General features: G+C 71.1%; 103 protein-coding genes (1 of these 103 only partly in view). 72 read left to right on the forward strand and 31 right to left on the reverse strand.

The features are described 5' to 3' along the window. Window positions 1-21 precede the first annotated feature (21 nt). Both AOM06_RS07955 and AOM06_RS07960 read right to left on the reverse strand, forming a co-directional pair. Window positions 22-561, reverse strand: coding sequence for an AAA family ATPase (locus AOM06_RS07955; RefSeq protein ID WP_062304365.1), 540 nt, complete (start codon window positions 559-561; stop codon window positions 22-24). A gap of 39 nt (window positions 562-600) precedes the next feature. Then, window positions 601-2,250, reverse strand: a complete 1,650-nt coding sequence (locus AOM06_RS07960; RefSeq protein ID WP_156163630.1) for a DUF389 domain-containing protein — start codon at window positions 2,248-2,250, stop codon at window positions 601-603. 150 nt (window positions 2,251-2,400) lie between these two features. Here AOM06_RS07960 and AOM06_RS07965 point away from each other — a divergent pair, with 150 nt between their 5' ends. Next, window positions 2,401-3,432, forward strand: a complete 1,032-nt coding sequence (locus tag AOM06_RS07965; protein WP_062304370.1) for a glycoside hydrolase family 43 protein — start codon at window positions 2,401-2,403, stop codon at window positions 3,430-3,432. 78 nt (window positions 3,433-3,510) lie between these two features. Here the strand turns inward: AOM06_RS07965 and AOM06_RS07970 are convergent, their stop codons facing one another. Beyond that, entirely contained in the window at window positions 3,511-4,692 is a 1,182-nt protein-coding gene (locus tag AOM06_RS07970; protein WP_169747738.1) for a Bcr/CflA family efflux MFS transporter, read from the reverse strand. Window positions 4,693-4,875: 183 nt separating this feature from the next. Here AOM06_RS07970 and AOM06_RS07975 point away from each other — a divergent pair, with 183 nt between their 5' ends. The 3 genes from AOM06_RS07975 to AOM06_RS07985 all read left to right on the forward strand — a co-directional run bounded on the left by AOM06_RS07975 (window position 4,876) and on the right by AOM06_RS07985 (window position 8,455). Further along, the gene (locus AOM06_RS07975) at window positions 4,876-5,898 is read left to right on the forward strand and encodes a glycoside hydrolase family 43 protein (protein WP_062304376.1); all 1,023 of its coding nucleotides are present in this window, start codon (window positions 4,876-4,878) and stop codon (window positions 5,896-5,898) included. A gap of 320 nt (window positions 5,899-6,218) precedes the next feature. Further along, a complete protein-coding gene (locus AOM06_RS07980; protein WP_062304378.1) occupies window positions 6,219-7,538 on the forward strand; it encodes an oligosaccharide MFS transporter in 1,320 nt (439 codons plus the stop codon). A gap of 107 nt (window positions 7,539-7,645) precedes the next feature. After that, window positions 7,646-8,455 (forward strand): L,D-transpeptidase, encoded by an 810-nt coding sequence (locus tag AOM06_RS07985; protein WP_062304381.1) that lies wholly within the window; start codon window positions 7,646-7,648, stop codon window positions 8,453-8,455. A gap of 94 nt (window positions 8,456-8,549) precedes the next feature. Here AOM06_RS07985 and AOM06_RS07990 read toward each other — a convergent pair whose 3' ends face one another. Then, window positions 8,550-10,589: a hypothetical protein gene (locus AOM06_RS07990; RefSeq protein WP_156163631.1), complete on the reverse strand. Its 2,040-nt coding sequence runs from the start codon at window positions 10,587-10,589 to the stop codon at window positions 8,550-8,552. Between the two features lie 298 nt (window positions 10,590-10,887). On the opposite strand from AOM06_RS07990, the gene AOM06_RS07995 reads away from it, so the two are divergent. Both AOM06_RS07995 and AOM06_RS08000 read left to right on the forward strand, forming a co-directional pair. Continuing rightward, window positions 10,888-11,565, forward strand: a complete 678-nt coding sequence (locus AOM06_RS07995) for an arsenate reductase/protein-tyrosine-phosphatase family protein (protein WP_062304386.1) — start codon at window positions 10,888-10,890, stop codon at window positions 11,563-11,565. Further along, the gene (locus AOM06_RS08000) at window positions 11,562-11,975 is read left to right on the forward strand and encodes an arsenate reductase/protein-tyrosine-phosphatase family protein (protein WP_062304389.1); all 414 of its coding nucleotides are present in this window, start codon (window positions 11,562-11,564) and stop codon (window positions 11,973-11,975) included. Before AOM06_RS07995 ends, AOM06_RS08000 begins: the two co-directional genes overlap by 4 nt. A 16-nt stretch (window positions 11,976-11,991) precedes the next feature. On the opposite strand, the gene AOM06_RS14750 is transcribed toward AOM06_RS08000, so the two are convergent. After that, complete coding sequence (locus AOM06_RS14750; protein WP_156163632.1) at window positions 11,992-12,651, reverse strand: PT domain-containing protein; 660 nt, start codon at window positions 12,649-12,651, stop codon at window positions 11,992-11,994. A 161-nt stretch (window positions 12,652-12,812) separates the two neighbouring features. Here AOM06_RS14750 and AOM06_RS08010 point away from each other — a divergent pair, with 161 nt between their 5' ends. The 7 genes from AOM06_RS08010 to AOM06_RS08040 all read left to right on the forward strand — a co-directional run bounded on the left by AOM06_RS08010 (window position 12,813) and on the right by AOM06_RS08040 (window position 20,994). Further along, the gene (locus AOM06_RS08010) at window positions 12,813-15,689 is read left to right on the forward strand and encodes an FAD-binding and (Fe-S)-binding domain-containing protein (protein WP_062304394.1); all 2,877 of its coding nucleotides are present in this window, start codon (window positions 12,813-12,815) and stop codon (window positions 15,687-15,689) included. Next, window positions 15,686-16,405 carry an SGNH/GDSL hydrolase family protein gene (locus AOM06_RS08015; protein ID WP_062304397.1) on the forward strand — a complete coding sequence of 240 codons (720 nt, stop codon included), beginning with the start codon at window positions 15,686-15,688 and terminating at the stop codon, window positions 16,403-16,405. Before AOM06_RS08010 ends, AOM06_RS08015 begins: the two co-directional genes overlap by 4 nt. Before the next feature lie 44 nt (window positions 16,406-16,449). After that, window positions 16,450-17,001, forward strand: a complete 552-nt coding sequence (locus AOM06_RS14945; protein ID WP_169747739.1) for a YdcF family protein — start codon at window positions 16,450-16,452, stop codon at window positions 16,999-17,001. Window positions 17,002-17,018: 17 nt separating this feature from the next. After that, entirely contained in the window at window positions 17,019-17,462 is a 444-nt protein-coding gene (locus AOM06_RS14950; RefSeq protein WP_169747740.1) for a CAP domain-containing protein, read from the forward strand. A 212-nt stretch (window positions 17,463-17,674) separates the two neighbouring features. Continuing rightward, window positions 17,675-18,292 (forward strand): hypothetical protein, encoded by a 618-nt coding sequence (locus AOM06_RS08030; RefSeq protein ID WP_156163633.1) that lies wholly within the window; start codon window positions 17,675-17,677, stop codon window positions 18,290-18,292. Between the two features lie 102 nt (window positions 18,293-18,394). Next, window positions 18,395-19,822 carry a sugar transferase gene (locus AOM06_RS08035; RefSeq protein WP_062304407.1) on the forward strand — a complete coding sequence of 476 codons (1,428 nt, stop codon included), beginning with the start codon at window positions 18,395-18,397 and terminating at the stop codon, window positions 19,820-19,822. Window positions 19,823-19,878: 56 nt separating this feature from the next. Beyond that, complete coding sequence (locus AOM06_RS08040) at window positions 19,879-20,994, forward strand: glycosyltransferase (RefSeq protein WP_082105407.1); 1,116 nt, start codon at window positions 19,879-19,881, stop codon at window positions 20,992-20,994. A 12-nt stretch (window positions 20,995-21,006) separates the two neighbouring features. Here the strand turns inward: AOM06_RS08040 and AOM06_RS08045 are convergent, their stop codons facing one another. From AOM06_RS08045 to AOM06_RS08055, 3 genes are read right to left on the reverse strand one after another with little or no spacing between them, the layout of a single operon-like run. Beyond that, window positions 21,007-22,191 carry an acyltransferase family protein gene (locus tag AOM06_RS08045; protein ID WP_228372895.1) on the reverse strand — a complete coding sequence of 395 codons (1,185 nt, stop codon included), beginning with the start codon at window positions 22,189-22,191 and terminating at the stop codon, window positions 21,007-21,009. Next, window positions 22,131-23,366, reverse strand: a complete 1,236-nt coding sequence (locus AOM06_RS08050; RefSeq protein ID WP_062304415.1) for a glycosyltransferase family 4 protein — start codon at window positions 23,364-23,366, stop codon at window positions 22,131-22,133. The genes AOM06_RS08045 and AOM06_RS08050 overlap by 61 nt, the downstream gene beginning before the upstream one ends. A gap of 46 nt (window positions 23,367-23,412) precedes the next feature. Further along, complete coding sequence (locus tag AOM06_RS08055) at window positions 23,413-24,786, reverse strand: hypothetical protein (RefSeq protein ID WP_062304418.1); 1,374 nt, start codon at window positions 24,784-24,786, stop codon at window positions 23,413-23,415. 201 nt (window positions 24,787-24,987) lie between these two features. Here AOM06_RS08055 and AOM06_RS08060 point away from each other — a divergent pair, with 201 nt between their 5' ends. Together AOM06_RS08060 and AOM06_RS08065 are read left to right on the forward strand one after the other, a co-directional pair. Then, window positions 24,988-26,550 carry a tyrosine-protein kinase domain-containing protein gene (locus AOM06_RS08060; protein ID WP_062304420.1) on the forward strand — a complete coding sequence of 521 codons (1,563 nt, stop codon included), beginning with the start codon at window positions 24,988-24,990 and terminating at the stop codon, window positions 26,548-26,550. Then, window positions 26,547-27,674, forward strand: coding sequence for a glycosyltransferase (locus AOM06_RS08065; RefSeq protein WP_156163635.1), 1,128 nt, complete (start codon window positions 26,547-26,549; stop codon window positions 27,672-27,674). The genes AOM06_RS08060 and AOM06_RS08065 overlap by 4 nt, the downstream gene beginning before the upstream one ends. A 9-nt stretch (window positions 27,675-27,683) precedes the next feature. Here the strand turns inward: AOM06_RS08065 and AOM06_RS08070 are convergent, their stop codons facing one another. Continuing rightward, window positions 27,684-28,226 carry an arsenate reductase/protein-tyrosine-phosphatase family protein gene (locus AOM06_RS08070; RefSeq protein WP_062304423.1) on the reverse strand — a complete coding sequence of 181 codons (543 nt, stop codon included), beginning with the start codon at window positions 28,224-28,226 and terminating at the stop codon, window positions 27,684-27,686. A 177-nt stretch (window positions 28,227-28,403) separates the two neighbouring features. Between AOM06_RS08070 and AOM06_RS08075 the strand changes: the two genes are divergently transcribed. The 3 genes from AOM06_RS08075 to AOM06_RS08085 all read left to right on the forward strand — a co-directional run bounded on the left by AOM06_RS08075 (window position 28,404) and on the right by AOM06_RS08085 (window position 32,208). Further along, window positions 28,404-29,657, forward strand: coding sequence for a glycosyltransferase (locus AOM06_RS08075; RefSeq protein ID WP_228372896.1), 1,254 nt, complete (start codon window positions 28,404-28,406; stop codon window positions 29,655-29,657). A 10-nt stretch (window positions 29,658-29,667) separates the two neighbouring features. Beyond that, complete coding sequence (locus AOM06_RS08080) at window positions 29,668-31,413, forward strand: DUF4012 domain-containing protein (protein ID WP_062304426.1); 1,746 nt, start codon at window positions 29,668-29,670, stop codon at window positions 31,411-31,413. 75 nt (window positions 31,414-31,488) lie between these two features. Beyond that, window positions 31,489-32,208 carry a sulfotransferase family protein gene (locus AOM06_RS08085; RefSeq protein WP_062304429.1) on the forward strand — a complete coding sequence of 240 codons (720 nt, stop codon included), beginning with the start codon at window positions 31,489-31,491 and terminating at the stop codon, window positions 32,206-32,208. On the opposite strand, the gene AOM06_RS08090 is transcribed toward AOM06_RS08085, so the two are convergent. The 4 genes from AOM06_RS08090 to AOM06_RS08105 all read right to left on the reverse strand — a co-directional run bounded on the left by AOM06_RS08090 (window position 32,180) and on the right by AOM06_RS08105 (window position 36,102). After that, window positions 32,180-33,352, reverse strand: a complete 1,173-nt coding sequence (locus tag AOM06_RS08090; RefSeq protein ID WP_062304432.1) for an acyltransferase family protein — start codon at window positions 33,350-33,352, stop codon at window positions 32,180-32,182. The two genes, AOM06_RS08085 and AOM06_RS08090, sit on opposite strands and share 29 nt — an antisense overlap. Before the next feature lie 29 nt (window positions 33,353-33,381). Continuing rightward, window positions 33,382-34,392 carry a GDP-L-fucose synthase family protein gene (locus AOM06_RS08095; protein ID WP_439644730.1) on the reverse strand — a complete coding sequence of 337 codons (1,011 nt, stop codon included), beginning with the start codon at window positions 34,390-34,392 and terminating at the stop codon, window positions 33,382-33,384. Continuing rightward, window positions 34,377-35,408 carry a GDP-mannose 4,6-dehydratase gene (gene gmd, locus AOM06_RS08100; protein ID WP_062304434.1) on the reverse strand — a complete coding sequence of 344 codons (1,032 nt, stop codon included), beginning with the start codon at window positions 35,406-35,408 and terminating at the stop codon, window positions 34,377-34,379. The genes AOM06_RS08095 and gmd overlap by 16 nt, the downstream gene beginning before the upstream one ends. A 109-nt stretch (window positions 35,409-35,517) precedes the next feature. After that, the gene (locus tag AOM06_RS08105) at window positions 35,518-36,102 is read right to left on the reverse strand and encodes an arsenate reductase/protein-tyrosine-phosphatase family protein (RefSeq protein WP_062304437.1); all 585 of its coding nucleotides are present in this window, start codon (window positions 36,100-36,102) and stop codon (window positions 35,518-35,520) included. 179 nt (window positions 36,103-36,281) lie between these two features. Here AOM06_RS08105 and AOM06_RS08110 point away from each other — a divergent pair, with 179 nt between their 5' ends. Both AOM06_RS08110 and AOM06_RS08115 read left to right on the forward strand, forming a co-directional pair. Then, window positions 36,282-38,045, forward strand: a complete 1,764-nt coding sequence (locus AOM06_RS08110) for a DUF4012 domain-containing protein (RefSeq protein WP_062304439.1) — start codon at window positions 36,282-36,284, stop codon at window positions 38,043-38,045. 59 nt (window positions 38,046-38,104) lie between these two features. Continuing rightward, on the forward strand, window positions 38,105-38,638 hold the full coding sequence (locus tag AOM06_RS08115; protein ID WP_062304442.1) for a hypothetical protein: 534 nt from the start codon (window positions 38,105-38,107) through the stop codon (window positions 38,636-38,638). A 134-nt stretch (window positions 38,639-38,772) separates the two neighbouring features. On the opposite strand, the gene AOM06_RS08120 is transcribed toward AOM06_RS08115, so the two are convergent. Beyond that, complete coding sequence (locus tag AOM06_RS08120; protein WP_062304445.1) at window positions 38,773-39,120, reverse strand: hypothetical protein; 348 nt, start codon at window positions 39,118-39,120, stop codon at window positions 38,773-38,775. A 187-nt stretch (window positions 39,121-39,307) separates the two neighbouring features. Continuing rightward, window positions 39,308-40,693, reverse strand: coding sequence for a tyrosine-protein kinase domain-containing protein (locus tag AOM06_RS08125; protein ID WP_062304448.1), 1,386 nt, complete (start codon window positions 40,691-40,693; stop codon window positions 39,308-39,310). 254 nt (window positions 40,694-40,947) lie between these two features. On the opposite strand from AOM06_RS08125, the gene AOM06_RS08130 reads away from it, so the two are divergent. The 7 genes from AOM06_RS08130 (at window position 40,948) to AOM06_RS14410 (ending at window position 49,092) form a co-directional block, all read left to right on the forward strand. Further along, the gene (locus tag AOM06_RS08130; RefSeq protein ID WP_169747742.1) at window positions 40,948-42,315 is read left to right on the forward strand and encodes a sugar transferase; all 1,368 of its coding nucleotides are present in this window, start codon (window positions 40,948-40,950) and stop codon (window positions 42,313-42,315) included. A gap of 39 nt (window positions 42,316-42,354) precedes the next feature. Continuing rightward, window positions 42,355-43,536 carry a glycosyltransferase family 4 protein gene (locus tag AOM06_RS08135; RefSeq protein WP_082105413.1) on the forward strand — a complete coding sequence of 394 codons (1,182 nt, stop codon included), beginning with the start codon at window positions 42,355-42,357 and terminating at the stop codon, window positions 43,534-43,536. A gap of 102 nt (window positions 43,537-43,638) precedes the next feature. Then, on the forward strand, window positions 43,639-44,757 hold the full coding sequence (locus tag AOM06_RS08140; RefSeq protein ID WP_169747743.1) for a glycosyltransferase: 1,119 nt from the start codon (window positions 43,639-43,641) through the stop codon (window positions 44,755-44,757). Further along, window positions 44,757-45,884, forward strand: a complete 1,128-nt coding sequence (locus tag AOM06_RS08145) for a hypothetical protein (protein ID WP_062304458.1) — start codon at window positions 44,757-44,759, stop codon at window positions 45,882-45,884. The genes AOM06_RS08140 and AOM06_RS08145 overlap by 1 nt, the downstream gene beginning before the upstream one ends. Window positions 45,885-46,041: 157 nt before the next feature. Continuing rightward, window positions 46,042-46,410, forward strand: a complete 369-nt coding sequence (locus AOM06_RS15165; RefSeq protein WP_304512036.1) for a DapH/DapD/GlmU-related protein — start codon at window positions 46,042-46,044, stop codon at window positions 46,408-46,410. 60 nt (window positions 46,411-46,470) lie between these two features. Beyond that, window positions 46,471-47,916, forward strand: coding sequence for an oligosaccharide flippase family protein (locus AOM06_RS08155; RefSeq protein ID WP_082105416.1), 1,446 nt, complete (start codon window positions 46,471-46,473; stop codon window positions 47,914-47,916). Window positions 47,917-48,048: 132 nt separating this feature from the next. Further along, window positions 48,049-49,092 (forward strand): glycosyltransferase, encoded by a 1,044-nt coding sequence (locus AOM06_RS14410; RefSeq protein WP_156163636.1) that lies wholly within the window; start codon window positions 48,049-48,051, stop codon window positions 49,090-49,092. A 146-nt stretch (window positions 49,093-49,238) separates the two neighbouring features. Here AOM06_RS14410 and AOM06_RS08160 read toward each other — a convergent pair whose 3' ends face one another. Then, a complete protein-coding gene (locus tag AOM06_RS08160) occupies window positions 49,239-50,129 on the reverse strand; it encodes a glycosyltransferase family 2 protein (RefSeq protein WP_169747744.1) in 891 nt (296 codons plus the stop codon). A 310-nt stretch (window positions 50,130-50,439) separates the two neighbouring features. Here AOM06_RS08160 and AOM06_RS08165 point away from each other — a divergent pair, with 310 nt between their 5' ends. The 3 genes from AOM06_RS08165 to AOM06_RS08175 all read left to right on the forward strand — a co-directional run bounded on the left by AOM06_RS08165 (window position 50,440) and on the right by AOM06_RS08175 (window position 54,063). Further along, window positions 50,440-52,191 carry a DUF4012 domain-containing protein gene (locus tag AOM06_RS08165; RefSeq protein WP_228372903.1) on the forward strand — a complete coding sequence of 584 codons (1,752 nt, stop codon included), beginning with the start codon at window positions 50,440-50,442 and terminating at the stop codon, window positions 52,189-52,191. 53 nt (window positions 52,192-52,244) lie between these two features. Beyond that, window positions 52,245-52,775: a hypothetical protein gene (locus AOM06_RS08170; RefSeq protein WP_062304474.1), complete on the forward strand. Its 531-nt coding sequence runs from the start codon at window positions 52,245-52,247 to the stop codon at window positions 52,773-52,775. A gap of 175 nt (window positions 52,776-52,950) precedes the next feature. Next, on the forward strand, window positions 52,951-54,063 hold the full coding sequence (locus tag AOM06_RS08175; RefSeq protein ID WP_062304477.1) for a thermonuclease family protein: 1,113 nt from the start codon (window positions 52,951-52,953) through the stop codon (window positions 54,061-54,063). Here AOM06_RS08175 and AOM06_RS08180 read toward each other — a convergent pair. Continuing rightward, complete coding sequence (locus AOM06_RS08180; protein ID WP_062304479.1) at window positions 54,060-55,436, reverse strand: tyrosine-protein kinase domain-containing protein; 1,377 nt, start codon at window positions 55,434-55,436, stop codon at window positions 54,060-54,062. The genes AOM06_RS08175 and AOM06_RS08180 overlap by 4 nt on opposite strands. A gap of 161 nt (window positions 55,437-55,597) precedes the next feature. On the opposite strand from AOM06_RS08180, the gene AOM06_RS08185 reads away from it, so the two are divergent. After that, entirely contained in the window at window positions 55,598-57,019 is a 1,422-nt protein-coding gene (locus AOM06_RS08185) for a sugar transferase (RefSeq protein WP_062304482.1), read from the forward strand. A 106-nt stretch (window positions 57,020-57,125) separates the two neighbouring features. On the opposite strand, the gene AOM06_RS08190 is transcribed toward AOM06_RS08185, so the two are convergent. After that, window positions 57,126-58,478: a hypothetical protein gene (locus AOM06_RS08190; RefSeq protein ID WP_062304485.1), complete on the reverse strand. Its 1,353-nt coding sequence runs from the start codon at window positions 58,476-58,478 to the stop codon at window positions 57,126-57,128. A 155-nt stretch (window positions 58,479-58,633) separates the two neighbouring features. On the opposite strand from AOM06_RS08190, the gene AOM06_RS08195 reads away from it, so the two are divergent. Both AOM06_RS08195 and AOM06_RS08200 read left to right on the forward strand, forming a co-directional pair. Continuing rightward, window positions 58,634-59,746 (forward strand): glycosyltransferase, encoded by a 1,113-nt coding sequence (locus AOM06_RS08195; protein ID WP_062304488.1) that lies wholly within the window; start codon window positions 58,634-58,636, stop codon window positions 59,744-59,746. After that, window positions 59,743-60,843, forward strand: a complete 1,101-nt coding sequence (locus tag AOM06_RS08200; protein WP_082105420.1) for a glycosyltransferase family 4 protein — start codon at window positions 59,743-59,745, stop codon at window positions 60,841-60,843. The genes AOM06_RS08195 and AOM06_RS08200 overlap by 4 nt, the downstream gene beginning before the upstream one ends. Here AOM06_RS08200 and AOM06_RS08205 read toward each other — a convergent pair. Next, window positions 60,813-61,991 (reverse strand): glycosyltransferase, encoded by a 1,179-nt coding sequence (locus AOM06_RS08205; RefSeq protein ID WP_156163638.1) that lies wholly within the window; start codon window positions 61,989-61,991, stop codon window positions 60,813-60,815. The two genes, AOM06_RS08200 and AOM06_RS08205, sit on opposite strands and share 31 nt — an antisense overlap. 116 nt (window positions 61,992-62,107) lie before the next feature. Here AOM06_RS08205 and AOM06_RS08210 point away from each other — a divergent pair, with 116 nt between their 5' ends. Genes AOM06_RS08210 through AOM06_RS08230 form a run of 5 tightly spaced genes read left to right on the forward strand, consistent with a single transcriptional unit; the run spans window position 62,108 to window position 66,438 of the window. After that, window positions 62,108-63,034 carry a sulfotransferase domain-containing protein gene (locus tag AOM06_RS08210; RefSeq protein WP_169747745.1) on the forward strand — a complete coding sequence of 309 codons (927 nt, stop codon included), beginning with the start codon at window positions 62,108-62,110 and terminating at the stop codon, window positions 63,032-63,034. 1 nt (window position 63,035) lies between these two features. Continuing rightward, complete coding sequence (locus AOM06_RS08215) at window positions 63,036-63,959, forward strand: sulfotransferase (protein ID WP_062304496.1); 924 nt, start codon at window positions 63,036-63,038, stop codon at window positions 63,957-63,959. A gap of 43 nt (window positions 63,960-64,002) precedes the next feature. Then, window positions 64,003-64,821, forward strand: coding sequence for a sulfotransferase domain-containing protein (locus AOM06_RS08220; protein ID WP_169747746.1), 819 nt, complete (start codon window positions 64,003-64,005; stop codon window positions 64,819-64,821). Continuing rightward, window positions 64,818-65,726, forward strand: coding sequence for a sulfotransferase family protein (locus AOM06_RS08225; RefSeq protein WP_156163640.1), 909 nt, complete (start codon window positions 64,818-64,820; stop codon window positions 65,724-65,726). Before AOM06_RS08220 ends, AOM06_RS08225 begins: the two co-directional genes overlap by 4 nt. A 1-nt stretch (window position 65,727) precedes the next feature. Next, window positions 65,728-66,438 carry a sulfotransferase family protein gene (locus tag AOM06_RS08230; protein ID WP_062304502.1) on the forward strand — a complete coding sequence of 237 codons (711 nt, stop codon included), beginning with the start codon at window positions 65,728-65,730 and terminating at the stop codon, window positions 66,436-66,438. Between the two features lie 42 nt (window positions 66,439-66,480). Here AOM06_RS08230 and AOM06_RS08235 read toward each other — a convergent pair whose 3' ends face one another. Both AOM06_RS08235 and AOM06_RS08240 read right to left on the reverse strand, forming a co-directional pair. Next, window positions 66,481-67,410 (reverse strand): putative endonuclease domain-containing protein, encoded by a 930-nt coding sequence (locus AOM06_RS08235; protein ID WP_156163641.1) that lies wholly within the window; start codon window positions 67,408-67,410, stop codon window positions 66,481-66,483. A gap of 136 nt (window positions 67,411-67,546) precedes the next feature. Then, a complete protein-coding gene (locus AOM06_RS08240) occupies window positions 67,547-69,013 on the reverse strand; it encodes an oligosaccharide flippase family protein (RefSeq protein ID WP_062304509.1) in 1,467 nt (488 codons plus the stop codon). A 164-nt stretch (window positions 69,014-69,177) separates the two neighbouring features. On the opposite strand from AOM06_RS08240, the gene AOM06_RS08245 reads away from it, so the two are divergent. The 10 genes from AOM06_RS08245 to AOM06_RS08290 all read left to right on the forward strand — a co-directional run bounded on the left by AOM06_RS08245 (window position 69,178) and on the right by AOM06_RS08290 (window position 77,408). Further along, window positions 69,178-70,140: a nucleotidyltransferase family protein gene (locus AOM06_RS08245; protein ID WP_169747747.1), complete on the forward strand. Its 963-nt coding sequence runs from the start codon at window positions 69,178-69,180 to the stop codon at window positions 70,138-70,140. Then, the gene (locus AOM06_RS08250; RefSeq protein WP_062304515.1) at window positions 70,137-70,433 is read left to right on the forward strand and encodes a PqqD family protein; all 297 of its coding nucleotides are present in this window, start codon (window positions 70,137-70,139) and stop codon (window positions 70,431-70,433) included. Before AOM06_RS08245 ends, AOM06_RS08250 begins: the two co-directional genes overlap by 4 nt. A gap of 28 nt (window positions 70,434-70,461) precedes the next feature. Next, window positions 70,462-72,018 carry a tyrosine-protein kinase domain-containing protein gene (locus AOM06_RS08255; protein WP_062304519.1) on the forward strand — a complete coding sequence of 519 codons (1,557 nt, stop codon included), beginning with the start codon at window positions 70,462-70,464 and terminating at the stop codon, window positions 72,016-72,018. 4 nt (window positions 72,019-72,022) lie between these two features. Continuing rightward, on the forward strand, window positions 72,023-73,417 hold the full coding sequence (locus AOM06_RS14755) for an arsenate reductase/protein-tyrosine-phosphatase family protein (RefSeq protein WP_062304521.1): 1,395 nt from the start codon (window positions 72,023-72,025) through the stop codon (window positions 73,415-73,417). Further along, the gene (locus AOM06_RS08265; RefSeq protein ID WP_062304523.1) at window positions 73,414-73,713 is read left to right on the forward strand and encodes a hypothetical protein; all 300 of its coding nucleotides are present in this window, start codon (window positions 73,414-73,416) and stop codon (window positions 73,711-73,713) included. The genes AOM06_RS14755 and AOM06_RS08265 overlap by 4 nt, the downstream gene beginning before the upstream one ends. A gap of 134 nt (window positions 73,714-73,847) precedes the next feature. Then, entirely contained in the window at window positions 73,848-74,726 is an 879-nt protein-coding gene (locus AOM06_RS08270) for a hypothetical protein (protein WP_156163643.1), read from the forward strand. Window positions 74,727-74,814: 88 nt separating this feature from the next. Beyond that, complete coding sequence (locus tag AOM06_RS08275; protein ID WP_062304528.1) at window positions 74,815-75,288, forward strand: hypothetical protein; 474 nt, start codon at window positions 74,815-74,817, stop codon at window positions 75,286-75,288. Between the two features lie 95 nt (window positions 75,289-75,383). Next, window positions 75,384-75,929 carry a hypothetical protein gene (locus tag AOM06_RS08280; protein ID WP_062304531.1) on the forward strand — a complete coding sequence of 182 codons (546 nt, stop codon included), beginning with the start codon at window positions 75,384-75,386 and terminating at the stop codon, window positions 75,927-75,929. 141 nt (window positions 75,930-76,070) lie between these two features. Further along, on the forward strand, window positions 76,071-76,811 hold the full coding sequence (locus tag AOM06_RS08285; protein WP_156163644.1) for a hypothetical protein: 741 nt from the start codon (window positions 76,071-76,073) through the stop codon (window positions 76,809-76,811). Window positions 76,812-76,901: 90 nt separating this feature from the next. After that, window positions 76,902-77,408 (forward strand): hypothetical protein, encoded by a 507-nt coding sequence (locus AOM06_RS08290; RefSeq protein WP_156163645.1) that lies wholly within the window; start codon window positions 76,902-76,904, stop codon window positions 77,406-77,408. Between the two features lie 16 nt (window positions 77,409-77,424). On the opposite strand, the gene AOM06_RS15170 is transcribed toward AOM06_RS08290, so the two are convergent. Continuing rightward, window positions 77,425-77,988, reverse strand: coding sequence for a DapH/DapD/GlmU-related protein (locus AOM06_RS15170; RefSeq protein ID WP_062304537.1), 564 nt, complete (start codon window positions 77,986-77,988; stop codon window positions 77,425-77,427). A gap of 104 nt (window positions 77,989-78,092) precedes the next feature. Continuing rightward, a complete protein-coding gene (locus AOM06_RS08300; RefSeq protein WP_062304540.1) occupies window positions 78,093-79,181 on the reverse strand; it encodes a polysaccharide pyruvyl transferase family protein in 1,089 nt (362 codons plus the stop codon). 67 nt (window positions 79,182-79,248) lie between these two features. Here AOM06_RS08300 and AOM06_RS08305 point away from each other — a divergent pair, with 67 nt between their 5' ends. The 3 genes from AOM06_RS08305 (at window position 79,249) to AOM06_RS08315 (ending at window position 82,793) form a co-directional block, all read left to right on the forward strand. Continuing rightward, window positions 79,249-80,331, forward strand: a complete 1,083-nt coding sequence (locus AOM06_RS08305) for a glycosyltransferase family 4 protein (RefSeq protein ID WP_062304542.1) — start codon at window positions 79,249-79,251, stop codon at window positions 80,329-80,331. Between the two features lie 115 nt (window positions 80,332-80,446). Beyond that, window positions 80,447-81,751: an oligosaccharide flippase family protein gene (locus tag AOM06_RS08310; RefSeq protein ID WP_156163646.1), complete on the forward strand. Its 1,305-nt coding sequence runs from the start codon at window positions 80,447-80,449 to the stop codon at window positions 81,749-81,751. Between the two features lie 88 nt (window positions 81,752-81,839). Continuing rightward, window positions 81,840-82,793, forward strand: a complete 954-nt coding sequence (locus tag AOM06_RS08315; protein ID WP_062304547.1) for a glycosyltransferase family 2 protein — start codon at window positions 81,840-81,842, stop codon at window positions 82,791-82,793. On the opposite strand, the gene metX (AOM06_RS08320) is transcribed toward AOM06_RS08315, so the two are convergent. Continuing rightward, entirely contained in the window at window positions 82,790-84,013 is a 1,224-nt protein-coding gene (metX, locus tag AOM06_RS08320) for a homoserine O-acetyltransferase MetX (RefSeq protein ID WP_082105425.1), read from the reverse strand. The two genes, AOM06_RS08315 and metX (AOM06_RS08320), sit on opposite strands and share 4 nt — an antisense overlap. Next, window positions 84,010-85,365, reverse strand: coding sequence for a bifunctional o-acetylhomoserine/o-acetylserine sulfhydrylase (locus AOM06_RS08325; RefSeq protein WP_062304550.1), 1,356 nt, complete (start codon window positions 85,363-85,365; stop codon window positions 84,010-84,012). Before AOM06_RS08325 ends, metX (AOM06_RS08320) begins: the two co-directional genes overlap by 4 nt. 349 nt (window positions 85,366-85,714) lie before the next feature. Between AOM06_RS08325 and AOM06_RS08330 the strand changes: the two genes are divergently transcribed. Both AOM06_RS08330 and AOM06_RS08335 read left to right on the forward strand, forming a co-directional pair. Then, window positions 85,715-86,221, forward strand: a complete 507-nt coding sequence (locus AOM06_RS08330) for a hypothetical protein (RefSeq protein WP_156163647.1) — start codon at window positions 85,715-85,717, stop codon at window positions 86,219-86,221. A 185-nt stretch (window positions 86,222-86,406) separates the two neighbouring features. Beyond that, complete coding sequence (locus AOM06_RS08335) at window positions 86,407-87,135, forward strand: SGNH/GDSL hydrolase family protein (RefSeq protein WP_169747748.1); 729 nt, start codon at window positions 86,407-86,409, stop codon at window positions 87,133-87,135. Window positions 87,136-87,153: 18 nt separating this feature from the next. On the opposite strand, the gene AOM06_RS08340 is transcribed toward AOM06_RS08335, so the two are convergent. Continuing rightward, a complete protein-coding gene (locus tag AOM06_RS08340) occupies window positions 87,154-88,158 on the reverse strand; it encodes an acyltransferase family protein (protein ID WP_062304559.1) in 1,005 nt (334 codons plus the stop codon). Window positions 88,159-88,385: 227 nt separating this feature from the next. On the opposite strand from AOM06_RS08340, the gene AOM06_RS08345 reads away from it, so the two are divergent. Next, window positions 88,386-89,516 carry an acyltransferase family protein gene (locus AOM06_RS08345; RefSeq protein WP_062304561.1) on the forward strand — a complete coding sequence of 377 codons (1,131 nt, stop codon included), beginning with the start codon at window positions 88,386-88,388 and terminating at the stop codon, window positions 89,514-89,516. A 4-nt stretch (window positions 89,517-89,520) separates the two neighbouring features. Here the strand turns inward: AOM06_RS08345 and metX (AOM06_RS08350) are convergent, their stop codons facing one another. Then, window positions 89,521-90,717, reverse strand: a complete 1,197-nt coding sequence (gene metX / locus AOM06_RS08350; protein WP_082105427.1) for a homoserine O-acetyltransferase MetX — start codon at window positions 90,715-90,717, stop codon at window positions 89,521-89,523. A gap of 180 nt (window positions 90,718-90,897) precedes the next feature. Between metX (AOM06_RS08350) and AOM06_RS08355 the strand changes: the two genes are divergently transcribed. Beyond that, window positions 90,898-92,346 carry a C40 family peptidase gene (locus AOM06_RS08355; RefSeq protein WP_156163648.1) on the forward strand — a complete coding sequence of 483 codons (1,449 nt, stop codon included), beginning with the start codon at window positions 90,898-90,900 and terminating at the stop codon, window positions 92,344-92,346. 123 nt (window positions 92,347-92,469) lie between these two features. Here the strand turns inward: AOM06_RS08355 and AOM06_RS08360 are convergent, their stop codons facing one another. Beyond that, window positions 92,470-92,991: an inorganic diphosphatase gene (locus AOM06_RS08360; protein WP_062304568.1), complete on the reverse strand. Its 522-nt coding sequence runs from the start codon at window positions 92,989-92,991 to the stop codon at window positions 92,470-92,472. A gap of 76 nt (window positions 92,992-93,067) precedes the next feature. Here AOM06_RS08360 and dacB point away from each other — a divergent pair, with 76 nt between their 5' ends. The 15 genes from dacB to AOM06_RS08435 all read left to right on the forward strand — a co-directional run bounded on the left by dacB (window position 93,068) and on the right by AOM06_RS08435 (window position 108,793). Further along, the gene (gene dacB / locus AOM06_RS08365; RefSeq protein ID WP_169747749.1) at window positions 93,068-94,504 is read left to right on the forward strand and encodes a D-alanyl-D-alanine carboxypeptidase/D-alanyl-D-alanine endopeptidase; all 1,437 of its coding nucleotides are present in this window, start codon (window positions 93,068-93,070) and stop codon (window positions 94,502-94,504) included. Next, on the forward strand, window positions 94,494-95,564 hold the full coding sequence (gene tilS, locus AOM06_RS08370; protein ID WP_228372897.1) for a tRNA lysidine(34) synthetase TilS: 1,071 nt from the start codon (window positions 94,494-94,496) through the stop codon (window positions 95,562-95,564). The genes dacB and tilS overlap by 11 nt, the downstream gene beginning before the upstream one ends. 14 nt (window positions 95,565-95,578) lie before the next feature. Further along, window positions 95,579-96,118: a hypoxanthine phosphoribosyltransferase gene (hpt, locus tag AOM06_RS08375; RefSeq protein ID WP_062304711.1), complete on the forward strand. Its 540-nt coding sequence runs from the start codon at window positions 95,579-95,581 to the stop codon at window positions 96,116-96,118. A gap of 234 nt (window positions 96,119-96,352) precedes the next feature. After that, a complete protein-coding gene (locus AOM06_RS08380; protein ID WP_062304577.1) occupies window positions 96,353-97,180 on the forward strand; it encodes a DUF559 domain-containing protein in 828 nt (275 codons plus the stop codon). A gap of 211 nt (window positions 97,181-97,391) precedes the next feature. After that, on the forward strand, window positions 97,392-99,443 hold the full coding sequence (ftsH, locus tag AOM06_RS08385) for an ATP-dependent zinc metalloprotease FtsH (protein WP_062304580.1): 2,052 nt from the start codon (window positions 97,392-97,394) through the stop codon (window positions 99,441-99,443). Window positions 99,444-99,445: 2 nt separating this feature from the next. Further along, entirely contained in the window at window positions 99,446-100,012 is a 567-nt protein-coding gene (gene folE / locus AOM06_RS08390; protein WP_228372898.1) for a GTP cyclohydrolase I FolE, read from the forward strand. A 13-nt stretch (window positions 100,013-100,025) separates the two neighbouring features. Further along, on the forward strand, window positions 100,026-100,853 hold the full coding sequence (gene folP / locus AOM06_RS08395; RefSeq protein WP_062304586.1) for a dihydropteroate synthase: 828 nt from the start codon (window positions 100,026-100,028) through the stop codon (window positions 100,851-100,853). Next, window positions 100,850-101,884: a 2-amino-4-hydroxy-6-hydroxymethyldihydropteridine diphosphokinase gene (gene folK, locus AOM06_RS08400; protein WP_062304589.1), complete on the forward strand. Its 1,035-nt coding sequence runs from the start codon at window positions 100,850-100,852 to the stop codon at window positions 101,882-101,884. The genes folP and folK overlap by 4 nt, the downstream gene beginning before the upstream one ends. Window positions 101,885-101,918: 34 nt before the next feature. Next, on the forward strand, window positions 101,919-102,386 hold the full coding sequence (locus AOM06_RS08405) for a DUF3180 domain-containing protein (RefSeq protein WP_062304592.1): 468 nt from the start codon (window positions 101,919-101,921) through the stop codon (window positions 102,384-102,386). 67 nt (window positions 102,387-102,453) lie between these two features. Further along, window positions 102,454-102,936 (forward strand): PH domain-containing protein, encoded by a 483-nt coding sequence (locus AOM06_RS08410; RefSeq protein ID WP_062304595.1) that lies wholly within the window; start codon window positions 102,454-102,456, stop codon window positions 102,934-102,936. Continuing rightward, window positions 102,933-104,546, forward strand: a complete 1,614-nt coding sequence (locus tag AOM06_RS08415) for a PH domain-containing protein (protein WP_062304598.1) — start codon at window positions 102,933-102,935, stop codon at window positions 104,544-104,546. Before AOM06_RS08410 ends, AOM06_RS08415 begins: the two co-directional genes overlap by 4 nt. Then, window positions 104,539-105,468 (forward strand): Rossmann-like and DUF2520 domain-containing protein, encoded by a 930-nt coding sequence (locus AOM06_RS08420; protein ID WP_062304600.1) that lies wholly within the window; start codon window positions 104,539-104,541, stop codon window positions 105,466-105,468. Before AOM06_RS08415 ends, AOM06_RS08420 begins: the two co-directional genes overlap by 8 nt. Continuing rightward, the gene (gene panC, locus AOM06_RS08425; RefSeq protein ID WP_082105430.1) at window positions 105,468-106,328 is read left to right on the forward strand and encodes a pantoate--beta-alanine ligase; all 861 of its coding nucleotides are present in this window, start codon (window positions 105,468-105,470) and stop codon (window positions 106,326-106,328) included. Before AOM06_RS08420 ends, panC begins: the two co-directional genes overlap by 1 nt. A 135-nt stretch (window positions 106,329-106,463) precedes the next feature. Further along, a complete protein-coding gene (gene panD / locus AOM06_RS08430) occupies window positions 106,464-106,928 on the forward strand; it encodes an aspartate 1-decarboxylase (RefSeq protein ID WP_062304605.1) in 465 nt (154 codons plus the stop codon). Window positions 106,929-107,098: 170 nt separating this feature from the next. Beyond that, a complete protein-coding gene (locus AOM06_RS08435; protein WP_062304713.1) occupies window positions 107,099-108,793 on the forward strand; it encodes an L-aspartate oxidase in 1,695 nt (564 codons plus the stop codon). 135 nt (window positions 108,794-108,928) lie between these two features. Here AOM06_RS08435 and AOM06_RS08440 read toward each other — a convergent pair whose 3' ends face one another. From AOM06_RS08440 to AOM06_RS08450, 3 genes are all read right to left on the reverse strand, one after another. After that, window positions 108,929-110,611, reverse strand: a complete 1,683-nt coding sequence (locus AOM06_RS08440; RefSeq protein WP_062304608.1) for an FAD-dependent oxidoreductase — start codon at window positions 110,609-110,611, stop codon at window positions 108,929-108,931. Between the two features lie 154 nt (window positions 110,612-110,765). Then, complete coding sequence (locus AOM06_RS08445; protein ID WP_082105431.1) at window positions 110,766-111,845, reverse strand: acyltransferase family protein; 1,080 nt, start codon at window positions 111,843-111,845, stop codon at window positions 110,766-110,768. Window positions 111,846-111,992: 147 nt separating this feature from the next. After that, window positions 111,993-112,253: a metal-sensitive transcriptional regulator gene (locus tag AOM06_RS08450; RefSeq protein WP_062304715.1), complete on the reverse strand. Its 261-nt coding sequence runs from the start codon at window positions 112,251-112,253 to the stop codon at window positions 111,993-111,995. 105 nt (window positions 112,254-112,358) lie between these two features. Between AOM06_RS08450 and nadC the strand changes: the two genes are divergently transcribed. Both nadC and lysS read left to right on the forward strand, forming a co-directional pair. Further along, window positions 112,359-113,300, forward strand: coding sequence for a carboxylating nicotinate-nucleotide diphosphorylase (gene nadC / locus AOM06_RS08455; protein WP_062304614.1), 942 nt, complete (start codon window positions 112,359-112,361; stop codon window positions 113,298-113,300). Between the two features lie 179 nt (window positions 113,301-113,479). Further along, window positions 113,480-114,114: the 5' portion of a lysine--tRNA ligase gene (gene lysS, locus AOM06_RS08460; RefSeq protein WP_082105436.1), read on the forward strand. The gene runs 829 nt beyond the window's last position; the window shows 635 of its 1,464 coding nt (coding positions 1-635); the start codon lies at window positions 113,480-113,482; its stop codon lies beyond the right edge, outside the window.

Below are 114,114 nucleotides of genomic sequence, written 5' to 3' on the forward strand. Positions count from 1 at the left end.
TTCCAGGCATGACGCCAGGCGTCACGGCCCTGTCGCTCGCTGGAGCAGAGCGAGGCGCTCATCGGGGGTGCCGGTCACCTCGAGGACCGTGGCTCCGGCGAGGGATGCCGCGTCCGCGTGCTCGAGCAGCGCATCGTTCATCGCCTCCCGAAGCTCGGGGTCCTCATCCTCGGACACGTGGATCCGATCGACCGCGGACAGAGGCAGGATGACCCAGAGGTCGACATGCGCGAGGACCGCTTCGGATCGCGCGAGCCCGGTGCGGAGCATCGTCGACGACCGCCCGCGGCGACCGAGGCCTACGATCGCGTCGAGGTAGGCGGCGAAGTCCATCGGGCCCCGCTCGGCGATCGCGTCGGCGCGCGCGGGCAGCTCCTCGAGGCGTGCGGCGGCGATCTCGAGCTGCGTGGCGAAGAGGCCCGCGTCGAGCTCGTCGAAGGCGTCGAGCGCCATCTCCTCGTACGGATCGGGGAGGACCTCGTAGGCCGGGTGGAGGCGCGCGAAGTCGGCGATGAGCGTGCTCTTGCCGCTTGCGTGCGTGCCCGACACCACGATCCTCATGCCTCGTGACCGTACGCGAGAAGGCGGGGAGCGGCGCGGTCAGCCGGCAGGCAGCGCCGGCAGCTCGGTGACGGTCACCGGGATCACGATGAGCTGGAGCGCGGGTGAGCCTCCGAACCTGCCCTTGAGCGCGTCCTGGAGGTCCGCGGCCGGAGGCGGCTCGCCGGGACCTTGGATGATCACCCGGAGGCCGTCGCTCGAGATGGTCACGCTCTGGATCACGAACTCGGTGTCGTCGCCGAGCCACCCCTCGACCGCCTTCTCGGCGTTCCGCTCCTGCCCGGAGGTCAGGAGCTGGCCCTCGGTGCGCACCATGAGCGGGAGGAGCACCAGGCCCGCGAGGATGACGAACGGCGCGAGGGTAAGGAGCACTCGTCGCGGATCCGTGCGCAGCACCCCGGCATGCGCGAAGCCTGTCATCACGAAGACCGCGCAGGCGGAGAGGACGATCGCGACGAAGTTGGTGAGGAACAGCAGGAGCGCTCCGCTCGCATCGGCGACGCGGCCTCCGCTGAGGCTCACGCCCACCACGGCGAGTGGGGGGACGAGCGCGACCGCGATGGCGACGCCGGCGATCGAGGACGAGACCCGCGTGTTGACCGTGGCGAACGCGCCTGCCGCGCCGGCGGCGATCGCGACGAGCATGTCGACCACGGTCGGCGCCACGCGGGAGGTGATCTGGGAGTTCGTGGCGAACGCGATGGCGACGGGAGACCATGCCGCCAGGCCGTACGAGAGCAGCACCGCCACCACCACGCCCGCCCCCACGAGCGCCGCGGAGTGGAACGCGCGTCGGGCCCAGCCGTTGACCAGGGCGCCGGCGAGCGCGACGATCGGCGTCATGAGCGGGGCGACGAGCATCGCCCCGATGACCACGGCCGTCGAGTCCGCGAGGATCGCGTACGTCGCGATCGCGACCGACAGCACCAGCATCACCCACCACGCGCCGAGCTTCGACAGCCTGCCGGGATTCTCGAAGTAGAGAGCCTCGATCTGGACGCTGCGTGCCTTGTCGCCGACGTCGGCCATGCGCACCCAGTCCCACAGCACCTCGCCGATCGAGGCATGCGCGGGGTCGAGCTCGCTGCCGGACTCCGCACGGCGAAGCCCCCACGCGACGAGGACGAGCCCGACGATGAGGGCGGCGGCGGCCGACGACACGATCGCGGTGCTCGCCATCTGCTGGGGGAACTGCGCCGCGAGCACGCCGAGCACCAGCGCCACGCCGCCGCCCGCCAGCCGCGGCACTCGATCCGGGCGGCCCCTGCGGAAGGCGGCGCCCAGCACCACGATGAGGCCACGCACGGCCACGTAGCAGCCGAGCACCAGGACCAGGACCGCGAGGCTGAGCGCCTCGCCTGTCGGGTCCCACCACGCGAGCACCGCGAGCAGCACCGCGAACGCCAGCGTCAGCAGGCCCCGGAAGGCGGCCCGCACGCGGTTGACCCGCCGCCCGAGCCATCGCCGTCCCGTCGCGGCGTAGAACAGGTCCATCAGCGCCGTGGCGCCGAGCGCCGCGACCGCGATCGCCTGCACCAGCCACGTGGTGGCGCCCGGCAGCATCAGCACCGCGCCGCCGGCGGCCGCCAGAGCGATACCGCGCACGGAGGCGCCGTTCGCCAGCCCATGGACGATCTCCCTGGTCTGATCGCGCAGCCTGGGGATCGCCTCGTGAGACGCGCCGTCCATCGTCACCGCCCTTCCGGCTCAGCGTATGGCTTGTGAGGCGAGGTTCACACGCGCAAGGGCCTTCCGGGTTGTCACGTGTCGCCCGGTGTGTCGTATCATTCTTTACAACGTTGCAAACCGTCCACGACTCAACGACGAGGAGACCCGCCCGTGTCCAAGGACCTCATCCCGAACCCCATCGTGCTCCAGCGCGCGGATCCGTGCGTGCTGCGTCACGACGGTCAGTACTACTTCACGGGCTCGTACCCCCTCTACGACCGCATCGTGCTGCGTCGCGCCGAGCGCCTCGAGGACCTCCAGGCTGCGGACGAGGTGACCATCTGGACCAAGCACTTCGACGGGCCGCAGTCGAACCTCATCTGGGCGCCGGAGATCCACCGCGTCAACGGCGCCTGGTACATCTACTACGCCGCCGCCGAGATCGGTCACCCGCACGCGGACGTGCCGGGCACCGCCGAGACCTTCTGCCACCGCGTGTTCGTGCTCGAGTGCACCGATGAGGACCCCCTGGCGGGCGAGTGGGTCGAGCGCGGCAAGGTCGACACCGGCTGGGAGTCGTTCGCGCTCGACGCGACGAGCTTCGTCAAGGACGGCGTCCAGTACCTCGTGTGGGCTCAGCAGGACTTCGAGATCCGCGGCAACTCGAACCTCTACATCGCGCGCATGGAGAACCCCTGGACCCTCGCGACCCCCGCGGTGATGCTCACCAAGCCCGAGCTCGGCTGGGAGATCGAGCGCTTCTGGGTCAACGAGGGGCCCTCGGTGCTCCAGAAGAACGGCAAGCTCTACCTGTCCTACTCGGCGTCCGGTACCGGCCCTGAGTACGCGATGGGCGTGCTCATCGCCGACGCGGAGGCGGACCTGCTCGACCCCGCGAGCTGGACCAAGAGCCAGGAGCCGGTCTTCACCTCCGCCCCCGAGAACGGCATCTACGGTCCCGGCCACAACTCGTTCACGGAGGACGAGGACGGCGAGACCGTGCTGGTGTTCCACGCCCGCACGTACACCGAGATCCTGGGCGACCCGCTGTACGAGCCCAACCGTCAGGCGTGCGCGCAGGTGCTGCCGTTCGACGCCGAGGGCAACCCCGTGTGGGGCAAGCCGCTGCCGATGACGCGTCCCGTGCCGAAGGCGCTCGACGTGCTGCCCCCGGAGGGCATGACGCAGGTCGCGCCCGCGTAGCCTCCTCCTCGAGACGCGCCGCCCGGGCGCATCGTCACCCGCCAGGGACGATGCGCCCGGGCGTTCGCGTGTCAGGGCTCAGGCCCACGTGCCTCGGGCGACGGCGCGCGCCGGGCGGGGTCGGGTCGCGGCCCAGATGGCCGTCGCGGCGCTCGACGCGACGGCGATCACCAGGCCCAGGTGCGCGGCGGTCGGACCGAGCAGCCCGGTGAGGGGCGAGCCGAGGACGCCGCCGAGGAACTGCGCCGACCCGGTGAGGGCCGACGCGGCTCCTGACGCGACCGCGGTCGCCTGGCCCCAGGAGTGCGCGCCGGGCAGCACCAGGCCGGTGCCGGCGCCGAACGCCATCGACGCGAGCCACCAGAACGCCTCGGGCGCCCCGAGCGTCGCCGCTGTCCATAGCGCCACGCCGCTCGCGGCGCTGATGATCAGCCCGAGCCCGAGCGGGCCCGCGGGGTGACGATGCCGCACCAGCCGCCGGAACACGATGTTCGCGGCGACGACGGCCATCGCATTGGTCCCGAAGACCACGGCGAACGCCGTCGGCGACCTTCCCAGCTCGCGCTCGACGATGAACGCGCTCGTCGCGATGTAGGCGTAGAAGCCGAACGCGTGCGTGCCGAGGGCGAGGGCGGCGCCCGCCACCTCCCGGTGCCGCCCGGCGCGCGCAAGCCCTCTCACGACGGCGCGCAGCCCGCCCGTGGACCTCCGCGATCGGGGAAGGGTCTCGGGCACCAGCAGGGTGAACAGGAGGAGCAGCACGCCGCCGAGCGCGGCGAGGATCACGAAGTCGGCGCGCCAGCCCCACGCGGCGGCGATCCCGGCGCCCAGGATCGGTGCGACCACCGGCGCGAGGGACGTCACCATCGCGAGGAATCCGATGCGCGACGCCATCGCGTGAGTCTCCGGCGACAGGTCGCGGACGATGCTGCGCGCCACCACGATCCCCGCCGCGCCGCAGAGCCCCGCGAGCGCGCGCAGCGTCACCAGCGCCTCGGGGCCCGAGGCGAGCGCGTCGAGCCCGGACGTGAGCGTCCACCCGGCGACTCCGAGCAGCACCACGCGCCGCCGCCCGAACCGGTCGCTCAGCGGACCCCAGAGCAGCTGACCGAACCCGATCCCGAGCAGGAACGCGGTCACGCCTCCCTGCGTGAGCGCGTCGGAGCCGCCCAGCTCGGTCTGGACCGTCGGGAGCGAAGGCGTGTAGATGTCGATCGACAGCGGCGCGAGGGCCGTGAGCGCCGCGAGCACGGGTAGCACGCGAGCCATCGTGGGGGGAGCGGCCGCAGGCTCCCCGCTCGCGCTCCATCGCATGGGTCCATCCTGGTACACCGCAGCCTCCGGCACCACGGGCCACGGCGCCGCGCGGCTCCGGTAGCGACGCCCACCGCCCTCCCCTAGGGTGCGAAGGAGACCCAGTCGCTGGCGCAACGAGGAGCGACCATGCCCGAGCCCATCCCCAACCCGATCGTCCTGCAGCGCGCGGATCCGTGCGTGCTGCGTCACGACGGCCAGTACTACTTCACGGGCTCGTACCCGCTGTACGACCGCATCGTGCTGCGTCGCGCCGAGCGCCTCGAGGACCTCCAGGCGGCGCCCGAGATCACCGTCTGGAGCAAGCCCGACGAGGGTCCGCAGAGCAGCCTCATCTGGGCCCCGGAGATCCACCGCGTGAACGGCGCCTGGTACGTCTACTACGCCGCGGCGCCGAACATGGACGTCACGTTCGACGTGCCCGATGCGGACGACACCTTCAACCATCGCGTCTACTGCCTCGAGTGCCTCGGCGACGACCCGCTCACCGGCACCTGGACCGAGAAGGGGCAGGTGGACACCGGCTGGGAGTCCTTCGCGCTCGACGCCACCAGCTTCGTCAAGGACGGGGAGCAGTACCTCGTGTGGGCGCAGCAGGACTTCGCGGTGAAGGGGCACTCGAACCTCTACATCGCGCGCATGGCGAACCCGTGGACGCTCGCGACGCCCGCCGTGATGCTGTGCAAGCCGGAGCTCGACTGGGAGATCGTCACCTTCTGGGTGGCGGAGGGGCCGAGCGTGCTCCAGCGCAACGGCCGGCTCTACCTCACGTACAGCGCCTCGGCCACGGGCATCGAGTACGCGATGGGGCTGCTCACCGCGGACGCGGGCAGCGATGTCCTCGACCCCGCGAGCTGGACCAAGAGCCTCGACCCCGTGTTCACGTCGGCCCCGGAGAACGGCATCTATGGGCCCGGCCACAACTCGTTCACGGAGGACGAGGAGGGCGGCACGGTGCTGGTGTACCACGCCCGCACGTACACCGAGCTCGTGGGCAACCCGCTGTGGGAGCCCAACCGTCACGCGTGCGCGCAGGTGCTGCCCTTCGACGACGACGGCGACCCCGTGTGGGGCAGGCCGCTCCCGCTCACGCGGCCGGTGCCGACCGGTGTCGAGGTCCTGCCGCCCGACGGCGCCGTCTCCTCTCGCTGACAGCGCCAACGGATCCCGCCGCGACACGCCGGCGATCGGGGACGATGCGCGTGAACCGGCCGGCGTGTCGGGATCAGGTCCGTTGCGGCTGTCAGGGGTGGGCAGGCGGGCGGGCGGGTGAGAACGGGGTTATGGGCGGAACGTCCTGCCTTTTGTTGTATGCGGCCAATTAACCTGATGCACAGACACGGGGTGCCATTGGAGGCATCTCGGGTGAACGGTCCCGGCGAGCATGCGCGAGCAACGATGCGCCCGCGCGCTCCACATCGTTCTGGCCAAGGTCGGCCACACCATCACGGAATCCCCGGAAGGGATGTGCCATGAGCGCACCTACTGCAGCCACGCCCGCCACCGGCGGCGGGTCCATCGTCGAGTCGTTGAAGCGCGGCGTGTTCTGGAACTACGGCGGCCTGTACTTCTTCTACTTCGCCATCTGGCAGATCTTCTTCTCCTTCCACGGCCTCTGGTTCAAGCAGGCGGGCATCGGCGAGGGCGACATCGGCCTCATCAACACCGTCATGGCGATCACCGCGCTGTGCCTCCAGCCGCTCTACGGCTACCTGCAGGACCGCCTGGGCCTCAAGAAGCACCTGTTCTCCTTCGTGGTGCTGTGCGGCGCGATGGTGGGCCCGTTCTTCGTGATCGCGTTCCCGGCGCTCGCCGCGTGGAATGTGACCGGAGCCGCCGTGGTGGCCGGCATGTACATGTCGCTCGTGCTGCTCGCCGGCGTGAGCGTGGTCGAGGCGTTCAACGAGCGCGCGAGCCGCGCCAACGAGTTCGAGTACGGCCACGCACGCCTCTTCGGCTCGATCGCCGGTGGAACCATCACCGCGATCGGCGGTTGGATCTGGACCAACGTCAACCCCGACTCCATCTGGTGGGCCGCCTCGTTCTGCGCGCTCGTGCTCGGCGCGCTGCTCTTCGTCGCGAGGGTGCCGCACCAGGCTGCCGAGAACGCCGCGCAGGGCGAGACCTCGGAGACCAAGGTCACCAAGGACACCATCAAGGGCCTGCTGTCGAACCGCAGCTTCGTGGGCTTCGTCGTGCTCATGTTCGGCACCGCCGCGCTCTACGACGTGTTCGACCAGCAGTTCTCCATCTACTTCGAGCAGCACGTCAACCACGGCGACCCCGTCTCGCTGTTCGCCAACGTGGTGACCATCCAGATCTTCTGTGAGGCGGCGGTCATGCTGGTCGCCCCGTGGTTCGTCAACAAGATCGGTGCGAAGCGCGGCCTCCAGCTCTTCGCCGCGATCCTGGTGATCCGCGTGCTCGGCTCCGCGATGGTCACCACCACCGAGGCGCTCATCGCGTGGCGCCTGCTCGCGGCCATCGAGATGCCGCTCATGCTCGTGTCGGTGATGAAGTACATCACCCGCATGTTCGACGTGAAGATCTCTGCGACCGCCTACATGCTCGGCTTCGGAGTCGCGAAGTCGCTCGGCGTCGCGGCCTTCTCCCTGCCGTTCGGCCACGCCTACGAGACCATCGGCTTCGCCGACGCGTACCTCATCATGTCCGTCGTGATCGTGGGCGTGACGATCATCGCGAGCTTCCTCATGCGCAACGACAAGGACCTGGACGATGCGCCCGCCGCCGACCGCGGCGAGCCGCTCGAGCGCGAGCTCGTCGACGCCTGACCCGGGCGTCGCGAGCACGATGCGGAGGCCGTCCGGCCTGGGGGACCTACCCAGGGCGGGCGGCCTCGTCGTAGTGTGGGGGCGCTGAGGGGTCTGAGGGAGGTCCGATGCGTCGCATCGTCGCGCTGTCTGCTTTCTCGAGCGCGCTCGCGCTCGTGCTCGCCGGGTGCACGCCCGCGTCCGACGCCCCGCCCTCACCCGCCGCATCGTCCCCGGCGACGCCGCAGCCGGCGGTGACCGCGGGCGCGGACGCGGGGGAGACCTCGGAGCCCACCACCACCGTGGTCGAGGCGCAGGAGCCCACCACCGCGTACATCGCGCGCGCGAAGTCGCAGACGGTCGACGTGCTGACGGAGCCCGATGGGGCGGGCCAGGTCACCATCCGCGCCGACTCCGTCCTCACGGTGCCCGAGCAGACGCCGCTGGTCTTCCTCGTGGATGAGATCCAGGGCTCGTGGGTCCACGTCTACCTGCCGGTGCGGCCCAACGGCTCGATGGGATGGGTCGCGGCGGACGATGTGGTGCTGAGCGCCACCGACTACCGCGTCGACATCGCGCTGAGCGAGTTCGAGCTCACGGTCTGGGACGGCGAGGACCTGGTGCTCACCTCCGACATCGGGCTGGGCACGGAGGACCTGCCCACCCCGGGCGGCACGTACTACATCCGCGAGCTGGTCCAGCCGCCGAACCCGGACGGCGCCTACGGCCCCTACGCGTACGGCCTGTCCGGCTACTCGCCCGTGCTCGACGAGTTCGCGGGCGGCGAGGCGATCATCGGGATCCACGGCACCAACGATCCCGAGTCGTTCGGCAAGGCCGTGTCGCACGGGTGCATCCGGCTGCCCAACGACGTGATCACGGAGATCGTCGAGGAGGTCGGGCTGCCGCTCGGCACCCCCGTCTACATCGAGGAGTAGGGCCCGGCCGGCGGCCCGGGCCCCGGGACGGCGAGAGGCCCGAGGGCTCGACCTGCTGAGGAAGGTCGAACCCCCGGGCCGCGTACGCCGGGGATCAGCCGGTGTACGTCACCACGCCGGCGACAGCGGTCGCGGGCGGGGCGTCCAGGACGACCACGATGTCCGTCGGGGGCTCCGAGTTGCACTCGGGCGTGGCCGGCGGGTACGTGACCGTGAAGGACGTGGACGGGTTGACGGTGAGGATCACCTCGACGTCGGGCTCGCGGGTCCAGCCGTAGTTGGCGTCGCCCACGGGCTCCCACGACTCGGTCGCGGTGCTGTACTCCCAGCCGGGCCAGCCGTCCGCCACGCCGTCCTCGTCGACCGAGGCCCCGGGCCACAGGATCTTGCCGGAGCCGATGGCGACCGTGCGCGTCCAGTTCTGGCTCGGGTCCGTCGGGTGGACGAACGTGAGGGTGGCGGTGCCGTCGCCGTCGTACTGGCCGTCAGGATCGTCGACCACGATGTCGTAGCCCAGGTAGGGCGCGTCGGCCGTGCAGACCTCGCCCAGGATCGATCCGTCGATCGACGGCTCCTGGGGCTCGTCGTAGGTGCAGCCCTCCGTCGCCTGCTCCTCGATCGTGTACTCGACCGTGAGCTCGGTCGCGCCACCGGGGAAGGCGTGGCCCTCATCGGCGATGAACGTGACGCTGTGGTCGCCGGGCTCCGTCGCGGGGGTCTCCGCGGCGGTCGCGAACTCGGTGGTGACCGTGTCGATCGACCCCGGCGCCGCGCAGGTCGCGGGCGTCACGGTGATGGACGCGCTCGCGTCCTCGCAGGGGATGACCCCCTCGAGCACCACGGTGCGGTAGAGCGTCTCGACGTCGATCTTGTCGACGAGCCACGCGACGATCCCACCGGTCAGGTCGAGCTGGTAGGTGGTCGTGGTCTTGAGGGCGAACTGCGTGAACGTCGTGACGCCGCACGCGGGCTCTCCCTCCCAGTCGCTCACCTCGACGGTCGCGGGCATGGTGCACGTGCCCTCGTCGCCGGCGGTCAGGCCCTCGGGCACCTGGGTCTGGAGGCCCGGGAGGTTGGTGCAGACGTCGACCGGCGGGATGGTGCAGTTGCCGTCCTCGTCGACCTCGTAGCCCTCGGGGACCGTGGTCTGCATGCCGTCGAGGTTCTTGCACACGTCGATGCGCGGCGGCTCGCACGGGCTGCAGGTGCCGTCCTGGTGGGTCTTGTAGCCCGCGGGGACCTCGGTCTGGACGCCCTCGAGGTTCGAGCACACGTCCACCACGGGCGGCGCGCAGTGCTCCGCCTTCTCCGCCTCGGTCATGTCGCGGCTGGTCTTCTCGGTGGTGGTCGACGACTGCTGGTCGAGCACCCACTCCCACGCGGACTCGTCCCACACCCAGTCGGTCGTGGTGATTGTCCGGGTCTTCTCGACCGTCTCCGTGCCGCAGGCGTAGTCGGAGACCTCCCACTGGCCGCGGTCGACCTGCGGCGCGGGCTTCTCAGGCTTCACGCGCTCGCCGCACGTGATCGAGCCCTGCCAGTGGTAGTTGGTGCCACCCACCTGGACCCAGGTCACGGCGTAGTAGCCCCAATCGGGCCAGCTCGAGTGCGCGGTGAAGTCGAAGGTCTTGGTGCCGGACCACGTGCCGCCATTGTGGTGGAAGTTGAGCGTGGTGGTCGCCTGCGTGACCAGGTTCTTGAACGTGACGTTCATGTCGTTGGCCTGGCCGACCGGCAGGTTCTCGGGGTAGGTCACCACGAGGTCGGTGCACGTGGGCGCCGGGTACTCCCAGTTCCAGTCGAAGCTGCGCCCGCTCGGGCACTCCGCCTCGCCGGTGTAGGTCTCGCCCTGCGCCGTGTTCTCGTTGGTGACGTCGTCGATGACGTACGAGCTGGTCTGCCCGTCCTTGAACCACTCGCCGACGGTGGCGCTCGCGTCGACCGCGATCGGGTTCTTGCCGGGCTTGAGGACCTCGTCCACGTACGGTGTGCCGGAGTACTTGCAGACCCACACCTTGTGGATCCCGTCGTTGCCCGGCTGGGTCTCGCCCTGCGTCGCCTGTGCGGCGGGCGAGATGCCGATGATCGCCAGAGTCGCCACGGCGAGCGCGACGACGTATTCCCTCAGTCTCATGTTGTCCTCCCGGCCTGGAGCAGCCGGGCGCCCTCAGCGACACCCATTCCCCCAGGTCGCACCCATGCTCTTGCCGGCCCCGCACAGCGTCAAAGGCGTGACGAAGGTCACATGTACGCAAGTGGCGCCGATATACGGGCGTGAAGGATGTGACGGAAGTGAGAGTGTTATCGGCTCAAGTGTGGCGGCGAAGCGGCCGATGCGGGGCGAATCGGGCAGGGCGTGTCGCCGCAGCGTCACCCCAGGTTCCCGGCCGTGCGCGGCTATCGCTCAATCGATCTTGAGATAGTGTGGGGGCATGACCGACCGTGCCGCCGTCCTCGCGGCCCTCGCCGACCCGCATCGGCTCGCGATGGTCGACGCGCTCGCCGAGGGCGACCTCGCGCCCGGCGAGCTGGGCGCGCGCAGCGGTCTCGCCTCGAGCCTCCTCGCGCATCACGTGCGCGTGCTCGAGAAGGCGGGCGTGGTGGTCCGGCGCCGCTCGGACGCCGACGGCCGTCGCTCCTACCTGTCGCTCGAATGGTCGCCGCTCGTCTCGGTGGCGGTCGCCGAGCGCGATCCTCGCGCGGGCGCCCGGCCTGCTCGGGTGGTGTTCTCCTGCACGGGCAACTCCGCGCGTTCCCAGATGGCCGCCGCGCTGCTCGCGGCGGAGCGCATCGTGCCCGTCGCCTCGGGCGGGACGGATCCCGCCGCGCGCATCCACCCGCTCGCGCTCGACGAGCTCGACAGGCGAGGGATCGTCCCCGCCGCGCTCGCGCCCGCGCGCCTCGACGACGTCCGCCGCGACGGCGACCTGGTGGTCTCCGTCTGCGACCTCGCGTATGAGCAGTGCGGCGGCGACCTCCATTGGTCTGTCGCGGACCCGGCTCTCGAGGGCACCACGCGTGCGTTCGCGGCCGCGTTCGACGACCTCGTCCCTCGGGTCCGGCGCCTCGCCGCAACCCTCGCCTCGTCATCCACGGAGAAGATCTCATGACCGACAAGCCCGCCGTCCTGTTCCTGTGCGTGAAGAACGGGGGCAAGTCCCAGATGGCGCTGGGCCTGTTCGCGCACTACGCCGGCGACCGTGCGAGCGCGTGGTCCGGCGGCTCCGAGCCCGGCGAGGTGCTGAGCGCCGGCGCCGTCACGGCCATGGCCGCCGTCGGGATCGACATCACGCATGAGCACCCCAAGCGCTGGACCGACGCCCAGCTCCACGAGGCCGACGTCATCGTGACCATGGGCTGCGGCGACGCGTGCCCGTACATCCCCGGCAAGCGCTACGAGGACTGGGCCATCGAGCCCGGGCCGTCCGAGGCGCAGCGGGACCAGATCGACGCGCGCGTGCGCGCGCTCATGGAGAGCCTGGGCCTCGAGCCCGGGCCGTCGGTGGTCGCGCCCGCCTGAGGCCGATGCGGCGGGGTCAGCCCGGGTAGCGCGGCTGGCCCTCGGCGGGCTCGGCTGCGCCCGCCACGCCTCCGACGTCGCCGACGCCCTCGACCGTGCCGTCGTCGGAGCCCTCCGTGGGGTCGGTGCCCGTCTCCGGCTCCTCGGTGGGGTCCGTGGTCGGCTCGGTCGTCGGCTCCGCCGTCGGCTCCACCGTCGGCTCCACCGTGGGTTCGGTCGTGGGCCCCACCGTGGGTTCGGTTGTCGGCTCGACCGTGGGCTCCACCGTGGGCTCGACGGGAGGCTCGTCGCACACGACCTCGCCGGTGTAGACGCCGTACACCACCTGATCGCCGAGCGCGGCGTCGATCGTGTACGTGTAGCTGCCCTCGGGGAGCTTCTCTGCCGGGATCGACTCGTGCATCCCCATGAGGTCGCTGTCGCCGTCGGTGTGGGTCACCGAGGCGCCCGTCGAGCTGGTGACGCGGAAGGTCCACGGCGACTCGGGTGCGTTGTCGTAGGTGATGTCGAAGAACATGTCGCCCCCGCAGGAGGCGTTCACGGTGATGCTGCCCCAGCCCGGGTAGTACGCCGCGGGGGCGATGCCGTCCGCCGCGGCGCCCGTCGCGACCGCGACCGCGGCCGTCGCTGCGACCACCGTTCCTGCCACCACGCCCAGCGCGTGCATCGGCCTCATGGCACTTCCCTCCGCTCGTTCGCGCAGGGCGCCGTTGCCCGCCTGTTGTTTGTATTGATGCAATCATCCTAAGGTGGGTGCGCTCCCGCACGGAGGGTCGCACGTCCCGGGTGAGGACGGGCCTAACGGCCCTGGCACGCGCCGCTCACGCGGGTGGAAGAATGGCGCGCGTGACCACGACGGCCCCGCAGTCTCCCGCCACCGCCGATGCCGCGGACCTCGCAGCCGATCTTGCGCGAGCGCTCGAGGGCGAGGTCGACGCCGGCACGCGGCGCCGCGCCGAGTACAGCTCCGACGCCTCGAACTACCGCATCCCCCCGCTCGTGGTCGCCTACCCGCGCGATGCCGACGACGTGCTGGCCGCGCTCGCGGTCGCGCGCGAGTCGCGCATCCCGGTGACGATGCGCGGTGGCGGTACCTCGGTCGCCGGCAACGCGATCGGTCCGGGCATCGTGCTCGATGTCAGCCGCCACATGAACCGGATCCTCGAGGTGGACCTCGAGAGCAAGACCGCCCGCGTCCAGCCCGGCGTGATCCTCTCGGACCTCCAGAAGCGGGTCGCGGGTGCGGGCCTGCGCTTCGGCCCGGATCCCTCGACGTCGACGCGCGCGACGCTGGGCGGGATGATCGGCAACAACGCCTGCGGTCCCCACGCCGTCGCCTTCGGGCGCACCGCGGACAACGTGGTCGCGCTCGACGCGGTGGACGGGATCGGGCGCCGCTTCGAGGCGGTGCGCGGCGGCGTGGCCGCGATCCCCGGGCTCGAGGAGCTGGTGCAGGCGCACCTCGCTCAGATCCGCACCGAGTTCGGCCGCTTCTCGCGCCAGGTGAGCGGCTACTCCCTCGAGCACCTGCTTCCCGAGCTGGGCGGCGACCTCGCACGGTTCCTCGTGGGCAGCGAGGGGACCCTCGCGATGATCCTCGAGGCCACCGTCGCGCTCGTCGACGTGCCGCCCGCGCGCCTCACGGCCGCGTTCGGCTACGACGACATGCCGGCGGCGGCCGATGCGGTGGTGCCGATGCTCGCGCACCGGCCGCAGGCCGTGGAGGGCCTCGACGCTCGCCTGGTCGCGCGCGTCGCGAATGCGACCGGACCCGTCCCCGACCTCCCCGCGGGGCAGGGCTGGCTGTTCGTCGAGGTGGGCGGCGCCACCGAGGAGGAGGCGCGCGCCACCCTGGCGGCGCTTGCGGCGGACTCCGGCACCGCATCGTGGCGCGAGGTCGCGGACCCCAAGGAGGCCGCGCGTCTGTGGGCGATCCGCGCGGACGGCGCGGGCCTCGCGGGGCGCACGTCCGACAACAAGGAGGCGTGGCCGGGCTGGGAGGACGCCGCGGTGCCGCCGGAGCGGCTCGGTGCGTACCTGCGCGACTTCGACGCGCTGATGGAGCGCCACGGTGTGGAGGGTCAGCCCTTCGGGCACTTCGGGGACGGCTGCATCCACGTCCGGCTGGGCATCCCCCTGCAGGAGGACGGCCGGCCGCTGCGCGCGTTCATGGAGGACGCGGCGGCGCTCGTCGCGTCGCACGGTGGATCGCTGAGCGGCGAGCACGGCGACGGCCGCGCCCGCTCGGAGCTCCTGTCCGCGATGTACTCGACCGAGGCTGTCGAGCTCTTCCGGGGCGTCAAGCACCTGTTCGACCCCGAGAACGTCCTCAACCCGGGTGTGATCGTCGACCCCGACCCGCTCGACGCGCACCTGCGCCGTCCTGCGGCGAAGAGCACCCCCGCGCTCGGGCTCGCCCTCGAGCACGATCACGGTGACATGGCGGAGGCGCTCCACCGGTGCACGGGCGTCGGCAAGTGCCGTGCCGACTCGATCGTCTCCGGCTCGGGCTTCATGTGTCCCAGCTATCAGGCCACGGGCGACGAGAAGGACGTGACCCGGGGCCGTGCCAGGGTGCTGCAGGATGCGCTCAACGGCACCCTCGTGGGCGGTCTCACCTCGCCCGAGGTGCTCGAGAGCCTGGACCTGTGCCTCAGCTGCAAGGCCTGCAGCAGCGACTGCCCGAGCGGCGTGGACATGGCGGCGTACAAGTCCGAGGTGCTGCACCAGACCTACCGGGGCAGGCTGCGCCCGATGACGCACTACTCGATCGGCTGGCTGCCGCGCTGGCTCAAGGTGGTCGGCCTGGCGCCGCGCCTGATCTCCGCGATCCTCAAGCCGGACTGGATCCAGCGGCTCGTGGTGCCGGTCGCAGGCATGGACAAGCGCCGCCGGCTGCCCGAGTTCAAGGTCCCCTTCCGGCGCTCCGAGGTCGCACGCCGACGTCGCGCGGATCCCGCGCGGGCCACGCGCCTGGACAACCTGGTGGTGCTCTGGGCGGACTCGTTCACCGACGGCCTGGACCCGCAGATCCCCACCGCGATCGTCGACGTGCTCGAGGACGCGGGGCTCGACGTGGTGGTGGTCGCCGGCGACGCGTGCTGCGGGGTGACCTGGATCTCAACGGGGCAGCTCGACGGCGCCAAGAAGCACCTGTCGCATCTGCTCGGGGTGCTGGGGCCGTGGGCCGTCAACGGCGTGCCGATCGTGGGTGTCGAGCCGAGCTGCATGGCGGTGCTCCGGGGCGACCTCGTCGAGCTCCTCCCGGACGACCCGCGCGCCCGTGCCGTGGCATCGTCCACGTACACGCTGGCCGAGGTGCTGACCGGGCGCGCGCCCGCGAAGCCTCGCGAGGACTGGCGCCCGCCGGACCTCAGCGACGTCACCGCCGTGGTCCAGCCGCACTGCCACCAGTACTCCGTGCTGGGCTTCGCCGCCGACCGCGAGCTGCTCGCGCGCGCGGGAGCCGCCGTCACGGAGACCGCGGGCTGCTGCGGTCTCGCGGGCAACTGGGGTACCGAGAAGGGCCACTACGACACGTCGGTCGCGGTGGCGGAGAACTCGCTGCTGCCCGCGCTGCGCGAGGCGCCCCCGGGGTCGCTCTACCTCGCCGACGGCGTCTCGTGCCGGACGCAGGCGGACGACCTCGCGGGGGTGCAGGGCCGGCACCTCGCGGAGCTGCTGCGCGAGAGGCGTGGAGGCGCGGCGCGGTGAGGTGGCCGCGCGCAGGCATCGCCGTCCTTGCGATGGCGATCACCGCGTGCACCGTCGCGGAGACTCGAACGCCGGGTGACGGTTCGGCTGCCGCGGCGCCGCCCAGCGGGCTTCCGTCCGCGTCGTCCATCGCGGAGCAGTCGCCCGCGGCGGTCGCCGCGCCCGTCGAGATCGTCGTGGTCGGCGACTCGCTGTCGCTCGGCGACTCGACCGCGTTCACTGCCGACGGGCTGGGTGAAGGGTCGTTCGTGTACTGGGCGCTGGGCGAGGACGTGCGGTTCGTCGGGGGCGATGCGATCCCGGGCGCCACATCGACGCGGATGCGCGACCGGCTCCTCAAGGGCTCGCTTGTGATCCCGGCCTGCGACGTCCTGGTACTCGCTCTCGGCACCAACGATCTCGGCTTCGGGGTGGCCTTCGACGACACCTCGCAGGCCCTCGTGTCCCTCGCCGAGGGCGGCGCTGCGCCGCGCACGATGCTGCTCGCGATCCCTCCCTATGGTCGCGAGGACCAGCCGCCGTCCGTGAGCTACAACCAGCGGCTCGCGATGCTCGCGAGCGAGCAGGGGTGGGAGTTCGTCGACGCCGCGGTGCCCGCCCGGGATGGCGGTGGGTGGGCGGAAGGGATGACGAGCGACGGCATCCACTACTCCGGAGACGTCGTGCGCCTGGTGGGCGAGGTGCTCGCCGACGCGTTGGTGTCCTCGCCTGGGTGAGGGCAGGAAATCTCCTCGTCACCCCAGGTCGATAGGGTACGAGCGTGCGCGGGGGGATCAGGGTGCTGCTCGGCGTCGCGAGTCTCGTGGCGGCGATCGCCGCCGTGGGCTGGCCACTCTACGTCACCCCCGCCAGCGACGAGCCGCGGGCGGTGGATGCGGTCTACGTCATCGGTCCGCCGACGGACTTCCGCATGGCGGTCGCCGAGCAGATGGTCGCGGACGGCTTGACCGGAACCGTGGTGGTGTCGCTCACCGACGATGACGGCAGGCAGGCATGGGAGCGGGCCTCCGAGCTGTGCGACGGTGCGGTCGAGATCGACTTCTCGCTCGAGTGCCGGATGCCCGACCCATTCACCACACGCGGCGAGGCGCGGTGGCTGCGCGAGCTCGTCGACCAGCACGGATGGGAGTCCGTCGCGGTCGTGACCTTCACCCCGCACCTCACGCGGACGCGCGTCATCATGGAGAGATGCTGGAGCGGCGACATCGTGTACGTGGACTCGCGCGAGCCCATCACGCTCGGGTACTGGGCCTATCAATACGCGTACCAGTCGGCGGCGTTCGTCAAGGTCGCGCTGGAGGACGGGTGCTGAGGGCTGTGGTGCTCGCCGTGGCAGCAGGGGTCGCCTCGCTTGCGGGCTGCAGCGCCCCGCCGGTCGCGCCCGATCAGCTCGCGCAGGAGATGTTCGACCTCGCCAACGACGAGCGTGTCGCGCAGGGGCTCGCCCCGGTCGACTGGAGCGACTGCCTCGAGACGAAGGCGGAGACGCGTGCCGAGCCGTTCGTGGAGGATGCGGACCTGGTCCACGACGTACTGGTGTCGAGCTGCCACGAGGGCGCGAAGGCCGGCGAGAACCTGTCACGCTCCGACCGCCCGGCCGCCGAGGTCGTCGAGGCATGGATGGGATCCGCTGGGCACCGTGCCAACATCCTCGATCCGGACTTCGTCATCGGTGCGGTCGCGTGCGTCGAGGCCGATTCCGGTCCCGACGGCGAGGACACCGGCGTGCGGGCGTGTTCGCTGCTCTACGAGGGCGAACCTACCGACCAGTGACTGCGCCGATGGTGCGCGGGCGTGCGTCGAACGTGGTGTGGGCGCCGCTTTCGTGCCCAGCCGAAATTCGCGAACAAGAAAATAGCGACATTTGGGGCGTCCGGTGCTAGCGTCAAGGGAGCAGCCGCGCGGTCAGGGGGGCCGTTGCGGGTGGAGGGGGTTGAGGGGCCATGTGGGGTCGTGCAATCGCTGCGACTGTAGTCGCAGGTGTCGTGACGCTTGCGCCGGCGGCGGCGTTCGCCAGCACTGAGGAGCCGCCGGATTATCCGAGCGTCGAGCCTCACATGCTGTGCGCCCCGCTCTTCACGCCGCCGGGCAACCCGTTCGTGGTGTTCATCTCCGGGCCGGAGGGCTCGAGTGCGACCATCACGGTCACGAACGAGGGGTCGGATGCGACCATTGCCGGCGAGGTGACCTCGGAGCCGCGGCTGATCGGCACCACGCCTGTCCGCTTCGACGTCACGACCGCGGCCGACGCCACATCCCCGACGGTCGCCACGGGTTACGTCGACGGCGAGTTCGTGGGCGAGTGCACCATCGGCCTGGTCGAGGTCTTCAGCACCTCGACGCCTACGCCCAGCCCGTCCGACAGCGAATCCTCGACGCCGGAGCCCTCGGCCTCCGAGACCACCACGAGCACGCCAGAGCCCACCGAGATCGTCCTGGTCGAGGGAGTGCCGCCCACCGGCACGACCCCCACGGGTGCGGTGCTCTCCACGACGGGCTTCGCCGGAGCGCCCATGGCCGCAGGGGCGGCGGTCCTCCTGGTGGCAGGCGTCGCCGTGGTGATGGTGGCAGCTCGCCGCACGGCGTCCGGACCGCGCGAGTAGGGCTCGCAGTCGAGGCGCTGCGCGCCTGCGACAGAGGATCACGATCATGCTGGCGGGGGGTCAGTGATGGCGGTAGCGGTTGTTGCACCAGAGCGTCTGTCGATGCGTCGTTGGGAGATCTCCCTCCAGCGGCGCATCGCCGTCACGGATGCCTTCGTCGTCGCGATGGTCATGGTGATCTCGCACGGGCTGCGCTTCGGGTGGGACCCGCTCAACGGCTGGATGGGGCCCGCAGGCCTCGCGCCGTGGTGGAGCACGGTCGCGATCTCCACGCTGTGGCTGCTTCAGCTCTCGTGGACGCGGTCCCGTGACGTGCGGATCCTCGGTCAGGGCCCGGAGGAGTATCAGCGCATCGGCGCTGCGGGGACGCGGACCTTCGCGCTCGTCGCGATCGTCGCCTTCTTCACGCAGTGGGGGATGAGCCGCGGCTACCTGCTGTTCTCCATCCCGCTCGGCACGCTCGTCCTCTTCGCATATCGCCGCGCCTGGCGCGCGTGGATCGGCGAGCAGCGGTGCATCGGAAACCTGCGCCAGCGTGTGATCATCGCGGGTCCGCATCGCGTGGTCGAGGACATGGTCCGTCGGCTCCGACACGTGAGCCGGGACCACTCCTACGACGTCGCGGGCGTCTGCCTCACGGGTGCGCGCGCCGCTGAGCCGCTCGCGCCTGACCTCGCGGATGTGCCCGTCCTGGGCGTGGTGGGCGATGCTGCGAAGCTTGCGGAGAGGGTGTGCGCGGAGTACATCGTCCTCGCGGGCTCCGAGGACATGTCGCTGACCGAGGCGCGGCGCCTCGAGTGGGAGCTCGAGGACACCGGTGTCGGCCTCATCGTGGCACCGACCGTGGCCGACGTCGCCATGCCTCGAGTGACGGTGAACCAGGTCGCCGGCCTTCCGCTCATGTACGTCGATCCGCCCCGCTTCGCGGGGCCCTCACGCGTGCTCAAGGACGTCGCGGACAAGGCGGGCGCGCTCGCGCTCCTGCTGGTGCTGGCCGTACCGATGCTCATCATCGCCATCGCGATCAAGCGGGGGTCGGAGGGCCCGGTGTTCTATCGCCAGGAGCGCGTGGGCGTCGGCCACCAGCCGTTCCCCATGATCAAGTTCCGCTCCATGTACACGGATGCCGACCGACGCCGCGCGGAGACGTTCGCGCAGGACGACGGCAACGGCGTGCTCTCCAAGCGACGCGACGATCCGCGCATCACCGACGTCGGACGCTTCCTGCGGCGCCATTCGCTCGACGAGCTGCCGCAGCTGTTCAACGTCCTGCGGGGCGAGATGTCGCTCGTGGGGCCACGGCCGCCGTTGCCGTCCGAGACCGAGCTGTGGGATCAGGACGTCGCCCGCCGCCAGATGGTCAAGCCGGGGCTCACGGGCCTGTGGCAGGTGAGCGGACGCTCGGACCTCACGTGGGAGGAGAGCGTCCGCCTGGACCTGCACTACACGCACAACTGGTCGCTCGGGCTCGACGCGGTGATCATGCTGCGCACGGTCTGGGCGGTGCTGGGAGGACGCGGCGCTTACTGACGCGGCGCGCTGGATCGAACGATGCGGGCTGAGGGCCCTGAGAGGGAGGGGAGCAGATGAGGATCGTGCACATCGCGCCGGGATTGAGCCGAAGGCTTGGAGGACCGAGCGCCCTGCTGAGGGGCCTCGTGCCCGCGCAGGTCGAACGGGGACATCGTGTGACCATCGTGGTCACCGACCAGGGTGCCGAGCTCGAGGGGGACCTCGAGGTGCCAGGTGCCGACGTGCACGTGGTGCCAGCTGTGGGTCCTGCGTTCCTCGGGTACGGCCGGGGGCTGCGCAAGGCGATCCGAGGTGCGGTCGCGGATGCTGACGTGGTGGAGGTCCACGGGGTCTACTCGCTCGCCTCCGTGTTCGGCATGAGCGAGTCGCGGCGTGCGCGGGTGCCCTATCTCGCGGCGCCGCATGGCGTGTGGACCGCTGACCACGCACCGCGCCGCCCGTGGCTCAACGCAGCATGGGACAGGCTGCTCCTCGCGCAGAACCTCCGCGATGCCCAGATGATCGTCTCCGATTCGTTGTACGACCGCGACTGCCTGCTCGAGCGAGGGTTCTCCCGCGTGGCGAACATGGTGCTGGGTGTCGACCCTGTGCTGCGGTCCATCGAGACGCCGTGGGAGGAGCGCTCCGGGGTGCTGTTCCTCAGCCGGGTGGCGCGCAAGAAGCGGCTCGACCTGGCGATCGAGGCCTATGCGCGCTCGGGACTCGCCGAGCAGGGCCACCCCTTCGTGGTGGCCGGACCTATCGAGGAGGGTCTTCCGTACGATCCGCGTGAGCTGTGCGCGGAGCACGGGGTGGCCGAGCACGTCGAGTTCTTGGGGACCGTCACGTCCGAGCAGAGGCGAGACCTGCTCTCCCGCATGCGGGTCTTCGTCCTCGCGAGCGACGACGAGAGCTTCGGGATGGCCGTGGCCGAGGCTGCGGCGGCGGGGATGGCCGTGGTCGCGAGCGACCGTGTCGCCGCGATTCGCGAGGCGGAGCAGTTCGGTGCGGGCCGGGGCTGGCCGCAGGACCCGGGTGCGCTCGCGACTGCGCTCGCCGAGGCTGCCGCGGATGATGCGGGCGCGCAGGCTGCCGTGCTCCGTGACTTCGCGCGCGCCTCGTGGACCTGGGAGCACGCTGTCGAGCAGTTCGACGCGATGGCGAGCGCGGCGCCCGTCACCGCCCGCTGACCGGACGGCGCATCACTCGGCCCGTGGGCGCCTCGGCACCATCGCGGGCACCTTGGTGCGCTCGCCGAGGGCGATGCGGCCGATCGCGGCGCGGCGCATCACCACGATGCAGGCCACCGACCCCACGAGCCCGGCGGCCGATGTCGCGACAACATCGAGCAGCACCGAGTCGACCCCCAGCACGTGAAGCACGCCGCGCGCGGCGGCCATGGTGAGGGGGTGCAGCAGGAAGATGCCGGACGAGTAGTTGCCGATCCAGGCGAGCGCGGAGGACTTCAAGCCGAGCCCGATGAAGGCCATGGGGAATGCGATTCCCAGCGAGATGCCGAGGATGTCCTGGCGCGGGTTGGGGGCGATCGACCATGCGCCGAAGTACACCAGCTGCGTGTGCAGGAGGAGCGCGATGGTCACGCCGGCGGCGCCGAGAGCGTGCGCCCTGCCCATGTCCCGCCAGCCGAAGCGGGTGGCCGCGAGGCCGGCGGTGAAGAATAGTCCGAGGTAGACGGCGCTCGCGAGCTGCAACGGGTCGACCACCAGTTGAAGGTCGACGCTCATGGCGACCGCGAGCAGCCCGGCGAACAGGATCGCGACGTTGCGGAATCGTGCGAGCAGGCCGAAGGAGTCGATCAGGGCGACGGCGGCATAGACCCAGAAGGTCGCGAGGAGGAACCAGTACGGCCCCCACGAGTAGACGAACCAGCGCCACTCGTCAGCCGGCGGCTGGTTGCCGAACCCGAGCGCGATGTGCGCGACTGCGACGATGGGCACGAAGATCACGTACGGCACCAGCAGCCGCTGAACCTTCTTGCCGATGAACGCCCCGTATGCGCGACGATCATCGAGGGGCCGCCAGGCGTACACGACGCCGGCGAGGAACGCGAAGAGTGGCATGCGTAGCGGCACGAGCGACTCCGCGTACCACTCGACGGCGCCGCCCACGGCTCCTTGCGCGGCGGCGGTGCTCTGTGCGGTGTGCATCGTCACGAGCAGGATGCAGGCGATCCCTCGCAGGGAATCGACGGTCTTGTCTCTTAGCGCCACAACGTACCCCCCGGGGGTTACCGTAACGAGAATGCGCTGATATGTCACCCATCGGGGACGAATCGGGCGCCCCGTCGCCTCGCGGCGGCGCCCGCTCAGACCTGCGCGAGGGCCGCGGACGCGAAGCTGCCCAGGGCCGCGCGATGCACGCTCCACGGAAGCTCGGCGGCGCGCGCACGTGCGGCCTCGCTCGACGCGACACGCAAGTCCGGGTCGTCGATGAGCGCCTGGAGTCGAGCGGCGATAGCGTCGGCGGAGCGGATCGGCACGATCCATCCGGGCGCAGCGTCGTCGCCGACGGTGCCCACCAGCTCGGGGCCTCCGGTGTGATCCGTCGCGATGAACGGCGTGCCTTGCGATATCGCCTCCGCGAGCACCAACCCGAAGCCCTCGAAGAGCGACGGCAGCACCAGCACGTCGTGCGCTCGCATCTGCTCGAGGATCGCCGAGTTGGGCATCGACTCGGTCCACGCCGCGCTCCCGAGCGCGGTCCGCAACGCCTCGTTGCCGCGGTCGGCGGGGCGGCCGATCACGGTCAACGTGGCGGCCGGCCCGACGATCCTCATCGCCTCGAAGAGGTAGGACAAGCCCTTGCGCTGCGACAGCCCGCCCACATAGAGGACCTTCAGCGGGCCGCGACGCGGCCCGCGCTCGCCGGTCCATGGCGCGGGGACGCCGTAGGGGATGACCTCGACGGTCAGGTCGGCGGAGTAGGGCGACGCCTCGAGGGTCCTGCGAGTGAAGCTGCTGGCGACCACGACCCGCGACGCGAGCTCGATCTCGCGGTCCTTGCGCGCGAGCTTCTCGGGCGGGTCGACCAGCCCCTGCATCGTCGATGCCCACGCGGGAGCCAGCTCGGCCTCCTCGCCGAGGATGCGGCGCGACTCCCGCCAGTACCCGATAGGGAGGTCGTAGATGCGCGCCAGGCCCCGCTCGCGTGCCGCGGCGAAGGAGGTCGCAGCGCCGTCCTCGTACATGTAGACGCCGGATACCTCCGACGTGGCCCGCAGGCGGCGCGCGACGGCGGCATCGATGGCCTCGAACCGGCGTTGGATCGACCAGCGGCCCCCGTGCGCGTCGTAGCGCACCAGGTGTTGGCGCTCGAGCAGCAGTCGGACCACCTCGGGGGCCGCGTGGGTAGCGATCCGTGCGCTCAGCCGCGGGTCGAAAGCGCGCCGCTCGAGCTCGGGGCGCAGGCGGGCGGGCGCGCGCGGTGCGAGCCTCGTGGTGTCGATCCCCGTATGGAACTCGCCGAGCAGATCCTGTTCGAGAAGAGCGAGCGCCGCCTCGCGCACATTGGTGTTCGCGTTGGGGTGACCAAGGATCAGCATGCTCGTACGCCCTCCCGTGCTCGCGTGCCTGCTGGCTGGATCCACTCTAGGTGTGCCGCGCCTCCTGCGGCAGGGGTGGGTGAGAACGGTCCCGGGCCCGGTCCCGGGTTCGGGCCCGGAGCAGGGAGCTCGGCTCCGGTTCGTGGTCGGGCAGCGTGGTGAGCAGAAGTGCCGCGGCGCACAGCGCGATGCTCGCCTGTGCGGAGGGTTGCGCGGTCACCGAGCCGAAGGTGAGCGCGGGTGCCACGACCGCGAGGATGAGGGTGCGCTCCGGAGGGTCGTGGTGGGAGTGGGTGAAGATGCGGATCGCTGCCCAGATCCCCGCGGCTGTCGCGGCGATCGCCAGTGCGTACCCGAGCACGCCGAGCTCCGCTGTGTAGCGCGTGTGCTCGAATTCGACCCACGGGGTGCCGAGCTGCTGCGACCCGAAGGTCGAGTTGGCGCCGGGGCCCGAACCGAGGAGCCCGAACTGGTCGGTGGCGAACCCGAAGATCGTGCGAGTGATGCGGCCTGCGGTGTCCTCCTGGGCGGATGCCTGGTCGACCCTGGTCTGGAACGCCTCGAGCACCGTCGCGAGGGCGTGGTTCGCCGCGATCAGGCCGCCGACGCCCAGGCCCAGGATCACGAGGAGGTTGAGGAAGGCCCGGGTGCTCAGGTGTCGGAGCTGGTAGATCACGAAGGCGACCGCGACGATCACACCGCACAGCACGATTCCGCGTGAGCCGCTGATCACGGTCATGAGGGCAGTGGCCACGACGCTGAGCGCATGCAGCGTGCGGTGGTGCGTCCCGCGGGCGACCGCGGCGAGCGAGAGCGCGAGCGTGAGCGGGAGGAAGGCCAGCATCCCCACGGGTGAGGAGAACGTTCCCAGCGCCCGTACCGCCTCGCCTCCGTTGAGCCAGTTGTTCTCCCCGCCGCCGGTCACCCGGTTGACGAACGCGTCGCCGGGCGACAGGACCTGGGCGATAGCGATCGGAAGGTTCACGAGCGCCAGGATCGCAAGCGTGGTGGAGATCGCGTCGAGCGCGCGACGTGGCGCGTAGCTCGCGACGAATGCGGTCAGCAGCGCGGCGATCACGTAGGACCGGATACCGAATGCGAGCGCTGTCGGGGACATCGTGCCGCCGATGATCGTGACGCACCCGTGGGTGAACAGCACAAGGGTGGCCGCCCAGAGCACCGCCCACCAGTGGTGGCGCCGGCGCGGAAGCCCTTGCAGGTAGTACAGCGCCGCGGCTCCGGCGAGGAGCATGTCCCGCGCGATGTAGAACAGGGAGTCGAGGGCCGGAACCCACTTGCGCACGGCGCCCTCGAGCACGAACAGGACCGTGTAGGCGACCAGGACGCGGGTCGCGGAGGTCTGCGTCCGCGACCACGAGCTGCTCAGCGTCGGGGCGTGCACCGTGGCGACACCGCTCATGCAGCCCCCCTTGTCATGCTGGCGCCGCGCGGGCTCGCGTCGCGCCGGATCCCCACGTCTCGCATCGTAATGCGTCGGCGCCGCCGGCGGGGTCCCCCCATAACTAGGTATTCCCAGGTCTGCGCCCGTGCGGGATGATCGCTTCTATGCGCGCTTGGGGAGCTTGCGCATATGCTGAGGCGTGAACGGGAGGGGGCCCGTATGGAACTTCGCGACTACCTGGTCGTGCTGCGGAGGCGGTGGATCGCCATCGCGCTGTGCACGGTCCTTGTGGGCGGCCTGGCCTTCGTGTGGGTGTCGATGCAGCCGCGGGTGTACAGCGCGTCGAGCACGGTGATCGTGACGCCGACGGTCTCGTGGGCGGCCGGCAACGGGTCGGTAGCAGAGGACTACGCGAAGACGCGGATCGGCTCGTACGCCGTGGTCGCGAAGTCTGACCAGGTGGCGCTCTACGCATCCGAGCAGGAGGGCCTGAGCGGCGATCCCTACGCGCTGGGCGCGCGGGTCAGCGTCACCAACCCTGGCGACACGGCGCTGCTGAGGTTCACGGCGACGGGTGCGACGCCGGAGAGCGCGCGCAGGCTCGCGGAGGTCTGGGTCGAGGGCACCACGCTCGCGATCAACGAGATCGAGTCGACCGCGCAGGACGGGGACGCGGCGGTGACCGTCACGACGCTCGAGGCGCCTCGCCTGCCGATGTTCGCGAGCTCGCCCAAGCCGAAGCAGTCGGTCGCTGTCGGACTCGTGCTCGGGCTGGTGCTGGGGATCGCCTACGCGTTCGTGCGGGCCTCGCTCGACCGCCGCGTACGGACTCGCGAGGACGTCGAGAAGGCGGTGGGCGCGCCGGTCGTGGGCATCCTGCCGTGGGACGGCACCGTTGCCAAGCGCGGCCCGGACTCGGAGCATGCGACCTTCCCGATGACCGAGGCCGTGCGTCAGCTGAGGACCAACCTCCAGTTCATGGATGTGGACCACCCGCCGCGCGTCATCGTGGTGACATCGCCGCTGCCCGGAGACGGCAAGTCGACCACGTCGGTCCTCCTGGCTCAGGCGATCGCGGAGTCCGGCCGCGATGTGGTGCTCATCGACGCGGACCTGCGCCGGCCCTCCATGGCGAGGGCGCTCGGGCTGGTGGACACCGCCGGGCTGACCTCGGTCCTGGCAGGGCAGGCGACCGCCGAGCAGGTGCTGCAGGAGGCCGGCCCGACCGGGCGCATGAAGGTCATGACGTCCGGTCCGATCCCGCCCAATCCGTCCGAGCTCGTCGGCTCCGAGGCGATGCGCACGATGCTCTACTCGTTCCCGGACGACGCGATCGTCCTCGTCGACAGCCCGCCGCTGCTCCCGGTGACGGACGCGTCCGTGCTTGCCGCGCGGACGGACGGCGCGCTGGTGGTCCTTCGCGCGGGCTCGACCACGGTGGACACGCTCACGGAGGCGCTCGCGATCCTCGAGCGTGTGCGCGGCCGCGCCCTCGGCGTGGTGCTCAACCGCGCGGCGTCGACGTCGCGCCGTCTCGCGTACACGTACACGAGCACATACACGAGCGCACGGCCCGAGCCGGCGGCTTCCCCGGCGACGACCGTCGAGCCTTCCGCGGTCGATGAAGGCGAGCAGCCGTCCCCGGACTCGGACAGTCCGAGCGCGGACCCGGCTCTCGAGGCGGTCGAGCTGGGGCCCGAGGACAGCGAGCATTGGCTGGAGGAGCGGGCCGAGCGGGAGCGCGCCGCGCAGGAGGAGCTGCGAGCGCGGCTCGGACTGTGAGCGCACGCATGGGGGGAGCGCCGCTGCGTGTGCTGGTGCTTGGAAACCACCCGGGGAGCGGCTGGAGCATGGTCCGGTACTCGCATCTGCTTCAGTCCGGTTACACGGAGGCCGGCGAGGCCGTCAGGATGATCCAGCCGAGCACCACGATCAGCTCCCGGGTGCGCTCGGGTGCGCTGCGCAAGCTGCTCGCGTACGTCGAGAACCTGGTGGTCTTCCCGCTGGTGGCGATCGGCGCGGCGCGGGACGCGGACCTCATCCACGTGGCGGACCATTCGAATGCGCTCTGGCTTCTGGGTCCGCTCGGTCGGCGGCCCGCCGTGGTCACGTGCCATGACCTGGTCGCGGTCCGCGCGGCGGCGGGGGAGATCCCCGGCGTCGCGATCCGGGCGACGGGGAGGCTCTACCAACGTGCCGTGGCTGCGGGCCTGCGACGCGCGACCGTGATCGCGTGCGTGTCCGAGGCGACCGCGGCGGATGTCCGGCGCATCGTCCGCCCGGACGGGGTGCGCGTCCTGGTCAACCCGGTCGCGCCCGACCTGCTCCCGAACCCGGACGGGCTCGAGCCCGAGCGCCGCCCCGCTGCGCTGGTGGTCAGCACCGTGGGGTATCGCAAGCGCCGCGAGCATGCGGTGAGGATCTGGCAGCGGATGCGAGGCGAGGGCGGTCTCGACAGGCTCGCCCTTCGCATCGTGGGCCCAGGTCTCACCGGCGAGGAGGCCGCGCTGCTTGCGCCGGATGAGGCCGGCGAGGTCGAGGTGCTGTCCGACATCGACGATGCGACGCTGGCGTGCGAGTACGCCTCCGCCGCGATGGTGATCCAGGCCTCGCTGTACGAGGGCTTCGGGTGGCCCATCCTGGAAGGCAACGTGCACGGCACGCCTGCCCTGTGCGCGGACATCCCGGTGTTCCGCGAGGTCGCGGGAGCCGCAGGGACGTTCGTCGGAGAGGACCTTGATGCTGTCGACTGGCCGGCGATCGTGGCGTCTGTGACGGCGGACGATGCGATGGCGCGTGCCGCAGCGAACGTGCAGCGCTTCTCATGGGAGGACTTCACCGAGGGCCTGCGGGGACTCGCCGAGTCCGTCGTGTCCGTGCACGACGCGGAGCCGGACCTGATCTGAGCTGTGGCGTCAGGCCTGCCCGATCCAGGCCGCGACCTCGTCGACGGCGCGCGCGATGAGGCGGTACGAGTCGTGGTACTCCGTCTGGCCGTAGCCGTAGGGGTCGGGGACGTCGTCGAGCTCGAGCCCTGCGAGCACATGCCGGTGCGCGGCGACGGCCCGCGGGATGTCCGCGATCCTCTCCGCAGGCGTGGCGCCCACGAGGGTCTGGCCGGTCCCGGCGGACGCGGCGAGCTCAGCGAGGGTGAACGTGCGCTTGAGTGCGGACGGCGCGGTGCTGACGGCGTGACGGCGATGCTCGGTCGTCATCGTGATGATGATGTCCGCATCGCGCATGAGGCCCTCCGTGAGGAGCTGCGCGCGGTGCGAGGACCCGTCGATGCCACCGGCTGCGAGCTCGGCGAGCATCGGCTCGGGAACGCCGTGTCCCACCAGGGCGTGGGTTCCGGCGCTCGCCACGGTCGCGATGTCGCCGAGCGCGCGCTGAAGCAGCAGCTCCGCGGCGGGCGAGCGGCAGATGTTGCCCGTGCAGACGGTCAGGATCAGCGGCACGGCTCTCCCGAGTTCGGTGGCGAGTGGTCGAATGCCGAGGATACCTGAGGCGACGTCCGCGCATGGTGCTGGACCCGTGTTCACCCGATGTCGCATTGATCCTTTTGCTCCCGACTGATTCGTTCTAGTCTCGACCGTGAGGGCCCGTGGGGGGAGCGGCCCGACTGAGGGGGCAGCATGGACGTGTGCAGCATGGGCCGTCGCGTGACGTTCGTCGGCATCAACTACCCGCCGGAGCGCACGGGCATCGCGCCGTACACGGGCGCCATGGCACGACGGCTTGCCGAGCGTGCGGCGGTGATCCGCGTGGTGACCGCGCAGCCGCACTATCCGGAGTGGCGCATCCACGAGGGCTACGGCGGATGGCGCACGCGCGAGACGCTCGACGGCGTCACGGTCGACCGTGTTCGACACCTGGTGCCGCGGCGCCCCCAGGGTCTTCCGCGCCTCGTGTCGGAGGTCACCTTCGGGGTGCGCGCCGCGCTGTCGCGATGGGGCCGACCTCAGGCGGTGGTGCTCGTGTCGCCTGCCCTGTTCTCCTCCGCGATCGCCGCGGTGCGCGCACGCGTGCGCCATCGCGACGCGTCGGTGACCGTCTGGGTACAGGACCTCTACGGGCGCGGAATCGCGGAGGCGACCGGAGAGCAGGGGACGGTGGCGAAGGTCGTCCGGGCAGTCGAGGGGCGCCTGCTGCGCGATGCCGACCGTGTGGTGGTCATCCATGACCGGTTCCGCGCTGCGGTGGTCGCCGACTACGGCGTGGACCCCGATCGGGTGCAGGTGGTGCGCAACTGGACCCACCTGCCCGCGCACGCGCCTATCGACCGTGCGCACGCGCGGGCCGAGCGGGGCTGGGCGTCGGAGACTGTGGTGCTCCACGCCGGCAACATGGGCGTGAAGCAAGGGCTGGAGCATGTGGTGACGGCGGCGCGGCTCGCACAGGAGCGTGGAGTCCCCGTACGGTTCGTCCTGCTGGGCGACGGCGGCGAGAGGGCGAGGCTCGAGCGCGAGGCGGCGGGGTTGCGCAACATCGAGTTCATTCGACCGCTCGACGATGAGGCGTTCCGCGGAGCGCTCGCGGCCGCAGACGTCCTGCTGGTGCACGAGGCGCCAGGCGTCGTGGAGATGGCGGTGCCCTCGAAGCTGACCTCCTACTTCGACGCCGCGCGGCCGGTGGTCGCGGCCACGAGCCCGGTGGGGATCACGGCCGAGGAGGTCCGCGCGGCCCGAGCAGGTGTGGTGGTCGAGTCCGGCGACCCGGCCGCGTTGGTGGAGGCCATCGTCGAGCTGACGGCGCGCCCCGACCGCGGCGATGCGCTCGGGGCGAACGGGCGCGCGTACCGTGATGCGGTGCTGACCGAAGGCGCAGCCGTCGAGGCGTTCGCGTCGCTGCTGGGCATCGACGCGGAGCTCGACGCGGTCGAAGCGTAGCGAGGGTGCGATGAGCAAGGACAGGCCGAGGCGGCGTCGCTGGCCCTGGATCGTCACGGGCGTCCTCGTGGTCGCATTGCTGACGTTCGGAGGGTTCCTGGCCCGCGACGGGTGGCGCCTGCTCCAGGCGTCCGACGGCCTGAGCGCCCACGGCGCCGCCGCGCGCGCCGCCTTGGGTGCTCGCGACATCGAAGCCCTGCGCACGGAGACGGCGGCGCTGACGGCGGACGCTCACACGTTCCGCGACGCGACGTCGGGCCCGCACTGGTGGATCGCGGCCCACCTGCCGTGGGTAGGCGACCAGGCGGTCCCGCTCATGGTGACGGGCCAGGTGGTGGGCGAGCTCGCCGACGATGCGCTCGGCCCGCTCGCGGAGCTGGACGACCTGGAGGCGCTTGGCGGCCCCGCCTTCGAGGAGGGCCGGGTCGACCCCTTCGTCCTCGAGCCCTATCGCGAGACCTTGGCCGCCGCCGCATCGTCCCTCGCCGCGCAGGGCGCGGCGCTCGCGGACGTCGACGTCTCTCGCACGGTCGATGTGCTCCGCGACCAGTTCGCGGACCTCGAGGACCAGGTGGGGACGCTCTCGGATCTGGTCGCGGGTGCTCACACCGCGGCGGAGCTGCTGCCCACGATGCTCGGGGGGGCGGGCGAGCGGCACTACGTGGTGGTGGTGCAGAACAACGCCGAGCCGCGTGCGACGGGCGGGATCCCTGGCGCGTTCATCGAGCTCACGGTGGACGACGGGAGGATCGCGCTCGGAAGCTTCGTCGCCGCGCGTGACCTCGTCGAGAAGACGGGTGCCGTCGACCTCACCGAGGACGAGCTGCGCGTCTTCACGGACAGGCTGGGGATCTACCCGCAGGACGCGAACTTCACCCCCGAGTTCCCGCGCACGGCGCAGATCGTGTCCCAGATGTGGACGGCGAAGACGGGCGACGTGCTGGACGGCGTGCTGTCGATCGATCCGGTGGCGCTCGGGTGGATCCTCGAGGGCGCGCCGGCCGTCACTGTCGACGGCGTCGAGATCGGTGCGGAGACGATCGCCCCGGTGGTCCTCAACGAGGCGTACTCGCGGTTCGAGAGCCCGACCCGCCAGGACGCGTTCTTCGTCTCGGCGTCCGCAGCCCTGTTCGATCAGGCGGCCTCGGGCGGTGCGGTCAGCCTCGCGGGGGTCGAGCGTGCGATCGACGCGCGTCGCTTCCTGGTGTGGTCTGCCGACGAGGCGGAGCAGGCGCTGCTCGAGACCGAGCCGATCTCGGGCGCCTTCCTCGACGAAGGCGCGGTCGGCGTGTTCCTCAACGACGGCTCGGGTTCGAAGATGGGGTACTACGTCGACACCGAGGTCGCGATCACCGACCTGGTGTGCGCGTCGGGCGACGTGGTGGCGCAGGCCGTGGGCGTCACCGTCACGAACACCTTCGACGGCGACGTCGCCTCCCTGCCCGCCTACGTGAGCGGAGGTGGCGTCTACGTCCCGGCCGGGCAGTTCCAGGCGAACCTGCTGGTCTACCCGGCGACGGGGATGCGCACCACGGCGGTCTCGCGTGGGGGCGTGGCCGAGCCCGTCGCGCAGGATCAACAGGACGGCAGGGCGCTCACCATCGCCCGCGTGGTGCTCGACCCTGGCGAGTCCATCACGCTGACGTATCAGCTGGGGGCCTCGGAGGGCGCCGTCGCTCCCCCCGCGATGGTGGCGACACCGGGGGCGCGCGAGGCGGTGCCCACCCGCATGGAGGTCCACACGGGCTCCTGTTGATGCCGTTTTGGCATGATTCCGCCGCAATTGACATGACATCTAGTCATTTGTCCTGATGTTGGCTAGGTTGCCAGCATGAAAGCTTTCGTCATAGGCACGGGTCGATCGGGCACCCACTGGACGGGTTTCATCCTGGGGGAGCACCCGGAGGTCACCACCACCATCGAGGAGCCCAAGATCATGCGGCTCGCGACGTTGGCGGCGCAGTACCGCAAGCGGCGCCCCGTGTACCTGCCGGCGCTGCGCGCGCGGTACATGATGGCCAGCGCCGCGGTGAAGACCCGGGTGCATGCAGACAAGAGCCACCCCGTCATCTGGTACGCGGACAAGGTGGCGCGCTGGTTTCCGGACTCGAAGTTCATCGGGATCAACCGCAGCCCGTTCGGCGTGGTCGCGTCGATGGTGGTGCACGAGGGCGTGCTGGAGTGGCAGGACAACTGGGAGCACTTCGGCGTCCCGAACGAGTTCCTCGGGATCACCGAGGACAACGTCGAGGCCTACCGCACCATGAGCCCTGCGGGGCGCGCTGCCACACGCTGGCTGTCGCACCGTCAGCGCATGGACGAGCTCGAAGGGCTTCTGGGCGACCGGCTCCTGGTGCTCGACTACGAGGACATGATCGACCGCTACGAGGAGAATGTGGCGCGTATCTGGGAGTTCCTCGAGCTCGACCACGTCGATGCCGACGCACAGGCGCCCAAGGCGTCGTCGCGTGACAACTGGCGAGAGGTGCTGAGCGCCGAGCAGATCGCGGAGGTGTCCGCGATCACAGGCGTTCCGGTGCCGGCGCTGTAGGCGGCGTGCCCGGCGCCTCCCCCGCATCGTCGAGCGCCACCGCCGGCTCGGTGCCCGGGCGCGTGCCGTCGGGCACGAGCTCGGTGCGCGCGAGGTGGCGCTTGAGGCGCAGGAACGGCTTCTCGATCACGTAGTAGCTGAATGCGGCGGTCGCCACGGCGGCGAGGGGGCCGACATATGCGGGCGCGGAGCCCAGCAGCGTGCTGCCGCCCAGGAAGAGCTGCTGCCACAGGTAGATGGAGTAGGACATCGCGCCGATCAGCACGAGCGGGCGCCGTGCGAGCAGCCGCGCCAACCTCGACGTCGGGACGGTCACCAGGAACGCGATGAGGATCGCGACGCAGGCCTGGTCCAGGGTCCATCCCGCGGTGTAGGCGTACGGCATCCCGTACCGCTCCTCGACGAGCGGCGCGATCCCGAAGAGCAGGACCAGCGCCGGGACGATGAGCCGCGCCGACCAGGTCTGGATCGCCTCGCGGTGGCTCGCCATGAGGAGCGCGAGCAGCGCACCCACCAGCAGTGCGTCGTAACGGGTGTGGAACATCACGGCGATGTAGCCGCGCTCATCCGGCTGAGCGAGGTAGACCGCGATCCGCACAGCGGGTGCGGCGACGATGAGCGCGACGAGCCAGCGCGTGCGGTGCCGGGCTCGCCATACGAGCAGCACCAGCGCGAGCGGCCATAGAACGTAGAACTGCTCCTCGACCGAGAGGCTCCACGTGTGGCCCAGGTACCACGTGTCGGCGACGCCGTGGGCGTAGTTCCATACGAACAGCGCTGCTACGGCGAACTCGTCGCCGCCGATCGGCTCGATCCGTCCCGTGAGCGACAGTGCCGCGGTGACCGCGAGGAAGGCGAGGAATGCGGGGAGGATCCGCAGCGCACGCCGCGCGTAGAAGGCGCTGTAGTCGAGGCGCCCACGCGCGCGGAGCTCGTTGGTGAGCAGCGTGGTGATGAGGTACCCGCTCAGCACGAAGAAGATGTCGACGCCACGCCCTCCCTGGCCCAGCACCGCGAGCGGTGCGGGGAGCTGGTCGGCGAAGCCGTGGCCGATCACCACAAGCGCGACGGCCACGGCACGCAGCCCGTCGAGCGGCTGCAGCCGGCCCTGGCGGCGCGGCGCGGGTTCCTCTGACTCACCCATCTCGGTGCCCCCAGTGCTCGCGGTGCCGTTCAGGCGCGCAGGTCAGCCGCGTGCGTGCGGTACCAGGCGTAGGTGCGACGGAGTCCCTCGTCGAGGGGGATCCGCGAGGTCCAGCCGAGCTCCGTGAGCATGGAGACGTCGAGCAGCTTCTGCGGGGTGCCGTCGGGCTTGGAGGTATCCCACTCGGTCGCACCCCCGTATCCCGTCACCTTCGCGATGGCCTCCGCGATCTCGCGGATGGTGACGTCCGTGCCGGTGCCCACGTTGACCTGCGACGGGCCGTCGTAGTGCTCGAGCAGGTGCAGGCAGGCATCGGCCATGTCGTCGGAGTGCAGGAACTCGCGGCGCGGCGTGCCCGTGCCCCAGTTGGTGACGGACGATGCGCCGCCCCGGGCGGCCTCGTCGTACCGGCGGATGAGCGCGGGGAGCACGTGCGACCCTTGCGGCGAGAAGTTGTCGTTCGGGCCGTAGAGATTGGTGGGCATCGCGGAGATCCAGGCCTTGCCGTACTGTCGCCGCGCCGCCTGGACGTGAAGGATCCCGGCGATCTTGGCGATCGCGTAGGCATCGTTGGTCGGCTCGAGATGGCCCGTGAGCAGGCTGTCCTCCTGGATCGGCTGCGGGGCGAGCCTCGGGTAGATGCAGCTCGAGCCGAGGAACAGCAGGCGGTCCACGTCGTGGGCGAGCGCCGCATCGATGACGTTGGTCTGGATGCGGATGTTGTCGCTCAGGAAGTCGACCGGGTACGTGCTGTTCGCCATGATGCCGCCCACCTTCGCGGCGGCAAGCACCACGTAGCGCGGCCGTGTCCGCGCGAAGAACGCGAACGTCGCGTCGCGGTCCTTCAGGTCCAGCTCGGCCGAGGCGCGTCCCACCACGTCGGTGAAGCCTGCGGCCTCGAGGCGTCGCACGATGGCGCTGCCGACGAGGCCGCGGTGGCCGGCGACGTAGAAGGTCGCGGTCCGGTCGAGCGGCGCCGGGGTGTAGCCGACGCCGTCGCTCGAGACCTGAAGGGGCGCGGAGGTCAGGCTGCTCGCCACGAGCGGAGATCCACCACGTCGTGCCAAGGCTTCGCCTCGTAGCCGATCGCCTCGAGATCCGCGTCCACCATGAGGCGCGCGAGCCCACGGCCGTCCACGGTGGCCTTCCACCCGAGCTTCTCCTCCGCCTTGGAGGCGTCGCCGATGAGCGCGTCGACCTCCGTGGGCCGCAGGTAGCGCTCGTCGAACCTCACGTGGTCGTGCCAGTCCAGGCCCGCGTGCGCGAAGGACTCCTCGAGGAAATCGCGCACCGTGATGCCGCTGCCGGTCGCGAGCACGTAGTCGTCGGGCTCCTCGGCCTGCAGCATGCGCCACATGCCCTCGACGTACTCGGCGGCGTAGCCCCAGTCGCGGATCGCGTCGAGGTTGCCCAGCCACAGCTCGTTCTGGAGTCCCGCCTTGATGTGGGCAACGGCGCGCGTGATCTTGCGCGTCACGAAGGTCTCGCCGCGGCGGGGCGACTCGTGGTTGAACAGGATGCCGTTGACGGCGAACATGCCGTACGCCTCGCGGTAGTTCTTGGTGACCCAGTACGAATACACCTTCGCGGCGCCGTAGGGGCTGCGCGGGTAGAACGGCGTGGCCTCGCTCTGCGGCGGCGGCGAGGCCCCGAACATCTCAGAGGACGATGCCTGGTAGAAGCGGGTGTCGATGCCTGCCATCCGCACGGCCTCGAGGAGACGCACGGACCCTACGCCGGTGACGTCGCCCGTGTGCTCCGGCTCGTCGAAGCTCACGCGGACGTGCGACTGGGCGGCGAGGTTGTAGACCTCGTCGGGGTTGATGTGCGCGAGGAGCGACACGAGCCTGGCGCCGTCGGACAGGTCTCCGTAGTGGAGGAACAGCCGTGCCTCCGGATCGTGCGGGTCCTTGTAGAGGTGGTCGATGCGTCCCGTGTTGAACGTCGACGCCCTGCGGATCAGGCCGTGCACCTCGTAGCCCTTGCTCAGCAGCAGCTCCGCGAGGTAGGAGCCGTCCTGGCCCGTGATGCCTGTGATGAATGCCTTCTTGGTCATGGTTCCCCCCATCAACCAGGGGCGAGAAGGTGGCCCCTTCTGGGAACTATAGGGGGAATGTCCGAAAAGAGGAAAGGGTGATGTTTGCGCGGGTCTCCCGCGGTGCGGCTCACACGGGATGCGGAATCCCCGGTTCGGTCGACCGCTCCCCGGCGGGGGCCTCGAGCCACGTCGCGACAGTGTCCACCATCGTGCGGATCTGCTCGTAGCTCTCGCGGTACATGTCGCTCGGGCCGCCGTACGGATCAGGGATATCGGCGGCGTTGTCGGCGCTCGCAGGCCCCAGGTGCAGGGTGCCGAGCTCCGGCACCGCCGCCACCCTCTCGCTCACCGAGGTCCCCTCCGGGGTCGGCGCCTCGCGGGCGAGGGTCGCGAGCCGGGTGAGCATGAACGTCCGTGACGCCGCGTCCGGGGTCATGAGCGCGATGTACTGCCACTGGGCGTGCGCCATCGGGACGATGAGGTCGGCGGCGTCGATCATCGCGCGGGTGAGCCGACGTGCCCGATGCGGGCGGGGGTCGATGCCGTCCGCGCGGAGGTGCCGTCGCATCTGTCGGGGGATGCCCGCACCCTCGGGCGCGGCCGTGCCCGCGCTGCGCACGCGGACGTCGCCATCCAGCCGCTGGGTGAGCAGCATCGCCGCGACGGGGGAGCGGCACAGGTTGCCGCTGCACACCATGAGCACTGTCGCCATCAGGACCTCCGGCGCGGGGCGCGCCCGGGGAAGGCACACGTGGCCGCCGCGTTGCTGTCTGGTCCCATCTTCACAAATCGGACGCGATCGGGGAAGGGTGCATCGATGCAACGACCTGCGCGGGTAGCCTGTCCGGAGCCCGTCCGGGCGAAGCGATCAGCTGAGGAGCTCCCCGCATCATGTCGAGGCGACGTCACGCCATCCCCGCGCGCCGTGTCCGCGTCTGGCCGTGGGTGGTCGCGTCGCTGGCGATGCTCGTCCTGGTGACGGGGGCGGCCTTCGCATGGGACGCGTGGCAGCTGCTGGGTTCCAAGGACAGGCTCACGTCGAGCGCGGAGGACGCCAAGGCTGCGCTCACCTCGCGGGATGCCGATGCGCTCGAGGCGGCGGTGGTCACGCTCGAGGACGCCGCGGGCGACTTCGCCTCCGCGACCGACGGCCCGCACTGGTGGCTCGCGGCGCACCTGCCGTGGGTCCAGGACCAGGCGACGCCGCTCGTCAAGGCGGGCCGGGCCGTCGACGCGATGGCGACAGGCGCGCTCCAGCCGCTGGCGAGCATGGGCAGCCTCGACGCGCTCGAGGTCCCCGGCTTCGAGGACGGCCGCATCGATCCGTACGTGCTCGAGCCGTATCGCGAGGCTCTCGCCCAGGCTGCCGCCACCCTGGACGAGCAGGGCGAGGCGCTCGCCGCCGTCGACCTGTCCGCGACGCGCGATGAGATCGCGGAGCCGTTCGTCGAGCTGCGCGACCAGCTCGACACCGTCGCGTCCCTGGTGAGCGCCGGGCATGTGGCCGCGGAGGTGCTTCCCGGGATGCTGGGCGCCGAGGGCGAGCGCCACTACCTGGTGATGGTCCAGAACAACGCCGAGCCGCGCACCACGGGCGGCATCGCGGGCGCGATCATCGAGCTCACCGTGGACGACGGTCGCATGACGATGGGCGCCTACGCCGCGGCGAGCGACGTGAGCGATCGAGCGGGTGTGGGTGGCCTCACCGAGGACGAGGAGCGCATCTTCACCACGCGCATGGAGAAGTTCGCTCAGGACGTCAACTTCACCCCCGAGTTCCCGCGCTCGGCGGAGATGCTCACGCGGATGTGGGCGAACAAGCATGAGGGCGCGATCGACGGCGTCATCTCCGTCGATCCAGTAGCGCTCGGCTGGATCCTCGAGGGCGCGGAGCCCGTCGAGCTGGGCCCCTTCGCCATCACGGGAGCCAACCTCGCCGAGGTCATGCTCAAGGACTCCTACCTCGAGTACCCGGACCCCAAGGACCAGGACGCGTTCTTCGCCCGCGCGAGCGCGGAGCTGTTCGGCCGCATCGTCTCCGGGGACGGCGCCGCCGTCGACGGCGTCGAGCGCGCGATCGAAGCGCGCCGCTTCCTGGTGTGGTCCGCACACGAGGACGAGCAGGCCATGCTCGCCGCCACCAGCATCGCGGGCGCCTTCCTGGAGAAGGACGATGCGGTGGGCGTGTTCTTCAACGACGGCTCGATGGCGAAGATCGGCTACTACGTCGAGATGGATACGCACGTGTCCAATCGCGTCTGCACGGACGGGCGCCTGCTGTCGCAGTCCATCGACGTCACCTTCACCCACACGTTCGACGGGGACGTCGACGCGCTGCCCTGGTACGTCAGCGGTCCCGGCACGGCGGTCGAGCCGGGAGTCTTCGCGGGCAACGTGCTGGTGTACCCCGCGGTAGGCACCGTGGTCACCCGCCTCACCGAGGACGGCGAGGAGACGGGCGCTGCGCCCGAGCTCCACGACGGCAGAAGCGTCATCGAGAAGTGGGTCGAGCTGACCCCTGGACAAACCCTGACACTCTCATACGAAGTGACGCCGCAGACCTCGCAAACCGCCCCGAACGAGCTCCTCACGACGCCCGGTGGGCAATCTAAAGTTAACGAATCGAGTGTCGAATACCTGGTAGAAGGCTGTTAATCTTGCGGCGACGCAACTGTAGGTGCCGCTGAGGGCGCCAAATCTGGGAGGGCACTGCCATGAAGATCCGTACGTTTGCGACGCTTGCCGCCGGCACAGCGCTCGCGCTCGCTCCGTCCGCCGCTTCTGCCGAGGACTACGGCACGGTGAGCTCCATGGAGTGCAACCCGCTGACCGTCGAGGCCGGGGGCCGGGCCACCTGCACCCTCACCAGCGACGGCACGTCCGTGGTGTGGCAGGTCACCACCAGCGGTGACGACGTCACGCTCATCAGCGTCGCCGGCACCGTGTCGACCGCCGCGCAGGACATCGTCGGCGGCACCTCGGTGCTGACCTTCGACGCCCCTGAGGCTGCCGGCACCATCGGTGTCATCGCGATCGTCGACGGGGAGCCCGTCGACACCGCCACCATCACCGTGACCGCCGCGGACGACACCGAGGGCGTGGGCAGCGACGCGTCGGCCTCCGGCAGCGACGACGAGCTCTCGAGCACCGGCTTCGACAACGCAGGCCTGGTCGCCGGCGCTGGCGCGCTGCTCGTCGTCGGCGCGGGCGCGGTCGCCTTCGCGGCCCGTCGCCGCAGCAACGCGTAAGACTCTCGCTTCACAGGAACGCCCCCGCCGGATGGCGGGGGCGTTCTGCGTTCCCGGACAGCGCATCGTCCGGGGACGATGCGGCAGAGACGCCGCGGGCCCCGCACCTCGGAGGGTGCGAGACCCGCTCTTCACTACGGGGCGGTGGGTCCGCCGCTGGCGCTTGGTGCCGCCTGCACGGCGCGGCGTGCAGCACGTTCGAGTGTGCCTCCGAACGTTCGCCAGCCGTCGATCATGCGCCATGCACCCGTGAGTGCCACGCAGATCCCGATGCCCAAGGTCACATAGCTGATCACGGTGAGGCTCGTCGTCATATCTGATCTGTGCGTTGCCGCGAGCAAGGCCCCGGCGAGGAGTACGCCTCCCGCCAGGTTGATGAGCGGTGCCCAGATGAACGTGAGCAACGCACCGTCGGCAATGCGCTCGGCCCCGATCTTCTTTCGCACGATCCGCGTGCGCACCTTGCCGGTCTGCGTTGTCACCGGTCGCCTTCCGCTTGTCCCTCGATTGCGCTGACAAGGGGAACCTGGCCGCGCCCCCCAACGATCGGGCGTGCCGCGCCGCGCCTGTCTTCGTTCTGCGGAGGTGGACCGTCCGGGGACGATGCGCCAGAGACGCCGCGGGTCCCGCACCCCGGAGGGTGCGAGGCCCGCGTGTGGCGCGGTGGCGTCAGGCGTTCGCCTTCGCGCCGTCCTCGCTGTACTGGTAGCTGTACCCGTAGCGGCCGTAGCCGTACGCGTCCGGGCCCTTCGCCGGGAGCATGGTGAGGACCACGCCCGAGAGCGGGGCACCGACGGTCTCGAGGGCCTGGATGGCGCTCTCCACCTGCGGTCCGTGCGCGCGGCCAGCGGCCACAATGAGCACCGTGCCGCCCACCAGGCGCGCGAGCACCGCGGCATCGGTCACGGGCAGCAGCGGGGGAGCGTCGTAGAGGACCACGTCGAACTCGCTGTCGAGGCGCGCGATGAGCGACTCCATGAGCGAGCTGCCCAGCAGCTCGGAGGGGTTGGGCGGGATGGCGCCCGCGGGGAGCACGAACAGCTCGGAGCGGCCCCAGCGCTGCACGGCCGTCTCGAGGTCCACGCGGCCGATCAGCACGTCGGTGAGGCCCACGCCGCTCTCGATGCCGAGGTACTTGCCCGCCTTGGGGCGGCGCAGATCTGCGCCGACCAGCAGCACGCGCGCGCCGGCGTCGGCCAGCGTGATCGCGAGGTTCGCCGCGGTGGTGGACTTGCCCTCGGACTGGATGGACGAGGTGATGACGAAGGACCGCTCGGTGCGCCCCGCGTCCAGGAACTGGAGGTTGGTGCGCAGCGTGCGGAAGGACTCGGCGCGCGGGCTGGTGGCGTCCTGGTGGACGATCAGCGGGCGCTGCTTGGCCTTGGGGTCGAAGACGATGCCGCCCAGCACGGGGGCGTCGGTGATGCGCTCGATGTCGCGCTCGCCCCGGATCTTGGTGTCGAGCGCGGAGCGCAGCAGCGCGTAGCCCACGCCGAGCGCGAGGCCCAGCATGAGGCCCAGCGCGGCGTTGAGCTTGCTGTTGGGGGAGGTGGGGACCCTGGGGACCTCGGGCTCCTGCACCACGGACAGGCGCACGGGGGAGCCCTCGAGCGGGTCGGTGGTCTCGATCTCCTCGACGGTCTCGATGAGCTGCTCGGAGGTCGCGCCTGCGAGCACCGCGGCGAACACCGGGTCCGCGTTGGTGACGGTCACGTCGATCACCGTGGTGTTGAGCGGGGTCGAGGCGGAGAGGCTGCCGCGGAGCTCGCCCACGGACATGGGCAGCTCGAGCGCGTCGATGGTGGGCTGGAGCACGGCGGACGTGGTGACCAGGTCCGCGTACGTCTTCACGCGCTGCTGCGTGAAGGAGTTGCCCTGCGCCAGGTCCGCGACCGAGCTGGAGCCGCTGGTGGACACGAAGACCTTTGCGGAGGCCGTGTAGACGGGCGTCGCGAGCAGCGAGTACGCGATGCCCGCGCCGGTGCCCAGCACCGTGAGTGCGAGGATCGCGAGCCAATGCTTGCGAAGGATACGAAGATAGTCCTGAAGTTCCACAGCTCTCCCCAGGCGGTGCTCATTTGGCGCCGCCGCGAGCATTGTTCCATGCGGATTTAGCGGCGCTGTTGCATGCCTGCAAGCACATTTGGGACATACGTGTGACGCGCTTCACACATCGCGAAGTTTGCCGATAACCTGTGCCCGTGACGCTGGGGGCCACGACCTTTCCGCGCGCATCGGCTGAACGGATGCATGGCCGCACCGGATGGTCACGCAAGTACCTTTTGCGGCTTCTGATCTCCGATTTCTTCGTGGTCACCCTGGTCATGGCGATGGCCCAGCTGGCCCGGTTCGGCTGGAATCCGCTCGAGCGGGTCTCCGGTCACCTGTCCCCGCCCTACACCGTGGTGACCATCGCGATCGGTGCGCTGTGGATGGTCCAGCTGTCCGCGACGCGGTCGCGCTCCGCGAGGATCCTGGGCCACGGGCCGCAGGAGTTCCAGCGCGTGATCGCTGCCGGGTTCTGGACCTTCGGGATCGTCGCGACGGCCGCGTTCCTCTTCAAGCTCGACATCAGCCGCGGCTACCTCTTCTTCGCCATCCCCCTGGGGACGCTGGTGCTGCTGGCATACCGCTACGCGTGGCGGCTCTGGATCCATGCGCAGCGCGATGCGGGTCAGCTGCAGGCCCAGGTGCTGGTGGTGGGTCCGCTGCGGACCTCCGAGCAGATGGTGCGCCGTCTCAACGGGGCCCCCCGCGCCGGCTATCACGTGGTGGGTGTATGCACCCCGCCGGGCACGGTGCCGTCGGAGGTCCTCGAGGTCGAGGGCGTCCCCGTGCTGGGGCCTTTGGACGATGCGGTGGCGCAGGCGGGCGCGATCGGCGCCGAGTACATCCTGCTGTCCGGCAACGACGCGATGTCGCTGCGCGAGGCGCGCTCGCTCGGGTGGTCGCTCGAGGGCTCGGGTATCGGGCTGATTGTTGCGCCCTCCATGGTGGATGTCGCGGGGCCGCGCGTACAGATGTCGCCCGTCGAGGGACTGCCGCTGCTGCACGTCGAGGAGCCGCACTTCTCCGGTCCCAAGCTGGCGCTCAAGACTGTCGCGGATCGTGTGGGCGCGTTCCTCGCGGTGGCGGTGCTCGCTGTGCCGATGGCGGCGATCGCGCTGGCGATCAAGCTCACCAGCCCGGGGCCCGTGCTGTTCAAGCAGGCGCGCGTGGGACGTGATCATCAGCTGTTCGAGATGCTCAAGTTCCGCTCGATGTACACGGACGCGGAGTCCCGCCTGGCCGAGCTCCAGCTCGACAGCGACGGCAACGGCGTCCTGTTCAAGATGCACGACGACCCACGCGTGACGCGCGTGGGCAAGGTGCTGCGCCGCTACTCGCTCGACGAGCTCCCGCAGCTGTTCAACGTGCTGCGCGGCGAGATGTCCGTGGTGGGCCCGCGCCCGCCGCTCCTGAGCGAGACCGCGGCCTGGGACGAGCGTGTGGCGCGCCGCCAGCTCGTGCGTCCGGGTCTCACCGGTCTGTGGCAGGTGAGCGGCCGCTCGGACCTCACATGGGAGCAGTCGGTGCGTCTGGACCTCTATTACACGGAGAACTGGAGCCTCGGCATGGACGCATTGATCGTCGCGAAAACCGCGTGGGCCGTGGTGGCCGGGCGCGGTGCCTACTGAGGCCCATTTGGGGATTTCAAGTCAGATGAGTGGCGACGGATGGACGAAACTGTGAAGGGCGCAGAGGCTGCTGAGAAGGTGCCTCGTCGGCGGGGCGCACGCTCCATGACCGCTGTGTCCCTGCCATATCCCGAGAATGCGGCACTCGCAATGATCGCGCACCATGCTGGTGAGCGGCGCTTGCGTGAGGTGGTCGCGCCTCGGCGAGGGATCGTGCCTAGCCCGCATCACGACACGTTGGTAGTGCCCCCGCTGTCGCTCGTCGGCGAAGCCGTCCGGGTCATCGGCAACAGACTTCCTCTGGAGCAAGCGGCACCGACCGGCATGTACGCACAGAAGCGGATCTTCGACCTCGCCGCGAGCCGCGTGCTCGCAGCGTCGACCGGTATTGTGATCGGCTTCCCGGGTGCTTCGCTTCTCACGTTCAGAAAGGCGACACGAGCCAAGCGGGTTTTCCACGCCGTCGACGCTCATCCACGCGCGCACAATGCCAGGTTGCTGGCCCACTTTGACCGCGATGAAGTCAGGCGAGAGCTCTATCCCTCATGGCTCGTCGACGTTATTGAGGAGGAGTTGGATCTCGCGGACGCGGTCCTTGTCCCGTCTCGTCTCGTGTTCAACCAGATGGTCGTGCACGGAACGCCTGCGGAGAAGATCATCGTCGAGCCGTATGGCGTGGATGTCGGGCACTTCGTGCCCACAGGCGGGGACGACGATGCGGCGAGGAGTCGCCCTCGCATTGTGTACGTGGGCCAGATCTCGAGGCGCAAGGGGATCTCGTTCCTTGTGGAGGCCGCGCGGAGCGCCGACGTCGACATCGAACTTGTGGGCAACGTGTATGACCAAGCGCTCGTCCGCGATCTTCCAGACAACGTCCACGTTCGCGGCGCGACCGACAAGGTGGGGATACGCTCGGCATTCGCGCGCGCGGATGCCTTCGTCATCCCTTCCGTCGAAGACGCATGCTCCCTGGTCGTGTTTGAGGCGTTGGCCGTGGGCCTGCCCGTGATTGGCACGGATGCAAACGGCGCGTTCGAAGCGACGCTCGGCATGCCGACGACGGTGGTCGCAGCCGGGAACGTGACCGAGCTTGGGAGCGCGCTCGCTGCAGTGGAACCCCTTGAGACGGAAGCACGGACGCGGACCGCCCTGGAGGCTCGCCATCGTCTGCGTTCCTGGAGCGCATATGCGGAGCACGTGGCGCAGCGGCTCAACACGTAGCGCAGCGCGCCATCGCTCAGACGACGCGCCATGTGGACGGCGCATAGACCAACAGAGCAAGGAGAGGGTGTGGCGACAAGCAACCCAGGGCAGTTTCCAACGGTGCTGCACGTCACCGAGTGCCTCGGCGGGGGCGTGTTGACAGCCCTCGAAATCCTCCTGGCAGAGCAGAGTGAGAGTGGTTTCGATGTCGCTCTCGCCTACGTGAGCAGGCCTGTGACTCCATCGCTTCAAGCGATTCGCGAGGCGGTCCCCGGCGTGCATGCCACTTGCTGGAGCCGGCGGACCTCGGGCTACTCGCGACTGTGGAAGTTGGCGGCGGGGATCCGCCGGGCCATGATCCAAGGCGATTTCGACGTCATCCACCTGCATTCGTCTATCGCTGGCGCCGTCGGGCGCATCGTCGCGCTTACGGTGAACCCGCGCGCGCGTCCCGTCGTTGCCTACTCCCCTCATGGATACGCATTCATGCGAAGAGACTGGACGCCGCTTAGGCGAGCCGCTGTTCTACGCATCGAATCCGCGCTATCCCGCGTAAGCGACGTGGACGTGCTTGTCTCCGGCTCGGAGTGCCAGATCGCGAAGTCCAAGGTGGGAAGCAAAGCCGCCGTGGTGGTGCAGAACGGGCTCCGCCGCAGTGCGTTGCCTCGTGACCCGCGCGGAACACGTGCACCGGGCCCGTTGAGGGTCGTTGGGATCGGCCGCGTCTGCTACCAGAAGGCACCGTGGCTCTTTGCGCAGGTCGCAGCAGCGTTCCCGTCCCACGACCTGGAATTCGCCTGGGTTGGTGGAGGTGCGCCCGCGGACATCGCACGGTGGTTGGGCGGTGACGACGGCGTGGCTGTCACGGGTTGGCTCGATAGGTCTGACGCCATGCGGCGTCTCGCCGAGGCTGACGTTGTGGTGTCCCTCAGTCTTTGGGAGGGGATGCCATACGCGCTGATCGAAGCGCAAGCTCTCGGCATCCCGTGCGTCGTGAGCGATATTCCCGGGCATACGGACATCGTCAAGGACGGGCTGACGGGCTTTGTCGTTGTGGATGTACGAGAGGCCGCCTCGCGGGTAGCCGAGCTGGCGCGCGACACCCAGCTCCGGCGCAGGCTCGGGCTGCAGGCGCGCGTCAATGCTGCGAGCAATCTGACATCGGCAGAGCAGGCAGCTGCGTCTCTCGCGGCGTACCGCCTCGGGAGTGGTCATGCGATCGAGGCAGGTGTCCACTGATGGACCATCGTGCGCGATTTGCGCTCGCAGACCTCTGCATCGCCGCCTCGGCCCTTTTCGGCTACGTGATCGTGGTGTTCCGAGACTCGCTCGTGCCGGCCCACTACTCATTCGATGCCGGCACCATTCAAAGACTTGGTCGGTCCGGGCTGGAGGTATTCGGCGACGCTTCGTACGGGCGTGTCGCGACGATCTATCGAACCCTGGGCGTGATCGACGACCGGTTGTTCGTGGGACTGGTGCAGTACACAGCCTTCCTCTTGACGGTTGGATTGGTTTACCTGCGATATCGCGATCGCAGCCGTCCGCCGTCGCTTGTCGTTGGCCCGGTGGGGGCGCTCGCGCTGATCTTCGGTGCCGTCTACATGGGCACATTCTCGAAGGATGTCTTCGTCTTGCCGGTGGTCCTGGTCGCGTTGACCGTGCGAGCGACCGTGCCGGGAAGGCTTTTGGCCGCCAGCGCCATGATCGTTTACGGTGCCATGTTCAGGGAGTACTGGTTCTTGGTCGCAGCGCTCTACTTCGTATTCGGGTTGGAGAGCTTCATCCGTGCGAACTGGCGGCGGAAGTTGGTGGTGACCGCAATCTCAGTCGTCGTCGTGAGCGTGGTGTTCGGGATTTACTACGGTGTCGCGCCCGATTCGCTGCGCGCCACCGCAAACGCAGGAAGGTTGGACTTGGGGCACGCCGAATCGGCAATCACGTCGTACGTCGGGGGGCCCGAGCCATTTGCGGGCGCCGTCAACAACTTGCTCGCGTTCCTCTTCCTCCTGATTCCGTTGCCGCTGATCCTCAAGGGAAGCATCCATTACCTCCTCGTCGGACCGCTGCTCGCGGCTCTGTGGTGCAGGGCGTTGGTGCTTCAAGGGGCGACCTCGGCGCCACGCGTCACGGACGGGGCTGGCCGCGAACCCGATCAGGTTCGACATTCCATGGCGGTGCTCTTCGCATTCGTCGTGGTTCAGAGCCTATTCGAGCCGGACTACGGGTCCGCTGTACGGCACTTGACCCCCCTGCTGCCGTTGGCGCTTGTGCTTCTTCTTCAGACGAGGCGCGTCGAAAGCCCGCCGCGTCCTCGTTCGCATCTACTGACTCGGAAGGGTGTGGCAGTCAATGCTCAGCGCTAGCCGAAGCGTGTTCGGAGCCGTCTGTGCGGCGTATTGGTGGGTTCGTTCTGCGGGTCGGATCAGGGGCGCCCGCTTCCTCCTGGGCCGCCCTTCGCGCATTCGACTCGCACGTGGCGCGACGGTGCACGTGGGAAGCGACGTCTCGATCGAGAGGCAGATGAGGCTGGTCGTGAATACGGAATGCGTTATCGGCGCCGGTGCGTACATCGGGAAGAACGCGACCCTTGTCGCCTTCGACAATCTGACCATCGGCGCGCGAACCCTTATCGGCGAGAACTGCTCTATCCACACGGAAGACCATGGCCCCGTGGGGCGTCGGCTCGACTACCGCACCGCTGCCGTGAAGATTGGCGACGACGTCTGGATCGGCGCTGGAGCGATCATCCTGAAGGGGGTCGAGATTGGTGACGGTGCGACTATCGGTGCTGGTGCAGTGGTGACGCGCTCGATCCCGGCAGGTGCCACGGCACTGGGCGTGCCTGCTAGGGTCGTCAGCGGACATGACGTGGCAGCCGGCCATGCCTAGCCGGGGGACGACCGCCAGATCGTTTGCTCGCGTGGGCCTGCGCTTCGCCGAGTCTGCGCCGTGAGCGCGGCGCTTGCTACCGCGGGCGCCCGCGGGGCGCTCATGACTCTCGGAGGACAGGGTCTGTCGGTAGTGCTGAGGCTCCTGGGCCTAGCCGTTCTTGCGCGTTTCCTTGATCCGACCACGTACGGCGTCATGATCGTCGCGACGAGCATCGCAGCGTTCGCGGAGGCCGTCGCCTCGTTCGGAATCCCGAGCGCGTTGGCACAAGCCCGCGGGATCGATCGAGTCAGCGAGTCAATGCTCTTCATGATCTCGCTCGCACTCGGTGTCGCAGTGGCCATCGCGATCTTTGCTACCGCCTCAATTGTGGCTCATGCCTGGCACGAACCCGGTCTGGAGCCCGTGCTCCGGGTTGTAGCGGCTGTGCCTCTACTCGCCGCGATCGCGTCGTTCCACAACGTCCAACTGGCGCGGTCCCTTCGGTTTGGCGCGGTAGCGAGCATCGATATTGCGTCCACTTTCCTGTCCTTCGCCGCCGCGATTTGCATGGCCGCAGCCGGCCTCGGGATCTGGGCGCTGGCGACGCAAGCGGTCCTACTACCTGGGATCCAGGCGATGCTCGGCTGGGCCATGTCGAGATGGCGTCCGGCCTTCGTGCTTCGATGGAGCCATGACGAGCGGGAGTTGTTGACCGTTGCGAGGCAGCTGTTTGGAATCAACCTGGTCCGTCAAGCAAGCGCGAACGTCGTTGCGCCGGCGCTGAGTCTTTCCGCGACGCCCGCAGCAGCGGGCATCTTCGACCGATCGGTCCGCCTAATCCAGATGCCGTTGACCGTCAGTATCGAGCAGATGCGCAGGGTAGCAGTGCCCGTCTTGGCTCGAGTCGTCGACGAACCAGGGAGGCTCGGCGCCTACTACCGGCGAGCGCAACAGCTCTCGACGTATGGCACCGCGACGCTCTTCCTCCTCATCGCCGCGCTCGCTGATGGTGTCGTTGCCGTGATGTTGGGACCTGACTGGAGCGATGCCGTTCCACTCGTCCGTGTACTCGCGCTCGGAGGCGTGGCGCGTGCGATCGGGCTCACTACGCAATGGCTCCATATCGGTTCGCGAGCCACGGGTCGAGCGGCGAGACTGAACGCGTGGGCGCTTCCCCTTGTCGCGGTGGTGTCAATAGCGGGCGTGCCGTTTGGCGTTGTCTGGGTCGCTGTATTCAACAGCCTCGGATGGCTCCTGTATTGGCCTCTTGCAGTGGTAGTGAGCGCCAAGGCGCTGGGAATCGAGCCTCTGCCGCTGATCGCCGACGCACTGCGACACTTGCTCTCGTTCGCACTGCCCGTCGCCCTCGCGGCGGCTATTGCGGCGCATATCGCCGGCGACGGCATCGGAGGGCTTGTTTGGGGCGGTGGCGCCGCGCTCCTCGTCGCCGTGATCATCGGGGTGGCCCTCCCGGCGGTGAGAACAGATCTGCGGGGCATCTTGAACCTCGTGGCATCGCGTTGACGCGAGCCACGGACCTTTGGAACGGGCCAGGCCCTGAAGCGCTGGGCCGGATGGAGATACTCACAGAATGGCGGTGACACGCGCGTGCGAACGCTCGAGGTGATTCGGTCTCTGGACCTCGGTGGTGCTCAGATGCTTCTGATGGAGCGTGTCCGGGCAGCTGCCCGGCCGGAGGACATCCGTATCGTCAACACACTGGGGATCGAGTGCGCCCTCGAGGCTTCAATCATCGAGGCCGGAGCCAGCGTTGTGCGCACGCCCAGCGCCAACCCATGGCTAGCGCACCGTGGCGTGCTCGGAGAGATTCGACGTTTTCAGCCGGATGTGGTGGTGGTGCACTCCCCTTCCGCGGCTGTGCCGCTGAAGATCGCCCGTGCGCTACGCCGACTGGCCGTACCAGTCGTTGAGGTGATCCACAACACCCGGTATCGGAGCCGCGCAGTCGCTCTGGCGACGACAGCAACCAATCGTTGGGCAGATCTCAGCCTCGCTGTCAGCACCGGCGCCGCGCGCAGCCGCGCGGCGGTCGGTTCTCGTGTCGTCCAGGTCGTGCACCAAGGGATCGACGTGCGAGGGATCCAGACTTGGATCGCTGAGAACCCCGGATGGCGCGATCAGGTACGTCGCCGATGGCTCGCGCCGGAAGTCGATAGGGTTGCGGTCTTCTGCGGTCGGCTGGTGGCAGAGAAGCGACCACTCGATGCGATCAAGGCAATCGACGCGCTACCTCGTAACTTCGGACTGCTTGTCGTTGGCTACGGACCAGAGACCGCTGCGCTCGAGTCGTACGTGCGGTCGCGCGGACTCGAGTCGCGTGTGGCGCTCCTGGGCGCACAGGACCACGCATGGCGATTCATCGCCGCGGGAGACGTGTTCTGCCTTCCTAGCGCCTTTGAAGGACTCCCCGTGGTGCTCATGGAAGCGGTGGCATGCGGGTCCCCCATTGCGGCAACACGGATTCCGGGCGTGACCGAGATTGTCGACGAAGCCACTGGCTCGCGACTGTTTGAGGTGGGTGAGACAGATCGCCTCGCAGACTTGATCCGCGAGCTTGTGGCCAGGGACCGGACACCCCAGGAGCGAGCGGCGCAGACAGATGCCTGCACCTACTGGGACGTTCGAACAGCCGCTTCGCGACTCGACTCCGCGCTGGAACGGGTTGTCGCGTCCGCATAGACGTTGCGCGCTACGGCCTTGTGCGCACACTCGGGGTGCCTGCCGTCCGCAGCATCGCTAAGCCCCGAACGATTGAGTACAGAGGTCGAGCGGCGGAGGAGCATTGGCGGATGGGTGCGCCGCTCGTTCCTCCACCGGTGCGCGCACTAGCGGTAGCGGCGAGGCTCTTTCGCTGCGATCCGCGCGAACCTCATGTACCACTCGCGCGGAGTCGAATCCAAGATTGCGACGAGGGTGTAGAAAGCCATCGCGGAAGTGCGCTGCTCCCCGTGTCGCTGGGCTCGCCGTATCCGCTTGCGAAATGCGCGGCGCGCGGCCGAACTCATGTGGGCGTGGTACTTCTCGTAGAACTTACGGATACCTCGAGGCTTGTGGGGGCCGGCGCTGGAGAGGTGATCAGTGCCGTCGGTATGCTGGAGAACAAGCGCATCTGTGCAGACGGAGTAGTCCAGTCCTGCCATTCTCAACTGGATGAAGAAGTCAAGGTCGTTGTGCACCGGGAGGCCCTCATCGAACCGAACCCCCGATGACTTGAGTGCCGGACCGCACACGATGCTGCTCCCCGTGATCCCGGGGTAGTCGGTGAAGGAGTCCATCCACTCGATGTCGGCTGTCGCAACGTGCGATCCGGTAGGCCTGCCCCCGACGAGCAGGCTCGTCGACGTCAGGACAAAATCGACGCGGTCGTCGACGAGTAGCTTCGCTGCGGTCTCAAGGTAGTTGCACGACCACTCGTCGTCATCGTCGAGGAAGGCGACAGTGGGGAACTGTGACCGCGAAAGGCCGATGTTGCGTGACCGCGATGCTCCGCCGCTTTCGCCTACCGGTGGAGCCGCAGGGACGTAGTGGACAGCGATTGGAGCGGACTCTGCGAGCCGAGCGACGATCCCTGAAGTGGCGTCGTCCGCGACATCGTCGACAACGATCACCTCGGTTGGGAGAACTGTCTGCGTGAGCACAGACTTGAGAGCGCGTTCCAGGCTGTGCGGCCGACGATGGGTGATGATGACAACAGAAACTGGGCTGGACTCGTGCACGCGCACAACTTACTGCACGGAGGCGCGTCAACTTCACCGTGATGCGCTTCGCGCGACACGGGAGCAGGCGCATTCCCGCTGAATGGTGGCGCACCCGGGCTGCTGCGCCAACGATTCTGAGCCGCGACCGTCACACGCGCGGAAGCGGTTCTCGACAGAGTCGACAATGAGCATTTGGCGGCATGAAGCGCTCGGAGTCGCGCTGGCGCTGAACTCGATAGTCGACTAGGTGTAGTGCAGCGACAGTGCCGCGACAGCTCTTGGCCGGTCGGGGTGGTGTCGCAGGTGTCGCAAAGGCGTGGAGGTGAGCATGCAAGCGGGAGCCGTTGCGCGCCGTCGCGTCTGGCCCTGGCTGGTCACCGGCATCATTGTCGCGATCCTGGTCTGGGCCGTCGCCCTTGCCTGGGACGCCCTTGCGCTCGCCGGCGCCGCGCGCGACGTCGACCAGCATGCGACGGCGGCGCAGCAAGCCCTGAGCGACCGCAACCCCGAAGCCCTGAGCGCCGAGGTCGAGGCGCTTCAGCAATCCGCCCGGGACCTCGCCGGCGCGACCGATGGCCCGCACTGGTGGATCGCCGCGCGCCTGCCTTGGGTGAAGAACCAGGCCGAGCCCATCGTCGCGGTGGGGGAGGCGGCGACGGTCCTCGCGGACGATGTCCTCGAGCCGCTCTCGCAACCCGGTGTCATGGACGCCCTCGACGTGCCCGCCTTCGACGGCGGGCGCATCGACCCGCACCTCTTCGACGCGGCGGCCGCACCTCTACAACAGGCCGACGATGCGCTGAGCGCCCAGCAGGACGCACTTGCAGCACTCGACCTCGTCTCCACCACGGAGTTCATCGCCACGCGCGTGGTGGATCTGCGCACGCAGATGCGGACGCTCGGCGACCCGGTGCACGGCGGACGCGTGGCCACCGAGCTGCTCCCGGCCATGCTGGGCGCCGACGGCCCACGCACCTACCTGGTGATGGTGCAGAACAACGCCGAGCCGCGCGCCACCGGCGGCATCCCCGGCGCCATCCTCGACCTCACAGTCGACGATGGACGCTTCGAGCTGGGCGACTACGTCGCCGCCTCGCAGCTGGTCGACCGTGACGGCGTGGGCGGCCTCACCGACGACGAGGCGCGCATCTTCACCGACCGCATGCAGATCTTCCCCCAGGACGTCACCTTCACGCCCGAGTACCCGCGCGCCGCGGAGATGCTCACCCGCTTCTGGGAGGCGGACGGCCGCGACCCGGTGGATGGCGTGGTCTCCGTCGACCCGGTCGCGCTCGGCTGGATGCTCAAGGGCGCGGAGCCGGTCAAGGTGGGGGACTTCACGCTGCGCTCGGGCAACGCGGCCCGGATCCTGCTCAACGAGGCCTACCTGGAGTACCCCGAGCCCAAGGAGCAGGACCGCTTCTTCGCGGAGGCCTCCGCGGCGCTGTTCGCCAGCATCGTCTCGGGCGAGGCGACGGCGCTGGGTGGCGTCGAGCGGGCGGTCCGGGACGGTCGCCTCCGCGTCTGGTCGGCCGATGCTGGCGAGCAGGGGGCGCTTGCCAGCACCGACATCGGCGGAGCCTTCCTCGAGAAGGACGATGCGGTGGGCGTCTTCATCAACGACGGCTCCGGGGCGAAGATCGGCTACTACATCGACACCGAGACCTCCGTGACGGACCACATGTGCACCGACGGCACGCTCGGCGGGCAGACCGTGACCCTCACGCTCACCCACACCTTCGACGGCGAGGTGTCCGACCTGCCCGGCTGGGTGACGGGCAACGGGAAGTCCGTCGACAAGGGCGACTTCGCGGCCAACATCCTGCTGTATCCCGCCGCCGGAACGGTGATCACGGAGGTGCGGCGGGACGGGGAAAAGGTTGACGTGACCCCCGAGGTCCACGAGGGCAGAAGCATGGTGGAAGCGCGCGTCGAGATATCCCCGGGGGCTTCCGCAGAATTCCAATTTGATATTGGCACCGAGGTAAACGGCCTGCTAAGTCCGACTTTAATTTCCACACCCGGTCCGAAACCCAATGTTTACACGCTCTCCAAGGACGACATTCCGGACAAATGTTAAAGTGGCCGAGTCCGCCAACGCGGGTCTTTTGCGCCGCAACCTTGGAGGTAACAATGATCGTGCGTACTCTCGCCACCGCCGCACTAGGAACCGCGCTCGCCCTCGGGCCCGCGCTCGCGGCATCTGCCGAGCTCTACCCGGCTCCCGAGGGTGCGCTCACGTGCAGCGCCACCCAGGTCCCTGTCGACACCGTGTTCACGTGCACGGTGACCTCCGACACCGGCACCTATGCGCAGCTGCAGACCGTGTTCGCGGGCGATGACGCCACCATCGCCGGCACCGTGACCTCCTCGGAGGTCGCGCTGGTCGATGGGGCGTCCGACTTCACGGTCACCGCCCCCAGCATCGTCGGCACCATCGGCATCACGGGCATCGTCGACGGCACCGCGGTCGACACAGCCTCGGTCGAGGTGGTCGCCTCCGACGTCGCCGGTGGCGGCGGCACCACGGGCTCCGCCGGCGGCGGACTGTCCGGCACGGGCTTCGAGAACCAGGGCCTCGCGATCGGTGCGGGCGTGCTTCTGGTCGCCGGCGCCGCGACCGTCTACATCGCGGCACGTCGCCGCTCCGCCGGGAGCCACTGACCGCAGCCGACAGCTAGGCAACGGCCCGCTCGCGCACCGCGCGAGCGGGCCGCTTCGTGCGCGGCGCGCGTAGGCGCCCGCAAGCTGTGAGGTTGGTCACCATGGCCACAATGGCCCTGAAAGGCGCTGCCTGGCCGTCGTAGGATGGACGGCCGTACCTGCTGAGGGGCAAGCCTTGAAGACTTTCGCGTGGATCACCGCGCTCGCGTGCATCGCGCTCGGTCTCACGTCCCTTCGCGACGGCGACGATGCGCTGGCGAGCGTGGCCTCGACCGCAGCGCCCTCGGCCTCCGCGTCGGCGCGCGACGCGCGCGTATTCGAGACAGGAGAGCCCGCCGAGCTCTCCGCAGAGGCGCGATCCGAGATGCGTGACTGGGGCGTGTGGCTCGACGATGCTGGCGGCCTGGCCATCCCGGCCGAGTACGCCGCGGGCGAAGGCGACAAGGTGGTCACCCACCTCGAGTCTCTCGCCGAGTCGTATCCGGGCAGCGAGGCCGTCGCGACCGAGCTGGCGCAGGCAGCGGATGATCTGGCGCGGGCGTACCGCTACCTCGACATGGGCTCGTCGGGCCTGGAGGGCGCCACCCGCTGGTTCGAGGCCGCCGTGAAGGACCTCGAGGGCCTGAGCGATCGCATCGTGGAGGACTTCGAGGACGCGGAGCGCGAGTCGGGGTACCGCCTCTCGGGCCAGGCCTTCGACACGGAGGCCGCGTGGACGGATTCCGCGACCGTCGAGCGGTGGCTCGACGGCGACACGGTGGAGACCAGCTTGGGCACGGTGCGACTCATCGGGGTCGATACGCCCACGCTGCAGGGACGATGCGCGACGGCAGACGGCGCGCTCGCCGCCGCCGAGCAGATCGCGCCCGCCGGCACCATCGTCACGCTGGTGAACCCGCAGTCGGTCGATGACACCGACGGGTACGGGCGCCTGCTCCGCTACGTCGAGCTGGCGGACGGCGCCGACGTCGGGTACTCGCTGCTGCTCAACGAGGTCGCGGAGGCGCGCTTCGACTCGCGGGACGGGTACGCGTGGCATCCCCGGGAGAAGGGGTACCGGGACGGCTCCCTCCAGGTGGCCGATGCCGGGTGCGAGTGGGTGAGCGATGTCGCCGCCGGGTTCGTCCCCGCCGACGCTGCTGCCGACGACCGCTCCTCGCGGCTGTCGGCGGTGACGGGGGCGCTCGACGGTGCCGGCGCGAGGTTCGCGCAGGTCACCGAGTCGGCGCGCGCGGCGCATGCCGCCGCCGAGGCCGAGGAAGCGGCGGCCGAGGCCGCAGCCGACTAGCGCGCCTTCTCCGCCTGGTTCTCGTAGCGGTACCCGTACCGGCCGTAGCCGTACGCGTCCGGTCCCTTGGTCGCGAGCATCGTGAGCACCATCCCCGACAGCGGCGCGCCCACGGTCTCGAGCGACGCGATCGCGTTGTCCACCTGATGCGTGTGCGTGCGTCCCGCCGCCACGACCAGCACCGTCGACCCCACCAGCCGCGCGAGCACGGCCGCATCGGTGACGGGCAGCAGGGGAGGGGCGTCGTAGAGCACGTAGTCGTAGTCCGCGTCGAGGCGGTCCACCAGGCGCTCCATGAGAGAGCTACCCAGCAGCTCGGACGGGTTGGGCGGGATCGAGCCCGCGGGGAGCAGGTACAGGTCCGAGTGGCCCCAGCGCTGAACAGCATGCTCGAGGTCCACTCGCCCGATGAGCACGTCGGTCAGCCCCACCGCGTCCTCGATGCTCATGTAGCTCGCGATCTTGGGGCGGCGCAGGTCGGCGCCCACGAGCAGCACCCGTGCCCCCGCATCGGCGAGCGTGATCGCGAGGTTCGCCGCGGTGGTCGACTTCCCCTCCGACGGCACGGAGGACGTCAGCACGAACCTCTTCTCCGCGCGGTCGGCGTCCAGGAACTGGAGGTTGGTCCGCAGCGTGCGGAACGACTCGGCGCGGATGCTCAGGGCGTCCTCGTGGACGATGAGCGGCCGCTGACGCGCTCGCGGATCGAACGCGATGCCGCCCAGCACCGGGGCGTCCGTGATGCGCTCGAGGTCGCGCTCGTTGCGCACGCGCGTGTCGAGCGCGGCCCGCAGCAGCGCCACGCCCACGCCGATGGCGATCCCGATCACCAGGCCCAGCGCCACGTTCAGCGACTTCTTGGGCGACTGCGGGTGCACGGGGACCTCTGCCTCCTGCACCACGGTGAGACGCACGGGCGACCCGGCCTCGGTATCGGTCGTCTCGATCTCCTGGACCGTCTCGATGAGCTGGTTGGCGGTGGCCGTCGCGAGCGAGGCCGCGAACACGGGATCCGCGTCGACCGCCGTGACATCGATGACCGTGGTGTCGAGCGGCGCGCTCGCGCTCACCTGCGCGCGCGCCTTCGAGACCGGCCAGTGCAGCGCGAGATCGTCGATCACGGGCTGCAGCACGGCGGAGGTCTTCACCAGGTCTGCATACGTCTTCACGCGCTGCTGCGTGAAGGAGTTGCCCTGCGCGAGGTCGCCGATGCTCTCCGAGTCCGACGTCGAGACGAACACCGTCGCCGTGGCGCCGTACGTGGGCGTCGCCAGCAGCGCGTAGGTGAGGCCGGCCCCGCCGCCGAGCACGGTCAGCGCGACGAGCAGCACCCAGTTCTTGCGCAGGATGCGGATGTAGTCGCCGAGCTCCACGCGCGCCTCCCGGGGCTGGTTGGTGGCAATTGCGGCAATTGTCACACGTCGCGCGCCGATGCGGGAGGAGCGGGGCCGTTCCGGTGGTCGTTCCGATTCGTGCGGGTATGGTGAGTTTTGTGACGACGGGTGCATCTCACCGGGTAGACGCCGCCGAACGCATGTACGGCGGGCACGGCTGGGCGGGCAGGTACCAGCGCCGGCTGTTCGTCTCGGACGTGTTCGTGGTCGCGCTGGTCATGGTCGGCGCGCACGCCGCCCGGTTCGGCTGGGATCCGCTCTATCGCGTCGCCGGGAGGTCCGCTCCCGCGTATAGCGTGGTGAGCGCGGTGATCGCGACCCTGTGGGTGCTCGCGCTGGGCGCGACCAAGTCGCGTGAGCCGCGCATCCTCGGGCACGGGCCGCAGGAGTTCCAGCGCGTGGTCGCGGCGGGGTGGTGGACGTTCGCAGCCATCGCGATCGTGGGCTTCCTCACGCAATGGGAGATCAGCCGCGGCTACCTGGTCTTCGCCCTCCCCGTGGGCACTGTGGTCCTGCTGATCTACCGCCTGGTGTGGCGCAAGTGGATCCATGCGCAACGCGACCTGGGGAACCTGCGCGCGCAGGTGCTGGTGGTCGGGCCCGTGAAGATGTCGGAGCAGATGATCGCGCGCCTGCGGCACAAGCCTCGCGCGGGCTACGCGGTCATCGGTGCGTGCGTGCCCGACGGCACCGAGCGGTCCGTGGAGGAGGTGGGCGGCGTGCCCGTCCTGGGCTTCGTGGGCGAGGCCGTCGAGATCGCCAAGCGCTCGAACGCCGAGTTCGTGCTGATCTCGGGGACGGACCAGGTCTCGCTCGGGGACGCGCGCCGCATCGGCTGGCAGCTCGAGAACACCGGCATCGGGCTCATCGTGGCCCCCGCGATGGTGGACGTCGCCGGCCCGCGCGTGCTCATGAGCCCCGTCGAGGGCCTCCCGCTGCTCCACGTGGACACCGCGCAGTTCCGCGGCGCCAAGTACATCGCCAAGACCATCTACGACCGCGTCTCCGCCGCCCTGATGCTCGCCTTCATCGCGTTGCCGATGCTCGCGGTCGCGATCGCGATCAAGGTGACCAGCCCGGGACCCGTGTTCTTCGTCCAGCAGCGCATCGGCAAGGACGGCTCGCCGTTCGGCATGTACAAGTTCCGCTCGATGGTGGCCGATGCCGAGGCGAAGGCGGCCGACGTCATGGGCGGCGAGCTCACGCCCTTCTACAAGAACGAGGACGACCCCCGCATCACGCCGCTCGGCCGCTTCATGCGCCGCTACTCGATCGACGAGCTCCCGCAGCTGATCAACGTCCTCAAGGGCGACATGTCGATGGTCGGGCCGCGCCCCCAGGTCGCTGCGGAGGTGGCCCACTACGGCGATCTCGAGCGTCGGCGCCTGCTGGTCAAGCCTGGCATGACGGGGCTGTGGCAGGTGTCGGGGCGGTCCTCGCTCACGCCGGCCGAGTCGATCCGGCTCGATGCCTACTACGCCGAGAACTGGTCGATCGGCGGCGACGCGATCATCATCCTGCGCACGGTCGCGGCGGTCCTGGGCAAGTCCGGGGCGTACTGAACCGTCGCGGCGGCCGCCGCGCAGCAGCTCAGCGCGCCCTTCGTGCAGGAAAGGTGCGAGCACGCGGCACCCTTCACCACCTCGCCGCGCCGGGGCGCGTCGCCCGTCAGTCGTGCGGGGCTCGACGGGTCGACGCGGGCGCGGTCGTGCGCGTCCGTCTCTCCATGCTCCCCGCGGCGAGCGCGAGGCGACCTCCCCGACGCGGACCCGTCCGCGCATCGTCCCGCGCCTTGCGTTCGGCGGCGGCCAGCGCCTGCTCGACGTCGAAGCGCGGCAGCAGGTACAGCGCCGCGAAGTAGGCGAGCACCACGAAGTTCTGGTTGGTGGTGGGGGACACCGCGACGGTGGCGCCGAGGATGTACACCACCGAGGTGGTCGAGCCGCCCAGCGCGTGCACGGTGAGCAGCCACAGCGCGACGCCCACGATCCCGTGCGCGAGCAGGAAGCCGCCCGTGCCGGCGAACTCGTCGAAGCGCACCCCGGCCGTGGTCGCGACGTCGCCGCTGTAGGCGCTGATCGACCCCTCGCCCCACAGCAGCTGCCCGGGGTCCATCTGCGACACCACGGTGTACGCCCCGAACCGGTGGAGGAACGAGCGGTTGCCCTGCTCGACCAGGCTCGACTCGTTGGTCACCGCCCAGCCGGCGCTCACCGCGAAGAACGCGAGGACCGCGAGCCCTGACGGGATGTGGTTGATGAGTCGCCGCGCGCGCACCAGGAGGTAGAGGCCTGGCAGCACGAACGTGGTCTTCGACAGCGACAGCATGATCCCCAGGCCCGCGGTGAGGGCGTGACGCGTGCGGTGCCGGCTCCGCGGGTCCAGGTAGACCACCATGAGCGTCCCCACCAGCAGCGACGCGAAGAACCCGCCCTCGCGCGACAGCCCTGAGACGCGGACGCTGTCGCCGATCACGGCGTAGAAGTTGGTGAACGTCTGCGTCGCATGCTCGCCCCACACGGCCTCCGACAACGCCTTGGGTCCCAGCGTGCGCGCGAGCTCGCGCGAGCCCGCGGTGCCGATGGTGACCAGCGTCCACTGCACCACGGCGAGCGCGACGCTCAGCGTGATCCAGCGGTACAGCTGGAACAGCCCGCTGCGATGTGCGAACACCAGGTAGAGCACGCTGATGAGGAGCGCCGCCACCTTGACCAGGTTCGACAGCGAGTGCACGGACATGACCGCCGCCGTGACGATGGTGATCGCGAGCGGGTACGGCGCGGGCTTGAGGTTCCACACCCAGCGCACGAACCGCGGGTGGAGCACCGCGACCACGACCTCGAGGTACAGGGTCACCCCGCCGAACAGCGGGGAGAAGATCTGTGCGACGAAGAAGAAGAAGAACAGGTGCGACATCACGTGGTCGACCGGGCGCAGCGAGTCGACGACGGCGACGCGGCGCGCGCGTGAGCGGGTGAGCGCGGCGGCGCGCTCGCGGCGGGCGGCGGTGCGGCTACCCATCGCCCCGGGCACGCCCGCGCGAGGCGAGGCTGCGATCCAGGGGGCGTCCGGTCATGCGGTCAGGCTAGCCGCGAACGATGCACCCGTCACGCCGGTTTGGGCTGGTTTGCGCACGTATGTGAAAGCATGGGCGGGACGGAACGGAGGCGCGCGCAATGACCGGTCTCATCGTCCACGAATGGATCGCACGGCTGGGCGGCTCCGAGAAGGTGGTCTCCGAGCTGGTCGCGATGCGCCCCGAGTCCGACGTCGAGGTGCTGTGGGTCGACGATCCGGGCGCGCTCGCCGGTGTCCAGGGCCGCATCATCGAGAGCCCGCTCGCGCGCACGCCGCTGCGCCGCTCGAAGGCGGCCTCGGTGCTCGCGATGCCCGCCGTGTGGCGCATGGGGGCGCGCCGGCGCGACTACGACTGGGTGCTGGTGAGCACCCACGCGTTCGCGCACCACATCAAGGTGCCCGACGGTGTGCCCAAGCTGGTCTACGTGCACAGCCCCGCGCGCTACCTGTGGGTGCCCGAGCTCGACCCGCGCGGCAGCGGCCTGCTGGCGCGCACGCTCGCGCCGCCGCTCAAGGCGCTCGACCGCGCGCGTGCCCAGGAGGCCACGTCCATCGTCGCCAACAGCAGGTTCGTGAGCGAGCGCATCCAGCACGCGTGGCAGCGCGAGTCCGGCGTGATCTACCCGCCTGTCGCCGTCGCGCGCATCCAGGGCATCGACTGGGAGGCGCACCTGACCGAGGGTGAGGTCCGCGCGCTCGCGGCGCTCCCGGGTCCCTTCGTGCTGGGCATGTCCCGCTTCATCGACTACAAGCGGCTCGACCGCGTCATCGAGATCGCGGAGGCCGCCGGCCTGCCCGCAGTCATCGCGGGCGACGGGCCCAACCGTGCCGCGCTCGAGGCGCAGGCGCGCGCGGCCTCGGTGCCCGTGCGCGTGGTCATCGCGCCGTCCGATGCGATGCTCTACGGGCTCTTCGCACGCGCCGCGGCGCTCGTGTTCCCCGCCGTGGAGGACTTCGGCATCGTCCCCGTGGAGGCCATGGCGGTGGGCACCCCGGTCATCGCGAACCGTGTGGGCGGCACCGGCGAGTCCGTCGAGCACGGCGTGAGCGGCTTCCTGGTGGACCCCGACGACACGGCGGAGGTGGTCGCCGCGCTCGGGGCCGCGGGCACGCTGGACCGCGCCGCGATCGCCGCCTCCGCGCGCCGCTTCGACACCGCGGTGTTCCACCAGCGCATCGAGGGCTGGGTGGGCGAGAGGGTCGCGGCATGAGGCCCGTCCGGCGCCTGGTGGTCAACGGCGCGTTCCTCGCGCAGAAGGTCACGGGCCAGCAGCGCTACGCGCGCGAGCTCCTGCGCGCGCTCGAGCAGGAGTACCCCGGGCGCATCACCGTCGCGCGACCGCCCCGGTGGGTCGGCGGAAGCAAGGTGGGGACGTGGCTGTGGGTCCAGTCGCTGGGCCTGCGCGCGGGACGCGACACGGCGCTGCTGTCGATGACCAGCCGGGGTCCCGTGCTCGCGCGGCGCCACGTGGTGGTGGTCCACGACCTCTTCCCGCTCGACCATCCCGAGTGGTACACCGCGCTCTACGGCGTGGTGCACCGCGCCGTGCTGCGCCTCCACCTGCGTCGCTCCGCCGCCATCGTCACCGTGAGCGAGCCCGTCGCCGCGCAGGTGCGGGCGCTCGTGCCGGAGGGCACACCGGTCATCGTCGCTCCCAACGCGCCCGCCGAGGTGTTCCTGCGCCATCTCCCCAGCGACGCGACGGTCGCGACCGTCGAGGGCTTCGGGCTGGTCCCCGGCGAGTACGCGCTCGCGGTCGGCTCGCGCGACCCCCGCAAGAACGTCGCCGTCCTGCTCTCCGCGCTGGCGTCGCTGCCGGACGATGCCGCGCGGCCCGGGATGCTTGCGCTCGTCGGCAGCGGGGACGCCGCGGTCTACGCCTCGGCCGGGGAGGTCTCGGACGCCCGCGGCTGCGCCGTCGCGACGGGCTACGTGAGCGACGACGACCTCGCGGCGCTGTACGCCCACGCCGGGGCGGTCGCGTTCCCGAGCCTCGACGAGGGCTTCGGCCTGCCCGCGGTCGAGGCCGTCGCGTGCGGCGCGCCGCTCGTGGTCTCCGACATCCCCGTCTTCCGCTGGGTGTGCGGCGAGGACGCGACCTACGTCGCCCCGGACGATGCGCGGGGCTGGGCGGTCGCGCTCGTGGACGCCGCCGCCGGGCGGCTCGCGCGGCCGAGCGTCGAGACGATCCACGCGTTCCAGCTGCGGTTCTCGTGGATCCGCAGCGCGCACGCCGTCGGGGACGCGCTGCTGGCCGAGGGGGACGAGGTCCCCGCTCAGGCCTCGACGCCCAGCGCCTCCCGGTAGCGGTCGAGCAGCACCTCGACATGCGCGTCCATGTCGAGCTGGGCCGCGGTCGCCCGGGCCCCCGCCGCGAGGCGTGCCTGGAGCCCTGGGTCCGCGAGGAAGCGGGTGAGCACCGCGCGCAGCGCCGCCGGGCTCGGATCGGGAGCCACCAGCCCGTTGACGCCGTCCTCGATGAGCGGGCCGGCGGCGAGCGCGTTGGTGAGCACGGGAGTGCCCGCGAGCATCGCCTCGGCGGTGACCAGCGGGAAGTTCTCGGGCCAGGTCGACGGCATCACGAGCGCGAGGGCGTGCGCGACCGCCTCCTCCTTGGCCGCCCCGTCGAGCCACCCCAGGGCGGTGACGCCTCCATCGGCCTCGCGCACCAGCCCCTCGAGCGGGCCGGCGCCCGCGATCGCGAGGCGGGCGTCCCCGATCCCGCCGTCCCATGCCTCGAGCAGCTCGGCGACGCCCTTGCGCTCGGAGAGCTTGCCCAGGAACAGCAGCCCGCCATCGCGCCGGCCGCCCTGATGGCGCGACGACCACGGCCAGCCGTGGGGGATCACCGCGACCCGCTCGCCCGGGACGTCGAGTCCGAGCGCGAGGTTGCGGTCGCGCGTGCGCACGGAAGGGAAGATCAGCAGCGACGCCTGCGCGGCCGCGCGCGAGTGCAGCGCGGTCCGTGCGCGCTGGAGCGCCCCGAGCCGGTCGACGGCGGCGCCGCCGCGCGCGCCCGTCGCGCGCGTGTCCACGAGCGCGTAGTCGTGCACCGTGTGGAGCACCGGCCGCCCGGGCGGGGCTCGCAGCACTCCGGCGCCCACGCCCTGGAAGCGGTGCACGTGGACCACGTCCGCATCGAGCTCGCCGCGGCGGTAGCCCTGGGGAGCGCGCACCGCGCCCCACGCGTCGAGCGCGTGGAACAGCGCGCGGGCGGCAGGGTTGGGGCCGCGGCCGTCGGAGGGGTAGGGCCGCCACACGGGCCGCACGTCGACGCGCACGCCCGCGCCCTCGAGCCGGGCCCGCGTCGCCTCGTCGACGAGCGGCGTGGCCACCGCCACGTCCGCGACGCGCGCCTGCGCGATCGCGAGCTCGACGCAGTAGAGCTCGGCGCCCCCGAGCGGAGCGCGGAGGCTGCTCGCGACGTGGATGATCCGCATCGGTCCCTCGCTCACGTGCCTGGGCTGGCGGGCATCGGCAGTCTAGCCACGCGCGTCGAGGCCTGGCTAGAGTCGGGACGAAGGGGACGAACCGACGCCCGCACCGGGCGCGACTGGAGGTGGATCCGCGCGTGGTGGACAAGGTGCCGGTGGTGTACGTCGCCGGGTGGGGCCGCAGCGGGACCACGCTCATCGACCGCATCCTGGGCCAGTCGCCCGATCTCATGTCGCTGGGCGAGGTGGGTCTGCTGCCCGAGCGGGGGATCATGGGCGGCGAGCTGTGCGGATGCGGGCTCGCGTTCCAGGAGTGCCCGTTCTGGACCGCGGTCGGGGAGCGCGCCTTCGGCGGCTGGGACAAGGTCGACGCGCCCCGCATGAAGGTGCTCTTCCATGACCTGGGGCGCGTGCGCCACGACCTCCTGCCGCGGTTCCTGGTCGAGCGCGGCGACTACCTGGACCGGGTGCGCGAGTACCTCGACTTCTACACGGCGGTGCTGGTCGCGGCGCATGAGGAGAGCGGACGCATCCCCATCGACTCGAGCAAGCACCCCACGGTCGCGAGCCTCCTGTCGCGCGCGGAGGGGCTCGACGTGCGCGTGCTGCACGTGGTCCGCGACCCCCGCGGCGTCGCGTACTCGTGGACCAAGGCCGTGACCCGCACCGACGCCGGTGTCGGCTCGGTCGAGGAGATCACGCGCCTGGTGCCCGAGCGCAGCGGCTGGATCTGGCTGCGCATGAACGCCGTCGCGGGGTCGCTCAGACGCAAGGCGGCGGGGTACGCGCGTGTCCGGTACGAGGACGCCGTCGCGGACCCGGCCGGCGTGCTCGGGGGCGCGCTCGACCGGCTCGGGCTCCCCTCGGCCGGGGTGCCCGGCATCGGCCCGGGCGGGGAGATCGACCTCGCCGCGTGCCACACGGTGGCCGGCAACCCCTCGCGCATGCGGGTCGGCGCGACGCGGCTGCGGCTCGACTCGGAGTGGCGCACCGCCCTGCCGGCGGGGACGCGCCGCCGCGTCGGGCTGGTCACCACGCCCCTGCGGAAGCGCTACGGGTACTGACGTGGCGCGCGCGCATCGGACCATCCTGGTGACCGGGGTGCCACGCTCGGGCACCACGCCCATCGGCGAGGTGCTCGGCTTCGCCCCGAGCACGCGGTTCCTGTACGAGCCGCTCAACTTCGAGTCGGGGCTGCGCACGATCGACGCGTACTTCCCCACGCTGGGCGATGCCCGGGATCACGATGAGGACGTCCAGGCCATCCTCGACCTCCGCCTGCGGCTGCGCAGCGGGGTGTTCCCCGAGGACCGCGGGCTGCGCAGGCTGGGCAAGTACGTGGTCGGGGGGCAGAGCCGGGTGTCGGCGCGTTCCCTGCGCTGGGGGCCCACGCCCGACCATGTGATCTGGAAGGACCCGTTCGCGATCTTCCTGGTCGCGCGCATCGCGACACGCTTCGAGGTGCCGACCGTCATCACGATGCGCGATCCCCACGCGGTCGCGGCCAGCTTCAAGCGGCTCGGGTGGAGCTTCGACGTGCGCGGGATCCAGCGCCGGCTCGACCCGGACGGCGACGCGCCCTGGGCGCTGTCCGAGGAGGCGCTCGCGCTCGCGGAGTCGGGATCGGCGGTCACGGGTGCCGCGCTGTGGAGGCTCGGCTACGGGCATGCGAGCGCGACCACGGCGGGGCTCGCCAACGTCGCATGGGTGTCCGTCGAGGACGTGCTCGAGCAGCCCCGCGCGGTCTACGAGCGGCTCTACGAGTTCTGCGGGCTCGAGCTCTCCGAGGACGCGGCGCGCGCGCTCGAGGGCAAGTACCGCGCCGGAGGGCGCGAGACGCCCACGCGGACCCACGACAAGCATCGTGACGTCGGCGCCGTCGCCACCTACTGGCAGGGGAGCCTCACGGAGGAGGAGAACGCCGCCGTCGATGCGCTCACCGCGGACGTGCGGGTGGGGGTCCCGGCGTCGCGCTCGGGGCTCCCGTGAGCGCGTCGGGTATGCCGGGAATGCACTGTTATATGGTGGCGCCATGCTCGACGGGCTGAGGAGTACCACGGAGTTCATGGCGCGCAGCGCGACCTCGGGCGCGCGCGTCCTGCCGGACTTCCTCATCATCGGCGCGCAGAAGGCGGGCACCACGTCGCTGAGCGAGTACCTCGAGGAGCTCGACGCGGTGCGCCCGGCCTTCCGCAAGGAGGTCCACTACTTCGACCACCACCACACGCGCGGCGAGTCCTGGTACCGCGCGCACTTCCCGCGCGCGGGCGAGTCGCGCGACTGGCTCGCGGGCGACGCGTCGCCGTTCTACCTCGCGCACCCGAGGGCTCCCGAGCGGGCCGCCGCGCTGCTGCCCGACGCGCGCATAGTCGCGCTCCTGCGTGATCCGGTCGAGCGTGCGTTCTCGCACTTCCACCACGAGCGCGCGCTGGGGCACGAGGACGTCGAGAGCTTCCGCGAGGCCGTCGACCTCGAGGAGGAGCGCACGGCGGCCGCCTGGGAGGCGCTCGCGGCCGGGGCCCAGCGCCGCGTGGTCGCCGAGCGCTGCAGCTACGTGCGCCGCGGCCTCTACGCCCCGCAGCTGCGCCGCTGGCTCGCGCGCTACCCGCGCGACCAGGTGTTCGTGGGGCTGTCGAGCGACATGTTCGCGGACCCCACCGCCTTCCTCACGGAGGTCACGGAGTTCCTCGGGCTGGGCGGGGTGAGCCTCGCGGGCATCGACCTCGCGCCGCGCAACGCGCGCCAGTACACGGGGATCCCCGAGGAGGACGTCGCGTACGTGCGGCCGATGTTCGAGCAGGACGCCGCCGAGCTCGCGCAGCTGCTCGGCAGGGAGATCCCGTGGGCATGAGCGAGCCGCATCGGATGGTGTTCGTGGGCGGCGCGCACCGCTCGGGCACCACGGTGCTCGCCAAGGTGATGGCCGCATCGTCCGAGATCGCCGGCCTGGTGGGGACCGGGGTGCCCGAGGACGAGGGTCAGCACCTCCAGACCGTCCTGCCGATCGCGATGGAGCTGGGCGGCCCGACCCGCTGGGCGCTGCACCCCGAGGCGCACGAGGGCCCCGCGCCCGAGCCGATGCGCGAGGACATGCGCCGGTCCATCGAGGAGGCGTGGGAGCCGTACTGGTCGTCGGATGCCGCGCTCAGGGTGGAGAAGTCGCCGCCGAACGTCGCGCGGCTGCCGTTCCTCCAGTCCGTGTGGCCGGATGCGCGGTTCATCGTCATCACGCGCCACCCGCTGATCCAGGCGCTCGCGGTGCACAAGTGGGACCGGTCGCTGCCGATGCTGCTTCCCACGCTCGGGCTGCGCTTCGAGGGCACGCTCGACAACTGGTTCGCCATCCACGAGGGCCTCGCGGCCGACGCCCCGGGGATCCGCAACCTGCTGGTGCTGCGGTACGAGCACCTCATGCGCGATCCGGAGCGGGAGCTGGGGAAGGTGTCGGAGTTCCTGGGGCTCTCGGAGCCGCTCGACGCCTCGATGATCGACGCCGCGCGCTCCGACGCGTACCGGGGCTTCGTGGAGAGCCAGCGCACGCGCCGATGGGGCCCGCACCCGCCCGTGATGTCGCCCACGCGTCAGCGCTCGGGCCTCAAGTGGTCCATGTACGGGTCGAGCTGGGCGGTGGTGAGCCGCGTCGACTCCCTCACCGGGAGGTACTCGCGCATCGCCGACCGCTACGAGGACCGGGCGCGCGCGCTCGGCTACTCGATGCACGATCTCGACGACGTCCGCGAGTTCGTGGGGAGCTGACATGGCCGTCCTGACCGAGGTGAGCGCGCGCGTGCTGCCGCCCGCGCGCCGGCTCAAGTGGCGCATCGGCGCCACCGCGTGGGGGAGCGGGGCGATCGCGCGCCTGCGCCGCCACACCCGTGGGCTGACGATGCGCGACACCGCCCTGGTGGTCGAGGGCTTCCCGCGCTCGGGCAACTCCTTCTTCGTCCGCTACCTGCGGACCTGCGACCCCGAGGTCCGGCTGGGCCACCACCTGCACGTGGTCGGGCAGTACGCGCGCGCCGCGCGGTGGGACGTGCCGGCGGTGCTGGTGGTGCGCCGGCCGCTGGACGCGGTGCTGTCGCTCCTGGTCGCGGACCCGCGCATGGACGCGGACCTCGCGGTCGAGTGGTGGCGCTTCTACCACCAGCGGATGCTCCCGTACCTCGACCGGGTCATGGTGCTGCCGTTCGAGCAGTTCACGCAGGACCCGGAGGGCGCGGCGCACGCGATCGAGGCGCGGTACGGGCTGGACCTCCATGCCGAGCCCTACGACGAGGAGCTCCAGGAGCGCATCCGCGCCCGCCTGCTCGAGACGCCGGGCTATCAGCGCAAGGGCATGGCCGGCCTGGTGCCGGTGCCCACGGAGGAGAAGAAGGCGCGCCGCCGCGAGCTCGAGGACCGTGCCGTCGCGGCGCTCGCCGGCAGCGGCTGCGACGAGCTCCACGCGCAGATCCTGGCGCCCCGCTGACACATGGGCGCTCGCACAGGGCCGTGTGCGCACCTCCATGTGTCAGCGGGGCGCGAGCCGGGCGCTGATGGTCAGCCGCACCATGCGGCGGCACCACGCTGGTCGCCCGCTCAGGTCCTGGAACGAGAACCTGACCGTGTGCCATCCAGCCGAGCCGAACTCGGTGTCGCGCTCGCGGTCACGCCTCCTGGCAGCGCGGCTGCCGTGATACGCCTCGCCGTCGCACTCGATCACGGTGCGCGATCTCCGGTGGAGGGCATCGGCGGTGCGGTCCCGTCCCTCGATGACCATCGCGACCTGCCACTCGAGCTCCGCGAACTCCGGCCCGACGAACACCTCGCGCCGCGCCATCACCTCGGTCGGCGAGGTCGCGCCCGACGTGAACGCGCCCATGATCCCGTCGAACATCCGGCGATCAGGCAGGCGCGAGCGCCGCCTCGCCGCATCGATCAGGCGCCGGGGTCCCGCGATCCTGAGCCACAGCGCGCGGTACAGCACATCCTTGCGGCGCCACCTCGGGGCGCACGCCCATGCGTCGAGCAGCGCCGCCTCCGCAGGGAGGCATCGCACGCCGCTCCGGGACGATGCAGAGCGAGGCAGCCCGGTGCGCGTGAGGTCCACCCATGCGGGAGCGCGTGCGTTCCAGGCAGGCGGACCGAGGCATCGGACCCGCTTCGGAGCTGGATAGCGCGAGTCGAGAAGGTGAAGGGCCGACTCTCCCGCGATGAGCACGCGCCCCTTCGACCAGGCTCGCACCGCCTCGCACCGCACCGCGTGGGAATCGGCGCACGCCGCCGCAACATAGACGCCGGGAAGCAGCGCGATGATGCGTCCCCGCCGCGCAGCGTTCTCCAGTCCGCGTCGTCCGACGGCCGTGAGCACCGCGCTGCGAGTCATGGCTCCCGGCGCACGCCGCTCGAGCCGCGCGACCAGCTGGTCCACGCGACGGTCAAGCTCCAGCGACCGAGGCACGCGCGCATCGTGCCTCGCCTGCGAGGACGGGCGCCGCGGTGCGCCTGGGCCTGTGGAGGGGCGACGCGGTCCGCGCGGCCGTGCACCCCGCTGACACATGGGCGCTCGCACACCGCCCTGCGCGTACGTTCATGTGTCAGCCGGCCGCAGACGCGGACCGACGCAGCGAGCCCGCCACCTGCCGCACGAAGCGCATGAAGGTCCGCCGCAGGCGCCCGTTGAGGGCGAGCATCAGGCCCGCCACCGCGAGGCCCGCCGCGGTGCCCGCGAGGATCTGCGGCACGTTCCCGTCGACCCAGAGCCGCGGCAGCGCCGCCGCGATCGCGATGGGCGCCGCGAACAGCGCCGTCGCGTACGCCGTCCCGCCGAGCACCGACCTTGCGGACACGCCGACGGCCCGTCCTGCGAACACCGCGCCCACGGGCCAGAACACCAGCCACGCGACGGCGTTCATCACCGACACCCCGACCACGCCCCACGGCAGGCCCGCGAGCGACAGCGCGACCACCGCCGGCTGGCTCCACAGGCTGAAGCGCAGCCCCGCGGCCGTGGCCTCGCCCGCGATGAACAGCCACTGCTGGACCGTCGCCACCAGCCTGAAGCCGGCCCCGATGGTCACCAGCTGGAACACCACGCCGGCGACCTGCCAGTCCGGTCCCAGCAGCACCACCACCAGCGGCTCGCCTATCGCCGCGGCGAGCCACATCGCCGAGACCATCGACATCACGATCGCCACCTGGAGGCTGTCGAAGGCCCGCATCATGCGCGCGCGGTCGTCGCGCACCCGCGCCAGCAGCGGGATCGCGACCTGCTGGAGGCCGTCGGTGAGCGAGTTGACGGGCGTGGCGGACAGCTGCGACGCGCGGTCGTACTGGCCCACCATCGCGGCCGGCTGGAACAGGCCCATCACCGGCACCAGGATGCTGCGCGTGAGGCTGCGCACCATGGTGAGCCCGAAGATGTGCGCGCCCACGCGGATCAGGCCCCCGGCCTCGCGCCACTCGCCCGGCAGCCCGGGCCACCAGCGCGCCGCGAACGCGAGCCACGGCAGCTGCAGCGCCTGCGGCACCACGGCGAGCACCACCAGCGCGTACGGGCTCCCGGTCGCCGCGGCGAAGGCGACCGCCGCGCCGACGCCGATCACGCGCGTGGCCGCCACGATCGCCTGCGAGGACGCCGCCTTGAGGTCCACCATGAGCTGCCCGCGGAACTGCGCGGTGAGGCCGGCGAGCAGCGGCACCAGCGCGAGCCAGCGCGTGAGGGGGACGATGCGCGGCTCGTCGTAGAGCGCCGCGATCGCGTCCGCGCCCAGGAAGAACGCGAGCGCGAACACCACGCCCAGACCCGCGTTGACCGCGAACAGCGAGCTGCGTGCGCGATGCGACAGGCCCGGCGCCTGCGCCACCGCCATCGGCAGCCCGAGGCCGATGATCGCGACGGCGATGTCGGACAGGCTGACCACGATCGCGACCAGGCCGAAGTACTCGGGCGCGATCCACCGTGCGAGCAGGATCACCGAGACCAGGCGCGCGGCCATCGTGACCGCCTGCGTGACGATCGCGACGACGCCGCCGCGCGCGCCCACGCGGGCCAGGTCGGTCATCGGGCGGGACCCCGGCTGCCGGGGACGATGCGGGGCGGTGCGATGCGGTGCGCGAGCCGACCTGCCATCCTCACCCCCGGGTGCGATCACATGTGCTCGCACTCTACCTGGCGGGCCGCTCGCGCCCCCGGGCGAGCGGGCGCGCGGGCGATAGTGTGGCGCGCGTGGAGCCCAGCGCGCTGACCGCGGCGGATGCGGTGGAGCTCGCCCACGCCCTCGTGGACGGCGTGGGGCGTGCGCGCGGCATCCGCGTGCTGTTCCTCAAGGGCCCCGGCGCCGCCCATCACGGACTGCGGCCCGCGCGCGTGAGCGCCGACGCGGACGCGATGGTGGCGCCCGGCGATCTCGCGTCGATGCTCGAGGGCCTCGCCGCGGCCGGCTGGCACGAGCGCGAGCACTCCGACCTCGCCCACCTGTTCGCGACGCACTCCGTCACGCTCATCCATGACGCCTGGCCGTGCGACATCGACGTGCACGTGCGCTTCCCGGGATTCCTGCAGGATCCTGCGGACGTGTTCGAGGCGCTGTGGGAGCGCCGCGTCCCGATCGCCCTGGCCGGTGTCGAGGTCTCCATCCCCGACCGGACCGGCGCGATCCTCATCGCGGCGCTGCACAGCCTGCGCACGCCGGCCCAGACGTCGCGGCATGCCGCCGAGGTCCGGATGCTGCTGGACATGGTCCTGCCGTCGCTCGACGAGGCCGAGCGCGAGGACCTCGCGAGCCTGGCATCCCTGACCGGGTGCCAGGACACCGCGAGGCCGGTGCTCGAGCGGTTCGTCGTGCTCCCACCGTCCACCCCCGCGCGCGTCGACCCCGAGCTCGACGCGTGGCGGGTGCGCACGGGCGCGCAAGGATCCTCCACGGTCCAGCACTGGCAGATCATCGTGAGCTCGCCGCTGCGGCGCCGTCCGCGCCTGATCTGGAACGCGTTCTGGCGATCCGCGGAGGACCTGCGCCGCGACCACCCGGAGATCCCGCCGGGCCGCGTCGCGCTCGTGCGGGCACGCCTCGCCCGGTGGGGTCGAGGGCTGCGCGCTGCCCCGGGGGTGCTGTCCTCGCTGGCCCGGGCGCGCCGGGGCGAGACGGACCGGACCCTCACCCGCCCCGACGGGGGAGGCGGGACATGACCCCCGCATCGTCCCTGCGTCGGGTGCCCGGGATCGCCGAGGTCCTGCATGACGACCGCGCCGTGGTGCTCAACCTGCCGCGCGTCGAGCAGCAGCAGTCCCCGTACCTGTTCGAGGGCACGGCCTTCGAGATCTGGACGCGCATCGACGGCACCCGCAGCGTCGACGACGTGGCGGGGGAGCTCGTCGCGGCGCATGGCGGCGAGGCCGGCGAGATCGCGGAGGCGGTCGCATCGTTCGTGGCGCAGTTGACCGAGCTGGGCCTGGTGGAGAGGATCGCGCCCCTAAACTGACGAGACGAGGGACAGGAAAGAGGGATCCATGGAGCTCCAGGACTACCTGCGGGTGTTCCGCGCGCATTGGATCGTGATCGTCGTGGTCACCATGCTCGGCGGGCTGCTCGCGTTCGGGTGGACCCTCACGCAGCCGAAGGTCTACACGGCCACCGGCTCCGCCATCATCACGACGGGCGCGAGCCAGGACCTCGGCAGCGCGCTCGTGGGCGACAACTACGCGAAGTCCCGCGTGAAGAGCTACCTGGACATCGCGAAGTCCCGCAAGGTCGCGGAGCACGCCGCGGACGAGCTGGGCCTCTCGGCGAGCGCCGATGCGCTGGTCTCCCGCGTGTCCGTCACCAACCCCGTGGACACCGCGGTCCTGCGCGTCGCCGCGAACGGGCCGACGCCGGAGGCCGCGCGCGACCTCGCCGAGGCCTGGATCGCCGGCATGACCGCCGTGGTGTCGGACCTCGAGAACGAGGGCTCCGCGGACGGCGAGGTCACCTCGGTGGTGAGCCTCCAGACCCTCGACAGCGCGGTGCTGCCGTCCGCCCCGACCTCCCCGAACGTCAAGCTCGCGGTGGTGCTCGGCGTGCTCGTGGGCCTCGCGCTCGGCATCGGCTACGCGCTCGTGAAGGCCGCGCTCGACCGGCGCCTGCGCAAGACGGAGGACGTGGAGCGCGAGTTCGACGTGCCCGTGGTGGGCGCGCTGCCCTTCGACCCGTCCTTCGCGCGCTCGGCCATGAAGGTCGACTCGAGCGACTTCGCCATGAAGGAGGCTGTGCGTCAGCTGCGCACCAACCTCCAGTTCATGGACGTCGACAACCCGCCGCGCGTCATCGTGGTCACCTCCGCGCTGCCCGGCGACGGCAAGTCCACCGCGGCGATCACGCTCGCCGAGGCGATCGCCGACTCGGGCCACGACGTGGTGCTCGTCGACGCCGACCTGCGGCGGCCGGTCATCGCCAAGAAGCTGGGCCTGGTCGAGGGCGCGGGCCTCACCGACGTCCTCGTGGGCCGGGCCTCGACCCGCGACGTGCTGCAGGCCTACGGCGACACGGGCCACCTGTTCGTGCTCGCGTCGGGCGTGATCCCGCCCAACCCGTCCGAGCTGCTCGCGTCCGATGCGATGAAGACCCTGCTCTACGGCTTCCCCGAGCACGCGATGGTGATCATCGACACCCCGCCGCTCATCCCGGTGACCGATGCCGCGGTGCTGACGGCGCGCACCGACGGCGCGCTCGTGGTCGCCCGGTCGGGCAAGACCACCATCGATGTGCTCGACCGTGCCTTCCAGAACCTGGACAAGGTCAAGGGGCGCGCGCTCGGCGTGATCCTCAACTCGGTGCCGCGTCGTGGCGCGCACAAGGACCGCTACGCCTATGCGTACGAGTACCAGCACAAGCAGGGTCACGGCGAGGCGAAGGCGACCCCGGCGGAGTCCGTGGCGGCGCCGCGCGCGACCGCCGGGGGCGGGCCCAAGCACGCCTCGCCGGGCCGGCCGTCCGACCAGCGACGCGAGGGTCGCCCTGAGGGCATCCTCGACTGGGACCACGTGGTCAGCGGGGAGTCGGGGGCGCGCACGCCCGGCGAGGCCTGACGCGATGCGAGAGGTGCCGGCACGCCTGCGCGTGCTCATCGTCGACTCCGACAACGCGGGCCGCTCCGCGGCGGGGGAGCGCATGCTCCGCCGTCACCTCGCGAGCCACGGCGTGAGCGCGGAGGAGATCCGCGTCACCAGCGCGGGGCTCGACGCCGCGGACGGCGAGCCGATGCTCGACCTCGCGCGCGCCGAGATCGAGAGGAAGGGCGCCAACCCGGCCGGCTTCCGCACGCGGTCGCTCAGCGCGGTGATCGTCGACGCCGCGGACCTCATCGTCACGGGCACCAAGGCCGAATGGGAGGCGCTCGTGGGGCGTTACCCGTATGTGGCCCGCCGCGCCTTCACCCTCTCGGAGCTCGCCTACCTCTACGACGGCGCGGTGCGCGCCGCACCGCTCGCCGAGCACCCGGCGCTGCTCAGCCGCCGCCGCGACGCCGCCGCGGCCATCCCGCTCGACTTCGAGCTCCCGCCTCTCGACGCCCTCGAGGAGCATGTCCACGAGCTGGGCGACCGCATCGACGCCGCGTGCGCGTGGATGGCCGCCGTGTGGGCGGCGCTGCTGCCCGCATCGTCCCACCCGGAGCCGAGCGCCGACGCGATGCGGCTCGACGCCTTCGGCGTCCGCCTCGCGGTGGACTTCGCGGGCTCAGGGGTGGCGCCCGTGGCCGCCGCGGCGCGGCGCATGTGGAGCCGCTGCCTGGTGCCGGGGGTGGACGATGCGCCGGTGGAGTCCGCGATCGAGGTGACGGTGGACCCCGATGCCGAGGTGATCGCTCAGGCGCGCTCGCGCGGCGGGCTCGCGTACAGCGACCCCGCGCACGCGATCCACTTCCTCACGAGCGCCATCACGGTGCGCGCGATCGAGCAGCGCGTGGGCGGGATGGTGATGCTGCACGCCGCGGGGATCGCGGCGCCCACGGGCGAGGTGGTCGGGTTCATCGCGCCCTCCGGCACGGGCAAGACCACGCTCGCGCGCACGCTCGGCGCGCACTACGGCTACGTGACCGACGAGACCCTGGCGGTCGACCCCGACCGCGGCGTCCTCCCGTACCCGAAGCCGCTGTCGATCCTCGAGCGGAGGGTGGGCGGCCTCAAGGAGGAGTGGGGACCCGAGTCGCTCGACCTGGTGCCCGTGCCGGGCGCGCCGCTGCGGCTCGCCCGCCTGGTGCTGATCGAGCGCGACGTCTACGCCGACCGGCCCGTGCTCGAGGAGCTGCCGCTCCTCGAGGGCCTCGCCCACCTGGCCGAGCAGATCTCCTTCCTCGCGCGACTGCCCCGCAAGCTCCACACGCTCGCGGACCTGGTCGAGTCCGTGGGGGGAGTCTCTCGCCTGCGGTACCGCGAGGCCAGGGACGTGATCCCGCTCATGCCCCGACTGTTCGGGGAGGCCGCATGAGCCCGGCAGAGGTGCCCGAGGCGGCCGCGCTCGCGGACGATGCGCGCGTGAGGTCCGTGTGGGACGACGCGATCGAGCGGGACGGCCAGATGCTCGTGCTCGCGGGCAACGAGGTGTCGCTGCTGTCCCCGGTGGCGACCGAGCTGGTGCTCGCGGCACGGGACGGGATCTCCGTCGCGGCGCTCGGGGCGCACCTGGCCGAGGTCTTCGGCGCGCCGCCGGGCCAGGACCCCGGGGCGGCGGTGCGGGACTTCCTCGCGGCCCTGCTGCAGCGAGGCGTCATCGCGCTCGACTGATACAGGACTTGCCCCGGTTCGCCCCGGTATGAAGGCGGATCCGGGCTCGTGTCGCTTTACGCGGATCCTCGAGCGGCCGTACCCTGGTCCAGCGCTGGGGGAGGGCCCGGCGCATATGAGCTGAGGGGTTCATGATGAGCATTGCTGAGAGCGGTGTGTCGCGCCGTCGCATCGTCCAGGGGGCCGCGTGGGCCACGCCCGCCGTCCTCATCGCGACGGCCTCGCCGCCGGCCGCGGCGTCGCAGACGCCCGGTGCGGTCTCGCTTGCGAGCTCGAGCTTCGTCGCGAGCGGCGTCAACAGCGTGCTCACGCTCGTGGTGACCAACTCCGGTGTCGCCGGCTCGGAGCCGCTCACCGGCACGCAGGTGACGGTGACCGTTCCCGCCTCGCAGGTGACTGCGACGCCCGTGTCCTCCTCGGGCTCCGGCTGGGTCCTCACCGGCCCCACCACCAGCGGCACGTCGGTGATCTACACCGCCACGTACGCGGCGTCGATCGCGACGTCGACCTCGTCCTCCGACTTCGTGCTCACCCTCGCGCCCGCGGGCGAGGACCCCTACCCGCTCAGCGCCGCGCTCGCGGCCTCCGCCACCTCGAACGGCTCGACGGTGACGGGGAACGGCACCGTGACCCGCGCCGGCACCGCGAACCCTGTGCCGACCGCCGCCACCTCGACCGTGGTGGCCGAACCGAGCTATGACAGGGCGCTCAAGCTCTCGCTGCCGACCGGCATCGTGCTGACGGGCGCCAAGATCGTCGCGACGTGGGACATCTCGAACAGCTCCTCCGCCAAGATGGGCATCACCGGGTGGACCGTCGCCGGGTCGAACAATGCTGCGGGCACCGTGCGAACCTCCTCGGCGACCCCGAACGCCGGTACGACCGTCTCGGGCGACATCATCCTCAATTTCAAGAAGCCGACGGTCGGCGGCGCATACACGCTGGTCGTCACCGGAACGGTCTCCGGCTCCGCCACCGCGAGCACGCGCACCATCACCGGCACGTTCGCCTGACCTCCGCCGCGCAGGGGTCCCGCCCTCGCCGCTGACGGACGCCGCACCTATCCTGAAGGTGCGGAATGTCCGAAGGCGCAGGTGCGGCATGGGTGCAGGGCGGAGCGACGGCGGGATCTCGCGCCGGGGCGCGCTGATCGGCGCCGCCTGGACGGCGCCCGCGATCCTGATCGCCGCATCGTCCCCGGCGGCGGCGTCGTCGCCGGAGAACCCGCTCGACGGGTCGTTCATCGAGAACCTTGAGTCCGGCAACGACGACCTCTACCGCGTGACCGTCCACCTGCCCGAGGGCGTGGTGCTCGAGAACGCAACGCTCACCATCCACTGGGAGCCCACCAACGCGCCCGACGCCTCTGTCGAGGTGAGCACGGGTGGCAGCGCGTGGAGTCCGGGCGCGACGGGCGACTCGGACGTGGTGTTCGTCGCGCCCGGCCCGATCTCGGACTCCGACCAGTTCCTGGTGGCCTTTAACAAGGGCCAGAACAGGTCGCCCTTTACCGCGACCCTGTCGGGGACGGTAGGTGACCAGGATGCGTCGGTGACCTTCACGGGAGAGCTCTGAGGCGCACGGTTGTTGCGCCAATCCGTGCAATCCCGACAATCTCTGCTTAGCCTGATGCGTACGCGACCGCTCCGCTCCTGACCGAGGAGGATGCCATGGCCGAACCGAGAAGCGACGGGATCAATCGACGCAGGGTCCTTCAGGGCGCCGCCTGGGCGGCGCCCGCGATCGTGATCGCGACGTCCGCCCCGGCGTGGGCGAGCGCCTCTCCGCCCGATCCGCCGGACATCACCGTCGACGTCAACCCCGGCGGCAACAACGTGGCGGACATCGACGTGGGCATCTCTCTCCCGGCGACCATCCCGCCGGGCTACACGATCGACTCTCCGTTCACGGTCACCATCTCGCTCCCGCGCGACGACGCCACGCTGACCGACGTGATCCTCACCCCGTCCGACTCGAGCTTCTGGGTCGTCGACCCGACGCCGCCGGCGAACGGCGTGGACGGGGTCTCGGTCACCTACGTCGGCCCGCCGATCTCGAGCGACAATCCGTTGTCCGTGTCCATCAATGCGGTCTTCAACAACGGCATCGACTCGAACAGCACCGACCCGCTCGACCACACCGTGTCGTGGAACTTCTCCGGCAGTGTCAACGACAACCCGGTCTCCATCGGCGGCTCCGTGACGCTCACCAACTGACCGGCGACCCCGCCCGCGGCAGGCGGCCGGTGTGCCGAATGCGAGGTTTGCCCTTGCCTGTCCCTGTGACCTTCGTCACACCGGTTCGCATCGTCCGACATTCCGGAAAAGGGGCGGGACCTTCGCCCGTAACGTCGCCGTGTGACGGACATCTCAAGGCGACGCGTGGTGGTCGGGGCTGCCTGGGCGACCCCGGCGATCCTGGTCGCGACCAGCTCGCCCCCGGCCGCCGCGTCGGGCGGCGCCTCCTGCTCTGAGGCGGACAACGGCTCCACCGCGCTCGTGAGCGCGCTCGGCTGGGAGGTCACCAGCGGCAGCGTCGACGCCCAGTACGGCACCAACGGATGGACGCCCGCCGTCGCCGGCGACAGCACGACCATCACGAACGACTGGTTCGACGTCGGCACGGCCAAGGGCTTCAAGTCGATGGACGACAACGCCTCCGCTGCGACGCCCGCCGTGGTGGTCGCCCGGTATGCGTTCACCGCGGTGCGGGGGGCCGTGTACAACGTGGCCTTCACCTCGAAGGTGGGCTACGGCAACGGCACCTCGACCTCCCGCCAGAGCATGGTGGTCTCGGTGGACGATGCGGCGGGATCGGTGGCGCTGGCCAAGGTGTCGGTCGCGCACAGCGCCGCGTTCGGCGGCTGGGGCGGGGTCCCGGCCGGCAACTCCTCCGATGCCACGATGGCGGCGGACGGGTACACCATGCAGGCCCCGGGAAGCCAGGCGCGGACGGTGCAGGTCACCGGCAACGGCGGTCAGGCCGTGCTCACGTTCACGTTCACCATCGAGCCCGTCGCGACGGGCGAGACCAAGCCCGTGAGCGACGACATCTGGGTCTCGCTGCCCGTGGTGACGCAGGTGGCCTGCGCGGCCTGACCATGTCCGCCGTCTGGGGCAATCCGGGCGTTCGGCGCGCACGAGGGCGAACGTCATGAACACCCTCGAACATGCCGCATACTCTGTTATGTGACGGAGATCTCTCGCAGGCGCGTGATCGCCGGGGCGGCCTGGGCCACCCCGGCGATTCTTGTCGCCACCAGCTCGCCGCCGGCAGCGGCCTCCGGCGGCAGCAGCGGCACCACCCCGCCGGTCACGGGCGCCGCGCTCACCGAGCACCACTTCGGCGGCGGATCCGGATGGGACGGGCCGCCCTCGGCGCTCACCCTCCAGCTCCAGTACGCGGTCAAGTACATGGAGGGCTGGCCCTCGACGCTCGTGGTGCCCACCACGTGGGTCATCACGCTGCGCGACGCCACCGGCGCGGTGGTGGGCTCGGCGACCGGCACGGCCGCCGTGAGCCAATCCGCGACCGCACAGGTCCGCACCACGCTGTCGGTGACGAAGACGGGCACGCACTCGGCTTCCTACCTGGTGACCGCCGGCTCGGCCACGGTCGACGGCGTCACCTACAAGCCCGACGACCTCATGAGCCAGCAACCGGTCACCATCGTGGTCGACAGGCTCGCCTGGTAGTCAGCGCGGATCGGGTTCAGTCGCGGGCGTGAGCCGACTCTGGCAGCTCGCGGATGACTTTGGCGGGGACCCCGGCTACCACCGTGTTGGCCGCCACGTCCTTGGTCACCACCGACCCCGCGCCGATGATGGCGTTGGTGCCGATGCTCACCCCGGGCATGATGTACGCGCTACGTCCGATCCAGACGTTGTCGCCGATCCTCACCGGTGAGATCTTGATGCCCTCGCCCGCGACCAGCTCATGGTTGCCCGTGTCGAAGATGGCGGCGTAGGGGCCGATCTGCACCCGGTCGCCGATGGTGATCGCTTGGTGGCAGCCGATGGTCACCCCTGCGTTCGCGAAGAACCGGTGACCGATCTCGAGGTGAGCGCCCGGCATCACCACGAACGTCGAGCGCGCCTCGCGGTTGAGGAACCACGCGTCCTCGCCCAGGGTGATGGTTCCCTCGTTCTGGAAGACCGAGCGCATCGGCCCCATGGTCGGGCGGCCCGCGTAGGTGACGCCGGCGGCTCGGAGGATCACCTCGGCCCGCAGTCTCGATGCCTCGAACTGGATCTTCCTGCGCACCCGCAACGCCATCGACACGATGGCCCCCCCTCATCGCGATGCCGGTCCGGAAGATCCGGAATGCGGCGCCTGAGGTGCACCCTACGCGCAGGTGATCGCCCTGGGAAGGGGGCTGATCAGGCCGCGCCCCAGGTACGTTGCGCGTACGCACGCTGGATGCCCGCCCAGTGGAGGGAGCGCTCGAGCACGTGCGCGCCCATCTGGTCGAGCTCCGCAGCGAGCTCGCGGGCACGCGCCGCCGCACCGTCGGGGGTGACGGTGTCGTCGAGGCCCAGCCGGCGCGCGTCGATCGAGTCGAGGTAGTCCCACGCCTTGTCGCGATACGCGAAGAGCAGCACGGGCGCACCGGCGGCCGCCGCGAGGATCGAACCGTGCAGCCTGACTGCGATGCCGGTGGCGCATGTGCCCAACGCCGTCATGAGCGCGGGGACGTCCGCATGCGCGAGCACGGGCTCGTCGTATCCGAGCCGTGCGATCGCCTCCGCGGTGGGCTCGCTGTCCCACGGGGTGAAGGCGACCGGGAGCGGCCGCAGCCCCGCGGAGGCGAGCTCGCGCGCCGCCGCCACCGTCAGGGCGATGGATGTCTCGACCTCGTCGCGGCGGGCCTCGGGCGCCCCCGCGACGTTGACCAGGAAGCGGTCCCGCGCCGTCCCGTTCCCCGCACCGTACGTCGCGGCGAGGCCGAGTGCCGTGTCGCCGACCACCTCGACGCGGGGCACGCCGGCCTCCTCGAGCCGCCGCGCGGAGATGGGGCCGCGCACGCCGACGGCAGCGAAGCGCGAGAGGAGCGCGACCCACCGCGGGTCGAGCGTGAAGCCGGGGCCCTGGGAGAACCCGCTGCTGCCCACCCCGGTGCCGAAGGTCCAGGCGTGCTCCACCATGTCGCCCCAGGCCTCGACCTGATCGAGCCAGTAGCCGTTGATCAGCGTGCCGCCCCCCAGCAGCGCGCCGTCGAAGTACCGCCGCGCGCTCAGGCCCAGGCGGGCGAGCCTGCGCTCGCGCGACAGGTAGGGGACCCGGTCGAGGTAGACGCCGAGCTCCTCACCGAGCGCCCGCGTCGCGTCGTGGATCGCGAGATCGCCGAGGTTGTCCTCGATGCCGGGGCATACGAGCGCGACGCGTCGGGGCCAGGCCTGGCCGGCTGCGCGACGATGCCGCGCAAGTGCCGCATCGTCATTGAGGCCGGTGACGTATCGGGTGATCATCGGGCCGTGCTCCCATTCTTCGTGTGAACCACGAGGTAGATGAGGGGCGCGTGCCTAGGATAGCCACATGAGGATCGTCCACGCCCTTGGCGACTTCAACGACGTCGGCGGAATCCAGACCTACGTGCGGGAGCTCGCCGCGGCCCAGCGCGCGCTCGGCCATGAGGTCCGGGTGGTTGCCGGGGCCGGCCCCGCCGACCTCCACGCCTCCGACGTGGCGGCGTTCCACCCCGACATCGTGCATGCCCACGACGCGTGGTTCGAAGGCCGCGTCGGGGGCGCGCGCCACGTCCGCTCGTTCCACAACTTCGACTTCGGCTGCTCGTCGCGGGTGCGCTACCTGGGCGAGGGAGAGCCCTGCACGCGAGGCCACGGTCCCGGTTGCGTCCTCCAGTGGCCGCGCTGCGCCCACACGCTGCGGATCGACCACCTCGCGCGCCACTACCAGGAGGCCTCGCGCGAGACCTCGGCGATGAGCGAGCACGATGCGGTGGTCGTGTACTCGCGCTACGTCGCCGACCTCGCGCTCGCGGTGGGCGTCGACGAGGCGCGGCTCCAGACCGTGCCGTGCCCTGCGCCCCGCGTGGAGATCGACCCGGGGTTCGAGACCGCGGAGCCGGGCATGGTGACGTTCATCGGGCGGCTCGCGCCGTCCAAGGGCGCGGACGTGCTCATCCGCGCGGTGGCGGAGGTGGGTGAGGCGCGTCTCCGCATCGTCGGCGCCGGCTTCGACGAGCAGCGGGTGCGCGAGCTCGCCGAGAAGGTGGCTCCCGGCCGCGTCGAGTTCCTGGGATGGCGCGCGGGCGACGCGCTGTGGGCGGAGTATGCGCGCGCCACCGTGGTCGTGATGCCGAACCGCTGGCCCGAGCCGTTCGGGCTTGTCGGGGTCGAGGCGGGCTGGGCCGGCCGCCCGGTGATCGCGAGTCACACCGGCGGGGTCAAGGACTGGCTGAAGGACGGCGAGACCGGGATCGGCGTGAAGGCGGGCAGCGTGGAGTCCCTCGCGGCCGCCGTGGACGCTCTGGTCTCGGATCCGGGCACAGCGCGCGTCATGGGCGCCGCGGGGCGCGCCCACATCGAGGCCTGGCCGGATGCGCAGGACCACGCGCGTGCGCTGCTCGCGAGCTACGAGGTGCCCGCGGGCTCCTAGGCCTTCCCACAAACGCCGCATAAGGGCATGATCGCTATGCGGGCCCCGTCGGCCCGCGCCAGGGGTGGGGGGCCGCCCCGCATGCAACCGCGGAGCTCATGAGGGGGAGGCGCGGATGGCTGGTGGTGCATCGGGGGTGCGGGCCGCGGCGAGCGCCGCGCGCCACCACGCGCGGCGGACGCTCAGCTTTGCGTCGATCTCGATCCTCACGCAGGTGGTCGCGTTCCTGTCCGGGCTGATCGTGGTCCGGGTGCTCGACAAGCCCGAGTACGCGCTCTACGGCATCGCCATCTCGACGGTCGCCGCCGCAGCGGTGATGTCGGACTCCGGCATCAGGTCGACGCTGCTCGCCGCGGTCGGTCGCGTGCAGCTCGACGGGACCCCGATGGCGCCGCACTTCCGTGCCGCGATGCATGCGCGTCGCATCATGGTGCTGCTCTCTCTGCCCGTGCTTGCGGCCCTGACCCTGTTTCTCCTGCTCTCGAACGGCAGCCCCAGCGCCCAGGCGCTCCTCATCGTGGCGCTCGTCGCCGTCGCGGTCGTCGCGGACACGCGCTCCACCTTGCTCTTCGTCTCGCTTCAGGTGTGGAACAGGACCACCACGCTCCAGGTGATCCAGCTCGTCGCCGCCGCGGCTCGCCTCGCGGTGCTCGTCGCGCTGTGGGCCGTTCCGGTCGAATGGGTGCCGGCGTTCCTGGCGGTCCAGGCTGGGGTCTCGATCGCGCAGCTGTGGGCTACCCGTCGCATCACCGCCCCGCTCCTCACGGAGCCCGAGCCCGATTCGGACCTCCCGCACACCGCGTCCGGGGCCCCGTACCGCAGCGCGCTCTCCCACACGGTCCCGAAGAACCTCCTCTCGGTCGCCGCGCCGCAGCTGGTGAACCTCGTGCTCACCATGGCCGGCAACACCGCGGCGATCGCGGAGATCGCGGCGCTGTCGCGGTTCGCGATGGTCTTCGTGGTGGTCCAGCAGGTCGCCGACAGCATCGTCGCGCCCGCCGTGGCGCGCAGCGCTCCCACCCGGTCCGCGACATCGCGGGCCGCGCGCATCGTGATCAGCGTCTACCTGTTCGGCGTGATCGCGTTCGTGCTCATGCTCTGGTGGTTCAGCGACCTCGCGCTGTCCCTGCTCGGCCCCGGATACGAGGGGCTCGACATCGAGCTGGTGCTCATCGCGACAGGATTCGGGCTCACGAGCCTCGCCAACTACGGCCTCGGCTCGATCAACCATGCGCGGGGCTGGACGCGACACGGGTGGACCTACGTGCCGCTGTTCTTCCTGTGGGCGGGGATCACGCTGCTCACGGTGGACATCACCACGTCGGTGGGCGCGGCGACGATGTACGCGACCATGGCGCTCGTCCCGCTCGCGAGCCAGGTGCTGCGGTACTTCGTCGGCCTGCGCGAGCTCGAGCCGTGACGGTGGAGCCGCCGGCGAGACGCCCCTTTCGCGCCGCCCTGGCGGTCATTAGCATGCGAGTACACGACCAGTGGCTGGGGGGACCGCCATGACCGACGTCGACATCACCGTGGTGGTGCCCACGCTCGACCGTCCGGACGATCTCGCACGCTGCCTCGACGGAGTGGCCGCGCAACGCTTCGCGCCAGCCGAGATCGTGGTGGTGATCCAGGCGCACGACGACGCCTCGAGGGCGGTCGCCGACCGCTATGGCGCGAGGGTCGCGGTCGTCGACAAACCGGGGCTGGCCGCTGCCATCGAACAGGGGATCGCCGCGGCGAGGACCGGGGTCGTCGCCTTCATCGACGACGACGCCGTCCCGCGGGCGGGCTGGGTCGCACGCATCGCCGGAGCCTATGCAGAGGATCCGCGGCTCGGCTTCCTGGGTGGGCGGGACAACGTCGACGGCGATGCGGACGCGGGAGCCGCGTCCCTGCCGGTCGGGCTGCTTCGGCGCGGCACGCTTCACGGCAACCACCACCTCGGCAAGGGGCCGATGCGGCCCGCCGACCATGTCAAGGGCGCCAACATGTCCTTCCGCACACGCGCCGTGCGGGGCCTGCCGCTCGGCGACCTCGTGGCCGGTGGCGGTGCACAGGCTGGCAACGAGCTCTTCCTGAGCTTCTGCGCCAAGCGGCGCGGGTACGAGGGTGCCTACGATCCCGCGGTGGTGGTCGACCACTACCCTGCGACCCGCGCGCAGGGCGACGAACGCGATCGCTTCTCCCGTGAGCGCACCCGGCTCGACACGCGCAACGCGCTCGCCGCGATCAGGGCCTTCCTGCCATGGTGGCAGGGTGCCTTGTACGCGACGCGCATGGTGGTGATCGGTCACCGCAAGCACCCAGGCATGGTGGTCGCCGTGCTCAACCGGCTCCAGCGGGTGCCCGACGGGGGATATCTGTCTGCGAACCTGCGCGGGGTCGCGGACGGCTGGCGGGACGGTGGCCGGATCCGTCGGGACGTGGCCCGGACCGCCGCCCCGGCGGCCGCTCATGCCTAGGCGCGCGCCGCGGCCGTGACCTTCGTGAGGATGCCCCGCACCGCATCGTCCAGGCCCGAGCCCTCCACCAGGAAGCCGTCGTGACCCACCTCCGAGTGGAGCAGCGTGACGCCCTCGCATCGGGGCAGAGCCGCGGCCAGGCGCTCGGAGTCGGCGAGCGGGTAGAGCCGGTCCGAGTCGATCGCGACCACCAGCGCCTCGCCGTCGTACTCGGCCAGCGCCGCCTCGACGCCCCCGCGGCCGCGCCCGACATCGTGGGTGTTGATCGCGTGGAGCATGCGCAGGTAGGTGTTGGCGTCGAAACGACGCGCGAGCTTCTCCGCGTGGTGGTCCAGGTAGGACTCGACCGCGAAGACTCCGCCCGGGCGGAGCACGTCGCCCTCCTGCGCGCCGCGCCCGAAGCGCCCGTTGAGCTCGGGTCCGGAGCGGTACGTCGTGTGCGCGATCGCGCGTGCGATGCCCAGGCCCGTGTGCGGTCCCTCGCCGGCCGGGGCGTCGTAGTAGTCGCCGCCGCGGAACGCCGGATCGAGCCGGATGGCCGCGCCCTGCGTCGCGTGCCACGCGATCTGGTCCGCGGTGGTGGCCGCGGTGGACCCGATCGCGCCGATCGCGCGCACCCGCTCGGGGAACGTCGCGGCCCACTCGACCGCGCGCATCCCGCCCATGCTCGGCCCGATCACCAGCGCCCACGCCTCGATCCCCAGATGGTCCGCGAGGCGAGACTCCGCGATCACCATGTCGTGCAACGTGACGTCGGGGAACTCGGACCCCCACGGGTGGCCGTCCGACGGGTGCGGGTGCGCGGGCCCGGTGCTGCCCTGGCAGCCGCCCACCACGTTCGCGCTCACCACGAACCAACGGTCGGTGTCGATGGGGCGTCCCGGACCCACGAGCCCGTTCCACCAGCCGCCCGTGAGGTGGCCCTCGCCCGCGTCGCCCACCACGTGGCTGTCGCCCGTGAACGCGTGCGCGACGTACACCGCGTTGTCGCGCGCCGCGTTGAGCGTCCCCCAGGTCTCGTATGCGAGCGTGACGTCCAGCCCGCCCCTCGGGTCCGCCTCGAGCGGCAGCCAGCCGATGTCGACGAACCTCCGCTCGCCGGGGTGATCTCCGGGTCTCCAGGCGGCCGATGCGGGGATCGGCCCCAGCGCGGCGCGGCTCTCCGCGCGCGAGGGGGTCGAGCCCGGCGCCCAGCCCGTCTCGACGTGGTCGCCGCTCATGCGTGCGCGACCTCCGCATCGTCCGTGGCCGCGACGCGCGCGGCGGCCTCGAAGCCGCGGCCCAGGTCCGTGAGGATGTCGTCGATGTGCTCGATGCCCACGGAGAGCCTGACGAGCCCGGGGGTGACACCCGCCTCCGCCTGCTCGTCTGCCGTGAGCTGCGAGTGCGTGGTGGTCGCCGGATGGATCGCGAGCGAGCGCACGTCGCCGATGTTCGCCACCAGCGAGTGCAGCTCGAGCGCGTCGACGAAGGCCTGGCCGGCGTCCTTGCCGCCCGCGATCTCGAACGCGAGCACCGCTCCACCGCCTCGGGGGGCGTACTTGCGCTGCAGGTGGTGCCACGGGCTGCTCGCGAGGCCGCTGTAGGCGACCGCGAGGACCTGAGGGTGGCCCTCGAGGAAGTCGGCGACGCGCACGGCGTTCTCGACGTGGCGCTCGACGCGCAGGCTCAGCGTCTCGATGCCCTGGGCGATGAGGAACGCGTTGAAGGGGCTGATCGCGGCCCCGGTGTCCCGGAGCAGCTGGACGCGGGCCTTGAGGATGAAGGCGAGGTTCGCGCCGAGCGGGGAGCCCACGCCCAGGTCGCGCGCGTAGACCAGGCCGTTGTAGCTGGGGTCGGGGGAGTTGAAGCCCGGGAAGCGGTCGGGGTGGCGTGCGTAGTCGAACGCTCCGCCGTCGACGATGACGCCGCCGATCGCGGTGCCGTGGCCGCCCAGGTACTTGGTGGCGGAGTGGGTGACGATGTCCGCGCCCCACGCGAGCGGGTTGACCAGGTAGGGCGACGCGACCGTGTTGTCCACGATGAGCGGCACGCCCACCTCGTGCGCGACGGCGGCGACGGCCTCGATGTCGAGGAGGTCCTGCTTGGGGTTCGAGATCGACTCGCCGAAGAACGCCTTGGTGGTGGGGCGGACGGCCTTGCGCCAGCTCTCCGGGTCGTCAGGGTCCTCGACGAAGGTGACCTCGATGCCGAACCGGGGAAGCGTGTGGCGGAACAGGTTGGACGTGCCGCCGTAGAGCGACGGTGAGGCGACGATGTGGTCGCCCGCGTGGGCGAGGTTCTGGATCGCGAGCGTGTTCGCCGCGGAGCCGGAGCTCACCAGAAGCGCGCCCACGCCGCCCTCGAGGGCCGCGATGCGGGTCTCGACCGCCTCGGTGGTGGGGTTGCCCAGGCGCGTGTAGATGGGGCCCAGCTCGCCGAGCGCGAAGCGGGCCGCGGCCTGGGTGGTGTCCTCGAAGACGAAGGACGTCGTCTGGTAGATCGGCAGCGCCCGGGCGCCGGTCTCGGCGTCGGGGGTCTGGCCGGCGTGGACCTGCAGCGTCTCGAAGGCCCAGGTGGGGGTGGTGGTCATGGTGGCTCCTGTGTCGGGATCGGTCTCGGGGGTGAGGCGGATCCGCGGCCCCAGGTCTGGTGCCGCCGGCCATCGGGCGTGCAAGCGCGCCGACCGCCCGCGACCCTGGGGGCGCGGCGCGACACGTGGCGTGTGGGCCCGGAGGTGCTTTTGCTCGCGGGCCTCAGGCCTTCTCGCGAGCGGCGCCCTCACGGGCGCACGCCGAACGTGCGCTGGTCAGCGGCACATTCGACGGAGCATGGGAGCGACTGTAGGGGGCGATCCGATCGCGGTCAACCCGGGATCGCTCGGGATGCCGACGCGCATGGCGGGACATACGCTGACAAGAGGCGCGATGTCTGGGGGCGGCATGGACGATCTGCGGCGCGGCGCGGGGCCCGCGCGCCGGGGAGTGATCATGGGCGCGGCGTGGGCCGCGCCGGCGATCGTGATCGCCGCCTCGGCGCCGGCCGCGGCCACCTCCAACGTGGTGAACAGCGACGTCACGGTGATCTCTAGCGTGAGCATCGGCGTGGGATGGGGAACCACCCCGAACAGCGTCGGCGGTGAGATCAGCTTCTACCTCGGCTACGACGCCGATTGGATGGCCGCGGGCATCACCGAGGTGCCTGCCACGCTCACCCTGACGGCCGTCCGCACCGACGTCGATCCGAACGAGACCGTCACGAGCACGCTGCCGATCACCATCATCGGCTCGGGGCAGGCGGTGCAGATCATCATCGACGACATCCCGCCAGGTGAGTACGAGGTCAGCTACTCGATCATCGCGGACGCCGTGGTGGGCAGCGACGGCGTGACGTACCAGGCGAATCCTGCGTCAGGTGGGCCCACGTCCGTCACCGTACCTGCGCCTTGACCTTGCGCCCTTGGTCTGCCCGGGTGTCTGCGCAGCGAGCGATCCCGCCGCGCGGTCACCGAGGGTGCACATCTCGGACGAATCGGTTGACGTCGACGCGCCGCCTCGCTATTCATTGACGTGACGGTGCCGGAGCGGGTGCCGTCCGTGCTGGTTGAGGGGGGCATGGCATGGAAGATCCGCGCGTGAGACCGGACCTGCTGATGCTGTTCGGCGACTCGATCGCCAACGGCTTGGGGGTGCGTGAGGGGCGGTACGGCGCGCAGCTCGCCGAGCGCCTTGGTTGCGAGCTCGTCGATCTCAGCTGGACCGCGCGTCAGGCTCCGGAGTCGCTGTCCCTGCTTCGTGAGTCGGATGCGGTGCCCACGTACGCGGTGATCGCCCACGGCGTCACCGAGGCGATCGTGCGGCCCACGCGCAGGAGCCTGCGCATCGTGCCGGGCCGATGGCGCAGGCCCGGCTGGATGGACCCCCGGCCGTACTACTCGCGGCGTCGGCGGCGTCGCGCGCTCGAGCGCGCGGAGTCCGAGCTGCGGTGGCGCGTGAAGAACCTCCTCATCCGGCTCGATGGCGGCGTGCAGTTCACGCCGCTCGACGAGTATGTCGATGCGGTCCGCGGCCTTGTCGACGAACTTCACGCTCGCGGCGCAGCCGTCGTGGTCCTCGGGCCTCCAGAACTTGAGGGGCGGTACTTCCCGGGGTCGATCGAGGAGCAGCGCCGATACGCTGCCGCGGCCCGGGCCGTGGTCGAGGAGCAGGGCGCCACCTGGGTGCCGCTTGCTGGCCGTATGGACCTGTGGGAGCACTTCTTCCACGACCGCTTCCACCCCAACCTCGATGGTCACACCCGCATCGCGGACCTGGTCGAGGGCGCAGTCGGCCGTGACGCGAGGAGCGACCTCGATCCGGTGTGAGCTGCGCGCGGCCCGGGCTTAGGCGGGGACGCGGGCCGGAGCGGGCGCAGTGCGCTCGCCGAGGGCCGCGCGACCTGCGCCGAAGGTGCGCAGGGCCTTGACGCCCAGGATCGATCCGAAGATCCCTGCGATCGACATGAGAGCGAGGTTCAGCGGGAGGATCTCGACCCCGAGCGCCCGTGTCGCGCCCGCAGCCGCGAGGATTGCGAACGGGTGGAGCAGGAAGATCCCGTACGAGTAGCCGCCGATCCATGCGAGGAAGTCGTGCTTGAGGCCGAAGCCGATGAAGGCGAGCGGGAAGGTGATGCCGAGGACGATGCCGAGGATGTCCTGCCGCTGGTGCGAGGAGATGGACCAGATGTCGAGCACCGCGAGCTGGGTGTAGGCGAGCAGGAGCACTGTGGCGCCTGTCATCGCCCATGCCCAGCCGCGGCCCGCGCGCACCCAGCCGAAGCGCACCGATGCGAGCCCGGCGATGAAGAACAGTCCCAGGTAGAGCGCGCTCGTGAACTGGAGGAGGCTCGTGGCCGCAGTGAGGTTGACCAGCACGTTGATGGCGACGAGGGCTGCGAAGACCGCGGCGACGCTCGTGCGTCGGTTCAGCACGCCGTACGAGTCCGCCAGCGCGACCGCCGCGTAGACCCAGAACGTCGCGAGCAGGAACCAGTACGGGGCGAGCGAGTACAGCAGCCAGTTCCAGGGCGCGAGCCCGATCGGGTCGCCGAACCCGACGGTGTACTGGGCGATGCCGATCAGCGGCACGAAGATCAGGTACGGCACCAGCAGGCGACGGACCTTCTTGCCCAGGTAAGAGCCGTAAAGGGCCGGGTCGGTGAGGGGGCGCCAGGCGTAGACCACGCCTGACAGGAAGGCGAAGAGCGGCATCCGGATGTAGAGGAAGGTGTCGGCGTACCACTCGAGGTAGTCGGCCTCTCCCCAGCGGTTCTGCGCGACGTGCAGCGTGACGAGCAGGATGCATGCGATCCCGCGCAGCGAGTCGACGGTCTTGTCCCGTGCGGCCATGGTTGTCCCCCCCCTTGGCGGTGGCGTCGAGACGCGTCGCCACCGAGTGCTCCCTCCTCGTCAACGTAACCCGGGTGCTTGCGTGTTGTCACGCAAACTATGAACAAACGGACGGAACGCCTGCGGCGGAAGCGTGTGCTGGACCCCTACTGCACGACGCATATCGTCGTTACGATGGCCGCGTGGGGTGCACGCGCCCACGGGCATCGTCGATCGGGGGGAGGACGATGAGCACGTCGCTGAGGGCGCCGGTCAACGCGGTCGGCAGGTTCGCGCACGTCGATGCGTTGCGCGCCTTCGCGGTGCTCGTCGTGGTCGGGCAGCACGTGGTGTACCGCGGGCTGCCCGGCGAGTCGGGTGTGACCGTCTTCTTCGGCATCAGCGGCTTCATCATCACGTGGCTCATGCTGCGCGAGAAGAGCGCGGAGGGAGGATTCCGTGTCGGCGCCTTCTACTTCCGCCGCATCGTGAAGCTCGCTCCACCGTTCCTGGTCATCATCCTGGTCCCCACCCTGGTCTACGGGCTCGTGGAGCCCGTCGCGGCGCCGGCGGTCCTCAGCCAGGTCTTCTTCGGCTACAACTGGCTGCTCATCTTCGACCCGCTCCTCGCGTCGCAGGTGCTGCCGGGCACCATCGTCGTATGGAGCCTCGCGGTCGAGGAGCAGTTCTACATCGCCTTCGCGCTCATCTGGCTCGCGGTGGCCCGCACCCGCGCATGGCTGGAATGGGCTCTCGGAGTGGCGGTGGCGGCGATCGTCACGGGCATCGCCGTGCGGATCGTGCTGGTGCAGGACCCCGCCGGCTACTACCACGCGCGGTGGGGCACGGACGCGCGCATGGACGCGATCGGGATCGGCGTGCTCGCCGCGGTGGCGTTGTTCGCTTGGCAGCGCGGCTCGCTGCCTTGGCTAGCGCGGCTCGCCCATCCGGCGACGCCTGCGGTGGCGGTCGCGCTGTACTGCGGCTCGCTGCTCATCGCGCCCGTGCAGTGGGAGCTGACGGTGGCGCCCATCCTGCAGGTCTGCGGAGCGGTGCTGCTCATCCTGTACGGGCTGCTGCCTCGTCAGGGAGCGGTCGCCGGCGCTTTCGACAAAGGTGTGTCGTGGCGTCCCCTGCAGCTCGTGGGTCTCGCGAGCTACAGCATCTACCTGATCCACTATCCGCTGGGCACGCTCATCGGGGCGCCGCTCGAGGCGGTGATGCCCAAGGTGCTCGCGAACCTCGCGACGGGTGTGATCGCGGTGCTGGCAGGTGTGGCGGTGTACAGGCTCGTCGAGGTGCCGGCGCTTGCCTGGCGCAAGCGCCGCGAGCGTGCGCGCGCCGCACGCTCCGCGCACGTCGCTGCGGGCGCGGGCTGACCGGTCAAAGCCGCCGCTCGAACTCCTCCATGAACGCGTTCATCTGCGCGGTCTCGACCAGGAAGCCGTCGTGGCCCACGGGGGAGTGCACCACCTTGACGCCCTCCGAGCCCGACAGTGCGGCATCGAGCCGCTGCGAGTTCGCGAGCGGGTAGAGGCGATCCGAGTCGATCGCGATGACGAGCGCGGGATCCGTGTACCGCGCCAGCGCGGTCTCGACGCCGCCGCGTCCGCGGCCCACATCGTGCGACTGGATCGCCTGGGCCAGCCGCACGTAGGTGTTGGCGTCGAAGCGTCGCGCGAGCTTGCGCGCGTGGTGCTCGAGGTAGGACTGCACCGAGAACAGGCCGCCCTTGCCCAGCGGGTCCGAGTCGCCCTGGTAGCCGCGGTCGAAGCGCTCGTTGAGCTCCCCCGCGCTGCGGTACGTCGTGTGCGCGATCATGCGCGCGATGCCGATGCCCACGTGCGGGCCGTCGCCGTCCGCCGCGTCGTAGTAGTCGCCGTCCCTGAAGCGGGGGTCCGCCTTGATCGCGGCGAGCTGCGCGGTGGACCACGCGATCTGGTCGGCCGTGGTCGCGCCCGTCGATCCCACGGGGGCGACCGCGCCGACGCGCTCGGGGGCCATCGCGACCCACTCGAGCGCGCGCATGCCGCCCATCGACGGGCCGGTCATGAGCTTCCAGCGGTCGATGCCCAGGTGGTCGGCGAGGAGCATCTCGGCGCGCGCCATGTCGCGCATCGTCACGTACGGGAAGCGTGAGCCCCACGGGCGGCCGTCCTCCGGGTGCGCGCTCGCGGGACCGGTCGAGCCCTGGCAGCCGCCGATGACGTTCGCGCACACGATGAAGTGGCGTGCGGGGTCGATCGGCTTGTCGGGGCCGACCATCGCGTTCCACCAGCCGCCCGTGTGGTGGCCCGGCTCGGCGGGGCCGAAAACGTGGCTGTCGCCCGTGAGGGCGTGCGCGACGTACACCGCGTTGCTCTTGTCGGGCGCCAGCTCGCCCCACGTCTCGTACGCGAGCACCGCGCCGGGGAGCACGCCCGTCGGATCCGCCTCGAGCGGCAGGTCGCCGAGCGGGAGGAAGAGGCGGCGCCCCGGGTGGTCGCCCTCGCGCCACGCGGCGCTCGCGGGAATGGGTGCGCCGGCGCCCGGGCCCTCGTCCGCGGCCTTGGCGTCGGTCTCGATCCCGTCGTCGTCCATGGCGCTCAGCCTAGAGGTCTTGCGGGGTGCGCCCGCGGCGGCTCATGCCGGGCCGCTCCCGTGCCGATGCCTGAGGTAGGCCCGAGAGCGTGTGCGGCACGGGGTTCCGCAAACCGCGTCTCGGGCCTAGGATCAGTGGCGGAAGTTACTGATGTGACAAACGTGACCAGGGCGGTGGATGTGACGGCAGGGGTTCGGCGGGTGCTTGCGCTCGTGACGATGTTCGCGATCGCCGGCGCGGTGGTCGTGGCGGGTCCGACGCATCGTGCCCGTGCCGAGGACTACCCGGGCCAGGCCGAGATCGACGCGGCGCGCGCCGCGGCGGACGATCTCGCCTCGGGCATCGACGAGCTCGACAACGCGATCGCCGCGCTCGCGGCCGCGCGCGACGAGGCCACCGCGAACGCCCTGCTCGCGGGCGAGGACTACATCGAGGCGCAGGACACCGCGGACGCAGCCCAGGACACGCTCGCGGCCGCGAACGATCGCGCCGCCCAGGCGGAGAAGGAGCTCGCCATCGCGCGCGAGAACCTCGCGGCCGTCGCGCAGGCGGCCTACCGGGACTCGGGCTCGATGAGCCAGATCGGGGCCGTGGTGGGCGCCGAGTCGGTCGACGACGTCATCGCGCGCACCGAGGCCTTCGAGCGCGGCTCGGACGAGGCAGACGTCTGGGTGCAACGCGTGCAGGCGGCCGAGCTGGTCGCGAGCACGATGCGCGAGTACGCGGACGATGCGGCCGCCGAGGCCGATGCCGCAGCAGCCGAGGCCAAGTCCGCCTACGCCGAGGCGCAGGACGCTCAGGACCACGCCGAGCGGGCGGTGGCCGAGGCCGACGCGACCCGCGCCGACGCCGTGACGCGCCTCGCCGAGCTGCGTGGCGTGACGGTCGCGCTCGAGGAGGAGCGGCAGGCCGGGCTCGAGGCGGAGCGCGCCGCGCGCGAGCAGGCGGAGGCCGAGGCACGCCAGCGGGCGGCGGAGGAGGCCGCGCAGGCCGAGCAGACCTCGCGTCCCCGTCCGACCTCCACCCCGACGTCGACGGCGACCTCGACCCCCAAGCCGACCACCACCTCCACGGCGACGTCCACCCCCAAGCCGACCACCACCTCCACCCCGAAGCCGACCACCACCTCGACGCCGACCGAGACCTCGGAGCCCGAGGAGACGGAGACCTCGGAGCCCGAGGAGACGTCGACGCCCAAGCCGACCGCCACGTCGGAGCCGGAGACGCCCACCACCGCCTGGAAGTCGACCGCGGCCCAGGGCGTCGCGGCGTCCAATGCCGCGCTCGGGCTGTCGGGCAAGCCCTATCAGCTGGGGGCCTCGGGCCCGACGTACTTCGACTGCTCGGGGCTGACTTCGACGGCGTGGTCGTCGGCGGGCCACTGGATCACGCGCTCGTCGCGGACCCAGTACGCGTACACCACGCACCTGTCGTACTCGCAGATCCGGCCGGGCGACCTGGTCTTCTACGCGACCAACACGTCGGACCCGTCGACGATCTACCACGTGGCGATGTACGTGGGCAACGGCATGGTGATGGAGGCGGTCAACCCCTCCAAGGTCTCCGGCACGCGCGGCCTCTACGCGTGGATGGCGTCGAACATGATGCCGTACATCGGCCGCCCCTGACCGCCGCCCGACAGCCGCAACGGATCTCGCGGCGACACGCCGCCGATACGACGCGAAAAGCCCCCGACACGCCGCGGAACCGGGATCGATTCCGTTGGCAGTGTCGGGGGCTTGCGCGTCGGATCAGTGCTGCGGCGGGTGCAGCGGGTTGAGGGTCGCGAAGGGCGTGCCCTTGGCGCGCTCGAAGGACGAGCGGATCTCCTCCTCGGCCTCCTCGCGCGACACCCAGTGGGCGCCCTCGACGGACTTGCCGGGCTCGAGGTCCTTGTAGACCTCGAAGAAGTGCTGGACCTCGAGGCGGTGGAAGTCGGAGACGTCGGTGAGCTCCTGGCGCCACGTCTGGCGCTGGTCGCCGACCGGAACGCACAGGACCTTGTCGTCACCGCCGGCCTCGTCGCGCATGCGGAACATGCCGAGCGCGCGGCACCGGATCTGGCAGCCGGGGAACGTGGGCTCCTCGAGCAGCACGAGCGCGTCCAGCGGGTCCCCGTCCTCACCGAGCGTCCCGTCGATGAAGCCATAATCGTCCGGGTAGCGCGTGGAGGTGAACAGCATGCGGTCGAGCACGATGCGGCCGGTGTGGTGATCCACCTCGTACTTGTTGCGCGAGCCCTTCGGGATCTCGATGGTGACGTCGAATTCCATGCCTGGCGTCCTTAGCGTTAGGTCTGAGGTCCTGGTGCGGTCCGGTACTAGTGTGGCGCATGTTCGGAGGTCGTGGGTGCGAAGGATTGTCGCGGGTGCGCTGGTCACCCTGCTGGTGCTGGCGGGCGGCTACCTGTACGCCGACGCGCAGGACTGGGTGCCGGGCTGGATCACCGCCGCACCCGTGGACGTGCCGCAGGCGCCGTTCATCACCCAGGAGCCCGTGACGGTCGAGAGCCCCGCCGGGACGGACGCGGTGGCGGACATGGACCCCGACGCGCCGCGTCCCTCGGCCTCCGAGGTGCAGGCGCTCGCGGAGGCCGTGCGCGCCGACTCCCGCACCGGGGACTCGACCCACATCTCCGTGGTCGACTACCTCGACGGCACCGTCTACGCGGACGTGGATGCGTCCGACCCCCAGGTGCCCGCCTCGACCACCAAGCTCATCACAGTGATCGCGGCCGTCTCGCAGCTGGGCGCCGACTACACCACGTCGACCACGGTCCGCTGGGATGCGGGGACCCGCACCCTCACGCTCGTGGCGGGAGGCGACTCCCTGCTCGCGGCGGACCAGGGCCACCACGGAGACGTGGACGATGCGGAGGACGCCGCCCAGGGATGGGCCGGTCTCGGCGACCTCGCCGACCAGGTGCTCGAGTCGCTCGGCGACGATGCGGCGGGCGCCGTGCGCGTCGAGATCGACGACTCGGACTTCCCGGGGCCCGCGTGGCCGAAGGAGTGGCCCCAGTACGCGTTCGACATGGGCTACGCGGCGCCGGTGTCGGGGCTCGCCGTCGACGCGGCGCGTCTGACCGACGACAACTACGCGAAGCGCGCCGCCGACCCGTCGCTGCACGCGGGCGGGCTCTTCGTCGACGTGCTCGAGGCACGCGGCCTCACCGTGGAGGGAGAGGTGACCCGCGCATCGTCCCCCGTGGCGGACGATGCGGAGGCGGTGGAGATCGCCTCCGTCGAGTCGGCGCCGCTGGCGGAGGTCTCCCGCCACCTGCTGTCGGTGTCGGACAACACGGTGGCCGAGCAGGTGGCCCGCGTGCTCGCGCTCGAGATGGACTACAAGGCGACGCCCGCGGGCGAGGCGAGGGCGATCCGTCGCGCGCTCAACCAGATCGGGGCCGACATCGAGGGGCTAGAGCTCCACGACGGCGCGGGCTTCTCCGACCGCAACCAGATCTCCCCGGCGACCATGACGAGCGCGCTCCTCGCGGCGCGCGACGTGCCCGCGCTTGACGGGCTGCTCGACTGGCTCCCGCTCGCGGGCCTCGAGGGCACCGTGGAGACGCGCTACACGGACACCTCGCCCGCAGGGTACTGGCGCGCCAAGACCGGGTCGCTCACCGGGGTCACCGCGATCGCGGGCGTCATCGTGACGGCGGACGGGCGGCCGCTCGCGGTGTCGATCCTCGCCGACGGCATGCCCTACGGGCAGACGGCACCGAAGGCCGCGTTCGACGTGCTGCTCGACGCGCTGGCAGAATGCGGCTGTGCAGGATGAGGCCGGGCCGGACCAGGGACAGGCAGTGACGGGTCCGCACCCCGCGGTCGCGGCGTGCCGGGTCGCGGTCCGCGATGCGCTCGGCGATCTCGAGCTCGGCACGCGCGTGTGGGTCGCGTGCTCCGGAGGCCCCGACTCGCTCGCGCTCGCCGCGGCCGTCGCGTTCGTCGCGCGCAAGCAGGGGCTCTTCGCCGGCGCGATCATCGTCGACCACGGGCTGCAGCCCGACTCGGCCGTGGTGGCCGAGCGCGCGGCGCATGAGGTCCGCAGGGCGGGGATCCACACGGTCCACATCGAGCGGGTGGTCGTGGGACGCGCCGGGGGCATGGAGGCGGCGGCCCGCGAGGCGCGCTACGCCGCGCTCGACGCGCGCATCGACGCCGAGGGCGGGCTCGACCCCGTCCTGCTCACCGGCCACACCATGGACGACCAGGCCGAGACCGTGCTGCTCGCGCTCGCACGCGGCTCCGGCGCGCGCGCCCTGTCGGGCATTCCCGCCCGCCGCGGGCGCATCGTCCGCCCGTTCCTCACGGTGCGGCGCAAGGACACCCTCGCCGCGTGCCAGGCGCTCGACCTCGACCCGTGGCACGACCCGACGAACGTCAGCGAGGACGGTCCACGGCGCTCGGCGCTGCGCACACGCGTGATGCCCGCGCTCGTCGAGGTGCTCGGCCCCGGGGTGGTCTCTGGGCTGGCACGCTCGGCCGCGCTGCTCCAGGCCGACGCCGACGAGCTCGACCGGCAGGCGCGCTCCCACGCCGCCGCCGCATCGTCCTGGGCGAAGGCCCCCGCGGCCTCCGCGGCGGCGGGACGCGCCGACGAGTGGCGCTGCGACATGCTCGCCGCCCTGCCCGACGCGATCCGCACGCGCATGCTCAAGATGATGGCCGAGAACAAGGGCGCCGGACCGCTGACCGCGACCCACGTGGCGGCCCTCGACTCGCTGGTCATGCAGTGGAAGGGGCAGGGCGCGATCTCGCTTCCCGGCGGCTACGAGGCCCGCCGCGAGTATGGCAGGCTGGTCATCAGCCACCCGGGACATAAGGAGAGGCCAGCGTGAGCTTCCAGTACGACATGAGCGACTTCTCCGAGGTGCTCGTGAGCGAGAACGCGATCGGGCGCAAGCTCGACGAGATGGCGGCCGAGATCCGCGCCGACTACGCGGACCAGGACCTGCTGCTCGTGGGCGTCCTCAAGGGCGCCGTGATGGTGATGGCGGACCTCGCGCGGCGCATGCCGCCGGCCGTGCAGATGGACTGGATGGCGGTGTCCTCCTACGGCTCGGGCACCAAGTCCTCCGGCGTGGTGCGGATCCTCAAGGATCTCGACGCGGACCTCACCGGCCGCCACGTGCTGATCGTCGAGGACATCATCGACACCGGCGTCACGCTGTCGTGGCTCACCGGCAACCTGCGCTCGCGCGGCGCGGCCTCGGTCGAGGTCGCCGCGCTGCTGCGCAAGCCCGAGGCCGCCGTGGTCGACGTGCCGGTCAAGTACCTGGGCTTCGACATCCCGAACCAGTTCGTCGTGGGCTACGGCCTGGACTTCGCGGAGGACTACCGCACGCTGCCGTTCGTGGCGGTGCTCAAGCCCGAGGTCTACGCGGACAAGTAACCCGTCCCGACTCTGCTGCGGCTCCGCCACACGGATTCGCGGCTCCGCCACACGTCGCTCGGCGTGTCATCGGCGTGTCGTGCCGATATCAGCGGATTCGTTGAGCTCGCGCCTGTCGCGGTGTGGCGGAGCCGCGATGGTGGGCGAATCCACAGACCGCCTCGAGGCCTGCCTCGTCCACAGGTGCGCCCGGGCGATGCCCCGAGCTCGGACCTCTTGCAGCAAGGTCCGGGCATGGATGTCCTGGGATTCCTGGCTCGAGAGGGCGGCGCGGCACGCCTCGAAGCGCTGCTCACGGCGGGAGCCTCGGAGAACGAGGTCCGGCGGGCGGTGGCGCGAGGGATGATCCACCGCCCCTTGCGAGGGTGCTACGCGCTCCCGAACGCAACGCGCGCGGCGATCCTTCGGGCGTCGTACCGGGCTTCGCTGTGCTGCACCTCGATGTGCGAGGCGCACAAGCTCCCGGTCATCGCGCGCGACGGCATCGTTCATCTGGTGGTGCCGCGCGATCGCGCGCGCCGGGCGACGGACCGGCGACCGAGCGACGGGCTGGTGCTGCACCGGCTCGACCCCGTTGCGGGGCTCCCGACCAACCGCATCGCTTTCGGACTCGACATGCTCGGGCGGTGCGCGGACCGGATGCAGCAGATCGTCGCGGTCGATGCCGCTCTGCACCGGGGGATGATCTCCCGGGCCGACATCCTGCGATTCGCGCTCACCGACCCGGTCCGGCGCCGGTGGCTCTACGAGATGGCGGACGGTGCCTCGGAGTCCCTGCTCGAGACGATCGTGCGAGTCGCGCTCGTCGAGGCGGGCCTCAGCGTGCGAAGCCAGGCCCGTGTCCCCGGCGCAGGGCGCGTCGACCTCCTCGTGGAGGGGCGCATCGTGGTGCAGACGGACGGCGACGAGCACCACAGCTCGCCCGCGGATGTCGCGGAGGACAAGCGCAGGGATCGCGCATGCCTCGCGGCCAAGCTCCCGGCGCTCAGGTTCACCTACCGCGAGGTCATGGGAGACATCGAAGGTGTCGTGCGCGAGGTCCTCCGGGTCCTGACGCGGTAGTCCGGCCCTGTCGGCTCGCGGCTCCGCCACACAAGGACGACGTGGTGAGACCCAGGCCAGGCGCACAGGAGCCGACTCGCCGGCGACACGCCGAGCGGTGTGTGGCGGAGCCGTGAATCGGTGTGGCGGAGCCGCAGGTAGAGGGCGAGGGGCACGCCGTGAGCGAAACCTTTACGTTCGGTCTGAGCCAGCGCGTAGAGTCGGGGGCACGATGAAGAACGTCCTCAACATCCGCCTGATCATCTTCTATGTCGCCGCGGCGCTGCTCGTCGCCTGGGTCGTGTCCGGGCTGCTCTCGCCGCGCACGCAGCAGGTCGACACATCGGTCGGTCTCGACATGCTCGAGCAGCAGGTCGCCGACCAGGTCAAGATCGTCGACGGCGATCAGCGCGTCGAGATCACCCTGATCGACTCCGAGGACTTCCCGGAGGGCACGCCCGAGGAGTGGGCGGACTACCGCGGCAAGGTCGAGTTCTTCTACGTCGAGCCCCAGGGCCAGGAGATCGTCGACGCCGTCAAGGCCGCCGACCCGGCCCAGGGCTACAACTCCGAGGTGCCGCAGAGCTCGATCTGGGCGTCGATCGCGTTCACGTTCCTCCCGATCCTGCTGCTCGTGGGCCTGTTCTGGTTCCTCATGTCGAACATGCAGGGCGGCGGTGGCGGCCGCCTCATGAGCTTCGGCAAGTCGAAGGCGTCGATGGTGACGCCCGACACCCCGACCGTGAAGTTCGAGGACGTCGCGGGCGTGGACGAGGCGGTCGAGGAGCTCAAGGAGATCGAGGAGTTCCTCGAGAACCCGGCCAAGTTCCAGGCCGTGGGCGCCAAGATCCCCAAGGGCGTCCTGCTCTACGGCCCGCCCGGCACCGGCAAGACGCTGCTCGCGCGCGCCGTCGCTGGTGAGGCCGGCGTGCCCTTCTTCAGCATCTCCGGGTCCGACTTCGTCGAGATGTTCGTCGGTGTCGGTGCGAGCCGCGTGCGCGACCTGTTCGAGCAGGCCAAGAAGAACAGCCCCGCGATCATCTTCGTCGACGAGATCGACGCCGTCGGTCGCCACCGCGGCGCCGGCATGGGCGGCGGTCACGACGAGCGCGAGCAGACCCTCAACCAGATGCTGGTCGAGATGGACGGCTTCGACATCCACACCAACATCATCATGATCGCGGCGACCAACCGCCCCGACATCCTCGACCCCGCCCTTCTCAGGCCCGGACGCTTCGACCGCCAGGTGGGCGTCGACGCCCCCGACCTCAAGGGCCGCGTCAAGGTGCTCGAGGTGCACGCCAAGGGCAAGCCCATCTCGCCCGAGGTGGACCTCGACGCCCTGGCCCGCCGCACGCCCGGCTTCACCGGCGCGGACCTCGCGAACGTCCTCAACGAGGCCGCGCTGCTCACGGCGCGCCGCGAGAAGCAGCTCATCGGCCCCGACGAGATGGACGAGGCGATCGACCGCGTCATCGCCGGCCCGCAGAAGCGCACCCGCGTGATGAACGACCACGACAAGACGGTCACGGCGTATCACGAGGGCGGCCACGCCCTGGTCGCCGCGGCCATGCGCCACACGGACCCCGTCACCAAGGTGACCATCCTGCCCCGCGGCCGCGCCCTCGGGTACACGATGGTGATGCCGCAGGAGGACCGCTACTCCAAGACGCGCAACCAGCTGCTCGACAACCTCGCGTACGCGATGGGCGGCCGCATCGCGGAGGAGCTGATCTTCGGCGACCCGTCGACGGGCGCGAGCAACGACATCCAGCAGGCCACCGAGATCGCCAAGCAGATGGTGACCGAGTACGGCATGTCCACCAAGGTGGGCTCCGTGCGGCTCACCGGCAGCTCGGGCGAGGTGTTCCTGGGCCGCGACATGGGCCACGGCCGCGAGTACTCCGAGTCCGTCGCGTCGACCGTCGACCAGGAGGTCCGGGGACTGCTCGACAACGCGATGGCGGAGGCGACGATCGCGCTGACGCAGAACCGTGCGGTGCTCGACGCCCTTGCCGCGGCGCTGCTCGAGAAGGAGACGCTCGGCGAGACCGAGCTCGCGGAGATCTTCGCCGACGTCGAGAAGATCACCGCGCGCGACGAGTGGATCTCCGGTCGCTGGATCGAGGCCGCCCCCGCGACCGCCAAGGGCGGCGCCATCGAGGCGCCCGCCAAGGCCGTGGCGACGGACGATGCGGCGCCCGCCGAGGTACCCGCCGGCGCCCCCGCAGGCGAAGAGGACGCCGTCCCGGCGCCCGAGCTGGTCGAGCCGAAGGACCAGTGACGGTGCCGGTCGACAAGCCGCGGATCGAGAGCGCCGTCAGGGAGATCCTGGCCGCCGTCGGCGAGGACCCGGACCGCGACGGGCTCAAGGACACCCCCAGCCGGGTGGCGCGCGCGTACGAGGAGTTCTTCAGGGGCCTCCATGAGGACCCGGCGGACGTCCTCAGCGCGGTCTTCGAGCTGGGCCACGAGGAGATGATCCTGGTCAAGGACATCGAGCTGTACTCGATGTGCGAGCACCACCTGGTGCCGTTCCACGGCGTCGCGCACGTCGCGTACATCCCCGGCACGGACGGCCGCATCACCGGGCTCTCCAAGCTCGCGCGCCTGGTCGACGTCTACGCCAAGCGCCCCCAGGTGCAGGAGCGGCTCACCACGCAGGTGGCCGATGCGCTCGTGGACGAGCTCGGTGCGCGCGGCGTGATCGTCGTGGTCGAGGCCGAGCACCTGTGCATGTCGATGCGCGGCGTCCGCAAGCCCGGCTCGCGCACGGTCACCAGCGCGGTCCGCGGGATCATGCGGGACGCCGCGACGCGCGCCGAGGCGATGAGCCTCATCGTCGGCAAGTAGGAGGTCGCCGGACATGACGCTGGTCATGGGGATCCTCAACGTCACTCCGGACAGCTTCAGCGACGGCGGCATGTACGCCGAGCTCGACGCGGCGATCGCGCGCGGCGTGCAGCTCGCGCACGACGGCGCGGACCTGGTCGACGTGGGCGGCGAGTCCACCCGCCCGGGCGCCGCGCGCGTCACCGTCGAGGAGGAGCAGCGCCGCGTCGTGCCGGTCATCCGCGCGCTCGCACAGGCCGGCGTCGCGACGAGCATCGACACCATGAACGCCGCGACCGCGCGCGCCGCCGTCGAGGCCGGCGCGAGCATCGTCAACGACGTCTCGGGCGGGCTCGCGGACGATGCGATGGCCGCGACCGTCGCCGACCTCGCCGTCGACTTCATCGCCATGCACTGGCGCGCCCACTCCACGGAGATGGACCACCGCGACGAGTACGCGGACGTCGTGCGCGAGGTGGGCGACGAGCTCGCCGCGCGCGTCGACGCCCTCGTCGCCGCGGGCGTCCGCGAGGAGCGCATCGTCCTCGACCCGGGCCTGGGCTTCTCCAAGGTGACGGACTCGAACTGGCCGCTGCTCGCGAACCTCGACGCATGGTCGCGCGGGCACCGCGTGCTGGTGGGCGCGAGCCGCAAGCGCTTCCTCGGCGCCGCGATCGCGCGCCCGGGCGTGGACGCCGGCGACCCGACGATGCGCGAGCACGCCACCACCGCGGTGACCTCCCTGGCAGCCGCGCACGGCGCCTGGGCGGTGCGGGTGCACGATGCGGCAGCGGCTGTCGACGCGACGCGCGTCGTGTCGGCTTGGGAGAACGCACGTCGACCGGAAGGATGGGCCTCATGACGACGCCGACCATCACCCCGTACCTCAAGGACGGGATCGAGCTCGACCAGATCATCGTCCAGGGCATTCGTGTCACCGGCTTCCACGGGGTCTACGCCCCGGAGAAGGAGTCGGGGCAGCTGTTCCTCGCCGATGTGGTGGCCCACGTGTCCACGCGCATCGCGGCCGACAAGGACGATCTGCTCCGCACCGTCAACTACTCGGAGATCGCCGACCGCACCGCCGAGGTGCTCGGCGGCGATCCCTCCGACCTGCTCGAGACCGTCGCCGAGCACATCGCGCGCGCGATCCTCGAGATGCCCGGCGTGCAGGCGGTGGACGTCATCGTCCACAAGCCGCAGGCCCCGCTGCACGTCGAGTTCCGCGACGTCATGGTGAAGATCCGCCGCGACCTGCGCTCGGGCACGCTGTGGGCGGACAAGCGCATCGGCTCGTCGGCGGGCGGCTCGGGCGACCCGTTCGCCCCCGCGCCGCGCTCGGGCGACCCCGCGGACGCGCAGCCCCTTCAGCCCGTGACCGCCTACCTGGGCCTCGGGGGCAACATCGGCGACGTCGACACGTCCTTCCGTGAGGCGCTGTGGGAGCTGCACCGCATCCCGGGCATCGAGGTGCTGCGAGCCTCCTCGCTGTTCCGCACGCGCCCTGTGGGCGGACCCGAGCAGGCCGACTTCCTCAACGTCGTCGTCGCGGTCGAGACCGCGCTCGCGCCGCGCGCGCTGCTCGCCGCGTGCCAGGGCGTCGAGGTCCTCCACGGACGTGAGCGGCGTGAGGAGAACGGTCCGCGGACGCTGGACATCGACGTGCTCGCGTACGACGCGATGACTCTCGACGCCGACGATCTGAAGGTCCCGCACCCGCGCGCGGCCGAGCGGGCGTTCGTGCTCCAGCCGTGGGCGACGCTCGCCCCCGACTTCGAGCTCCCGGGCGCGGGCCGCATCGGCGACCTCGCGGCGGCGATCGGCACCGACGGCGTCGAGCTCGTGGCGGAGCGCTGGCCAGCGGCGCAGGAGAGCGCGAACCCCCAGGCGTGAACGGCATGGGCGCCCGGGCGGCAGCGAGGTCGCGATGACCCCGCTGAGCCGCACACGCCTCGTCGTGCTCGCCTCCGTGATGGGGCTCGTGGCGTGGGCGATCGCCCGCATGGCCGTCGCGTCCGGCTCGACGCCCCTCGCGGTGCCCTGGACGGTGCTCGTGGTCGCGGGCCTCGTGGGGGTGCTCGTGCTCTGGCTCGGCTGGGCGGTGCGGCAGTACCGACGCGGCAAGAACCCGGGGCTCAGCGGGCTGCGCGCCGCGCGGACCGCGGTGCTCGCGCAGGCGTGCGCCTACACGGGCTCGATCATCGCGGGCGCCTTCGCGGGCTACGGCCTCGCGATCGCGCTCGAGTGGTCGCATGCGCCGCGGCGCGAGGTGGCGATCTCGGCGTTCGTCGCGGTGCTCGGCGGGCTCGTGCTCGTGGCTGCGGCGCTGATCGCCGAGCACTGGTGCAAGGACAGCCGCGACGACGACAACGAGGGCGGCTCCGCGCCGGCCTGACACGCGTCCGCCGAGGAGGGCGCGTCGCGGGTGCCGGGCCGCGGTCCACCCCTGGCACACTGAAGTCATGAGCTGGTACGAGAACGCCGCTGCTCCGTGGGTCCCGGTCTCCCGCAGGCTCATCACCGCGCGGCTCGTCCCCGCGGGGATCGTGTTCGGCCTGCTCGTGCTCGCGAGCCTCGTGGTCGCGCTCGCGACGGGCGAGCCATGGTTCCTCCTCGGGTCCATCGCGATCCTGGCGATCGGCGCGTGGGTCGCCTGGGTGATCGTCCGCCAGGTGGGCGCCCACGCATGGGCGGAGGGGGAGGACGACCTCCTGGTGCGCAAGGGCCGCATGTTCCGCTCCGTCACGGTGGTGCCGTACGGGCGCATGCAGTTCGTCGACGTCAAGGCCGGTCCGCTCGACCGCGCCCTCGGCATCGCGACGGTGCAGCTCCACACCGCCTCTCCCGGCACGGACGCCTCGATCGCGGGGGTGCCCGCGGAGGAGGCCGCGCGCCTCCGTGACCGCCTCACCACACGCGGCGAGGCACGGCTGGCGGGTCTGTGAGCGTCGACGGCTCGGTCTACCGGGCCCCTCGCGAGTGGACGCGCCTCCACCCGGTGTCGCCGCTGCTCGGCGGCTGGGCCGTGCTCGGCCTCATCTTCGCGTACCTCATCCATCAGCGGCTCCCGGACTGGGTCGCGGGAGACGAGGGCGGCTGGGACTTCCTCGACCAGTTCCCGCTGGTCGGGCTCGCCATCGCCGCCGCGCTCGGCTTCGCCGCCACGCTCGCGATCTCGGTGTGGCAGTGGCGCCGCACCGAGTTCCGCATCGGGGACGACGCGGTCTACCTGCGCCGCGGCATCGTCACCCAGCAGCAGCGCCAGGCGCGGCTCGACCGGCTCCAGGCGGTCGACGTGGTGCAGCCGCTGCTCGCGCGGCTGTTCGGCTTCGCGGCGCTCTCGGTCCAGGTCGCGGGCGGCGAGGGTTCGGGCATCGAGCTCAAGTTCCTGCGCCTGGGCGACGCGGAGGCGCTGCGCAACGAGATCCTCTACCTCGCCGCGGGGCTCAAGGAAGGCGACCAGGAGCCGCCGGCTCCCGCCGACGGTGGGGACGATGCGGGCGTCGCGGGCGCATCGTCATTCCGCGACCTCGCGGCCGACCGGGCCCGCGCGTTCGAGCGTCCCGAGGACGTGCTGTCGGGTCGCGAGCGGGTCCGGACCGCTGTCGCGGCGGCGGAGGAGCGCGAGGTGTACCGCGTCCCGCTCGGGAGGCTCGTGCTCTCGACGCTGTTCTCCGGCCCCGCGATCTTCGTGCTGCTCGCGCCGCTCACGGGGCTCCTCGCCACCGTGTTCCTCAAGGTCGACGTGCTGGGCGGCCTTCTCGCCGCCATCGGTACCAGCCTGTTCGCGATCATCGGTGCGCTGGGCGCGCTGCTCGGGTTCTTCTGGACGCGCATCAACGGCGGCTTCGGCTTCACCGCGGCGCTGTCGGCGGACGGGCTGCGGCTGCGGCACGGCCTCATGGAGACGCGGCGCCAGACGGTGCCCCCGGGCCGCGTCCAGGCGATCCGCCTGCACCAGCCGCCGCTGTGGCGCGGTCAGGACTGGTGGCGCATCACGCTCAACGTCGCCGGCTACGGCGCCACGGACGAGGCCGTGTCGGTGCTGCACCCGGTCGCCACGCGCGAGGAGGCCCTCACCGCGGTGTGGCTGGTCCTGCCCGACCTCGGCGAGCCCGACCCGTACGGCACGCTCGGATTCGCGCTGCACGGCACCGGCTCCGAGGGCGGCTTCCTCACCAGCCCCGAGCGCGCTCGCCGGCTCGACCCGCTCCAGTGGCGCTTCCGCGGTGTGCGCGCGACCGAGCGAGCGCTGCTCATCCGGCGCGGCCGCTGGTCGCGCGAGCTCGTGATCGTCCCCCACGAGCGCACCCAGTCGCTGGGCCTGACCCAGGGTCCCGTGCGCCGCTCGCTGCGCCTCGCGAACGTCGAGGTCCACTCGACCGCGGGGCCCGTCACGCCGGTCGCGGCGCACCTGGACCTCGACGACGCGATCGCGTTGCTCGACGCGCAGGCCACGAGGGCCCGCGAGGGCAGGAGGCGCCAGACCCCCGAGCAATGGATGACGGCGGTGGGCCTGGCGCCCGCCTCTCCCGAAGGAGACCCGCATGGATGACGTCCGCGGACACGCGGTCAACGGCAACACCCGGCGGCCCGGCCGCCTGCGCATCGGCGTGGTCGGGGCAGGCCGCGTGGGCGCGGTGCTCGCCGCCGCGCTGCGCGAGGCCGGTCATGAGATCGTCGCCGCGTCGGGTGTCTCCGACGCGACGCTGTCGCGCATCGACGCGCTCCTGCCGGGTGTCCCGGTCGCCGACCCCGACGAGGTGGTGCGCGCCGCGGAGCTGGTGCTGCTCACCGTCCCGGACGATGCGATCGGCCCCGTCGCGGCCGGCCTCGCCAAGGTCGAGGCGTGGCGCCCGGGTCAGCTGGTGGTGCACACGTCCGGCCGGCACGGGATCGACGTGCTCGCGCAGTCGGGAGCCGCCGGCATCGTGCCGCTCGCGATCCACCCTGCGATGACCTTCACCGGCACGTCGATGGACCGCTCGCGGCTGACGGACGCCGTGTTCGCCGTGACCGCGCCGCCCGGCATGCTGCCGATCGCCCAGGCGCTCGTGGTCGAGATGGGCGGCGAGCCCGTGGTGGTCGAGGAGTGGGACCGCCCGCTCTACCACGCGGCCCTGGTGCACGGCGCGAACCACGTGGTCACGGCCGTCGCGCAGGCGAGCGGCGTGCTCGCGCGCATCGGCATCGAGGAGCCGGCGCGCGTGCTCGGGCCGCTCATCCACGCGTCCGTCGACGGCGCGCTGCGCGACGCGCCGGGCGCCGTCTCCACTCTGACGGGACCCGTGGTTCGCGGCGACGCGGGCACGGTCGCTGCGCACCTGCGGGCGCTCGAGGGGCAGCCCGAGGCGCTTTTCGCGTATCGTGCCATGGCGCGCGCCACGGCAGACCTGGCGCTCAGCGGCGGCCGCATCGGCCCCGCGCAGTACGCCGACCTCATCGCGACGCTCGGCACCGACGGAATGGGAGATTGATGCGCATCGTCCACACGGCGAGCGACCTCCGAGGGACCGCGACGCGGCCCTCCAGGCGTGAGGGGGACCGCGCGTCGCGGGCCGTCGTCATGACCATGGGGGCGCTGCACGAGGGCCATCTGGCGCTCGTGCGCGCGGCACGCGAGGCGGCCGACGAGGTGGTGGTGACCATCTTCGTCAACCCTCTCCAGTTCGACGACGCCGACGACCTGGACCGCTACCCGCGCACGCTCGACGAGGACTGCGCGCTGCTCGAGCCGCTCGGCGTGGACGTGGTCTTCGCGCCGTCGGTCGAGGAGGTGTACGCCGGGGGCGAGCCCGTGGTGACCGTCTCCGCCGGCGCGATCGGCGAGGTCTTCGAGGGAGCGCATCGTCCCGGGCACTTCGACGGCGTGCTCACCGTCGTGGCGAAGCTGCTCAACCTCACCCAGCCGGACCTCGCGTTCTTCGGGCAGAAGGACGCGCAGCAGGTCATCGCCGTGCGGACCATGGTGCGCGACCTCAACTTCCCCGTCCAGGTGGTGGCCGTGCCCACCGTCCGCGACAAGGACGGCCTGGCGCTGTCCTCGCGCAACGTGTTCCTGTCGCCGGCCGAGCGGGAGAGCGCGCTCGCCCTCTCGGCGGCGCTGCGCGAGGCCGATGCGGCGGTCCGGTCGGGCGACGGGGTGTCCGCGGCGCTCGCGGTCGGGCGCGCGGTGCTCGCCTCCGAGCCGGGCGTCGAGGTCGACTATCTCGAGTTCCAGGACCCCGTGACCGCCGACGTGGTGCCCGAGGGCTACCGTGGAGAGGCGGTGCTCGCCGTCGCCGCCCGCGTGGGCGAGACCCGGCTCATCGACAACCTGGTGACGCGGTTCGCCTGACGCTTCCCGCCCATCCCGCCCGACAGCCCCAACGGAGCTGGTCCCGACACGCCGGGCCGGCCCGCGCATCGTGACCCGATCCCCGGCGTGTCACGGCGAACTCCGTTCGTGCTGTCCAGAATCAGAAGGCAACTCATGACCTCGCTCCAGCGCCCGATGATGATCTCCAAGATCCACCGGGCCACCGTGACCCAGGCGGACCTCCACTACGTGGGCTCCGTCACCATCGACGTCGACCTCATGGAGGCGGCGGACCTGCTGCCCGGCCAGCAGGTGGACATCGTCGACGTCACCAACGGCGCGCGGCTCACCACCTACGCGATCCCCGGAGAGCGGGGCTCGGGCGTGCTGTGCATCAACGGCGCGGCCGCGCACCTCATCACCGAGGGCGACCTGGTGATCATCATCGGCTACGGCATGCTCGCGGATGCCGAGGCGCGGACCTTCGAGCCGCACGTGGTCTTCGTCGACGCGGCCAACCGCGTCGTGCAGCTCTCCGACGAGCCCGGGCTCGTGCCGGACAACGCCGCCGGCCTCGAGCCCTCGGGCCTCCCGGTGCATGGGTTCCACACGCAGGGCTGGGACGCGTACCCCTCCTAGCCCGCGGCTCCGCCACACCAGATCGCGGCTCCGCCACACACCGCTCGGCGTGTCGTCGGTGTGTTGCGCGGGCCGATGACCGAAACACCCGTATCCGCCCGCGTTCGTGTGGCGGAGCCGCGTGTGGCGGGGTGCCGGGGTCCCGCATCGGCGCCGGTAACCTGACGTTCATGACCGCCTTCGTGCGCAGCCTCGCCGCGCCTCAGCCCGGCTGGACCATCGAGACCGACGTCATCGTGGTGGGGTCCGGCATCGCCGGGCTCACCACCGCGCTGGACCTGCGCGAGCGCGTGGACCGGGTGCTCGTGGTGACCAAGGGCCTCCTGTCGTCGGGCAGCACGGTGTGGGCGCAGGGCGGCATCGCGGCGGCGCTCGACCCGGAGGACACCCCCGAGGAGCATCTCGAGGACACGCTCGTCGCCGGGGTGGGGCTGTGCTCAGAGGAGGCCGTGCGGGTCCTCGTCACGGAGGGGCCGCACTCGATCCGCAAGCTGCTGCGCCGCGGCGCGCAGTTCGACACCGGGCCCAACGGCGACCTCACGCTCACGCGCGAGGGCGGCCACCACCGCGACCGCATCGTGCACGCGGGCGGCGACGCCACCGGTGCCGAGGTGTCCCGCGCCCTGGTCGAGCAGCTCGAGGCGATCCGCAACGACCCCGGCATCGAGGTGATCGAGCACGCGATGGTGGTCGACCTCCTCACGGGCGCTCCCGACGCCGACGGCCGCCCGGGCCCCGTGTGCGGCGCGACCATCCACGTGATCGGGGAGGGCTCGCGCGACGGCGTCGGTGCAGCGCTCGCGAAGGCCGTCGTGTTCGCGACCGGGGGCATCGGGCAGGTGTTCCGCTCGTCCACCAACCCCGCGTCCTCCACGGGCGACGGGCTCGCCACCGCCCTGCGGGCCGGCGCGGCGGTCGCGGACGTCGAGTTCGTCCAGTTCCACCCCACCGTGCTGTGGCAGGGCGCCAACGCGCGCGGCCAGCTGCCCCTCATCTCCGAGGCGGTCCGCGGCGAGGGCGCCTACCTCCTCAACGGCGCCGGCGAGCGCTTCATGGTGGGCCGCCACGAGCTCGCGGAGCTCGCGCCCCGCGACGTGGTGAGCCGCAACATCGTCGACGCGATGCGCGAGGAGGACGCGGACTCCGTCTTCCTCGACTGCCGCCACCTCGAGCGCGGCTTCCTCAAGCGTCGCTTCCCGTCCATCTGGGCCTCGCTCCAGGAGCACGGCCTCGACATGGCGAACGACCTGATCCCGGTCGCGCCCGCGCAGCACTTCCACTCCGGCGGCATCCTCACCGACCTTCACGGGCGCTCCACGCAGAAGGGCCTCTACGCGATCGGCGAGGCGGCCTGCACGGGGGTCCACGGCGCCAACCGACTCGCGTCGAACTCGCTGCTCGAGGGGCTCGTGTTCGCGCGACGGGCGGCGCGGGATGCCGCCGCGATGGTCGCGGACGGCGTGCTCCCGCAGCTCGAGCCCGTCGAGCGGGTGGGCGAGTCCGCGCTGGTCCCGGCGACGATGCGCCCGCGCGTCCAGGCCATCGCGCACGAGGGCGCGGGTCCGGTCCGCGACGGCGACGGGTTGGACGATGCGGTCGCGCGGCTGGACCGCATCCGGGCGCGGTTCCACACCGAGCCGGTCGCCACGGTGGTGCCGCAGGTGGCCGAGTGGGAGACCACCAACATCGTCGCGGCGGCATCGGTGCTGTGCGAGGCGGCGCTCCTGCGCGAGGAGTCCCGCGGCGGGCATCAGCGCGCCGACTTCCCTGCGACCGACGACGCCTGGTCCGTGCGGCTCGCGGCACGGCTGGACCCCGACGGCACGCTGGTGTTCGCGAAGGCGCCGCTCGAGCTGGGCGAGTAGCGGCGCGGTCGCCCGCTCCGCCCCGACAGCCGCAACGGAGCTGGTCCCGACACGCCGACGCCGCACCGCCCCCAGGGGGGACGATGCGGCGTGTCGGCTCGAGATCCGTTGCCGCTGTCGGGCCGTCGCGGAGGGTCAGGCGTTCGCCGGCTGGAACGCCCCCGTCGCGAGCTCGAGGCCGGGCACCGCCTCGACGAGCGTGAACATGCCGCCGTCGAGCGTCGCGGAGTCGAGGCCGTGCTGCGCCAGCACGCGGTGCGCGTAGTAGGAGCGCACGCCCGACGCGCACAGGACGCGCACCGGACGGCCGGCGGCCATCTGCTTGACGCCCTCGATGTACTCGCGGATGTGCGTGTGCGGGAGGTTGAGCGCCTCGGGCAGGTGGCCCATGGCGTACTCGCGCTCCGAGCGGACGTCGATGAGCAGCGCGTTCTCGCGGGCCCAGTCGAGGTCCTGGAAGCGCCACGTCTTGGTGGTGCCGTTGACGACGTTCTGGGCCAGGAAGCCGAGCATGTTGACCGGGTCCTTCGCGGAGCCGAACGGCGGCGCGTACGCGAGCTCGAGCTCCGCGATGTCGTCGACGTCCATGCCCGCACGCAGGGCGGTCGCGAGCACGTCGATGCGCTTGTCGGCGCCGTCGGGGCCCACGGCCTGCGCGCCGAGCAGCTTGCCGTCGGGCGAGAAGACGCCCATGAGGTGGAGGATCTGCGAGCCGGGGTAGTAGCCGGCGTGGTTGCCCGGGTGGGTGTGGACCACGAAGTACTCGATGCCCGCCTGGTCGAGCATGCGCGGCGACGCGCCCGTCATCGCGGCGGTGAGGCCGAAGGCGCGGACGATGGCGGTGCCCAGCACGGGCTGCGCCTGGTCGACGCGGCCCATGATCGAGTCGGCGGCGCGGCGGCCCTGGCGGTTCGCGGGTCCCGCGAGCGGCACCGGGCCCACCTGGCCGGTGACGCCGTGGCGCACGGCGATCGCGTCGCCGGCGGCCCAGATGTGCGGGTCGGAGGTCTGCTGCTGCGCGTCCACGAGGATCGCGCCGCGCTCGGTGAGCTCGAGGCCGGCCTCGGCGGCGAGCGCCGTATTGGGCTTCACGCCCACCGACATCACGACGATGTCGGCCGGCACCTCGGTGCCGTCGCCGAGCGTCACGGTGACCGCCGCATCGTCCCCGCCCGCGCGGATGCCCGTCGCGGCGACGCCGGTGCGGACGTCGACGCCGTGCGACGCGAGCTCCTTCTCGACGAGCGCGCTCATCTCGGGCGCGAGCGGCGGGAGCACCTGCGGGGCGAGCTCGACGAGCGTGACCTCGAGGCCGCGGTGGCGGAAGGCCTCGGCCGTCTCGAGGCCGATGAAGCCGGCGCCCATGACGACGGCGCGCTTCGCGGTCGCGGTGCGGGCAGCGAGCTCGCGCGCCTCGTCGACGGTGCGGAGGTGGGTGACCTCGGGGAGGTCGACGCCGGGGATGGGCGGGACGATGGCGTCCGCGCCGGGCGACAGCACCAGCGCGTCGTACTCGAAGGTCTCGGTGCCGGCGGGCGTCGCGACCAGGACGGTCTGCGCCTCGCGGTCGATGCTGATGACCTCGTGCTCGATGCGCACGTCGAGGTCGAGCTCGGCCTTGAGGGACGCGGGGGAGTGGAGCAGCAGGTACGAGTCCTGCTCGATCTCGCCGCCCACGTGGTACGGGAGCCCGCAGTTCGCGAAGGAGACGTACCTGCCCTTCTCGAACACGATGATCTCGGCCTGCTCGTTGAGCCGGCGTGCCCGGGCCGCGGCGCTCATGCCGCCCGCCACTCCACCGATCACCAGGATGCGCATGCGATGTCCTTCCGTCGAAAGTTCGTGAACCAGGCTAACAGATACCCCCGGGGGTATATTCCGACCTTGGTCCCGAGGCTTCTCTCACGGGGACGATGCGGCGCGCCGCGTACCTTCATGCTACGGCGACGCCCCGCGCAGCGCCGGCCTTGCCTCACGCGGTCGGCTCGGGCTCCGGCTCCGCATCTGGCGCTTGCCTGGCGGCGTGCCGCTCGGCGAGCGCGCGGCCGGTGCGGTGCGCCAGCCGGACCGAGGGGCGCTCGACCGCAAGGTAGAAGGCGACGGTCGCGGCAGCTGTCCCGCACGCGTACAGCACGAGGTCGGTCAGGCCGCCGGTGAGCGTCGAGACGCCGACTGTCGTGAGGACGAGCGAGTGGACCAGGTACAGGGAGTAGCTCGCCGCGCCGGCTCGATCGAGGGCGGTGAGGGTGCGGGAGTGCGTGGTTGCAGCCGAGTGGTAGACCGCCTCGAGCCCGATCCATGCGGCGAGCGGGATCGAGTACAACGTGAGCAGGAAGAGGTTGCTCGCCAGCGGTCCGACGAACTGGCCGCCATGGAACTTCACCATCAGCAGGATCACGCTCGAGACGACGACCGCGGCGCGCACCCCTCGCAGGGCGCGGGTGCTCAGCACCGGCAGGTCCGTGTAGTGCTCCGCGAGCACCGCGCCGAGCAGCCAGATCGGCAGGCCCACCACCGGCGTCCACCAGCCGAAGACGAAGTACTCGAGGTCGCCGTCCACGATCGCGTGGTAGCCGACGACCGTGACGAGCGCCGCGATGACGAGCGAACCCACGGCGATCCAGTGCATGCGGATCCGCGTGCGGACGAGCAGCGGGTATACCGCGTAGAACCCGAGCTCGCAGATGACGCTCCAGAGGATCGTGCGCATCCAGTCGAAGTGGGGCGGCACGGTGCCGAGGAGGGCGGAGAGGAGCATGAACGCCAGGATCGGCGGCACGATGCGCAGGCCCCGGCGCGCGGCGAACTGCGCCACATCGAGCTTGCGGCCCCGCGCCTGGGGAAGGTGGATGACGAACCCGCTCAGCACGAAGAAGACGGCCACCGCGGCGGGCCCGTTGAAGGAGTTCGCCAGCACGGTGTCGAGGCCTTCGCCCAAGGTCGACCCGATGAGCGGCGAGAGCGACGCGCCGACCGCATAGTGGAAATGGAACAGCGCCACCACGAGCGCGCAGATGAACCTGATCGCATCCAGCCCGACCACACGTTGCATGGCACCCCCCGAGCCCCTCGCGTGCGTGCACGACGATCACGGCATCATGCCGCGTATTCGGGAGAATAGTGGGACAAACGGGACGCGTGTCAAGGTTAGGGGCGCTACAGAGACGGCCCAGCGCCCGCAGGCCGGGCGGTGTTGGGCTCAGGCGAGCGACATGAACATCTTCTGGAGGCGCTCCTTGGCCTCCGCGGTGTCCTCGTCGGAGCGCACGCACTGCTCGAGGCCGGTCGCGATCATGGTGAAGCCGGCGCGGTCGATCGCCTTGGAGACTGCTGCGAGCTGCGTCACGACGTCGGCGCACTCGCGGCCGTCCTCGATCATCTTCAGCACGCCGGCCAGCTGGCCGTGCGCGCGGCGCAGACGCTTGACCACGGGGTCCATGTCCTCGGGGCTCAGGTGGATCTCGGCCATGGCAGTCCTCCCAGGTGCTCTCGGCGTCCCCTCAGCATACCCCTCGGGGGTATATGCCCACGAGGCCCAGAGTCCCGCGCATGCCACGATGGGCGCATGACCCGCACCCCGCATCCCGAGGAGGTCGCGCTCGCGGCGGCCGCACCGGCGCCGCTCGACCGCGAGGCGCTCGCGCGCATCGTGCGCCTCTCCCTCGACGAGGACCTGGGCGGATATCCCGGCCGCGACGTCACCACGCAGTCGACGATCCCGTCCGACACGCGCGTCGCCGGCGTGGTCGCCGCGCGCGAGGCCTGCGTGCTCGCGGGGGTCGACGCGATCGAGGAGACGATGCGCCAGGTCGCCGCGCGTCACGACCTCCCCGTGCCCGGCATCGTGCTCGAGGCCGCGGACGGCGACCGGCTCGCGCCGGGCGCGGTGATCGCGAGGCTCGAGGGTCCGGGGCACGTGGTCCTCATCGCCGAGCGCACGCTGCTCAACCTCATGTCCCGAGCCTCGGGCGTCGCGACCCACACCCGCCGCTGGGTCGATGCTCTCGAGGGCACGGGCGCCCACGTGCTCGACACGCGCAAGACCACCCCGGGCCTGCGAGAGATCGAGAAGTACGCGGTCCGTGTGGGCGGCGGCGTGAACAAGCGCATGGGCCTGTTCGACTGCGCGATGGTCAAGGACAACCACATCGTCGCGGCGGGCTCGGTCGCGGCGGCGATCGCGCGCATCGGCGACGCCTACCCCGATGTCCCGGTGCAGGTCGAGGTCGAGGACGCGGTCCAGGCGCGCGAGGCGGTCGCCGCCGGCGCGCGGTTCCTCATGCTCGACAACATGCCCCCGGAGACGATGCGCGCGCTGGTCGCGGACGTCCGCGCGGGCGAGGCGGGCACCGGGAAGGTCTGGCTCGAGGCCACGGGCGGCCTCACGCTCGCGAACGTGCGTGACGTGGCCGCGACCGGGGTGGACTTCATGTCGGTCGGCGCGCTCACGCACTCGAGCCCCATCGTGGACCTGGGCCTGGACCTCGCCTCGCCCCCGACCCCCTGACAATCCCAACGGAGTCGGTCCCGGTTCCGCGGCGTGTCGGGCCCGTTGGGCCCCGAATCCCCGGTGCGTCGTCGCGAACTCCGTCCTGACTGTCAGGGGGAGAGGCGGCACGTAGAATTGCCCGCGTGACTGAGCAGACCGCGCCCGCCCCCGAGACCATCGACGACATCCCCGAGCAGATGCGCGTGCGTCGCGAGAAGCGCGACCGCCTCATCGCGAACGGCGGCGAGGCGTACCCGGTCACCGTGGACCGCACGCACGAGATCGCCGAGGTCAAGGCCGCGTACGCGGGGCTCGAGGACGGCGAGGAGACGCAGGACGTGGTCGGCGTCGCCGGCCGCGTGGTCTTCATCCGCAACACCGGCAAGCTGTGCTTCGCCTCGATCCAGGACGGCGAGGGCGAGCGTCTCCAGATCATGCTGTCCCTCGCGGAGGTCGGCGACGAGTCCCTCGCCGCCTTCAAGAGCACGGTCGACCTGGGCGACCACCTGTTCGCCAAGGGCCGTGCCATCAAGTCGCGCCGCGGCGAGGTCTCCGTGTTCGCGTCCGAGTGGGCCATCGCGGCCAAGTCGCTGCGCCCCCTGCCCACGCTCCACAAGGAGCTCGCGGAGGACACCCGCGTGCGTCAGCGCTACGTCGACCTCATCGCGCGCCCCACCGCGCGCGACACCGTCCGCAACCGCGCGAAGCTCAACCGCAGCCTCCGCGAGAGCCTGCACGGCCGCGGCTTCATCGAGGTCGAGACCCCGATGCTCCAGACGCAGCCGGGCGGCGCCGCCGCGCGTCCGTTCGTCACGCACATGAACGCGTACGA

It is taken from the genome of Demequina subtropica (assembly GCF_000971235.1).
GTDB lineage: Bacteria > Actinomycetota > Actinomycetes > Actinomycetales > Demequinaceae > Demequina > Demequina subtropica.

Bases quoted from the DNA above. Each gene is read 5' to 3' on its own strand.
- AOM06_RS08420 (WP_062304600.1), top strand. From the start codon at position 104,539: ATGGATGACGTCCGCGGACACGCGGTCAACGGCAACACCCGGCGGCCC.
- AOM06_RS14750 (WP_156163632.1), bottom strand. From the start codon at position 12,651: ATGAGGCCGATGCACGCGCTGGGCGTGGTGGCAGGAACGGTGGTCGCA.
- AOM06_RS07995 (WP_062304386.1), top strand. From the start codon at position 10,888: ATGACCGACCGTGCCGCCGTCCTCGCGGCCCTCGCCGACCCGCATCGG.
- AOM06_RS08275 (WP_062304528.1), top strand. From the start codon at position 74,815: ATGGGTGCAGGGCGGAGCGACGGCGGGATCTCGCGCCGGGGCGCGCTG.
- AOM06_RS08240 (WP_062304509.1), bottom strand. From the start codon at position 69,013: ATGACCGACCTGGCCCGCGTGGGCGCGCGCGGCGGCGTCGTCGCGATC.
- AOM06_RS08410 (WP_062304595.1), top strand. From the start codon at position 102,454: ATGAGCTGGTACGAGAACGCCGCTGCTCCGTGGGTCCCGGTCTCCCGC.
- AOM06_RS15165 (WP_304512036.1), top strand. From the start codon at position 46,042: ATGAGGCTGGTCGTGAATACGGAATGCGTTATCGGCGCCGGTGCGTAC.
- AOM06_RS07955 (WP_062304365.1), bottom strand. From the start codon at position 561: ATGAGGATCGTGGTGTCGGGCACGCACGCAAGCGGCAAGAGCACGCTC.
- AOM06_RS08255 (WP_062304519.1), top strand. From the start codon at position 70,462: ATGGAGCTCCAGGACTACCTGCGGGTGTTCCGCGCGCATTGGATCGTG.
- AOM06_RS07960 (WP_156163630.1), bottom strand. From the start codon at position 2,250: ATGGACGGCGCGTCTCACGAGGCGATCCCCAGGCTGCGCGATCAGACC.
- AOM06_RS08135 (WP_082105413.1), top strand. From the start codon at position 42,355: ATGGACGAAACTGTGAAGGGCGCAGAGGCTGCTGAGAAGGTGCCTCGT.
- AOM06_RS08315 (WP_062304547.1), top strand. From the start codon at position 81,840: ATGACCGACGTCGACATCACCGTGGTGGTGCCCACGCTCGACCGTCCG.
- AOM06_RS08305 (WP_062304542.1), top strand. From the start codon at position 79,249: ATGAGGATCGTCCACGCCCTTGGCGACTTCAACGACGTCGGCGGAATC.
- AOM06_RS08090 (WP_062304432.1), bottom strand. From the start codon at position 33,352: ATGGGTGAGTCAGAGGAACCCGCGCCGCGCCGCCAGGGCCGGCTGCAG.
- AOM06_RS08405 (WP_062304592.1), top strand. From the start codon at position 101,919: ATGACCCCGCTGAGCCGCACACGCCTCGTCGTGCTCGCCTCCGTGATG.
- AOM06_RS08050 (WP_062304415.1), bottom strand. From the start codon at position 23,366: ATGCTGATCCTTGGTCACCCCAACGCGAACACCAATGTGCGCGAGGCG.
- AOM06_RS07975 (WP_062304376.1), top strand. From the start codon at position 4,876: ATGCCCGAGCCCATCCCCAACCCGATCGTCCTGCAGCGCGCGGATCCG.
- AOM06_RS08300 (WP_062304540.1), bottom strand. From the start codon at position 79,181: ATGATCACCCGATACGTCACCGGCCTCAATGACGATGCGGCACTTGCG.
- AOM06_RS08435 (WP_062304713.1), top strand. From the start codon at position 107,099: ATGACCGCCTTCGTGCGCAGCCTCGCCGCGCCTCAGCCCGGCTGGACC.
- AOM06_RS08270 (WP_156163643.1), top strand. From the start codon at position 73,848: ATGAGCATTGCTGAGAGCGGTGTGTCGCGCCGTCGCATCGTCCAGGGG.
- metX (WP_082105427.1), bottom strand. From the start codon at position 90,717: ATGGACGACGACGGGATCGAGACCGACGCCAAGGCCGCGGACGAGGGC.
- AOM06_RS08115 (WP_062304442.1), top strand. From the start codon at position 38,105: ATGAAGATCCGTACGTTTGCGACGCTTGCCGCCGGCACAGCGCTCGCG.
- AOM06_RS08145 (WP_062304458.1), top strand. From the start codon at position 44,757: ATGGACCATCGTGCGCGATTTGCGCTCGCAGACCTCTGCATCGCCGCC.
- AOM06_RS08105 (WP_062304437.1), bottom strand. From the start codon at position 36,102: ATGGCGACAGTGCTCATGGTGTGCAGCGGCAACCTGTGCCGCTCCCCC.
- hpt (WP_062304711.1), top strand. From the start codon at position 95,579: ATGAGCGACTTCTCCGAGGTGCTCGTGAGCGAGAACGCGATCGGGCGC.
- ftsH (WP_062304580.1), top strand. From the start codon at position 97,392: ATGAAGAACGTCCTCAACATCCGCCTGATCATCTTCTATGTCGCCGCG.
- AOM06_RS08220 (WP_169747746.1), top strand. From the start codon at position 64,003: ATGCTCGACGGGCTGAGGAGTACCACGGAGTTCATGGCGCGCAGCGCG.
- AOM06_RS08040 (WP_082105407.1), top strand. From the start codon at position 19,879: ATGAGGATCGTGCACATCGCGCCGGGATTGAGCCGAAGGCTTGGAGGA.
- AOM06_RS08250 (WP_062304515.1), top strand. From the start codon at position 70,137: ATGACCCCCGCATCGTCCCTGCGTCGGGTGCCCGGGATCGCCGAGGTC.
- AOM06_RS08330 (WP_156163647.1), top strand. From the start codon at position 85,715: ATGGACGATCTGCGGCGCGGCGCGGGGCCCGCGCGCCGGGGAGTGATC.
- AOM06_RS08170 (WP_062304474.1), top strand. From the start codon at position 52,245: ATGATCGTGCGTACTCTCGCCACCGCCGCACTAGGAACCGCGCTCGCC.
- gmd (WP_062304434.1), bottom strand. From the start codon at position 35,408: ATGACCAAGAAGGCATTCATCACAGGCATCACGGGCCAGGACGGCTCC.
- folP (WP_062304586.1), top strand. From the start codon at position 100,026: ATGACGCTGGTCATGGGGATCCTCAACGTCACTCCGGACAGCTTCAGC.
- AOM06_RS08265 (WP_062304523.1), top strand. From the start codon at position 73,414: ATGAGCCCGGCAGAGGTGCCCGAGGCGGCCGCGCTCGCGGACGATGCG.
- AOM06_RS08360 (WP_062304568.1), bottom strand. From the start codon at position 92,991: ATGGAATTCGACGTCACCATCGAGATCCCGAAGGGCTCGCGCAACAAG.
- AOM06_RS08325 (WP_062304550.1), bottom strand. From the start codon at position 85,365: ATGACCACCACCCCCACCTGGGCCTTCGAGACGCTGCAGGTCCACGCC.
- nadC (WP_062304614.1), top strand. From the start codon at position 112,359: ATGACCCGCACCCCGCATCCCGAGGAGGTCGCGCTCGCGGCGGCCGCA.
- AOM06_RS08380 (WP_062304577.1), top strand. From the start codon at position 96,353: ATGGATGTCCTGGGATTCCTGGCTCGAGAGGGCGGCGCGGCACGCCTC.
- AOM06_RS08010 (WP_062304394.1), top strand. From the start codon at position 12,813: ATGGCGCGCGTGACCACGACGGCCCCGCAGTCTCCCGCCACCGCCGAT.
- AOM06_RS08340 (WP_062304559.1), bottom strand. From the start codon at position 88,158: ATGGCCGCACGGGACAAGACCGTCGACTCGCTGCGCGGGATCGCATGC.
- AOM06_RS15170 (WP_062304537.1), bottom strand. From the start codon at position 77,988: ATGGCGTTGCGGGTGCGCAGGAAGATCCAGTTCGAGGCATCGAGACTG.
- AOM06_RS08225 (WP_156163640.1), top strand. From the start codon at position 64,818: ATGAGCGAGCCGCATCGGATGGTGTTCGTGGGCGGCGCGCACCGCTCG.
- AOM06_RS08310 (WP_156163646.1), top strand. From the start codon at position 80,447: ATGGCTGGTGGTGCATCGGGGGTGCGGGCCGCGGCGAGCGCCGCGCGC.
- AOM06_RS07980 (WP_062304378.1), top strand. From the start codon at position 6,219: ATGAGCGCACCTACTGCAGCCACGCCCGCCACCGGCGGCGGGTCCATC.
- panD (WP_062304605.1), top strand. From the start codon at position 106,464: ATGACCTCGCTCCAGCGCCCGATGATGATCTCCAAGATCCACCGGGCC.
- AOM06_RS08280 (WP_062304531.1), top strand. From the start codon at position 75,384: ATGGCCGAACCGAGAAGCGACGGGATCAATCGACGCAGGGTCCTTCAG.
- AOM06_RS08085 (WP_062304429.1), top strand. From the start codon at position 31,489: ATGAAAGCTTTCGTCATAGGCACGGGTCGATCGGGCACCCACTGGACG.
- AOM06_RS14410 (WP_156163636.1), top strand. From the start codon at position 48,049: ATGCTTCTGATGGAGCGTGTCCGGGCAGCTGCCCGGCCGGAGGACATC.
- AOM06_RS08185 (WP_062304482.1), top strand. From the start codon at position 55,598: ATGTACGGCGGGCACGGCTGGGCGGGCAGGTACCAGCGCCGGCTGTTC.
- AOM06_RS14755 (WP_062304521.1), top strand. From the start codon at position 72,023: ATGCGAGAGGTGCCGGCACGCCTGCGCGTGCTCATCGTCGACTCCGAC.
- panC (WP_082105430.1), top strand. From the start codon at position 105,468: ATGCGCATCGTCCACACGGCGAGCGACCTCCGAGGGACCGCGACGCGG.
- AOM06_RS08000 (WP_062304389.1), top strand. From the start codon at position 11,562: ATGACCGACAAGCCCGCCGTCCTGTTCCTGTGCGTGAAGAACGGGGGC.
- AOM06_RS08345 (WP_062304561.1), top strand. From the start codon at position 88,386: ATGAGCACGTCGCTGAGGGCGCCGGTCAACGCGGTCGGCAGGTTCGCG.
- folK (WP_062304589.1), top strand. From the start codon at position 100,850: ATGACGACGCCGACCATCACCCCGTACCTCAAGGACGGGATCGAGCTC.
- AOM06_RS08165 (WP_228372903.1), top strand. From the start codon at position 50,440: ATGCAAGCGGGAGCCGTTGCGCGCCGTCGCGTCTGGCCCTGGCTGGTC.
- AOM06_RS08075 (WP_228372896.1), top strand. From the start codon at position 28,404: ATGGACGTGTGCAGCATGGGCCGTCGCGTGACGTTCGTCGGCATCAAC.
- AOM06_RS08195 (WP_062304488.1), top strand. From the start codon at position 58,634: ATGACCGGTCTCATCGTCCACGAATGGATCGCACGGCTGGGCGGCTCC.
- AOM06_RS08230 (WP_062304502.1), top strand. From the start codon at position 65,728: ATGGCCGTCCTGACCGAGGTGAGCGCGCGCGTGCTGCCGCCCGCGCGC.
- AOM06_RS08055 (WP_062304418.1), bottom strand. From the start codon at position 24,786: ATGAGCGGTGTCGCCACGGTGCACGCCCCGACGCTGAGCAGCTCGTGG.
- AOM06_RS08035 (WP_062304407.1), top strand. From the start codon at position 18,395: ATGCGTCGTTGGGAGATCTCCCTCCAGCGGCGCATCGCCGTCACGGAT.
- AOM06_RS08200 (WP_082105420.1), top strand. From the start codon at position 59,743: ATGAGGCCCGTCCGGCGCCTGGTGGTCAACGGCGCGTTCCTCGCGCAG.
- AOM06_RS08190 (WP_062304485.1), bottom strand. From the start codon at position 58,478: ATGGGTAGCCGCACCGCCGCCCGCCGCGAGCGCGCCGCCGCGCTCACC.
- AOM06_RS08060 (WP_062304420.1), top strand. From the start codon at position 24,988: ATGGAACTTCGCGACTACCTGGTCGTGCTGCGGAGGCGGTGGATCGCC.
- metX (WP_082105425.1), bottom strand. From the start codon at position 84,013: ATGAGCGGCGACCACGTCGAGACGGGCTGGGCGCCGGGCTCGACCCCC.
- AOM06_RS08445 (WP_082105431.1), bottom strand. From the start codon at position 111,845: ATGCAACGTGTGGTCGGGCTGGATGCGATCAGGTTCATCTGCGCGCTC.
- AOM06_RS08080 (WP_062304426.1), top strand. From the start codon at position 29,668: ATGAGCAAGGACAGGCCGAGGCGGCGTCGCTGGCCCTGGATCGTCACG.
- AOM06_RS08440 (WP_062304608.1), bottom strand. From the start codon at position 110,611: ATGCGCATCCTGGTGATCGGTGGAGTGGCGGGCGGCATGAGCGCCGCG.
- AOM06_RS07985 (WP_062304381.1), top strand. From the start codon at position 7,646: ATGCGTCGCATCGTCGCGCTGTCTGCTTTCTCGAGCGCGCTCGCGCTC.
- AOM06_RS08110 (WP_062304439.1), top strand. From the start codon at position 36,282: ATGTCGAGGCGACGTCACGCCATCCCCGCGCGCCGTGTCCGCGTCTGG.
- AOM06_RS07990 (WP_156163631.1), bottom strand. From the start codon at position 10,589: ATGAGACTGAGGGAATACGTCGTCGCGCTCGCCGTGGCGACTCTGGCG.